Below are 114739 nucleotides of genomic sequence, written 5' to 3'. Positions count from 1 at the left end.
CGCGGCGGTGCACCGGCTTCAGGCCGTCCCGCACGTCGGGCAGGGCACGCGAGACGATGACGGACATCGCGTAGTCGAGATACGAGCGCTGCATCTCGGTCTCGAGCCCGACGGGCTCGACGCGCATGCCCACGCCTTCGATGGCGGCGGGCGCGCCCTCGGCGGTCACGCCGTCCGGGGTCACGGGGGGATTCTCGTCGGCCATTGCTGTTCAAAGTCCTTTCGAGCTGCGGCTGTTGATCGGGCCGACGGGCTCAGATGTCGAGGAAGCGGACGTCCTTGGCGTTGCGCTGGATGAACGAGCGACGTGCTTCGACGTCCTCACCCATGAGCACGGAGAACAGGTCGTCCGCGCGGGCCGCGTCGTCCAGCGACACCTGACCGAGCACCCGGTGGTCGATGTCCATCGTCGTCACGCGCAGCTCTTCGGCGTTCATCTCACCCAGACCCTTGAAGCGCTGGACCGAGTCGTCCTTGATGCGCTTGCCGGACCGCTTGCCCAGCTCGATCAGGGCGTCGCGCTCGCGGTCGGAGTAGGCGTACTCGAAGTCGTCCCGGCCCCACTTGATCTTGTACAGCGGCGGACGGGAGAGGTACACGTGCCCGGCCTCCACCAGCGGCCGCATGAAGCGGAACAGGAAGGTGAGCAGCAGGGTGTTGATGTGCTGGCCGTCGACGTCGGCGTCCGCCATCAGGATGATCTTGTGATAGCGGAGCTTCTCGATGTCGAAGTCCTCGTGGACCCCGGTGCCGAAGGCCGAGATCAGCGCCTGGACTTCCTGGTTCTGCAGGATCTTGTCGACCCTGGCCTTCTCGACGTTCAGGATCTTGCCGCGGATCGGGAGGATCGCCTGGTACTCCGGGTTACGGCCGGACTTGGCCGAGCCGCCGGCGGAGTCACCCTCGACGATGAAGATCTCGCACTTGGTCGGGTCGTTGGACTGGCAGTCGCTCAGCTTGCCCGGCAGCGACGCGGTCTCCAGCAGGCCCTTGCGGCGGGTCAGGTCGCGCGCCTTGCGGGCGGCGACGCGGGCCGTCGCGGCCTGGATGCCCTTGCGGATGATGTCCGCGGCCTCGTTGGGGTTCCGGTCCAGCCAGTCCGTGAGGTGCTCGTGCGCGACCTTCTGGACGAAGGTCTTCGCCTCGGTGTTGCCCAGCTTGGTCTTGGTCTGGCCCTCGAACTGGGGCTCGCCGAGCTTGACGGAGATGATCGCCGTCAGACCCTCGCGGATGTCCTCACCGGTGAGGTTGTCGTCCTTCTCGCGCAGCAGCTTGCGGTCGCGCGCGTACCGGTTGATCAGGCCCGTCAGCGCGGCGCGGAAGCCCTCTTCGTGCGTACCGCCCTCGTGGGTGTGGATGGTGTTCGCGAAGCTGTAGACACCCTCGGTGTACTGGGTGTTCCACTGCATCGCGATCTCCACCGAGAGCATCCGCTCCTTGTCCTCGGCCTCGATGTCGATGACCGTGGGGTGGACCGTCTCGCCCTTGCGGGAGTTCAGGTACTTCACGAAGTCGACGAGGCCGCCTTCGTAGTGGTACTTGACGGTGAGCGGCTTGCCCTCCTCGTCGACGTGCGCCTCGCGCTCGTCGGTGAGCTGGATCGTCAGCCCCTTGTTGAGGAAGGCCATCTCCTGGAAGCGCCGGGACAGCGTCTCGAAGCTGTACTCGGTCGTCTCGAAGATCTCGCCGTCGGCCCAGAACGTGACCGTCGTACCGGTCTCGTCCGTGGCCTCGTTGCGCGCCAGCGGGGCGGTCGGCACGCCCTGCTTGTAGTCCTGCGTCCAGCGGTAGCCGTCCCGCTTGACCTCGACGGAGACCCGCTGGGACAGGGCGTTCACGACGGAGACACCCACGCCGTGCAGACCACCGGAGACCGCGTAACCGCCGCCGCCGAACTTGCCGCCCGCGTGCAGCACCGTCAGCACGACCTCGACGGCCGGCTTCTTCTCGGAGGGCACGATGTCGACGGGGATACCGCGACCGTTGTCGATCACCCGGACGCCGCCGTCGGGCAGGATCGTGACGTCGATGGTGTCCGCGTGGCCGGCCATCGCCTCGTCGACGGAGTTGTCGACGACCTCCTGGACGAGGTGGTGCAGACCACGCTCGCCGGTGGAGCCGATGTACATACCCGGTCGCTTGCGAACCGCGTCCAAGCCCTCAAGGACAGTGATCGCACTGGCGTCGTACGACTTCTCTTCCGAGGAGCCGCCACTGGCGACGGCAGGAACCCCCTCTTCGGTAGAAGCCGTGATGTTCTCGTTGAGGTCGCCGGAGTCGGCCACGAAGCGCCCTTTCTGGCACAGGCACGAGCCTTCTCCTGCCGCCGGCGGGAAGACCCCGTGCCGGTCAGGAGCGGCTGCGTCGTTCGACATGTTCCGCGAGTGGGCGGGATTGCCACCAGTCTACCGGTAGCGCCGACACTCATGGGGGTTTGCGGGCGCCTGAGTCCTCACGTGCCGCCCTGAACTGGCGTCCGCCGACTCCCCATATCTGAGACGGGCCCCCAGGACGCTCACACCGGCACTCAGCGCTTCGGGCTGTCAACCTCCGACTACGGTGAGCGGAGTCTCTTGCGTCACACCAGAACATCCCAGGCATCTCGCCCGTATGGGCACCCGCCGCAGGGGCAGTTTCACGTGAAACCGGAGGCAGAGCCGGTTTCACGTGGAACGAACGACAGACGCGGTTTCACGTGAAACGGAAGGCTTCGGCCCCACGCGTACGGATCAGCCGTACGTGTCCCCGGGCCCCTTGCTCCCAGGAGCCCGCAGCGAGCCGTACCGGCGGGGCGGGCCCCCCGGCCCCAGCACCTTGATGATCTTTACCGAGCCATGGCCCAGGTCCTCGTTCAGCCGCGCCACCAGCGTCGGCGCCAGCAGCCGTAGCTGCGTCGCCCACGCCGTCGAGTCGCACTGCACCGTCAGCACCCGGGCGTCCTCGTCGTACTTCTGCGGCTCACAGTGCTGCGCCACCTCGGCGCCCACGAGCTGAGGCCAGCGCCCCATCACCCCGCCGACCGCGGCCGGCGTCTCCCAGCCGCGCTCGGTGATCAGCCGGTTGATCGCCGCACCCAGCGGCAGCGGGTCCCGACCGTCGGCCCGCGCGCCGGAACGGAGCCCGCCCCCGCGCCGGGCCTGCTTCTTCTGCTGCGCCGCCGCGCCCCGGGCTCTCGCCTGCTCCTTGGCGGCCACCAGCGCCTGCCGCGCCAGATCGACACCGGACAGCTCCGGCGGCTTCGGCTGCTCGGGTCCCGCAGGCTCCTGAGGACCGGACTGCTCACTCACTTACGACACCTTTTCCGCCGTGCCCTCGGAGACCGCGAACCGCGTCCCCGCCAGCACGCCCGGCACATCGTCGTCCACCGCCGCCGTCACCAGCACCTGCTCGCCCGGCGCCACCAGCTCGGCCAGCCGCTCCCGCCGGCGGGAGTCCAGCTCGGCGAAGACGTCGTCCAGTACGAGGACCGGCTCGTTGCCCTCGGCCCTCAGCAGGTCGTACGAGGCCAGCCGCAGCGCCAGCGCGTACGACCAGGACTCACCGTGGCTCGCGTACCCCTTCGCGGGCAGCCGCCCCAGCTTGAGGACCAGGTCGTCACGGTGCGGACCGACCAGCGTCACGCCCCGCTCGATCTCGTTCTTCCGCGCCTCACCCAGCGCCTCCATGAGCAGCCCGTACAACTCCTCACGGTTCGACGCCTCCGCCAGCCGCTCGCCCACCGAACCGCGGTACTCCAGCGCGACCGGACCGCCGCCCGGTGCGAGCTGCTCGTACGCCTTGTCCGCCAGCGGCTGCAGCGTCGCGATCAGGTCCAGCCGCTGCGCCAGGAGCTCGGCCCCCGCGCGGGCCAGATGCTGGTCCCACACGTCCAGCGTGGACAGGTCCATCTTCCGGCCACCGTGCCGGCGCGCCAGGGCCGCGCTCTTCAGCAGGGTGTTCCGCTGCTTCAGCACACGGTCGTAGTCCGAGCGCACACCCGCCATCCGCGGCGAGCGCGCAGTGATCAGCTCGTCCAGGAAGCGCCGCCGCTCGCCCGGATCGCCCTTGACCAGCGCCAGGTCCTCCGGCGCGAACAGGACCGTCCGCACGATGCCGAGCACGTCACGTGGTCTGACCTGCGAGGATCTATTGATCCGGGCCCGATTGGCCTTTCCGGGGTTCAGCTCCAGCTCGACCAGCTGCTGCCGCTCACCCTGCACCACCTGCGCCCGGACGATCGCCCGCTCCGCTCCCATACGGACCAGCGGCGCGTCGGAGGACACGCGGTGACTGCCGAGGGTGGCGAGATAGCCGACCGCCTCGACGAGATTGGTCTTCCCCTGGCCGTTGGGCCCGACGAAGGCCGTGACGCCCGGGTCGAGCGGGACCTCGACCCGGGCGTACGAGCGGAAGTCGGCGAGCGACAGATGCGCGACATGCATGGGCGGCGCCGACCTCCCCCGGCGTAACACTGCTGCGGTGCCGGGGAAAACGCCCCAGCACCTGGGATTACTTCTTGTTCTCGACCGCGTGGCCGCCGAACTGGTTCCGCAGCGCGGCGATCATCTTCATCTGCGGCGAGTCGTCCTGACGCGAGGCGAACCGCGCGAACAGCGAGGCGGTGATCGCCGGCAGCGGCACCGCGTTGTCGATCGCGGCCTCGACCGTCCAGCGGCCCTCACCGGAGTCGGCGGCGAAGCCCCGCAGCTTCTCCAGGTGCTCGTCGTCGTCCAGCGCGTTGACCGCCAGGTCCAGCAGCCAGGAGCGGATGACCGTGCCCTCCTGCCAGGAGCGGAAGACCTCGCGCACGTCCGTGACGGAGTCGACCTTCTCCAGCAGCTCCCAGCCCTCGGCGTACGCCTGCATCATCGCGTACTCGATGCCGTTGTGGACCATCTTCGCGAAGTGACCGGCGCCGACCTTGCCGGCGTGAACGGAGCCGAAGTCGCCCTCCGGCTTGAGCGCGTCGAAGATCGGCTGGACCTTCGCCACGTCCGCGGCGTCGCCGCCGTACATCAGCGCGTAGCCGTTCTCCAGGCCCCACACGCCACCGGAGACGCCGCAGTCGACGAAGCCGATGCCCTTGGCGCGCAGCTCCTCGGCGTGCTTCTCGTCATCGGTCCAGCGGCTGTTGCCGCCGTCCACGACGATGTCGCCCTCGGACAGCAGCTCGCCCAGCTCATCGATCGTCGCCTGGGTGGCGGCGCCGGCCGGCACCATGACCCACACGACCCGCGGACCCTGCAGCGAGTCCACGAGCTCCTTGAGGCTGCCAACGTCAGCGAGGTCCGGGTTGCGGTCGTAACCGATGACCGTGTGGCCTGCGCGGCGGATGCGCTCGCGCATGTTGCCGCCCATCTTGCCGAGACCGACGAGACCGAGCTCCATCAGAGACCCTCTTTGCACATAGTCGTTGCCCTTGTACCTGACCTACGACGAGCCTACGCCCGAAGGGCCGTGCACAGCTGTGGGCTCAGCCGCTCATAAGCCGCAGGTCAACCGCGTCATTCGGGCGGCCGTACGGAGCGAGTCCGTACGGCCTTCCGGGCGCGGCACAGGGCACCGGGCGCAGGCTCAGCCGGAGAGACGCACCGGCATACTGCGGCCCGGCGAGGGACGCCCCTCGCGCTCCCAGCCGACGCGACGTGTCAGGCTCAGCCGGACAGGCGGACCGGCATGATCAGGTACTTGTACGCGTCGTCCGCCTCGGCGTCGGCGGCCGGCTTGCCGCTCAGCAGCGCGGGCTTGGTCGACGTCGTGAACGAGAGCTGCGCCACCGGCGAGTCGATCGCGGACAGACCCTCCAGCAGGAAGCCGGGGTTGAAGGCGATCGAGATGTCGTCGCCCTCCAGAGCCGCGTCGACGCGCTCCACAGCCTGTGCATCGTCGCTGGAGCCGGCCTCCAGGATCAGCACGCCCTGCTCGAAGCTGAGCCGCACCGGGGTGTTCCGCTCGGCCACCAGCGCCACACGCTTGACGGCCTCGACGAAGGGGGCGGTCTCGATCACCGCGACGGAGTTGAACTCGGTCGGGAAGAGCGTGCGGTACTTCGGCAGGTCGCCCTCGAGGAGGCGGGTGGTCGTCCGCCGCCCGGCGCCCTCGAAACCGATCAGGCCCTCGCCGGCACCGGAGCCGGACAGCGCCAGCGTGACCGTGTCACCGCTGCTCAGCGACTTGGCGGTGTCCAGCAGCGTCTTGGCGGGCACCAGCGCGACCGCGGAGGCGTCCGGGCTCTCCGGCTTCCACAGGAACTCGCGGACCGCGAAGCGGTAGCGGTCGGTCGAGGCGAGCGTGACGGTGTCGCCCTCGATCTCGATGCGGACACCGGTGAGCACCGGGAGGGTGTCGTCGCGGCCGGCGGCGATGGCGACCTGGGCGGCCGCGGAGGCGAAGACCTCACCGGGGACGGTGCCGGTGGCGGTGGGCATCTGGGGCAGCGCCGGGTACTCCTCCACAGGAAGGGTGTGGAGGGTGAAGCGCGAGGAGCCGCAGACGACGGTCACTCGTACACCGTCTGTGGAGATCTCCACCGGGCGGTTCGGCAGCGCACGGCAGATGTCGGCGAGCAGCCGGCCGGAGACGAGGACCGTGCCCTCCTCCTCGGTCTCCGCCTCCACCGAGACGCGTGCCGAGACCTCGTAGTCGAAGCCGGAGAGGCTCAGGGAGCCGTCCTCCGCCTTCAGCAGCAGGCCCGCGAGGACGGGCACCGGCGGACGGGCCGGGAGGCTCTTGGCCGCCCAGGCCACTGCCTCCGCGAGTACATCGCGCTCCACCCGGATCTTCACCGGAAACCGCCTCCTGCTGTTGCTGGCTCTTCGCCCTGCTGGCCTTCGTCGTCGGCTGGGTTGCCGGAGACCAGTCTGACGCACACCACCGACAGTCGGTGCGGCTCGGGGTCAAGTCGGGACGGGAGCTCGGAGAGGCCCGGTCCCCAAGTTGTGCACAGCACCCGATTCGAAACGAGTTCCCCGCTACATATCCGTGGTCGTAGTAGTAGGGGCTGTGGAAACCGTGGACAACCGGCTTTTCCCAGGTCAGCGCCCGTTTTTTGTCCACCGGGGGCTGTGGGTGCAGCCGTGGATAAGCCGGCGGTTCTGTGGACCGCCCGACTTTGTGCACACCTGATGCACAGGGGAGGCCGGTTTCTCCCCAGCGCCGTCCCCAGTTTTACCCAGGTTCCCCACAGCCCAACCCGGCACTTTGGTGTGACGGCTTTCACTCGAGCCAGTGAGAGGGGGTGTTGCCTTGCCGAACAGTGGACAGCGGTGTGGACGAGGTGTGTACAACGCGGCTTTGCCTGTGGGCAGCCGGTGGACAGTCGCGTGCCCGCCCTGTGGACGGGATCTTTGTCCACACCCTGTGGATGGCGGTTGTCCGCAAATCCACACCCTGCTGACCTGGTGCGATGTCCTGGCCGCCGGCCTCCTTGTGGACGCTGTTGGGATAACTCTCCAGTCCCCAGGGTGTGGAAGGAAGATTCTCGCCCAATCTGTGGAGGGAGGCCGTGTCCTCGTCAGAAATCGAACAGGGCTGGGGAGTTCGGAGCCGGCCGGGGAGCGGGTTCCACAGCGTGGGGACGGCTCGGGACGCCCGGAGAGCCTGCCGCAGGGGTACTTGAGGGGCACTCAACGGCGAAGGGCGCTCCGGGAGTTGTCCCGGAGCGCCCTGTGCGCGTCCGCGGCCGGCGCCGCCCGCGTCAGCCGTTCTTGATGCGGTTCGTCAGCTCGGTCACCTGGTTGTAGATGGAGCGGCGCTCCGCCATCAGCGCGCGGATCTTCCGGTCCGCGTGCATGACGGTCGTGTGGTCGCGGCCGCCGAAGTGGCCGCCGATCTTCGGCAGCGACAGATCGGTCAGCTCACGGCACAGGTACATCGCGATCTGCCGCGCGGTCACCAGTACCCGGCTGCGTGAGGAGCCGCACAGGTCGTCGACCGTCAGCCCGAAGTAGTCGGCGGTGGCGGCCATGATCGCGGTGGCGGTGATCTCGGGGGCCGCGTCCTCGCCACCGGGGATCAGGTCCTTCAGGACGATCTCGGTGAGGCCGAGGTCCACCGGCTGCCGGTTGAGCGAGGCGAAGGCCGTGACCCGGATCAGCGCCCCCTCCAGCTCGCGGATGTTGCGCGAGATCCGGGAGGCGATGAACTCCAGTACCTCCGGCGGCGCGTTGAGCTGCTCCTGCACCGCCTTCTTGCGGAGGATCGCGATACGGGTCTCCAGCTCGGGCGGCTGGACGTCCGTGATCAGGCCCCACTCGAAGCGGTTGCGCAGCCGGTCCTCCAGGGTCACCAGCTGCTTGGGCGGCCGGTCACTGGAGAGCACGATCTGCTTGTTCGCGTTGTGCAGCGTGTTGAACGTGTGGAAGAACTCCTCCTGCGTCGACTCCTTGCTCGCCAGGAACTGGATGTCGTCGACCAGCAGGATGTCCATGTCGCGGTAGCGCTTGCGGAACGCGTCCGCCTTGCCGTCGCGGATGGAGTTGATGAACTCGTTGGTGAACTCCTCCGAGCTCACGTATCTGACCCTGGTACCGGGGTACAGGCTGCGGGCGTAATGGCCGATCGCGTGCAGCAGGTGGGTCTTGCCGAGCCCGGACTCGCCGTAGATGAAGAGCGGGTTGTACGCCTTGGCCGGGGCCTCGGCGACGGCGACCGCTGCGGCGTGCGCGAAGCGGTTGGAAGCGCCGATGACGAAGGTGTCGAAGAGGTACTTCGGGTTCAGTCGCGCGGTGGGCTCTCCGGGGCCCGTCGCCGGCGCGGGCTGGGCCGCGAGCGGGCCGGGGGCGCCGCTGGGCGCGGGCAGATTGCTGCCGGGGCCCGCGTGCCGTCCGGGGCCGCCCGGCTGGTGGCCGTCGGAGTCGCGGTGCTGCGGGGACTGCTCGTACGGAGAGCGTTGCGAGTCGGCGTGCTGCCCGGGGCCGGGGCGGTCGGCGCCCTGCCGGCGGTAGTCGTCGGTGTTCTGCGAGCGGTAGTCGTCCGCTTGTGACCGGTAGTCGTCGTTCTGCGACCGATAGTCGCCGGGTCCGGGCCGGCCGTGCTGCTGCAGGTGCGACGGCGTGGCATAGGGGTCGCGCTCGGGGAAGCCGCCGAGCCGCTGCTGCTGCCAGCCGTAGTCGTCGTGCCGGCCGGAGTCGTCGCCCATGCTGGAGCGGCGGTCCTCGGAGTGCTGCGGCCAGGCGCCGGGCGCGGGCCGCGGCTGCGGGTGCTGCTGCTGGTACTCGGGGTAGGCGGGGCGCACGGTGGGCAGCTCGTCGCTCTGGTGGCCGCCGTGCTGGCCGCCTCCATGTCCAGCCTGGTGTCCCCCCTGAGGGCCGTTTTCGTGGCCGCCCTGGTGGCCGTTCTGCCGACCGTAACCCTGGCGGCCGTCGTAGCTTTCGTACGCGTCGTGCGAGAGCTGGGGCTGCTGCGACGGGAGGTGCTGCTGGGGCGGCGCGGGGGGCTGCGGCGCCTCGGCGGTGTCGTCGACGGTGATCGCGATCCGGATCGGGCGGCCGCACTCGTGGCTCAGCGCCTCGCCGATCAGCGGGGCGAGCCGGCCTTCCAGTACACCCTTCGCGAATTCGTTGGGTACAGCGAGCAGCGCGGTGTCGGCGACCAGGGCGAGCGGCTGTGTCCGCTTGAGCCAGTCCTGGTCCTTGGGCTTGAGGCTGTCGCTCTCCGCCCGGAGCAGGTGGTCGAGGACCCGCGGCCACACTGCGGCAAGATCGGCAGGGACGTCAGCCACAGAGCACGCTCTCTCACAGTCCCACGAATGTGTGATTCTCAGGACGGGCGGGAAGGAATCGGAGTTCAGCCACGGTAGTCAGCAGACCCGCGCGTGTTCAAGTTGTTGTCCACAGCCTGTGCATAGCGTGTCCTGTCCTAGAGCCGGTTTGACCGGATGATGCAGCCGCGCGTACCGTGACCAGGTCGAGTTGTCGATGGCTGCTGCCGCCTGCCTCCGATGGGCAAAGATCGCGCCCAGCGATCGTGTAGCGGTGCACTCGGGCGTATGCGAGCTACTCGTGGGCGCACGGTGACAGCCAGTCGACGCCCCACACCTGTCTCGCAAGAGGCAACAATCTTTCCTGGAGCCCCCGAGTGAGCAAGCGCACCTTCCAGCCGAACAACCGTCGTCGCGCCAAGACCCACGGCTTCCGTCTGCGCATGCGTACGCGTGCCGGCCGCGCGATCCTCGCGTCCCGCCGTGGCAAGGGTCGCGCCCGCCTGTCGGCCTGACAGCCCGGCCTCTAGGTCCATGACGTGCTGCCTACCGAGAATCGGCTGAGGCGGCGCGAGGACTTCGCGACCGCGGTACGCCGAGGACGCAGGGCCGGGCGCCCGCTCCTTGTCGTCCATCTACGCAGCGGTGCAACGGACCCGCACGCAGCGGGGGAAATGGTTCCCCCGACGCGTGCGGGTTTCGTCGTGAGCAAGGCCATCGGCAACGCCGTGGTGCGGAACAAGGTCCAGCGCCGGCTCCGCCACCTCGTGCGCGACCGTCTGGACCGGCTGCCCGCCGGTAGCCTGGTGGTCGTACGTGCGCTGCCCGGCGCGGGCGATGCGGAGTACGACGCGCTCGCCCGCGATCTTGATGCCGCGCTGCAGCGCCTGCTGAGGACCCCCGGGCGGGACCCTGGAGGGGGCGCTCCGTGAAGTACCCGCTGCTGCTGTTGATCAAGTTGTACCAGTGGACCATCAGCCCTTTGCTGGGACCGGTCTGCAAGTACTACCCGTCGTGCTCCCACTATGGCTACACGGCCATCGACAGGCACGGCGCGGTAAAAGGGACAGCGCTGACCGCCTGGCGCATCCTGCGTTGCAATCCGTGGTCGCTCGGTGGTGTCGACCATGTACCGCCCCGGAAGCATCCGGTCTGGCACCAGCGGCTGAGGAGCCGCTTGGGCGGGCCCGCCGTCCATGAGCCTGCCGCAAAGCCCGAGACTCAGCCCAACGCCCAAGGAGCTTGATTCGTGGACACGATCCTGAATCCTCTCTATTACGCAGTTTCCTGGATCATCGTCCAGTTCCATTCGCTGTACAGCCTGGTCTTCGACAAGAACAGCGGCGCGGCGTGGGGCCTGTCCATCGTCTCGCTGGTGGTGCTGATCCGTATCTGCCTGATCCCGCTCTTCGTGAAGCAGATCAAGTCGACGCGGAACATGCAGGCGCTCCAGCCCAAGATGAAGGCGATCCAGGAGCGCTACAAGAGCGACAAGCAGCGCCAGTCCGAAGAGATGATGAAGCTCTACAAGGAGACGGGCACCAACCCGCTCTCGAGCTGTCTCCCGATCATCGCGCAGTCGCCGTTCTTCATCTCGCTGTACCAGGTCCTGAACCACATCGCGAACAACGAGGTTGTCGGCGTCATCGACAAGCCGTTGCTGGCGAGCGCGCAGCAGGCGCACATCTTCGGTGCCCCGCTGTCCGTGAAGTTCATGGACTCGGCGTCGAAGGTCGAGGCGCTCGGCGCCTCCCTGACCGACGTCCGGGTCGTCACGATCATCATGATCGTTCTGATGTCGGCGTCGCAGTTCTACACCCAGCGCCAGCTGATGACGAAGAACGTCGACCTCACGGTGAAGACGCCGTTCATGCAGCAGCAGAAGATGCTGATGTACGTCTTCCCGATCATGTTCGCCGTCTTCGGCATCAACTTCCCCGTCGGTGTCCTCGTGTACTGGCTGACCACCAACGTGTGGACCATGGGCCAGCAGATGTTCGTCATCCGCCGTAACCCCACTCCGGGCAGCCGGGCCTACACGGAGCGCCAGGAGCGGCTGCGTGCCAAGGGCAAGCTGAAGGAGGACCCGGCCGAGGTCGAGGCGAAGAAGGCCGTCGAGGAGGCGCGCCAGAACCGCCAGCAGCCCAAGCGCCAGAGCAAGTCCCAGCGGCAGACCGCGGCCCCGGCCGGCGGCGGTACGCAGACCCGCACCCGGGCCGGTGCGCAGGGCGGGCAGTCGGGCTCCACGGCCAAGGGCGAGACCAAGCAGTCGCTGCAGAAGGACTCGGGCCAGAAGGCGGACGCCGCGAAGAAGTCCTCCGAGGGCGGCAAGCCCAAGGGCAGCTCGGCCTCCGGTTCCTCCCGTAACGCCAAGTCCGGACAGCGCAAGGGCCAGCAGCGGCCCAAGCACCCGTCCAAGAAGTAGAAGGAGTCTTTCGTGACGGACACGACCCCTGCCGCCGAGGGCACCGACACCCTGTCCCGGCTGGAGCAGGAGGGCGAGATCGCGGCCGACTACCTCGAGGGCCTGCTGGACATCGCGGATCTCGACGGCGACATCGACATGGACGTCGAGGCCGACCGTGCCGCGGTGTCGATCATCAGCGACTCCACCAGCCGTGACCTGCAGAAGCTGGTGGGCCGGGACGGTGAGGTGCTGGAGGCGCTCCAGGAGCTGACCCGGCTGGCGGTGCACCGGGAGACGGGCGACCGCAGCCGTCTGATGCTGGACATCGCCGGCTACCGCGCACGCAAGCGCGAGGAGCTCGCGGAGCTGGGTGCCAAGGCGGCCCAGGAGGCGAAGACCTCGGGCGAGCCGGTGAAGCTGAAGCCGATGACGCCGTTCGAGCGCAAGGTGGTGCACGACGCCGTCGCGGCGGCCGGACTGCGCAGCGAGTCCGAGGGCGAGGAGCCCCAGCGCCGGGTCGTCGTGCTCCCGGCCTGATTCCCCGGCGCTCGCGCGTGTCTTTGGCCCCGTCTGTTCGCAGGCGGGGCCACGTCTTGTCAGCCTTCTGCCAGGACCGGGTCTCGATCCGGGTACCGGCAGGATCAGCAGTTCAGAGGAAGGGCGGTAACCGTGACGGAGTCAGCGGCGGAGCTTCCAGCGGCGCCGGAAGCGGCGCGGGAGATTTTCGGTGAGCGCTTCCCGGAGGCCGTGCGGTACGGCGAGCTGCTCGCCGACGCGGGTGTACGGCGCGGGCTGATCGGTCCGCGTGAGGTGCCGCGGCTGTGGGAGCGCCACCTGCTGAATTGCGCGGTGCTCTCCGAGGTGGTCCCCGAGGGTGTCTCGGTGTGCGATGTGGGCTCGGGGGCCGGGCTGCCGGGCATTCCGCTGGCGCTGGTGCGACCGGATCTGAAGATCACCCTGCTGGAGCCGCTGCTGCGGCGGACGAACTTCCTGCAGGAGGTCGTGGAGCTGCTGGGTCTTGATCACGTGACCGTGGTGCGGGGCCGGGCCGAAGAGGTGATGGGCAAGATCCCTCAGGTCCACGTGGTGACCGCGCGTGCCGTGGCACCGCTGGACCGGCTGGCCGGCTGGGGTGTCCCGCTGCTGCGGCCGTACGGCGAGATGCTGGCGCTCAAGGGCGACACCGCGGAGGAAGAGCTGAAGGGCGCCCGGGCGGCGCTCAGCAAGCTCGGCGTGGAGGCCACCTCGGTGGTGCACGTCGGTGAGGGCGTGGTCGATCCGCTGTCCACGGTCGTCCGCGTGGAGGTGGGCGAGAGCCCCGGCGGCGTCCGCTTCGCGGCCAAGCGTGCCAAGGCGAATCGCGCCAACCGGCCGGCCAGGAGCCGGCGGCGGTAGACCGGCACAGCACAACACCAGACGCAGACAGGAGCGCTTTCCGTCCGCCGACGGGAAGCGCTCCTGTCATGTCTGGCCAGGGGCGTCGCTCGAACCGCCGAGGGCCGTGCTCCATACAAACCACCAAAACGACATAAGCCGGAGTGTCGCGGGGGAATAGGACACGGCGCTGGCATCGTGTTTCACGTGAAACGTCGCTCCCTGCTGCATGGAATCATCAGTCGAGGTCGTGCGGCTGCCGCACCGCGTGGCCACCGACCCGGTCGGGTCACGGATGTATCCACAGAGGAGGATTCATCCACAGGAGACAGGGCCTCGCTGGTTCGCGACACCGAAACCATGGCAGGCTCTGAGCATTGCGAGCCTGAAGTCGAGGAGAGTGAATCCTTGCGGTCCGACGCCAACATCGCGGGACCGATGACCGATCCGGTCCCCGGTCCCCGTAGCGAGTCGTTCGGGGACGACGTTTCACGTGAAACGCCGCCCCCCATGGACGACACCCCGATCGGTCGTGCTGCTCAGCTGGCAGTCCAGGCGCTGGGCCGGGCGGGAGAGGCTCTGCCTCGCCCCGAGCAGACCCGGGTCATGGTGGTGGCCAACCAGAAGGGCGGGGTCGGCAAGACCACGACCACCGTGAACCTGGCTGCCTCACTCGCCCTGCACGGGGCACGAGTACTGGTGGTGGACCTGGACCCGCAGGGCAATGCCTCCACGGCCCTGGGGATCGACCACCACTCCGAAGTCCCCTCCATCTACGACGTGTTGGTGGAGAGCAAGCCACTTTCCGACGTGGTTCAGCCGGTACCGGACGTGGAGGGGCTGTTCTGCGCGCCCGCCACGATCGACCTGGCCGGCGCGGAGATCGAGCTGGTCTCGCTGGTGGCCCGGGAGAGCCGGCTGGACCGGGCCATCAAGGCATACGAGCAGCCGCTGGACTACATCCTCATCGACTGCCCGCCCTCGCTCGGCCTGCTGACGGTCAACGCGCTGGTGGCCGGGGCCGAAGTACTGATCCCGATCCAGTGCGAGTACTACGCGCTGGAGGGCCTGGGCCAGCTCCTGCGGAACGTCGATCTGGTCCGGGGCCACCTGAACCCCAAGCTTCATGTGTCGACGATCCTGCTGACCATGTACGACGGCCGGACCCGGCTCGCCTCCCAGGTCGCCGACGAGGTGCGCAGTCACTTCGGCAGCGAGGTACTGAGAACGAGCATCCCCCGCTCCGTGCGCATCTCTGAGGCGCCGAGCTACGGGCAGACGGTGCTCACTTATGATCCGGGCTCCAGCGGTTCGCTGTCCTATCTCGAAGCGGCGCGTGAGATCGCGCTGCGCGGGGTCTCCGGGGCGGCCGGTCAGGGGCTCAGCGTGACCTATGAATCACAGCACAGCATGTCGGAGGGGAATCAGTGAGCGAACGACGTAGAGGACTGGGCCGCGGGCTCGGTGCGCTGATCCCCGCGGCACCGCAGGGTTCGGACAACGCCGGCCCGGCGGTGGGACGGGGGACGACATCGCCATCGGCGGTGCCGGTCATGACATCGGAGCGAGGCGTTGCCGCAGCCAAGGTGGCGGCCATCCCGGACGCTGCCGTTTCACGTGAAACGGAGGCACCGGCCGAGCCGGTGGTGAACGACAAGGGGAGCGAGGTCGCCGGGGCGCACTTCGCCGAGCTGCCTATCGACTCGATCACTCCCAATCCACGGCAGCCGCGTGAGGTGTTCGACGAGGACGCCCTGGCGGAGCTGGTCACCTCCATCCAGGAGGTGGGCCTGCTCCAGCCGGTCGTCGTGCGGGGGATGGGGCCGGGGCGGTACGAGCTCATCATGGGCGAGCGCCGCTGGCGGGCGTGCCGTGAGGCCGGCCTGGAGAAGATCCCGGCGATCGTCCGGGCGACGGACGACGAGAAGCTCCTCCTGGACGCGCTGCTGGAGAACCTCCACCGGGCTCAGCTGAACCCGCTGGAGGAGGCGGCGGCCTACGACCAGTTGCTGAAGGACTTCAACTGCACACACGACGAGCTGGCGGACCGGATCGGGCGGTCGCGTCCGCAGGTCTCCAACACGCTGCGGCTGCTGAAGCTGTCGCCGTCGGTGCAGCGACGGGTCGCCGCGGGGGTGCTCTCGGCCGGCCATGCGCGGGCGCTGCTGTCCGTGGAGGACTCCGAGGAGCAGGACCGGCTGGCGCACCGCATCGTGGCCGAGGGCCTTTCGGTGCGGGCGGTCGAGGAGATCGTGACCCTGATGGGGTCCACACCCAAGAGCGCGTCGAAGACGAAGGGGCCGCGCGCCGGTACCCGCGTCTCGCCCGCCCTGACCGATCTGGCCTCACGGCTCTCGGACCGGTTCGAGACGCGGGTGAAGGTCGATCTCGGCCAGAAGAAGGGAAAGATCGTCGTGGAGTTCGCCTCGATAGACGATCTCGACCGCATCCTGGGCACGCTGGCTCCCGGAGAGGGACGGGTGCTGGACAAGCACCCGGAGGAGGACAGCGACGAGGCGTGAGCGGACGCCGCTGTCCGCCGGGAGGGCGGGCCGTGTGCCGGTGAGGTGACCGGAACACGGCCCGCCCTTTGCCTTTTCGCGGTACCCGGGTTCATGTTGTCCCGGTTACGATGCGTTCGGGTATGGCACGCATCCACTCGGAGTCACCTCACGTCGAGGAGAGGCCATGCGATCGGTGAGCCGCACCGGATTGATGGCAGCGGGGTTCGGTCTGGGCGCAGTCGGCGGATTCGTCGGTGGTCTGCTCAGTGAGCGCGTTCCGCTGACCGTGCCGGGAGGTGCGGTGGGCGAGGGAAGTGAGGACCTGGCTTCATGGGGCGTCGGCTCGTACCGCTCACGCTGGACAACCTTCCGGATGTCCCCAAGCGCTGCCGCTCGTGTGTCTTCTGGGAGCTCGACCCCGTCAGCGGTGAAGCCGCGGTAAAGAGCGGCCGGCCCGAGCTGGAGAAGGAAGCGTGGATCTCCGCCGTGCTGCTGGAGTGGGGCTCCTGTGGCCGGGTGGTCTATGTGGACGAGGTCCCGGTCGGCTTCGTGCTGTACGCGCCTCCGGCATACGTGCCACGCTCCACGGCCTTCCCGACGAGCCCGGTCTCCCCCGATGCCGTGCAGCTGATGACCGCCTGGCTCATCCCCGGCTACCAGGGTCAGGGGCTGGGCAGGGTCATGGTCCAGACGGTCGCGAAGGACCTGCTGCGGCGGGGCTTCAAAGCGATCGAGGCGTTCGGTGACGCGAAGTGGACGGAGCCGGCGTGCGTGCTGCCCGCCGATCACCTGCTCGCGGTGGGCTTCAAGACCGTGCGGCCGCACCCGCGCTACCCACGGCTGCGCCTGGAGCTGCGCACGACCCTGTCGTGGAAGGAAGACGTGGAACTGGCGCTGGACCGGCTGCTGGGTGCTGTTCAGAAAGAACCGGTACTCCGGCCCCTGTAGTGCGGACAGCGAAACGGGCCCGCCCCGGAGGGCAGGCCCGTTTCACGTGAAACATCGTGCGGAGATCAGGCGAGGTAGTCCGCCAGGTCCCGCTCGATCGCGGCCTTCGGCTTGGCGCCGACGATGGTCTTCACGACCTCGCCGTCCTTGTAGACGTTCATGGTCGGGATCGACATGACGCCGTACTTGGCGGTGGTCGCGGGGTTCTCGTCGGTGTTGAGCTTGGCGATGACGATCTCGTCGTGCTCCGCGGCGATGGCCTCCAGGGAGGGGGCAACCTGACGGCACGGGCCGCACCAGGTGGCCCAGAAGTCGACGAGTACGGGCTTGTCGCTCTTGAGGACGACCTCTTCGAAGTTGGCGTCCGTCACGGTCACCGTGGCACCGGCCATGGCGTTCTCCTTACTGGGTGGGTGTGAAAGCTGACGTTCGCGGTCAGGCGGTGGGGGTCTGCTCCGGCGTGGCAGGGGTCTGCTCGGGCTCGGCCGGCTCGCTGTCGGTGAGCGAGGCGAGGAAGCGCTCGGCGTCCAGGGCGGCGGAGCAGCCGGTGCCGGCGGCGGTGATCGCCTGACGGTAGGTGTGGTCCACGACGTCACCGGCGGCGAAGACGCCCTGGATGTTGGTGTGGGTGCTGGGCGCGTCCACCTTGAGGTAACCGTCGTCGTCCAGCTTCAGCTGGCCCTTGAACAGCTCGGTGCGCGGGTCGTGACCGATGGCGATGAACAGTCCGGTGACCGGCAGCTCGGAGGTGTCGCCGGTCTTGAGGTTGCGCAGGGTCAGGCCGGAGAGCTTGTTCTCGCCGTGGATCTCGGCGACCTCGCTGTCCCACACGAACTTGATCTTCGGATCGGCGAACGCGCGCTCCTGCATCGCCTTGCTGGCGCGCAGGGTGTCGCGGCGGTGGACGATGGTGACGGACTTGGCGAAGCGGGAGAGGAAGGTGGCTTCCTCCATCGCGGTGTCGCCGCCGCCGATGACGGCGATGTCCTGGTCCTTGAAGAAGAAGCCGTCGCAGGTGGCGCACCACGACACGCCGCGACCGGAGAGCTCGTCCTCACGCGGCAGGCCGAGCTTGCGGTGCTGGGAGCCGGTGGTGACGATGACGGCACGCGCGCGGTGCACAGTGCCGGCGGAGTCGGTGACCGTCTTGATGGGCTCGGAGAGGTCCACGGCGGTGACGTCATCGGGGATCAGCTCGGCGCCGAAGCGCTCGGCCTGGGCCCGCATGTTGTCCATGAGGTCCGGGCCCATGATGCCGTCCCGGAAGCCGGGGAAGTTCTCCACATCGGTGGTGTTCATCAGTGCGCCACCGGCGGTGACGGCGCCCTCGAAAACCAGCGGCTTCAGCGAGGCACGGGCGGTGTAGAGCGCGGCGGTATAGCCCGCAGGCCCGGAGCCGATGATGATCACGTTACGGACGTCGCTCACGGGTGTCTTCCTTGTCTCTGCCGACTGCGTTGGGTGGGCTGGAGGAACTCTCACCCCACCCAACGGATCCTACGGGGCGAGCATTCCCGCAGTGTCCCAGCGCACCTCCAGCGGCCCGCAGCCCGGGGCCGGGCTCGGCGACTCAGCCGCGGGTATAAGTCCCGCTGAGCAGAATCTTGCCAGGAACAGACGGTGAGGCGGAGACGCAGGACGCCGAGACGACGTAGGCAGAGACCCGGGCCGTGTCGGACGGATGGGGCAGCACGACGAGGTAGGCGTCCTTGCCCTGATAGGTGTCGCGGCTCGCGGCCAGCGGCTTCTCGGGACGTGCAAGGCCCTTGCGCACGCAGGAGGGGATCGTGTCGTCCGCGCCGCGCAGCGGCGACTGGGGCGAGCTCTGGGTGCCGACATCGGGGGTCTTGCTGCGGCCGGGCTCGGCGAGCAGATCGCGCACGTGGCTGCCCAGGGTCGCGGAGCTGAGCGACCCGTCCGCGGGGCTCTGCCCGGTGGCGGTCACGCCGGGGTCCTGGTCCTGCCCAGTGTTCGCGGAACCATTCTGCAGAAGGATGCCGCCGATACCGAGCACGGCCGTGGCGGCCGCTGTGCCGAGAAGTACCTTGGGCCAGCGGTGCCCCCTCGCCGTGCGGGCGCCGGGGGCCTTGCGACCAGGACCCGTGGCGGAGCGGGGGTAGCCGGCCGGGCGATCGGCGGAGCTGCCACCGGAGCGCACGGGCACTGTTTCACGTGAAACAGCGTCCCGCTTCTCCTCCACGGTTTCACGTGAAACCGAGCCATCATGCGTACCGGTCGACTGCCCCATGACGCGGGAGCTGTCGCCCAGGGAGCTCGATACGAGGGCGGCGTCACCGGTGGGCGCCGTGGCATCGAGCAGAGCCTCGGCCGCCAGAGCGGCGTCGATGCGACCGACGACGTCGTCGGGCATCCGCCCCGGTCCTGGCAGCGTGCCGAGCAGTGCGCGGATCTCCTCCAGCGAGCTGTGGACGTCCTCACACAGCGGGCATCCGTCGAGATGTGCACGGAGATCTGCCGCGCGGGCGGGCGAGAGCAACCCGTCCGCGAGCGCGGAGATATCCGCGACCTCCGGATGCCCGCCCGTGTCGGTCGTGGCTGTCACGCTCGCCCACCTCCGCCCTTCACGGCCCCTGAGTCATTCGGTCCTGCCGTCTGTGGGACGGATGTCCCCTGCGCCCGGTTCCTTCCCCCGCCTGAGGTGCCCTTATCCCCGTCTTCGGCGCGCAGATGGGTGAGCATCGGGAGGAGCCGGGCCCGGCCGCGCGCGCACCGGCTTTTTACTGTGCCGGTGGGGACGCCAAGTACCTCCGCGGCCTCGGCCACGGGGTAGCCCTGCATGTCGACGAGGACGATGGCCGCGCGTTGTTCGGCGGGGAGAGTACGGAGGGCGCTGAGCAGTTCGCGGTGCAGATCCTGGCGCTCGGCCGGTACGGCGGCGGATTCGTGCGGCTCAATGAGCTGTTCCAGCCGCTCGGTCTCCGCGATCGGCGAGGTGCGCCGGGAGGCTGCTTTGCGGGCGCGGTCCAGGCAGGCGTTGACCGTGATGCGGTGCAGCCAGGTGGTCACGGCCGACTGGCCGCGGAAGGTGTGGGCGGCGCGGTAGGCGGACACCAGGGCGTCCTGCACGGCGTCGGCCGCTTCCTCGCGGTCGCCGAGGGTACGCAGCGCGACCGCCCAGAGGCGGTCACGGTGGCGCCTGACGATCTCGCCGAAGGCGTCGGGGTCACCCTCGACATGACGGGCGAGGAGTGCCTGGTCGGAGGGGCGGACGTTATCTGCCATGGCCCGCCTCGCAGGAGCCGGCCCAGTGCGGGCCGGGGAGTGCCGGCCGCGTGGACGGCGCCGCTGTACATGTCCTGCCCGGGGCTGCCCGGGCACGGGCTTCGGGCGGGACGGCCAGGACACCGGCCGGACCGATCTTTCCTACGACGGCGGGCAACACTGCGCCATCACGCATAACCGAACCCCTGGCGTCAAGCTGTACACGGGAGCTTACATACGGGTGCTCGGCGGTACCAGGCTCCAGGACGACGGCCACAGCGGCCGGCCGCGGGGGCGGAAGGAGGCCCGGGGAGCACCGGCGCCTCCTGGCCGCTGTCCGCATCGACATCCTGGCGCCCCCCTGCTGCCCACCCCTAGCTGCGGACCTTGATCTCCTTGATCTGGCCCCGGTAGTTGCCATCGTCCTTCAACGGGAGGTCGGTGAGCCAGACCAATACGTACTGTGTCTTGATCGGCTCCTTTGCCTGCAGCGTGACCGTCTCCCCCGAGCCGCCGGCGACCTTCTTGAAGCCGTCGAGGGACGTGGGCGCACCGCTGCTGTCCTCGGGCGCGGCGCGGAAGTCGAGCGAGGTGTTCCCGACGAGGTCGACCTTGACGCTGCCGACCTGCTGGACCTTGCCGAGGTCGAGAATCAGCCCCACGCCGTCCTTGAGGCCGCCGAGGTCGGAGCGGCCGTAGTAATTGCGGGTCGGCCAGGACGTGGCGGGGTCCCCGTCGAGGGCCTTGGGGGCGTCCTGCGGGTTCTCCGTGCCGTCACCGCCCGGCGGCGGGTCGAAGTCCACGACCTTGTCGACGCGGACGGTCTTGCCCGACGCCGTGCCGGCGTGGCCCCCGGTCGTCTCCGAGCTCCCGGAGTCGTCCTGGTTCCGGTCCTTCAGGAGCGTGTCGGCCAGCTGCCAGCTGCCCAGCCCCAGCGCGGCGATCAGCAGCGCGGAGACGCACCACTTGGCCGCCCTTCCGGTACGGCTCTGCAGCGGAGGCGGCGGTGTGGGAACAGGACGGGTGGCCGATGCGCCGGGCCGTCCGGCGCCGGCCGACTGACCGTACGTGCCCTGCTGGTAGCCGGTGCGCTGGTACGGCGGCGGGGTGGTGAAGGAGGGCTCCGGCGGGCGGATGCGCGGCATCGCGCCGACGGCCTTGGCCAGCTCCTCCGGCGTGGTGCAGGGCTGCTCCTGGCGGGAGGCGGTGGCGCCGTCGTTGACGAGCGCGCGCATGGCCAGCTCCGACAGGCCGCGGTGCACTCCGGCCCGAACCTGGTCGGGGGCGATCAGACCGACACCCTTGGGCAGCCCGGACAGACCGTACGCGTCGTTCTCGTACGGCCAGCGCTGGGTGAGCCCGGCGTACAGCAGAGCGCCGATGGCCTCCGTGTCGGTGCGCTGCGGGTGATCGCTGGTGATCCCGCGCAGCGCGGCCATGATCGCCAGACCCCGGATGCGGTACTGGCCGGAGGAGGTGCGCAGAACGGACCCGGGGGTCAGCCGGAGGTGCGCCAGGCCCTCACGGTGGGCGGCGGCCATGGCCTGGGAGATCTGCGTCACGAGCTGGTAGGCGTCGTGCGGTTCGAGCGGTCCGGAGGCGAGGACGGCGGTCAGTTCGGTGGCGTCCGGGAGCCATTCGTGGACGACGTATACCAGGTCGTTCTCCTCGACGGCGTCGAGGACCTGGACGAAGCGCGGGTCGCCGAGCAGCGCGGCGGACCGCGCTGCGGAGAGCACGGGGCGGGCACGCGGGTGGTCGGCGGGCAGGATGTGGACCCCGACGGCGCGGCGCAGTTTCTCGTCCACGGCACGCCAGCTGCTGAAGCCGTCCAGTCGGGTGACGCACTCCTCCAGGCGGTACCGCCTGGCCAGCTTGTGCCCGCTGTGCAGTTCGGGCGGCTGTGCCTCGGATGCTGTGGCGTTCTTCGCGCCGTCGCCCGCGGTGTCCTGTGCCGCGTCGGTCACCTTCTCGGCCTTCGTGCCGTCGGTCGTGGCCTCGTCCGCCTTGGCGGCGAGCGGTTCTCCACCGCTCGTGTCGGCCACGTCGACGGCAGCCGTGCTCCGTTCCGCCACCGTCGTTCCTGCCTCCCCATCCGTTGCATGCTCAAAAGAGCCAAGTCAATTGTGCCCACAGTCCGCCACAGTGCACGACACACGGTGGCGGACGAAGGTTGTGCTCGCTCAGCGCCCCAGCTTGCCGCGCACCATGCCGACCAGGGCGTTGAGTTCTTCGATGCGCATCTTCTTGGCGGCCGCGTAGAAGACCACCAGCAGGACGGCACCGCCGCCGACCAGCGCGACGAGCGATCCCAGGACGCCGGTCCCCAGCCCCTGCATGATCCCGTACACGGCGGCGCCGGAGAACAGGGTGGCGGGGAGGCTCGCGCCGGCCAGCCGGGCGTACGTACGCACTACGTGCGCGCCGTCCAAGTCGCCGCCCATCCGCTTGCGCAGCCGCCGCCACGCCACGCCGACGCCGATGATGTACGCCAGGCCGTAGGAGGCCGCCATGCCGACCACGGCCCACCGGACGGGCAGGACGAGGTAGCACAGGGCCGAGGCGGCGGCGTTCACCGCGGCGACGATCAGTGTGTTGTAGAAGGGCGTGCGGGTGTCCTCGTACGCGTAGAAGGCGCGCAGCACGACGTACTGCACGGAGTAGGGGATCAGGCCGAGGCCGAAGGCCATGAGCATGTAGCCCGTGGAGACGCCGGCGGCGGATCCGGTACCGGCGAAGACCAGCGTGCACATCGGGATGCCGAGGGTCAGGAAGCCGAACGCGATCGGCACGACGGCCACGGCGGAGGTGCGCAGCCCCTGGGAGATGTCGTCGCGTACGGCTCCGATGTCGCCGTCGTGCGCGGAGCGCGACAGACGCGGCAGCAGGGCGGCCATCACGGAGACGGTGATGATCGCGTGCGGCATGGTCCAGATCAGCTGGGCGTTGGAGTACGCCATGTAGCCGGTGCCGGGGGCGCCCTGTCCGGCGGCCTTCTCACCGGCCAGGGTGGAGAGCTTCGAGACGACCAGGACGCCGGCCTGGTTGGCGAGCACGAAGAGCACGGTCCACTTGGCGAGCTTGGCGGCCTTGCCCAGACCGTGGCCCCGCCAGTCGAACCGCAGCCGGAGCTTGAAGCCGGCGTCGCGCAGGTACGGGATCATCGCCAGCGCCTGGACGACCAGGCCGAGCAGGGTGCCGATGCCCAGCAGCCGGATGCCGGCGTCGGGGATGGTCGTGACGCCGATGTGCGAGGAGCCGGCGCTGCCGTACACCCAGATGAACAGCCCGAACGTGCTGATCATGACGACGTTGTTGAGGACCGGGGTCCACATCATCGCGCCGAAGCGGCCGCGGGCGTTGAGCACCTGGCCCATGATCACGTGGATGCCCATGAAGAAGATCGTGGGCACGCAGTAGCGGGTGAAGGCGACGGCGACCTCGAAGCTGGCCGAGTCGGGCGCGAATCCCGACATCGCCCGCACCAGCCATGGCGCCGCGAACACGGCCCCGACGGTCAGGCCGCCGAGGATCACCATCACCAGGGTCAGCAGGCGGTTGGCGTATGCCTCGCCGCCGTCCTCGTCCTCCTTCATCGCGCGCACCAGCTGCGGCACGAACACCGAGTTCAGGCCGCCGCCGATGGTCAGGATGAAGATCATCGTGGGCAGGGTGTAGGCGACCTGCCAGGAGTCACCGAGGACGGCGGCGCCGAGCGCGGAGGCGATCAGCGCGGACCGTACGAAGCCGGTGAGCCGGGAGACCATGGTGCCGGCGGCCATCACGGCGCTGGACTTCAGCAGGCTGCCGGCCTTGCCGCCGGTGCGCCCGGCGGGCTCCGGCGGCTCCGGTGCGGAGGCCGGCTCGGGCTCGGTCGGGGGCACGGGCTGCGGTCCGCCCGCCGGCTCGTACTGCCCGCCGGCGGGTTCGTACTGTCCGCCCGGCGGTCCGTACTGTCCGTTCGACGGCTGGTACGGGCCCGGGCCGCTGTTCTGGGCCGGCGGCCGCTGCGGTTCCGGCGCCCGCTGGTCACGGTAGAGGTGGGCGAACGCGTCGGGCTCCGCCGGCCGGTCGGCGGCCTGGGTGATCAGGTCGTCCACCCCGACGAACTGGGTGGTCGCCGTGGCGTCGCCGTACAGCCGGTGCGCCGGGCCCTGCGGCTCGGGCGCCGGCGGTGCGGGCCACGCCTCCGGGCCCGGGGTGTGCCGGGGGGCCGGCGGCTGCTGGTAGAGCGGGTGGTCCGGCGCGGCCTGGTGCGGCGGGTGCGCCGCCCGGTCGTACAGCGCGTCGGCCACCGGGTCCTGGGCCGCGGGGTCCTGCGAGGGGAAGGGCGCCCGCGAGTAGGCATCCTGCACGTAAGGGTCCGGTGCCTGCGGCGGTTGTGGGGGCCGGCCTGCGGCGTCGCCGCTCGCAGCCTGGCCGCGGTCACCGTCGTACGGCGCATTCATAGCTGCCCCACCTCATCCGTCGCCGGCCATCCGGCCCCGCCATGTATCAACGGTCCACTTTCTCACCTGAGCCGGACGCGTCCGTGCTTTCCGAACCGGTGTCCGCAGCCGGGTCACCCGGCTGCTCGGATTCGCCGTCCGAGGGCCGGCCGTCCTGATCCGTGCCGTCGCTGTCCGGGGTGCCGTCCCCGTCGTCCGAGCCGGCGCCGCCGTCGGTGCCGCCGTCCGTACCGTCCCCGCCGTCGGTGCCGTCGTCGTCCTCGCGGGCCGCCGCGCGCTTGCGCTGCAGGTAGATCCGTACGCCGGCGAGGACGAGCAGCAGCACGCCGCCCGCGATGACGAGCATGACCGTAGCGGTGATCTCGGTGACGTTCACCTCGAAGGTCATCGCCCGCCCGTACCGCTTGCCGTCGGCGGTGTAGAGCTGCGCGGTGACCTGCACCGGGCCGTTCGCGTGCGCGGTGGTGTCGAACTTGAAGGACTGGCTGTGCCCGCCCTCGACGTCGATCGTCTGCGGTTCACCCACGTCCAGACGGTTGGGCTGGGAGGACGTGAGCCGCAGCGTCATGCCCTCGACGCCCCGGACGAGGTTGTTCTGCACCGTGACGGGAATTGTGGCGCTGCGCCCGGAGAGCGTGGCGTCCGACTTCTGGATCAGATGCACCTTGGTCGTCAGGCCGTCCAGGTAGCTGCGGACGGACTTGCGGAACGCCTTGGCGCCCGTGGCGTCGCCGCGCCACGACGTCGACATCATCCGCATGATCGCGTTGCCGAAGGGGGTCTCGACCCGCCACGGCTCGGCCAGGATGACCTCGAAGTCGTCCAGCGCGGTGCGCGTCTCCTGCGCTTGCCGGAAGGCGGCCGCCGGCAGCTCGTGCTTGCGCAGCGAGGACGGGTAGGAGGCGGGGCCGGGCACCTGGCGGGTGGCGCTCCGGTCGGGCTTGGCCTTGGCCGCGTCGCTGAGGTCCTGCGCCTCGGCCCAGCCGCTGTCGTCCAGCGCCCGCACGGCCTTCGCCATCGCCTGGGCCTGGCTCGCGGTGGGCATCCGCTGGGGGGCCACCACGACGCTGCGCTGCCGCGACGGGTCCTGAAGATTGATCATCAGGGTCTGGGAGAGGAAGTTCTGCACCGCCAGGGTTGCGGAGCCGGCCTTGGACAGGTCGCCGGTGAAGGCGGTGGACAGTCCGGCGTCCGCGACGACGGCGGTGTTGCCGCCGCCGATGGGCCGGGCGGCGGTGGGCGTGTAGGACAGGCCGTTCTCCCGCATGCTGTCGCTGCGGGCGATGACGTTGTGGGCCCCCGCCGAGGTCGCCACATCCACGACCGAGGAGTCCACGGCGCCGTCGACGGGCCAGGCGAAGTCGTTGCGCGCCTTCACGCCCGGGAGGACGGTGTCCACGGTCTTCGACGCGAGCTCGGTGGCCGGGCCGAGATGGCCCAGCGCGCTCGGTACGGCCTTGCCCTGGTGCGCCAGCGAGGCGATGTCGGGGTCGCCGAACGGCAGCGCGATCACCTCGTGGGCCTGGACCGCCTGCTCCAGATCGCTCAGCCACTGCTTGGCCACGTCCTGGTTCCGGCCCGGCCTGGTCGTGCCGTGCGGCCCCTCGACCTTGTACCGGCCGGTCATGGCGTCGACGGAGGCGAGCAGGTCGGGATCGACGACGAAAGTGACCGGGAGGTCCTTGCCGAGGGCGACGAGCTGCTGGAGCCGGCCGCCCGGGGCGATCTCGGCCGCCAGCTTGTCGTCGCGGAAGATCGGGGTCTGCTGTTCGTCGCCCTCGGTCTCCGCGGTGAGGTGGGTCTTGGAGATCAGCGGCCACAGGTACGTGAGGTCGGTCTTCTTCGACGCGTCGGCCTCCTGCCAGGGCAGGAAGGTGCGCTCGATGCCGAGCACCTGCTCGTACGGGGCGCTCCTGGACCGTCCGGAGAAGGAGACGCCGAGCTGGTAGACGCCGTCCTTGCTCAGGCGCAGCTTCTTGACCGGGACGCGCAGGGTGAAGGGCTGGGAGACGCCCGGCTTCAGCGCCTTGATCTTCTCGGCCTTGCCGCCGACCTCCTGGCCGTCCAGGCCGGCGGAGTAGCCGGTGCGCCGGGCCACGTCGTCGATGGAGCTGCGGTTGTTCAGTACGGGCCCGCGGCGCAGTCCGATGTGTCCGCCGGTGATCGTCGCGCGGCCCTCGTTGGTGATGCTGCCGGAGACGGTGACCGCGTCGTCGTCCTTGCCGGGCGCCGGCGGGGTGAGCGAGTCGATGTCCACATCGACCGTCCGGGAGCCGGACGGGGCGGCGTGCGCTTCCTGCGCCGCGGGGACCTGCAGCACACCGGCCAGCAGTGGCGCACCGGCGACCAGCGCAGCGGCCCGTCGCAGCCATCGACCACGCGGCCGTTCGGTCACCTGGAACCCTGCCGCCTCGGCCACGCGCTCGCCCGTCCCTCGTCGTCGTCAGTGGTCGTCGCAATATGCGTCCACGCATGGTAACGATGACTGCTGTGGCGAAGTGCTGCGGACTGCTCCACCTGCTCGGGCGGGTGGCCGGTCTCCGCGAACTCGTCCCCTTTATACGTGTCCGCCTCGCGCGGCGCGGCCACGTACCCTGTCCTGTTGTGCCGAACGCCAACAATGACACCCACGCCCCGCAGACCGAGCGCAGCGCACAGACGACGCAGGCGCTGAACCAGGTCCAGCGCCGCGCCGTCAGCGAACTGCTGCGCGTGTCGCCCGTCGCGGACGATCTGGCCCGCCGTTTCCAGGAGGCCGGGTTCACTCTTGCCCTGGTCGGCGGTTCAGTGCGGGATGCCCTGCTGGGCCGGCTCGGCAACGACCTGGACTTCACCACCGACGCCCGGCCCGAGGACGTTCTGAAGATCGTCCGGCCGTGGGCGGACGCGGTGTGGGAGGTCGGCATCGCCTTCGGCACCGTCGGCTGCAAGAAGGACTCCTTCGACATCGAGGTCACGACGTACCGCTCGGAGGCGTACGACCGGACCTCCCGCAAGCCCGAGGTGTCCTACGGCGACTCGATCGAGGACGATCTGGTGCGCCGGGACTTCACCGTGAACGCGATGGCCGTGGCGCTCCCGGAGAAGGAGTTCATCGACCCGCACAACGGCTTGGAGGACCTCGCGGCGCAGGTGCTGCGCACGCCGGGCACCCCGCAGGAGTCCTTCTCCGACGACCCGCTGCGGATGATGCGGGCGGCGCGCTTCGCCGCCCAGCTCGACTTCACGGTGGCGCCCGAGGTCGTGGCAGCGATGAAGGAGATGGCGGACCGGATCGACATCGTCTCCGCAGAGCGGGTGCGTGACGAGCTGAACAAGCTGATCCTGGGCGCACACCCCCGCAAGGGCCTCGCGCTCCTGGTCGAGAGCGGCATCGCCGACCGGGTCCTGCCGGAGCTGCCGGCGCTGCGGCTGGAGCGTGACGAGCATCACCGTCACAAGGACGTCTACGAGCACTCGCTGACCGTCCTGGACCAGGCCATCGACCTGGAGGAGGACGGCCCCGACCTGGTGCTGCGGCTGGCGGCGCTGCTGCACGACATCGGAAAGCCGAAGACCCGGCGATTCGAGAAGGACGGCCGGGTCTCCTTCCACCACCATGAGGTGGTCGGCGCGAAGATGACCAAGAAGCGGATGACCGCGCTGAAGTACTCCAACGAGATGGTCAAGGACGTCGCGCGGCTGGTGGAGCTGCACCTGCGGTTCCACGGCTACGGCACGGGCGAGTGGACCGACTCGGCGGTCCGCCGGTACGTACGGGACGCCGGCCCGCTGCTGACGCGGCTGCACAAGCTGACCCGTTCGGACTGCACCACGCGGAACAAGCGCAAGGCCAACGCCCTCTCGCGGGCGTACGACGGGCTCGAGGAGCGCATCGCGCGGCTGCAGGAACAGGAAGAACTGGACGCGATCCGGCCGGACCTGGACGGCAACGACATCATGCAGGTACTCGACATCGCGCCCGGGCCGGGGGTCGGCAAGGCGTACAAGTACCTGCTGGAGCTGCGGCTCGAGAACGGCCCGATGGGACGGGACGCGGCAGTCGCGGCGCTCAAGGAATGGTGGGCCGAGCAGCAGAGCTGATCCCGGCGGCCGACGTGCCCGGCCGCTCATGTTTCACGTGAAACACCACACGCATCGCCCCGGCCGTCCTTCGGCCGGGGCGATGTTTCACGTGAAACACGAGCCCGCGCCATGGCGAGCGCGACGGCCAGATGGACCACCGCCACCCCGATGATCAGCGCGGAGGAGCGGCCGTCGGGCGGCAGTATGAGGGCCGCCACCCCGGCTGCGCCGACGAAGGAGACGTGGAAGAGCACGTCGTAGAGGGAGAAGACCCGGCCACGGAACGCGTCGTCGACGGCGGACTGGACTTCCGTGTCCGTGGCGATCTTCGCGCTCTGGGTGGCGAGGCCGAGGACGAAGGCGGCGACGAGTACGGGCACCAGCGCGAAGGACAGGCTGAGCGCGGGGACCAGTACCGCGGCAGCGCCGGCACACACCGCGATCCAGCCGGTGGCGGTCAGCCGGATGATCGCCCACGCGGACAGCACCGCGGCGGTGAAGAATCCGGCGCCGGACGCGGCGACCGCGAGCCCCAGCGTGGTCATCCCGTCGGGCCCGTTCAGCGGCCAGTAGGCACGGCACAGCATCAGCACGGTGATCGTCAGCGCGCCGTAGCAGAAGCGCATCAGCGCCATCGCGGCCAGTGCCCGGGCCGCGGACCGCCGCCGGCCGAGGTGGTTCAGCCCCGCGGCGAGCCCGCGAGCGGTGCTCAGCAGGGCGGCGGAGACACGTGGTGCGACCCGGCCGGGGTCCGGCCCGAGGAGCGCCGCGGGGATGCGCAGCGCGACGAGCGCGGCGCAGAGGTAGAGGACGGCACCGAGCAGGACGGCGATCGCGTCGGTCTCCGCGCCGGCGAGCCGGATGGCGAAGGCGAGGCCGCCGCCCGCCGTGGCGGCGAGCGTGCCGGCCGTGGGGGACAGGGAGTTGGCCACCACCAGCGCCTCGGCGTTGTCGACGACCCGGGGCAGCGCGGCCGACAGACCGGCCAGGACGAAGCGGTTGACCGCGGTGACGCTGAGGGCGGAGGCGTAGAAGAGCCAGTCCGGCGCGCCCGTCAGGAGCAGCAGCGTGGTCGCGGCGGCCAGGACCGTACGCAGCAGGTTGCCGTGGAGCAGGACCTGGCGGCGGCGCCAGCGGTCCAGGAGTACTCCGGCGAACGGCCCGAGGACGGAGTACGGGAGCAGCAGCACCGCCATGGCGGAGGCGATGGCCGCGGGGGACGCCTGCTTCTCGGGGGAGAAGACGACGTAGGAGGCGAGGGCGACCTGGTACACGCCGTCGGCGGCCTGGGAGAGGAGCCGGACGGCCAGCAGCCGCCGGAAATCGCGGCGGCGGAGGAGTACGCGGAGGGCACGCACGGCGGACATGGGCCACAGCCTCACACAGGCCGCGGGCCCCTGGGGAGACTCCCGGGGGCCCGCGGTCAGGACGGTGCGGTCGCGGCGGCGTCCGCGGTCGCGCTAGCTCAGCGCTCGACCTCGCCCTTGATGAACTTCTCGACGTTGTCCCGGGCCTCGTTGTCGAAGTACTGGACCGGCGGGGACTTCATGAAGTACGAGGAGGCGGAGAGGATCGGGCCGCCGATGCCGCGGTCCTTGGCGATCTTCGCGGCGCGCAGCGCGTCGATGATGACGCCCGCGGAGTTCGGGGAGTCCCAGACCTCGAGCTTGTACTCCAGGTTCAGCGGGACGTCACCGAAGGCACGGCCCTCCAGGCGGACGTAGGCCCACTTGCGGTCGTCCAGCCAGGCGACGAAGTCCGAGGGACCGATGTGGACGTTGTCAGCGCCCATGTCGCGGTCGGTGATCTGGGAGGTGACGGCCTGCGTCTTGGAGATCTTCTTGGACTCCAGGCGCTCGCGCTCGAGCATGTTCTTGAAGTCCATGTTGCCGCCGACGTTCAGCTGCATCGTGCGGTCCAGGACGACGCCCCGGTCCTCGAAGAGCTTGGCCATCACGCGGTGCGTGATAGTGGCGCCCACCTGGGACTTGATGTCGTCACCGACGATCGGGACGCCCGCCTCGGTGAACTTGTCCGCCCACTCCTTGGTGCCGGCGATGAAGACCGGGAGGGCGTTGACGAAGGCGACCTTGGCGTCGATGGCGCACTGGGCGTAGTACTTCGCGGCGTCCTCGGAGCCGACGGGGAGATAGCACACCAGGACGTCGACCTGCTGGTCCTTGAGGACCTGGACGACGTCGACGGGGGCCTCGGCGGACTCCTCAATGGTCTGGCGGTAGTACTTGCCGAGACCGTCGAGGGTGTGGCCGCGCTGGACGGTCACGCCGGAGCGCGGCACGTCACAGATCTTGATGGTGTTGTTCTCGCTGGCGCCGATGGCGTCGGCGAGGTCGAGGCCGACCTTCTTGGCGTCGACGTCGAAGGCAGCCACGAACTCGATGTCCCGCACGTGGTAGTCACCGAACTGCACGTGCATCAGACCGGGCACGCGGCTGTCCGGGTCGGCGTCCTTGTAGTACTCGACGCCCTGTACCAACGATGCGGCGCAGTTGCCCACGCCGACGACGGCTACGCGAACCGAACCCATTCCGGTTGCTCCCTGTTTGTTCTCGACGCGGCTCCGCGGCTGCGGAGCCTCATGTTGCGGTGTCATCGGACGGATCCGGCCGGGATCCACCCCGGTGTCGGGGCAGGCCGCCCGTCTCTCCTGACTCGTTCCGGTCCGGGGCTGCGGCATCCGGGGCACGCTGGTCGCGCCCGGCCCGCTCGCTCTCGATCAGCTCGTTCAGCCAGCGCACTTCGCGTTCCACGGACTCCATGCCGTGCCGCTGCAGCTCGAGGGTGTAGTCGTCGAGCCGCTCGCGGCTGCGGGCCAGGGAGGCGCGCATCTTTTCGAGGCGCTCCTCCAAGCGGCTGCGCCGGCCCTCCAGTACACGCATGCGGACATCGCGCGAGGTCTGCCCGAAGAAGGCGAACCGGACGCCGAAGTGCTCGTCCTCCCAGGCGTCGGGCCCGGAGTGGGAGAGCAGCTCTTCGAAGTGCGCCTTCCCCTCCGCCGTCAACCGGTAGACGATCTTGGCCCGGCGCCCCGCGAGTGACGCAGCCGGGGCGGCGCCGTGGGCGGTGTCTCCCCCGGTCTCCTCGGTCAGCCAGCCGTGCGCGACCAAGGCCTTCAGGCAGGGATAGAGGGTGCCGTAGCTGAACGCTCGGAAAACACCCAGCGAAGTGTTGAGCCGCTTCCGCAGCTCGTACCCGTGCATGGGGGACTCGCGCAGCAGGCCGAGCACGGCGAATTCGAGGATGCCGGACCGTCTGCTCATCCTCCGCCTCCCCTGCTGTGTGCGCTCTTTATGCCGAGCTGATGTATCGACTCGATACATCCAGACGATAGAACGGGCCGCTGAGTGGGACAAGGGCGGGGACGGTGAACGGCATCACATCGCCGATTCGCTGTAGCCAACGTGACTGATTTGGAGTGAATTCCGAGCCTGGGCAGGTTTTGGCCGTGCGTAGTCTGTGCGGCATGCAGACTGCCGGGAACCAAGTGGCGAGAAGTGGCGTCTCCGTCCCCGGTGTAGTGCGGCCCGTGCGACCAATGCGGGCCGTGTTGTCGGGGGGACCTGAAGTGAACTGCCGCCTTCAGGCGATGAGATAGCGCGCCTGCCCGAGGAGTAACCGTTCCATGAGCGAGCACCGTCGCAAACCGCCGCAGCCGCAAGGTGGCGGACGTGCCGCGGCCCGACGCGCCGCACAGCAACAATCGAGTGGCCGCCGAGCCGCGCCGTCGCGCGGTTCCAGCATGGCCTCCGCTTCCGCTTCCCCGTCCGGGGTGCCTGAGCAGGAGCCTCCCTACCAGGGGCGGGCGGCGGCGCGCAGGGCTGCGCAACGCGGCGGGCGCCGGAGGGCGCCCGAGGCGGCAGCCGCAGGTGGCGGCCGCGGCGGCCGGCGCTCCGGCGGCGGTGCGGGCGGTGGTGGCTACCCGCCCAAGAAGCGGTTCATCGACTACCCGCGCGCGGGCAAGGACGGGGCCCGCCGCTGGGTGCCGTCCTGGCGCCTCGTGCTGGGCAGCTGCCTGGGCTTCATCGCGTTCGTGCTCGGCCTGTCCGGCATCGCGCTCGCCTACGTCGACGTACCGAACCCCCAGAAGCTCGCGGGGGTGCAGAAGAACGTCTACTACTGGTCCGACAACAAGCAGATGGTTGTCGCCGGTGGTGGTGAGCTCAACCGCCAGATCGTGCCGATCAGCCAGATCCCCAAGTCGATGCAGAACGCGGTGATCTCCGCGGAGAACGCCTCGTTCGAGACGGACTCGGGCGTCGACCCGATGGGTATCGCCCGCGCGGTGGTCAAGATGGCCATGGGCGGCGAGACCCAGAGTGGCTCGACGATCACCCAGCAGTACGTGAAGAACACGTACCTGAACCAGGAGCAGACGCTCAAGCGCAAGATCACCGAGCTGTTCATCTCGATAAAGGTGGGCGCCTCGGAGCCCAAGCCCAAGATCCTGGCCGGGTACCTCAACACGGCGTACTACGGGCGTGGCGCCTACGGCATCCAGGCCGCGTCGCGCGCCTTCTACAACAAGGACAGCGAAGACCTCACCACGAGCGAGGGAGCCTTCCTCTCCTCGCTGCTCAACGGTCCGAACCTCTACGACCCGTACGTCACGACGGAGAGTGAGGGCGCGAACCTCAAGCGGGCCAAGGCGCGCTGGGCGTGGACGCTGGACCGGGAGGTCGAGGTCGGGCGGCTGTCCAAGGCCAAGCGAGCACAGATCGCGAAGGAAGGCTTCCCGCGGCCGCGGCCGCCGAAGAAGGCGATGGACCTGCGAGGTCAGAAGGGCTACCTCGTCGACCTCGCCAACAACTACATCACCGCCAATACCGACATCTCGGAAGCCGAGCTGAAAAAGGGCGGCTATGCGATTCACACCACCTTCGACCGGAAGAAGATGGGTGAACTGACCAAGGCCGTCGAAAACGTCTCCAAGAAGGCGCTGAAGCCCAACCAGCGCGCGGTCGACAAGTACGTGCAGTTCGGCGGGGCCTCGGTCGAGCCGAAGACCGGAAAGATCGTCGCCATCTACGGCGGCAAGGACGCGACGGAGCACTACACCAACAACGCCGACTACACCGGTGTCCAGGTCGGCTCCACGTTCAAGCCGTTCGTCCTGGCCGCGGCGATGGACAAGGGCGTGCGGGACCCGAACAACCCGGCCGTCCGCACTCCCGTGTCGCCGAGCAGCATGTACAACGGCGACAACAAGGTACGGCTGCTCAACTACGACCGGACCGTCTGGCACGACCGGGACGGCAAGGAATGGCACCAAGCCAACGACGGCAATGAGGACAAGGGCCGCATCAGCCTGCGTACCGCCATGCAGTACTCGGTGAACACGCCCTACATCCAGCTGGGTATGGACGTCGGCACCGATGTGGTGAAGCAGGAGGCCATCGCCGCCGGTCTGCGGGACGACAACAGCATGGCGCGGACCACGCCGACCTTCTCCCTGGGCACCTCGGCGCCCAGTGCCATCCGGCTGGCCGGTGCGTATGCCACCTTCGCCGCCAGCGGCGAGCAGACCGACCCGTACTCCGTCGAGTCGGTGACCAAGGACGGCACCAACTACTACAAGCACCCGTCGAAGACCAAGACGGCCTTCGACCCGAACGTGGCCAACAACGTCACGGACGTGCTCAAGAACGTGGTCAAGAAGGGCACCGGTACGGCGGCGCAGCTGCCGGACGGCCGCGAGGCGGCCGGTAAGACCGGTACCACCGACGACAACAAGTCGGCGTGGTTCGCGGGCTACACCAAGCAGCTGGCCACCACGGTCGGCATGTGGCGCGTCAACGACCAGGCGAAGTCGCAGCGCTTCCTGAAGATGTACGGCGTCGGCGGCGAGGAGAAGATCCACGGAGCTTCGTTCCCCTCGCAGATCTGGCGCGACTACATGATGCAGGCCATGCAGGGCCAGCCGATGGAGGCGTTCCCGCAGCCGCAGCCGATCGGCAAGGTCGTCTACGGCGAGAGCGCCAGCCCGACGCCGACCCCGACGAAGACCGAGGACAAGCCGTCGGAGGAGCCGTCGGAGGAGCCGTCGGAGAGCCCGAGCGAGTCCACCCCCAGCCCGTCGGCGAGCGACACCTGCTCGCCCTGGGACCTGGGCTGCAAGGACAACGGAGGCCAGGACGGCGGCCCGACCGGTGGTCCGGGCGATCCCGGCGACGAAACCTCGCCACCGGAGACCGAGCCGCCCGGCGGCGATGACGGCGGTGGTGGTTTCTTCGGAGGCCCGGACGGCTTCGAGAACTGACCGCGCGCTGTTTCACGTGAAACGCTCGACCGGTTTCACGTGAAACAGCGGATGCGAAACGACGAGCCCCCGACCCGGCATGCCCGGGCGGGGGCTTCGCCGTCTCCGGCACAGGGACGTGCGGCAGGATGACCCCATGACGAGCGTGCGACAGGACGAGCCCGTACGGCCGACGCAACGGGACGAGGTGGCAGCGGCCGGCAGTGAGCTGATCGGCGGCCCGCTCGGCCGCCGCGTACTGCTCGGCGCGAGCTGGTGGACGCCGGCACGCGTCATCGCTCTGGTCGCCCTGGGGATGTTCGCGCTGGGGATGGTGCAGAAGCTGCCCTGCTACAACGGCGCCTGGTTCTTCGGCGCGACCAGCCAGTACACCCACGCCTGCTACTCGGACATCCCGCACCTCTACGTCGGACGCGGGTTCGCCGAGAACCTCGTCCCGTACTTCGACCGGTTGCCCGGTGACATGCAGTACCTCGAATATCCGGTGCTGACCGGTGTGTTCATGGAGGTCGCCTCGTGGCTGACCCCGCACGGCGGCACGATGCAGCACCGCGAGCAGATCTACTGGCTGGCCAACGCCGGGATGCTCATGGTCTGCGCAGCCGTCATCGCGGTCTGTGTGGCCCGGACACACCGCAAGCGGCCCTGGGACGCCCTGCTCGTCGCCCTGGCGCCCGCCTTCGCGCTGACGGCCACCATCAACTGGGACCTGCTCGCCGTCGCGCTGACCTCGGTGGCCATGCTGCTCTGGTCGCGCAGCCGCCCGCTCGCCGCCGGAGTGTTCATCGGGCTGGCGACCGCGGCCAAGCTCTACCCCGTCCTGCTGTTGGGGCCGCTGTTCGTCCTGTGCTGGCGGGCCGGGAAGTGGCGGTCCTTCGGGGCGGTGACGGGCGGCGCGGTCTTCTCCTGGCTGGCGGTGAACCTGCCCGTGATGCTGCCCGCCTGGGACGGCTGGCAGAAGTTCTACACCTTCAGCCAGGAGCGGCCGATCGACTTCGGCTCCGTCTGGCTGCTGATCTCCCAGCGCACCGGCAACCCGCTGGAGTACGCCAACACCTACGCGACGCTGCTGATGATCGTCGGGTGCGGGGGCATCGCGCTGCTCACGCTCTACGCGCCGCGCCGCCCGCGCCTGGCCCAGCTGGCGTTCCTGGTCGTCGCGCTCTTCATCCTGACCAACAAGGTCTACTCACCGCAGTACGTGCTCTGGCTGGTCCCGCTGGCCGCGCTGGCCCGGCCGCGCTGGCGCGACTTCCTGGTGTGGCAGGCGTGCGAGGTCATGTACTTCCTCGGCATCTGGCTGTACCTCGCGTACAGCGGCAGCGGGGACAAGCATCAGGGCCTGCCGCCCGAGGGCTACCAACTCGCCATCGTCCTGCACCTGTTGGGCACGCTGTACCTGTGTGCGCTGGTGGTCAGGGACATCCTGCTGCCGGACCGGGACACGGTGCGCCGGGAAGGGGCCGACGACCCCACGGGTGGTGTCCTGGACCAGGCGCCCGACGTGTTCGTCCTGGGGCGGCAGCACCACTCACCGCGGCACGCCGCCCCGTTCGAGGGTGCGGCACGGGTCGAGTGGGGGCCGGCCGGGGACTGACCGCCTCCGTCGGCGCGTGCCGGCAGGGCGGCCGGAGATAGCGGCGGGCCCGGACACCCGGCGGGGAGCCGGGCGTCCGGGCCCGTTGCTTTGGTCCGGAAGCCGCAGGTCAGCGGTCCACGAGACGGTCGAACTGCGTGGTGGTGTGCCGCAGGTGGGCCACCAGCTCCTCGCCGACCTTCGGTTCCGGCGCGTCGCTGGGCACGAACAGGATGGAGACCTGCATGTGCGGCGGCTCCGCGAACCAGCGCTGCTTGCCGGACCACACGTACGGCGAGAGGTTGCGGTTCACCGTCGCCAGGCCGGCCCGGGCAACGCCCTTGGCGCGGGGCATCATGCCGTGCAGCGCCTTGGGGGCCTCCAGGCCGACGCCGTGCGAGGTGCCGCCGGCCACCACGACGAGGTAACCGTCGGAGGCCGCCTTCTGCTGGCGGTAGCCGAAGCGGTCGCCCTTGGCGACTCGGGTGACGTCCAGGACCGCACCGCGGTACTCGGTGGCGTCGTGGTCGCCGAGCCACAGCCGCGTGCCGATCCGGGCGCGGAAGCGGGTCTGCGGGAACTGGGCCTGCAGCCGGTGCAGCTCGTCGGCCTTGAGGTGGCTGACGAACATGGTGTGCAGCGGCAGCCGGGCGTTGCGGAGCCGGTCCATCCAGCCGATGACCTCGTCCACCGCGTCGGTGCCGTCGGTGCGGTCCAGCGGGAGATGTATGGCGAAGCCCTCCAGCCGGACGTTCTCGATCGCGGAGGCCAGCATCGGCAGCTCCTCCGGCGTGACGCCATGCCGCTTCATGCTGCTCATGACCTCGACCACGACCCGTGCCCCGGCCAGTCCGCCGAGCCCCTGGACCGAGGAGACCGAGCGGATCGCCCGGTCCGGCAGCGGCACCGGCTCCTCACCGTGCCGGAACGGCGTCAGGACGAGCAGGTCACCGCTGAAGTAGTCCTTGATGCGGGCCGCTTCGTAGGTGGTGCCGACGGCCAGGAGGTCGGACCCCAGACGGGTCGCCTCATCGGCGAGACGCTCGTGGCCGAAGCCGTAGCCGTTGCCTTTGCAGACCGGGACCAGCCCCGGGAACTGCTGCAGCACCTGCTGCTGGTGCGCCCGCCAGCGCGCGGTGTCGACGTAGAGGGTGAGCGCCATGGCCGGCCCGTGAACCTTTCTCGTTGCGGTGATGCGTCGGATCTGTGGGGAATGCCGCGGGCGAGCGGTCAGCGCCGCGACATGTAGATGTCCAGCGCCTTGTGCAGGAGCTTGTTCAGCGGGAAGTCCCACTCGCCCAGGTACTCCGCCGCCTGCCCACCGGTACCGACCTTGAACTGGATCAGACCGAAGAGATGATCGGTCTCGTCCAGCGAGTCGCTGATGCCGCGCAGGTCGTAAACGGTCGCGCCGAGCGCGTAGGCGTCCCGCAGCATCCGCCACTGCATCGCGTTGGACGGGCGGACCTCGCGGCCGATGTTGTCGGACGCGCCATAGGAGTACCAGACGTGGCCGCCGACGACCAGCATCGTCGCCGCGGAGAGGTTCACGCCGTTGTGGCGGGCGAAGTACAGCCGCATGCGGTTCGGGTCCTCGCTGTTGAGGGCCTTCCACATGCGCTCGAAGTAACTCTGCGGCCGCGGGCGGAAGTGGTCTCGCACCGCGGTGATCTCGTACAGCCGCTGCCACTCGGCAAGGTCCTCGAAGCCGCCCTGGACGACCTCGACGCCGGCCTTCTCGGCCTTCTTGATGTTGCGGCGCCACAGCTGGTTGAAGCCCTTGTGGACGTCCTCCAGCGAGCGGTTCTCCAGCGGCACCTGGAAGACATAGCGGGGCTGCACGTCACCGAAGCCCGCACCGCCGTCCTCGCCCTGCTGCCAGCCCATGCGGCGCAGCCGGTCGGCGACCTCGAAGGCGCGCGGCTCGATGTGGGTGGCCTCCACGTCCCGCAGCCGCTTGACGTCGGGGCTCTGGATGCCGGACTTGATCGCCGCGGCGTCCCAGCGGCGGATGACGACCGGCGGGCCCATCTTCACGGAGAAGGCGCCCTGCTGCTTGAGATGCGCGAGCATCGGCTGCAGCCAGTCCTCCAGATTGGGGGCGTACCAGTTGATGACGGGGCCCTCGGGCAGGTACGCGAGGTACCGCTTGATCTTGGGCAGCTGGCGGTAGAGGACCAGGCCGGCGCCGACGAGCTGACCGGTGGAGTCGAACCAGCCCAGGTTCTCGGAGCGCCACTCGGACTTCACATCGGCCCAGGCCGGGACCTGCATGTGACTGGCCGCGGGCAGGCTCTGGATATATGCCAGATGCTGCTCTCGACTGATGGTCCTCAGGGTCAGGCTCATGCGGGGCGCTCCTCGGCAGGTTTGTCCCCGTGGTCGGGGCTCCGGCTCTCGCGCCGAAGCCTACTGCGCCAAGGGAGCGCCCCGTCTGGGCCTACGTACGCAGGGGGCCGTACGTCATCCGTGCGGCTAGCCCAGCACCCCTCCGAAAAGGCCGCCGTGCGCCATGCCGAGGAAGAACCCGAGTGCCGACGCGCCGAGACCGATGATCAGCACGAAGCGTTCCCCGGTCGTGACGGAGATGAATTGTCCCCAGGCGCCCGTGGCGATGCCGAACAGCCCGGCCCAGGAGCTGAGCAGGTGCAGGTGGGTGAAGGAGGCGGAGATGACGGCGATGAGGCCCAGCACCAGCGTCGCCGCGGCGAGGGTGTTTTCGAGGGGGTGCGCCTTGCCGTCGCTGTTCAGCAGGGAGAGCAGGCCGTGCTGCTGGGTCTTCTGGGGCTGTACTGCATGTGTCATGCGGCACCTCCGTAGACAGGGCGGCGCACTGTAACGCCGCTCACACCCGTTGTGTTCCAGATTGGGGGGATCGGTGGCGTGATTTCAACCGGAAGCCTTCAGGCAGGTACTCTGTACGGTCTGCGCCCATGTCTGTCTGCATTCGCTGTACGGACCGGGCGCGGAACGCATCACGACCCTCCTGCCACGGAACGACCGTGGCCGCTGAGTCCAAAGGAGGTGGGTTCCACATGCGTCACTACGAGGTGATGGTCATCCTCGACCCCGATCTGGAGGAGCGCGCTGTCTCCCCCCTGATCGAGAACTTCCTTTCCGTCGTCCGTGAGGGCAACGGCAAGGTCGAGAAGGTCGACACCTGGGGCCGTCGTCGTCTCTCGTACGAGATCAACAAGAAGCCCGAGGGCATCTACTCGGTCATCGACCTCCAGGCCGAGCCGGCCGTCGTCAAGGAGCTCGACCGTCAGATGAACCTGAACGAGTCGGTCCTCCGGACCAAGGTCCTCCGTCCCGAGACCCACTGACCGCGTAAGCGTTCAGCGGACATCGGGTTCGAGTAGCAACACAGCAGCCAGCAGCACACCCGCCGAGAGGTTCCCCTAATGGCAGGCGAGACCGTCATCACGGTCGTCGGCAATCTTGTCGACGACCCCGAGCTGCGCTTCACCCCGTCCGGTGCGGCGGTCGCGAAGTTCCGCGTCGCGTCCACTCCCCGCACCTTCGACCGTCAGACCAATGAGTGGAAGGACGGCGAGAGCCTGTTCCTGACCTGCTCGGTGTGGCGTCAGGCGGCGGAGAACGTCGCCGAGTCCCTCACGCGGGGCACCCGCGTGATCGTGCAGGGCCGCCTCAAGCAGCGGTCGTACGAGGACCGCGAGGGCGTGAAGCGCACGGTCTACGAGCTCGACGTCGACGAGGTCGGCGCGAGCCTGCGCAATGCCACGGCCAAGGTCACCAAGACCAGCGGCCGGGGCGCTCAGGGCGGCGGCTTCGGCGGCGGCCCGCAGGGCGGCGGCCAGGGCGGTGGCGGCGGCTGGGGCGGCGGCCCCGGCGGCGGCCAGCAGGGCGGCGGGGCTCCCGCCGACGACCCCTGGGCGACCGGTGCTCCTGCAGGCGGTGGCCAGCAGGGTGGCGGCGGTGGCGGCTGGGGCGGTGGCTCCGGCGGCGGCTACTCGGACGAGCCGCCCTTCTAGGCACGTACGTCTGGCACGTACACGCGGGGCTGTTTCACGTGAAACCACGCTTCACGTGAAACGTGGTCCGGCGGCCTGAGGGCGCCAGCACAAACTTCTTGAAACTCACTGGAGAGAGACAATGGCGAAGCCGCCTGCTCGCAAGCCGAAGAAGAAGGTTTGCGTGTTCTGCAAGGAGAAGATCTCCTACGTCGACTACAAGGACACGAACCTGCTGCGGAAGTTCATTTCCGACCGCGGCAAGATCCGTGCCCGCCGGGTCACCGGCAACTGCACCCAGCACCAGCGTGACGTCGCCACGGCCGTGAAGAACAGCCGTGAGATGGCACTGCTGCCCTACACCTCCACCGCGCGATAAGGGAAGGGTGACCGAAACATGAAGATCATCCTCACCCACGAGGTCTCTGGCCTCGGCACCGCCGGCGACGTCGTTGACGTCCGTGACGGTTACGCCCGTAACTACCTGGTCCCGCGCGGTTTCGCGATCCGCTGGACCAAGGGCGGCGAGAAGGACGTCGAGCAGATCCGCCGCGGTCGCAAGATCCGCGAGATCGCGTCGGTCGAGCAGGCCAACGAGGTCAAGGGTCAGCTCGAGGGCGTCAAGGTGCAGCTGGCCGTCCGCGCCGGCGACGCCGGCCGCCTGTTCGGCTCCGTCACCCAGGCCGACATCGCCTCGGCGATCAAGGCCGCTGGTGGCCCGGACGTGGACAAGCGCCGCGTGGAGGTCGGTTCGCCGATCAAGACCCTGGGCGCGCACCAGGTCTCCGTGCGTCTGCACGCCGAGGTTGTCGCCAACCTCGGTGTCGAGGTCGTCGCTGCCTGAGTGCAGCCCGATCGCACGGCCTGATCACCGGGTCGCGGGCAGCAGCCGCTGACCGTGGCCCAGTGACCGAGTCACGCTGAAGGGGCCGCATCCTTTCGAGGATGCGGCCCCTTCGGTCGTTCGGAGCCGGGGAGCCGGCCGCGCGGCCCGGCGGGCGCGGCGGCCGTCGGTGGGTACCGCCCGTGCTCCCCTCAGCGGGCCGCGCCGGTCACGATCCAGCGGCCGGAGCGGGTACGGACCCACAGGGTCACCATGCGTACGGCCATCATCAGCGCCATCGACCACCACAGCGCGGTCAGCCCGCCGCCCAGCGCCGGTACCGCCAACGCCACAGGTGCGAAGACCGCCAGCGTGACGAGCATCGCCCCGGCCAGGTACGGCCCGTCCCCCGCGCCCATCAGTACGCCGTCGAGGACGAAGACGATGCCGGAGACGGGCTGGCTCACCGCGACCACCAGCAGAGCCGGCAGCAGGACGTCCTTCACGGCCGGGTCGGCGGTGAACAGTGGGATGAACAGCGGCCGGGCCAGTGCGACCAGGATGCCGAGCACCACTCCGGAGGCGATCCCCCACTCGACCATCCGACGGCAGGCGGCCTTCGCCCCGTCCACATCCGCCGCGCCCAGATAGCGCCCGATGATGGCCTGGCCGGCGATGGCGATCGCGTCCAGCGCGAAGGCCAGCAGCGACCACAGGGTCAGGATGATCTGGTGGGCGGCCACATCCGCGTCACCGAGCCGCGCGGCCACCGCCGTCGCGATCATCAGGACGGCACGCAGCGAGAGGGTACGCACCAGCAGCGGCACGCCGGCCTGTGCGGAGGCGCGGATACCGGCGGCGTCGGGGCGCAGCGAGGCGCCGTGCCGCTTGGCGCCGCGTACGACGACGGTGAGGTAGACGGCCGCCATGCCGCACTGGGCGATGACGGTGCCCCAGGCGGAGCCGGCGATGCCCAGGCCGGCGCCGTAGACCAGGCCGGCGTTCAGGGCGGCGTTGAGAGTAAAGCCGCCGATCGCGACGTACAGCGGGGTTCTGGTGTCCTGCAGGCCGCGGAGCACGCCGGTGGCGGCGAGCACGACGAGCATCGCGGGGATGCCGAGCGAGCTGATGCGCAGGTAGGTGGTGGCGTACGGAGCGGCGGTGGAAGACGCTCCGAAGACGTCGACCAGCCAGGGAGCGGTGGGCAGTACGACGGCGATCACGGCGGCGCCCAGGAGGAGGGCGAGCCAGATGCCGTCCATGCCCTGGCGGATGGCGGCGGAGAGATCGCCCGCGCCGACCCGGCGGGCGACGGCCGCTGTGGTGGCGTAGGCGAGGAAGACGAAGACCGAGACGGCGGTCGTGAGGAGGGCGGCGGCGACGCCCAGCCCGGCCAGCTGCGGGGTGCCGAGGTGGCCGATGACGGCGCTGTCGACCATGACGAAGAGGGGTTCCGCGACGAGCGCGCCGAACGCGGGGAGAGCGAGTGCGATGATCTCGCGGTCGTGCCTGCGGCCGGTGCGCCGGGGCTTCGCGGGAGCCTGTGTCATGCACTCAATCTAATCTTCCACAGGTAAGAGACACAACTAGGTTGTGGCCCTTACGTCCCGGGGTCTGAGGCACTCTTTTCCGTGGGGAATGGCGCGATCTTGAACAGGTTGCCGAAGTTTTTCTCCCCCACAGGCTATGGACGAAGGAGCCGCAGGTCAGAGGTGTCGGGCAGGGGTGATTGTGTGTTTGTCCACACCGATTTCCCCCGCGCCGTGCACAGGAACCGGGGAGTTCTCCACAGGTTGGGGGCGATCATCCACACGGCCTGTGGATAACCAGATTGGCGGACGGTGCCCGGCGGCCTACCGTTGTGCGGCGCCCCCTCCCCGTGTCGGTCCCTGGATTCATCCGAACTCGTCGCGCCGTAAGCGGAGTCGGGTGTCTCGATTGTCAGAGCCGTGCCGTAAGAAAGAAGGGCACAGCAAGGTCCGCGTCGCGGACGGGAGGAGGTGGCCTGGTGAGCGTGCCTGAGCCCATGCAGCCCATGGAGGACCCCTGGGCCGACTCCGGCCCCGGCGACCGGCTGCCCGCCCGCTCTCGCCGGAACGACGGCAAGGGACGCGGCCGCGAGGACCGGTTCGACCGCGAGGACGGCGACGGTGCGTGGTCCGGCGGCTTCGAGCGGGTCCCGCCGCAGGACCTGGACGCCGAGCAGTCCGTGCTCGGCGGCATGCTGCTCTCCAAGGACGCCATCGCCGATGTGGTGGAGGTCCTCAAGGGCCACGACTTCTACCGCCCGGCGCACGAGCTGGTCTATCAGGCCATCCTGGACCTGTATGCCAAGGGCGAGCCGGCCGACCCGATCACTGTCGCCGCCGAGCTGACCAAGCGCGGCGAGATCGGCCGGGTGGGCGGCGCGTCGTATCTGCACACCCTCGTGCAGTCCGTGCCGACGGCCGCGAATGCCGAGTACTACGCGGAGATCGTCCACGAGCGGGCGGTGCTGAGACGCCTCGTCGAGGCCGGCACCAAGATCACGCAGATGGGATACGCCGCCGACGGCGACGTCGACGAGATCGTCAACAGCGCGCAGGCGGAGATCTACGCCGTCACCGAGCAGCGCACCAGCGAGGACTATCTCCCGCTCGGCGACATCATGGAGGGCGCGCTCGACGAGATCGAGGCGATCGGCTCCCGCCAGGGCCAGATGACCGGTGTCCCCACGGGCTTCTCCGACCTCGACTCGCTGACGAACGGCCTGCACCCCGGCCAGATGATCGTCGTCGCGGCCCGTCCGGCGATGGGTAAGTCCACGCTCGCGCTGGACTTCGCCCGGGCATGTTCGATCAAACACAACATGCCGAGCGTCATCTTCTCGCTCGAAATGGGCCGCAACGAGATCGCGATGCGTCTGCTGTCCGCCGAGGCGCGGGTGGCGCTGCATCACATGCGCTCCGGCGCGATGACGGACGAGGACTGGACCCGGCTGGCCCGCCGGATGCCCGACGTCTCGGCCGCCCCCCTCTACATCGACGACTCGCCGAACCTCTCGATGATGGAGATCCGGGCCAAGTGCCGCCGCCTCAAGCAGCGGCAGGACCTGAAGCTGGTGGTCATCGACTATCTGCAGCTCATGCAGTCCGGCGGTTCCAAGCGCGTCGAGAGCCGACAGCAGGAGGTCTCGGACATGTCCCGTAACCTCAAGCTGCTGGCCAAGGAGCTGGAGCTCCCGGTCATCGCGCTCTCTCAGTTGAACCGTGGCCCTGAGCAGCGTACGGACAAGAAGCCGCAGGTCTCCGACCTCCGAGAGTCGGGATCGATCGAGCAGGACGCCGACATGGTCATCCTCTTGCACCGCGAGGATGCCTACGAGAAGGAGTCCCCGCGAGCGGGTGAGGCGGACATCATCGTCGGCAAGCACCGTAACGGCCCCACCGCCACCATCACCGTCGCCTTCCAGGGCCACTACTCCCGCTTCGTGGACATGGCCCAGACCTGACGGGGCGTGTGTCAGGGACCCACAGTCCTTGGCGCAGCAGTGCCGGCGCCCTCGTGGTCAGGAGCGGAAGAGCCGCCAGAACGCCAGTGCCCTATCGCCGGCCGGAGCAGGCGCGTCGTCCGTGATCCACGTGGCGATCACACCGATCAACGCGCCCGCCAGGTACGCGGCATGTACCTCGGGCGGTACGTCGTCGAATCCGCTGGGCCGCCGCCCGTCCCGGAAAGCCCCGGCGAGCTCGGCGGTCAGCCGTTCCCGCATCCGCGTGGCGAACAGCGCGCTGCCGTGGGTGCCGAGCATGCGGCGGTACAGCGCCGCGTTGGCGGTGATGTGCTGGAACAACTCGTGCAGTGGCTCGGGAACCTCGTCCCTGGGGGCGTCCTGAGGGCACAGCGCCGCCGCTCGTGCCACCTGCGCCACGGCGTCTTCCATGGCGTCGGTGACCAGCGCGTTCACGTCGGGGAAGTGCTGGTACACGGTGGCCCGGTTCAGCCCGGCCTGCTTGGCGACCTCCGACATGGAGATCGCGGCGGGGTCCTTGTCTGCGACCAGTTCCAGGATCGCCGTCCGCAGCCGGGCCCGACTGCGCTGGGCGCGAGGGTCATCCAGGTTCATACCACTCACACTAATCGACAGTTGTCGCTTTTCTAAACGACAACTGTTGGTTAGTGTCCCGGTCATGCGAATCGAGATCTGGGCAGACGTGGTCTGCGCGTGGGCGTACATCGGTAAGCGGCGCCTGGAGAAGGCACTCGCGGGGCGAGAGCCGGACGGAGCCGAAGTCGAGGTGGTGTGGCGCCCGTTCAGGATCGACCCGACCACGCCGGACCGGGCCGTACCCATCGAGGAGGCATGGCGTGACCCGATGGTGGATGCCGCTCTGCGGCAGTGCGCGCCGGGCCTGTCCCCGGCCGAGAACCGGGTGCGCATCTCGGAAATCGCGGCGGCGGATGGTCTGGGCCCGCGCTGGGGAGCGGCATGGCGGGCCGCCAGCCACGACGCGCACCGCCTTATGCACCTGGCTCTCGGGCACGGTGGTGCCGGACTGCAGAACGAGGTGGCCGAGCAGGTCATGAAGGCTCACTTCATCGACGGCGCCGACATCAGCGACCGGAGCAGTCTCCAGGACATCGCCGTGCGGTCCGGATTCGCGGCGGGAGCAGCGCTGCTGGACACCGATGCGGGTGACCAGGACGTGCGGGAGCTGCTGCTGATCGGCAAGGCACGCGCCATCGCGACCTCGCCGACGATCGTGGTCGGCGACCGGGCGCTCGCCGGCGCCCAGCCGCCGGAGGTGATCGCGGACTTCCTCGCCCAAGGTGACCGCAGCCGTGAACTGCCCGCGGAGGTACGGCGTCTGCGCTGGGCGGAGTCCCTGCTCGACCAGCACGATCCGCTGGGTGCCCTCACCATGCTGAAACCGCTGCTCGACGAGCACGCCGACGACCCGAACGTCCGTCGGCTCGCGGCCCGTGGCTACTTCCACTCGGCACAGCTCTCGCGCGCCCGAGAGGTACTGGAGGCGTTGGTCGAGGACGCGCTCGACGACTCGTACGCCCGGCTGATGCTCGGACGGACCCTGCAGCGGATGGGGAAGGAGGACGAGGCCGTTGTGCATTTGAAGATGGCCGGTGCGATGACGCCGGAGTACGCCTGACCGGAGTTCGCCCGGACGGGCAACGTCCACCTGGCCCGGTCCCGAGCTCCGGTCCGGAAAACCCTCGACTGCCTCGAAGGCGAGCTGTCCGCCGGCCGCACGGTCGATGAGACTGAGCCTGTCGGATTCGCCGATGCGGTACGGGAGTTCGTCGGCAGCCGGCATGTCGGAGCGTGAGGGATGGAGTGGAGCGTGAGCGGTGTGAGGAGCTGGGACGGCGTGGTGGTGTCCTCTGATGAGGATCGTCAGGGTGCGGAGCTGTTGCCGGGTACCCGGCGAGCGCTGTGGTGGCGGCTGGCCGTAGGGCAGACGGAGGGGCGGGCGCCGTCCATGGTGGGGGCGGTCGTACGGGACGGGCAGCCGGTGTGGCTGGGGCTGCGCGGGGCGGTGGACGGCGCGGTGCCGCACGCCGACATGCAGTACCGCATCGGTTCGCTCACCAAGACGTTCGTGGCGGTGCTCGTCCTGCGACTGCGGGACGAGGGGCTGCTCGGGCTGGCCGATCCGCTGGGCAAGCACCTCGACGGTACGCCGGTACCCGACGCGACGATCGCGCAGCTGCTCTCGCACAGTGCCGGGCTGGCGGCCGAGGCGCGCGGGCCGTGGTGGGAGCGGACGCCGGGCCTGCTGCGTCCGGGACCGGCCGACCTCTTCGGTGAGCGGCCGCGCCGCCACCCGGCGGGTCGTCGGCACCACTACTCCAACCCCGGGTACGCGCTGCTGGGCGCGCTCGTCGAGCGGCTGCGCGATGGCGAGCACTGGGGCGCGGTGCTGCGCCGTGAGGTGCTGGAGCCGCTGGGGATGACGCGTACGACCTTGGACCCGGTGGCGCCGCACGCGGCCGGCTGGGCCGTGCACCCCTGGGCGGACGTGCTGCTGCCCGAACCGGCCGAGGACACCGGGCGGATGGCGCCGGCCGGTCAGCTGTGGTCGACGGTGTCGGACGTGTGCCGCTGGGCGGCGTTCCTGGCGCGAGGCGACGAACGGGTACTCGGCGCGGCGAGCGTGGCCGAGATGCGGACGCCCGCCGTACCGGCCGAGGGCGACTGGAGCACGGGGTACGGCCTGGGAGTGCAGTTGCTGCGGACGGACGACGGCCGGGTGCTGGCCGGACACACCGGCTCCATGCCGGGCTTCCTGGCCTCCCTGTGGGTCGGCACGGACGCCGGCACGGACGAGGGCGTCGCGGGTGTCACGCTGGCCAACTGCACGTCGGGCCCTGCGATCAGTGGGATCGCCGCTGACTTCGTACGGATCGTGGCCGAGCAGGAGCCGCGGATTGCCGACCCGTGGAGGCCACTGACCGGACCGCTGGACGAGGAGCTGCTGGCGCTGACCGGCCCTTGGTTCTGGGGCTCTGCACCGTACCTCCTGCGGCTGCGGGCGGGCCGGGAGCTGGAGCTGAGCCCCATGTCCGGCGGGGGCCGCAGCTCGCGGTTCCGGCCTGGGGAGGACGGGAGCTGGACGGGTCTGGACGGTTACTACGCGGGGGAGACGCTGCGCGCGGTGCGGGCCGGGGACGGTTCGGTGAGCCATCTGGACCTGGGCACGTTCGTGTTCACCCGCGCGCCGTACGAGCCGTCGGTGCCGGTACCGGGCGGCGTCGACGCGGGCGGCTGGCGTACGGAGGGGTGAGTTCGGAGGGGAGAGGGCGGAGCGAGTCAGGTGAGGGGTGGCGAGGGCCGCGGGCGCCGGAGTCGGGGTGACGGGGCGGACGTACAGTCGAGCGAGATATCAGGAGTGCCCGGGAGCCGCCGTCGTGCGGGACCCGCTACCGCTGGAAGGCCACTGTGACTGCCGTGAACGATGCGACCGCGACCGCGAACTCCGACGCCCCGGTGCTGCTCGACCTGCCGCCGCTCACCGCGGCGCACTTCGCACGGATCGAGGACAAGGTCGCCGCGCTGATGGGTACCGAAGCGGACGTCGTGGCGATGCAGGGCGAGGCGCTGCTGCCGCTCGAGGCGTGCATCCGCTCGGCCGTACGGCCCGGAAGCACCGCCCTGAACATCATCACCGGGCCGTACGGCGAGACCTTCGGCGGCTGGCTGCGGTCGTGCGGCGCCGAGGTGGTCACGATCACCGCCCCGTTCACCGGTGCGGTCTCGCCGCAGCAGGTCGCGGACGCGCTGCGGGAGAACCCCGCCATCGACTTCGTGAGCCTGGTGCACGCCGAGGCCGCGACCGGTAACACCAACCCCGTCGCCGAGATCGGCGCGGTGGTGCGGGAGCACGGTGCGCTGCTGATGCTGGACGCGGTGGCGTCGGTGGGCGCGGAGCCGCTGCGTACCGACGAGTGGGGCGTGGACCTCTGCGTCATCGGCGGGCAGAAGGCGCTGGCGGGACCGGCCGGTGTCTCGGCTGCTTCCGTCAGCGCCCGCGCCTGGGAGCGGATCGCCGCCAATGAGCAGGCGCCGCGCCGGTCCTACCTCTCGCTGCTGGACTGGAAGGAGCGCTGGATCGACGGCGGCCGTACGGCGCTGCCGCACGCCCCGGCGCAGCTGGAGATGCTGGCGCTGGAGCAGGCCGCGGACCGGGTGAACGACGAGAGGCTGGACGCCGTCATCGCCCGCCATCGCGCGGCCGCGGCGGCGACGCGTGCGGGCGTACGGGCCCTGGGCGGCCTGACGCCGTACGTGCTCCGCGACGAGGACGCCGCACCGGCCGCCACGACGCTCCGGGCGCCGGAGGACGTGGACGCCCGCGAGGTCGTGGCAGCGGCGCTGGCTGCGAACGGTGGGGTGCCGCTGCAGGCCGCGGCCGGGGCGCTGGCCAAGGAGATGATCCGGCTGAACCACTACGGCCGGGCAGCTGACCGTGGAGTGGTCCTGGCCGCGCTGTCCGCGCTGGGCGAGGGGCTGCGGACGCTGGGTGCGGAGACGGACGGCGAGGCCGCCCTTGAGGCAGCGGGGGCTGCTTGGGATGCGGTGATCGGGGGCTGAGCGAGCCGCAGAGGGAGGCATCGGAGGTCGATGTAGGCCATTCGAGTGCCTGAAGGGGTGTAGGCCGGGAGATGGCCTGAGTGGGGCCGTGTTTCACGTGAAACACGGCCCCACAGTCATGTGCGCCAGGGGGGCGAAGCGGAGCCGGGCGCGTAAGCGGAATGGGCGTTCTCCGAGGGGCGGCGAGCATTCGTCGGCAATTCACCTGAAAACGGAGCGTCTAGCCCTCTAACTGCCCTAGTTTATGGGCGAGTTGAGTGCCGTGCGGGCGGGGTGAGGGCGAGTCCCCGCGGAGGGTGGCGAGTCTCGCAGGGGGGAGTTCGCGGCCGATTCGCGGTCGGCCGCCCCGGGGGTGGTTCAACCACGCCTCAGTAAACGGAGGGGTCGGCCCGTTTCTGTTGCAGTTTTTCGTCGGCTCTTTTCGTCGGCGCGCCGGATGCGCGGTTGTCGATCATGCTTTTAGCGGCCCTTAGAATCGGAATGCCCGGCCCGTTTATCTGTGCGGTTTCCGGGGTGGAGGTGCAGCCGTTTTCGAGGAGGCCGGGAGAATGCCGGAGACTGTGTCCGCTGCATTGCGTGCCGACGCGCGACGCAATCGGGCGCTCGTGCTACAGGCGGCCCGATCCGCCTTTGAGGAACGCGGGTTGACCGTTCCGCTTGGAGAGATCGCTCGGCGCGCGGGGGTGGGAGCGGGCACCGTTTATCGCCATTTCCCGTCCAAGGACGCCTTGTTCAGGGCGACGGTCGCGGACAGGCTGCGGCTATTCACCGATACGGCGCGGGACTTGGCCGATGTGCCGGACCCGGGGGAGGTCTTTTTCCGGTTCATTTCCTCGGTGGTCAGGCTGGTCGCTCAGAACAAGGCGATGTGTGCCGCGCTGGAAGGGGCGGCAGTGACCGATGCGCGTCCCGTACTGCCGGGACTGGAAGAGGAATTCTGGTCGGCGTTGGAAGTGCTGCTGATCAGGGCCCAGCGGGCCGGCACGGTGCGTAAGGACGTGTCCCTCGCCGATGTGCGCGTGCTGTTGACCGGGTGCATGACCATGGAAGTCCGCCGGGCGGCGGCTTCCGGCGGTCCGGAAGGGGCGCCGGGGGAGGGGGTGACGGGCCGTATGACGGCCCTGATGTGTGACGGACTGCGGGCCGGGCGGGACGTAACGAAACTCCCGTTCGAAGCCGCAGAAAATAACGAAACTGTGTGCGAAGAATGCGGCGGACCAGTGCGTATGGCGCATACCGGCCGGCCCGCCCGCTACTGCGGCGGGGCCTGCCGGCAGAAGGCGCACCGGACCCGGGCCAGGACGCGTACGGGAGGCACCGCAGCCCCTGAGGCGCAGCCCGCCGACGGGATCACCGCCGAGTCCGCTGATGGGTCCGCCAATGGGGCCACGACGGGGGCCGCCGACGGTCCCGCCGAGGTCACAGCTGGCGCTTGAAGCCCAGGTGGGAGGCGTCGAAGCCGATCCGCTCGTAGAACCGGTGGGCGTCGACGCGGGTGGCGTCGGAGGTCAGCTGTACCAACTCGACGCCGAGCGCCCGGGATTCCTCCACCGCCCAGTCCATGAGCCGGGTGCCCAGGCCGCTCCCCCGCTCCTCGGAGTGGATGCGCACGCCCTCGATGATCGACCGGGTGGCGCCGCGCCGCGAGAGCCCCGGAATGACGGTGAGCTGGAGCGTGCCCACGACGCGGTCGGCGCGTTCGGCGACGATCAGGTGCTGGTTCGGGTCCTCGGCCAGCCGCTTGTACGCCGTACGGTACGGAGTCAGGTCGTCCGGGGACTCGCGGGTGGCGCCCAGTGCGTCGTCGGCCAGCAGTGCCACGATGGCGGGGAGGTCCGCTTCGGCCGCCCGACGGATCTTGAAATCGCTCATGGCCGCGACCATATGCCGTGCGAGGGCCGCATCCCAGGGGTAGTGCGCGTCGCGCACACCACGTCGCTCCGGAGCGCGCGGCGCGCCCACAGCATGCGCCCGTAGGCAAGCACCCGCAGACGCCCCCTAAGCCCCAGCCGCCACAGCAGCCCCGCCCGGTACAGCAGCCTCGGCCGACACGGTGGCCTCCGCCGGTACCGCCCCCGTGGCCATCCCCTCCACCGCGGCCACCAGGGGTGCCAGCTCCGGGCGCCGGGCCGCCTCGCGCAGGGCCTCGCACAGTGCCGCGTCGTGCGTGGGGCGCGCCTCCTCCAGCAGCTGGTGGCCCTGCTCGGTGACGTTCGTGTAGATGCCGCGGCGGTCGTCGGGGCACAGGTAACGCGACAGCAGCCCGCGCTCCTCGAGCCGGGTGACCAGGCGCGTCGTCGCGCTCTGGCTGAGGACGACCGCATCGGCGACCTGGTGCATGCGCAGGTGGCCGCCCACGCCGTCGTGCTGCTCGCTGAGCACGTTGAGGACGGAGTACTCGCGCACGCTCAGCTCGTGCCCGTCCTGCAGGGCGCGCTCGATGTGCGTCTCGATCCGGCCGTGCAGGACGGAGAGCGCGCACCACCCCTGGGCGAGGCCGGGTGCGCGGACCGTCTGCTGGCACTGCGTCATGAGAACCCTCCTTTGGGTCGTACCCCTCAGGGTAGGTCACGCATGAAATAGCCCGCGCTTGCAAGTAACCCGCGTCTGCAATTAATGTGAACGCATCCAACCTCCCTCTGCAACGTTTTGAAGGGCCCAGTCATGCCTCTCGCACTCCTGGCGCTGGCCATCGGCGCCTTCGGAATCGGGACCACCGAGTTCGTGATCATGGGGTTGCTGCCGGAGGTCGCCGCCGATTTCGGCGTCTCCATCCCCACCGCCGGCTTCCTGACCACCGGCTACGCGCTCGGTGTCGTGGTCGGCGCCCCGCTGCTGGCCGTCCTCGGCGCCCGGGTCTCGCGCAAGCGGATGCTGATGCTGCTGATGGGCCTGTTCATCGCGGGCAATCTCGTCTCGGCCGTCGCCCCCGTCTTCGGCGTCATGCTGGCCGGCCGGGTGATCGCCTCACTCGCGCACGGCGCGTTCTTCGGCATCGGCTCGATCGTGGCCGCGGGCCTGGTCGCGCCGCACAAGAAGGCCGGCGCGATCGCGATGATGTTCACCGGCCTCACCGTCGCCAACGTCGTCGGCGTCCCGGCCGGCACGTTCATCGGGCAGAGCGTCGGCTGGCGCGCGACCTTCTTCATCGTCGCCGCGCTCGGCGTACTGGGTCTGCTCGGCATCGCGGCCCTCGTACCGGCCGACCGCCGCGAAGCGGGCACCGCACAGCAGCGCACGCACCTCCGCAGCGAGCTCGCCGCCTTCCGCAACCCACAGGTCCTCCTGGCCATGGCCATGACCGTGCTCGGCTTCGGCGGCGTCTTCGCCGCGATCACCTACATCGCGCCGATGATGACCGAGGCCGCCGGGTACGCCGACGGGTCCGTCACCTGGCTGCTCGTCCTCTTCGGCATCGGCATGGTGATCGGCAACCTGATCGGCGGCAAGTTCGCCGACCGGGCGCTGATGCCGATGCTGTACGTGGCGCTCACGGCACTGGCCGTCGTACTGGGGACCTTCACGTTCACCGCGTACGACAAGGTCGCCGCCGCCGTCGCCATCCCGCTGATCGGCGCCTTCGGGTTCGCGACCGTACCGCCGCTGCAGAAGCGGGTGCTCGACCAGACCGCGGACGCGCCCACGCTCGCCTCCGCCGTCAACATCGGCGCCTTCAACCTCGGCAACGCGATCGCCGCCTGGCTCGGTGGCCTGGTCATCTCGGCCGACCTCGGCGTCACGGCCCCCAACTGGGTCGGCGCGCTGCTCGCGGCCTCCGCGCTGGTACTGGCCTTCTGGTCGGCCGCGCTGGAACGCCGGGACCGGGCGGCCACCGGCGGCACCGGCCGGGTCGTCGCGGGCGCGACGGCGGAGGAGAGCGCGGCGGAGCCCGCACGGGCGTGACGCCTTGAGCGGCGACTTCGCCCCCCCGGAAGCGGCTCGGCCCCCCGGAAGCCGCTCGGCCCCGTCCCTCCCCACGCACTACCCCTCGTACCAATCACCACCACACCCCCCCAAGGAGCACCACCCCATGAGCACCCCCGACACCATCGCCGCCGTCCGTCCGCTCACCACCGGGGACGTCGACGCCCTCGTCGAGGCCGCGCGGCGGGCCGCCGACGGTGAAGGCGTACGCGGCAGCGTCACCGTGCTGGACGCCGGCGGCCACCTGCTCGGCTTCCGGCGGGACGACGACGCCGTGCTGATCTCGGGCGAGACCAGCACCCGCAAGGCGTACACCGCGCTGCAGCTCGACGCGCCCACCGCCGACCTGGTCGACCTGGTCCGTCCGGACGGCCTCTTCCACACGCTGCCGACCGCCCTCGACCGGCCGCTGCTGTTCATCGCGGGTGGCGTACCGCTGCACCGCGACGGCCGGCTGATCGGCGCCATCGGCTTCGGCGGCGGTGCGCCGGAGCAGGACCACCGGATCGCCGTCGCCGCCGGGCAGGCCGCCGGCCTGGAGTGATCACCGCACGGCCGCCCGGCCGGCCTTCTCCGGCCGCCGCCCGCGCTCCTCGCGCAGGCGGCGGCCGCGGGCTGTCGGACCCCAGGGCTTCAGTACGGAGATCGCGGTCAGGAAGACGTACAGCGTGAGCGCGACGGCCGGTGCCACCACGAGATCGGTCTCGGGAGGTACCGGCCGGCCGGCCACCACCGCGCCGGCGGCCGCGTCGATCTGCGTACGCAGCGCGAGGACGGTGGCGAGGGCCGCGCCCAGCGTGAGCCAGAACTTGGTGACCACCCACCGGTACCGGGCCAGCCCCCACGGCGTGCCGAGCGAGAGGACGAGGCCGGAGACCAGGGTGAGCAGCGCGAGCGGGATGATCAGCCAGTCGATGAAGATCTTCATCGAGCGGTAGGCGGCCGCGGCGAGTTCCGAGGCGGCGTCGGCCCCGTCGGCACCGCCCGCGCCCGGGTCCGCACCGGCACCCGCGGTCGATGCCGCGATGCCGAGCGCCAAGAGGCCGAGCGTGAGCCCGAGCCAGCCGACGGAGACGACGACGTGGACGACGAGGGTGGCCCGGCGTGCGGAACGGCTGAGCTGCTGCATGCCACCACCGTCGCGCCCGGTGGCCCGCCGCGCGTCTGACGGCGGGAGTATCCGCCCGTACGCGCGGACGAGTACGAGTACCTCTACTGGTCGGAGCCGACCAGCGGTACCGGCCGGAGGCGGCCGACGCGCCCCGGCCCGCCCGTCCCGCGGTACGACCGCCTACCCTCGCCCCCATGGCCAAGCTGCACCTCTTCGACCTGGACGGAACGCTGCTCTACGGGTCTGCCGCCGCCGTGGAGATCGCGCGGCAGCTCGGGCTGGAACGGGAGACCGGCGAGCTGGAGCGCGCCTTCGCGGCCGGCGAGCTGACCCCGCCGCGCTTCGCGCAGTTGGCCTGCGACCTGTGGACCGAGCTGACCCACGCCGATGTCGCGGCAGCTTTCGAGGCGGCGCCCTGGCTGGCCGGCATCCGGGACGTGTGGGCCGACATCCGCGAGCGCGGGGAGCACTGCGCGGTGATCTCCCTGTCGCCGTCGTTCTTCGTGGACCGGCTGCTGGGCTGGGGCGCCGACGCGGCGTACGGCTCGCGTTGGCCGGACGTGCCGTTCCGGGAGCGGGTGGACCCGGCCGGCATCCTGTCCGCCGGGGCCAAGGTGCGGATCGCCGACGAGCTCTGCGCGTCGTTCGGGCTGAGCCGGGCCGACTGCGTGGCGTACGGGGACTCCCGCTCCGACACGGATCTGTTCGCGGCCGTCCCGGCGTCCGTGGCGGTGAACGCTGACCATCACGTCAGCGAGCTCGCGACCTTCGCGTACGCGGGCCGGGACTTGCGGGAGGCGTACGCGCTGACGCTCGGCGGGAAGGCCGGCGGATGAGTCCACCGGCTTGCGCCGCCGGTCACGCCACCGGCCGATTCACCCGGAACTCACCAGGACTTCACCGGGACGTCGGTGAGCTGCTGCGGAACGGGACTTGTGAATTCGACCGCTGCCGGTATGGTCGAATCCGATTCATCGGACGGGCGCGCCGTGGGATATCCCGGCGCACGTCCGGAGTCCGCCAGCCTACCGGCAACGCATCGGCTGTTACCGGGACTTCAGGCTGTCCGCCCGTACGTACGGGAGCGGGCTGACATGCTGCGAAGGCGTGCGGAGACGGGAACTGCGGTGGGTGTGACACCAGTCGGAGCTGCGCCGCTTTCGCGGGTATTGCCCGGCTAGCGGTTGCCGATCAAGAATGCGAAGACGCTCCACGACCGTTCGAGGCGAGGCAGACCATGGACGCTCCGACCACTGAGTCGGCCGGTAACGGCGCCGACGGTGACAGTGGCGCATGGGGTTGGTTCACTCCCTCTCCCGCCAAGTCACCGGAAAAGCCCACCGATTCGACCGAACCAGTCGAATCGTCCGGAACAGCCGAATCCGCGGCCGAGCAGGCCGTTCCGCCGACCGCTCCCCGCACGACTCCTCAAGCCGCTCCCCGGGCCGCCGGCCGGACGGCCACGCTCCCGCCCCGCCGTGAGGTCCCGGCTGCGGCCGGGCCCGTGCCCGAGTCCGCGCTGGAGGCGTCGGTCCGTACGCAGCGGCCCGCCGCGGCCGAGGCGTCCGCCGACGCACTGCTCATCCGGCGCACGATGGCGGAGATCGAGCCGGTGGCGGAGCAGGTCACCTCGTACTTCTACGCGCTGCTCTTCGTCCGCTACCCCGACCTGCGCCAGCTCTTCCCGGTCTCGATGGACGAGCAGCGCGACCGGCTGTTCAAGGCGCTGCTCACCGCCGCCCAGCGGGTCGACGACGACGCGTCGCTCACCGAGTTCCTGGCGCACCTCGGCCGCGGTCACCGCAAGTACGGCACGCTGCCCGAGCACTACCCGGCCGTCGGCGAGTGCCTGCTCGGCGCGCTCGCCCGGTACGCCACGCTGAGCTGGGACGGCGAGGCCGAGGCCGCCTGGATCCGCGCGTACACCAAGATCTCGCAGATCATGATCGATGCCGCCGCCGAGGACGAGGCCACCGCGCCCGCCTGGTGGGACGCCGAGGTGGTCGCGCACGAGCTGCGCACGTCCGACATCGCGATCGTCACCGTGCGGCCGGACCAGCCGTACCCGTTCCTCGCCGGCCAGTACACCAGCGTGGAGACGCCGTGGTGGCCGCGGGTGTGGCGGCACTACTCCTTCGCCTGCGCGCCGCGCTCGGACGGCCTGCTCTCCTTCCACGTCAAAGCGGTACCGGCGGGCTGGGTCTCGGGTGCGCTGGTGCACCGGGCGCGGCCGGGCGACGTCATCCGGCTCGGCCCTCCGGGCGGCTCGATGACCGTCGACCACACCACCGACAACGGCCTGCTGTGCCTGGGCGGCGGTACGGGCATCGCGCCCATCAAGGCACTGGTCGAGGATGTCGCCGAGCACGGCCGCCGGCGCCCGGTGGAAGTGTTCTACGGTGCTCGCAGTGATCATGACCTCTACGACATCGACACCATGCTGCGGCTGGAGCACGCCCATCCCTGGCTGTCCGTGCGCCCGGTGATCTCCAGCGGGCCGACGGGCGGTGTGTACAGGAGCATCAGCGGGCGGCTGCCGGACGCGGTGCGGGAGTACGGTCCGTGGGGCGAGTACGACGCGTACGTGTCGGGGCCGCCGGGCATGATCCGCAGCGGTGTGGACGCGCTGGTCGGCGTCGGCGTCCCGTCGGACCGCATCCGGCATGACGCCGTTGAAGAGCTTGTCGCGGCGGGAGAGTAGTACTTGAGCACCGAAGACAGCAGCCGCTGGGGTTACTCGGGTGAGCCTGCGAGCCCGTATCCGGACGAGTACGCGGTCCAGTACCCCGGCCGGTACGCGAGCGAGTACCCGGATGTGTACACCTACGAGCGCCCCAGCCCGGCTGCGCCCACGCACGAGAGACCCGGCTCGACTGCGGAGAAGCACGAGCGGTCCGGTCCTTCGCAGGCGTACGAGCGGTCGGCCGTGCGGCCGGTCCCGAGCTGGGCCGTCGACGAGCGGGCCGAGCGGCCCGGCAGCGACGGTGAGCACCTCGTGCAGGAGCGGATGGGGACGACCGACCGCGCCGACCGCTTCTACCGCGACCAGGTCCTGGACCATCTCAATGCGCGCATGCGGGAGTTCGTCGGCCGCCAGGAGATGTTCTTCCTGGCGACCGCGGACGGGAACGGCGAGTGCGACTCGACCTTCCGGGCCGGGCCGCCCGGCTTCGTCCGCGTGCTGGACGAGCGCACCCTGATCTACCCCGAGTACCGCGGCAACGGCGTGCTGGCCTCGCTCGGCAACCTCTCCGAGAACCCGCGGCTGGGCATCCTCTTCGTGGACTTCCTGCGCGACCGGATCGGCCTGCATGTGAACGGGCGGGCCTGGGTCGTCCCGGACGAGGAGATGCGGGTACGCCACCCCGAGCTGCCGGTCGACCCGATTCCAGGGCGGCGCGCACAGCTATGGGTGGCTGTCGAGGTGGAGGAGGCGTACATCCACTGCGCCAAGCACATACCCCACCTGCAGAAGGTCCCCCGGCAGGAGCGCGGCGACCGCGCCTGGGGCACGGACGATGTGAAGCGCAAGGGCGGCGATTTCTTCGGCGCAGCGGCCGAGGCGGCCGATCGGGCCCCCTACCGGCGTCGGGAAGAGACGCCGGCCCACTCCCGGCGTCGGGAGGAGACACCGGAAGAACCGGCGGAAGCGGCGCCGGCCCGGCCCCGCACCCCCAACCCCTCTTCTTTCCAGGAAGAGGCGGAGCGAGTACTGGCGCTCGTGCAGCAGCGGGCACCGGCGGACTCCGGCGACTTCCGCGGCTGGTTCGGCTAGACCAGGGCGACGTCTGTTTCACGTGAAACATGTCGTGTTTCACGTGAAACAGTCGGAAGTGAACCGACGTGGACGTGGATGTTTCACGTGAAACGGACGGTTCGTACGAGGTGGGCCCTTAGCCCAGATCGGGTGCGTGCAGCGCCCGGACGCCTTCGATGTTGGCGTCGAGATAGTGCCGCAGGGAGAGCGGTACGACCTCGACGGAGGCGATCCCGACGCGCGTGAACGGCACCCGCACGATCTCGTACTCCCCGCACGGCTCCTCCATCTCGGGGCCGTGCCGCCTGGTCAGGTCCATGGAGTCGAGCCGGCAGACGAAGAAGTGCTGGACCTTCACGCCGTCCACGCCGCCGTCCGTGACGTGCTCGACCGTGTCGACGAAGACCGGGACCACATCCTTGACCTTGGCGCCCAGCTCCTCGTCCACCTCCCGGTGGAGGGCGTCGATCACGGTGGCGTCCTCGGGCTCCACGCCGCCGCCCGGCGTGATCCAGTACGGGTTCCGTCCCGGCTTGGTGCGCTTGATCAGGATGAGGTCGTCACCGTCGAGCAGGATCGCGCGGGCGGTGCGTTTGACGACTGGCCGTACGGTCATAGGGGACAGATGCCGCTTTCGACGGCTGGTGAAACCCGCGTCTTGCGGGGTGCGTGACATCCGGCCGCAGGCGCGCCGGATACGCCCCGGTCAGCGCCGGAACGAACCCCTCCACGCCGCTCACCAGTGCGGTAGCTCTACCCGCCGGTCACCAGGCCGCAGCGGCCCGCAGCAGCCACTCGTGCGCGCGGGCGATGTGCGGCAGGGCGAGCGTCCCGGTGCGGACGACGAGGAAGTATGTGCGCAGCGGCGGCACCGGCGGGTCCAGCAGCGAGACCACCTCGCCGCGGTCGAGCGCCGGCGCGGCGAGGTAGCGCGGTACGACGGCGATCCCGGCGCCGGCCGCCGCGCAGGCCAGTACCGCGCGCAGGTCGGCGGCTATCACGGCGGCGGGGGCCGTGGGCCGGGCGTCGAAGACGGCGGACCAGTACCGGGTGATCAGCGGCAGGCTCTCGTGGACCTCGACCACCGGTACCGGGTCGAGGGCCTTCGGGCCGCGGTCCTGGAGGCCGGCCGGGCCGCCGATCCGTGCTGCCCAGCGGGGCGCGGCGACCAGGACGTGTTCCTCGTCGCACAGCGGGGTCGCGGTGAGCAGGCCGCCGCGCGGCCGGGCGGTGGTGACGGCGAGATCGTGGTGGCCGGCGGCAAGCCCGCTGAGCAGCTCTTCGGCGGAACCGAAGGAGGTGCGGACGGCGAGACCCCGGTCGATGAGCGGGGCGAGGGCCGGGAGGGCGCGTTCGGCGGCGAACTCCGGGGGCCCGGCGAGATGGAGAGTGCGGGTGACGGATTCCTCGTCGAGCCCGGCTTCGGTGATCTCGGTGAGCGCGTCGAGATGCGGGGCGATCTTGTGGGCGAGTTCGTCGCCGACGGTGGTGGCGATGACCCCGCGTGGCCTCCGCAGAAACAGCGGACGGCCTAGCTGGCGTTCCAGCGACCGTATCTGACTGGTCACCGCGGGCTGGGAGAGTCCGAGGAGGGCGGCGGCACGGGTGAAGGAGCCGGCCCGGTGCACAGTGACGAAGGTGCGCAACAGCGCCAGATCCATCCATACCCCCTTCTTCTGGAATGCCTGCTCGCGGGGCCACTATAAATTTGTCGATAGGGCTGTGTCGCTAGCGTGATTGGACACTGACGCTGAGTCAACTAGCCTTGATTATGCGGTTCGTTGCGCATTGAACCGAGGGCGGTCCGAGCCAAGAGGGGGGAGGCTCGGACCGTCTGCTGTGCGTACGGCCGATGTCGGCCGACGGGCCCACCGGCGGAGCGGTGCCGGACGGAACTACTCCCGCGCGGCCCCGTCCAAGGCCCGGAGTACGTCCGCGACCAAGTCGTCCGGGTCCTCGGCGCCGACGGAGAAGCGGATGAACCCGTCCGGTACGGCGTCACCGCCCCAGCGTCCACGCCGCTCGGCCGTCGACCGTACTCCCCCAAAACTCGTCGCGTCGTCCACCAGCGTCAGTTCGGCCAGAAAACGTTCCGCGTGCGCCTTGTCCGGCAGGACGAAGGAGACGACGCAGCCGAAGCGTCCGGGGCGCATCTGGGCCACCGCGCCCGCGTGCGCGGGATCGGTCGGCAGCCCCGGGTGGCGCAGCCCGGTGACCTCCGGGCGGTCGCGCAGCGCCTCGGCGACCGCCAGCGCGCCCACCGCCTGCCGCTCGACGCGCAACGCCAGCGTGGCCAGCGACCGGTGCGCGAGCCACGCCTCCATCGGGCCGGGGATCGCGCCGACGGTCTTGCGCCACTGCCGTACGGAGTCCGTGAGTGCCTGGTCGCGGGTGGTGACATAGCCCAGCAGGATGTCACCGTGGCCGGTCAGCGCCTTCGTACCGCTGGCCACGGAGAAATCGGCGCCGAGGTCGAGCGGGCGCTGGCCGAGCGGCGTGGCGAGGGTGTTGTCGACGGCGACCAGCGTGCCCTGGGCGTGCGCGGCCTCGGCGAGCCGGCGGATGTCGCAGACGTCCAGGCCCGGGTTGGAGGGTGTCTCGATCCACAGCAGCCGGGCGCCGTCCAGTACGTCGAGCTGGGCGTCCCCGGCGGTCGGGGCGGTGCGGACCTCGACGCCGTAGCTCTCCAGGCGCTCCCGTACGGCGGGCATGAGCTGGTAGCAGTCGTTCGGCAGGACGACCACGTCACCGGTGCGGACCTGGGAGAAGAGGACCGCGGAGATCGCGGCCATCCCGGAGGCGAAGACCGACGTGCGGGCCGGCGCGCCGGGCGACTCCAGTTCCGAGATCGCCTCTTCGAGGAGGGTCCAGGTCGGGTTGGACTCGCGGCCGTAGGTGTACGGCCCGGAGGCGTCGCCCGGCAGGTGGTAGTGGGCCGCGAAGACCGGCCCGGGGAGGGTCGGGTGGTACGCCTCGGCCTCGGGGAGGCCGGCCCGTACGGCCCGGGTGCTGTCGCCGGTGATGCGCGCGTCGTCGCCTGTCATGGGCTCGTCCCTGCCTTCTCGTCGAGCATCTTCCGCCCGGCCGGCTCGTCCCGGACGACCGTCAGCAGGTCCTCGCAGACGGCCTCGACCGTGCCGGGCAGTCCTCGAAGCCTGTCACGCCGCCGTAGTTCGGGTCGGGAAAGTCGGGATCGAGGACGGCCGTGGCGTGCGTGCCGGGCGCCGTGCTCCGGGCCGTGTGGCTCAGTCCTCGTCCGGCAGGATCACGTGCAGCGCCCAGGAGACGATCGAGACGATCAGGCCGCCCAGTACCGCGGTCCAGAAGCCGTCGACGTGGAAGGCGAGGTCGAGCTTGCCCGCCAGCCAGGATGTCAGCATCAGCATCAGGGCGTTGATCACGAGCGTGATCAGGCCCAGGGTGAGGATGAAGAGCGGGAACGACAGCAGCTTCACCACGGGCTTCACGATGACGTTGACGACGCCGAAGATCAGCGCGACGAGGATCAGCGTCCAGACCTTGTTGCCGGTGCTGGTGCCGGTCAGCGTGATGTCGCTGAGCAGCCAGGTGGCCACGGCGAGGGCCGCGGCGTTGGCGATCGTCTTGACCAGAAAATTCTTCATGGTGGGATCGTCGCAGACACGACGGCAGCAGTGAGGGGTGCGCGGGTGATGAAGGCGTTCAGGCTGGAGGAGCTGGAGGCGGAACGGGCCGCCAACGACGGCGCGTACTTGCAGTTCCTGCGGGAGCGGAACATGTCGGCCGGGCTGTACGCGCTGGACGCCGGCAGCAGCGATCCGCAGGCGCCGCACCAGCAGGACGAGGTGTACCTGGTGGTGAGCGGGCGCGCGTCGATCACGGTGGGGATGGAGACGACGCAGGTCGCACGGGGCAGCGTGGTGTATGTACCGGCCGGGGTGCCGCACAAGTTCCACCACATCACCGAGGACCTGCGGGTCATGGTGATCTTCTCGCCGCCGGAGAGCTGAGCCGGAGAGCCCGGCCGGCTCCTCCGGGCAGCCGAGGCGGGCCTTCCGTACCCGTAGGGGAAGGCTCAGGGGACAGCCGGGGCCGCGGGCCCCCAATGTGGCCGGGCGGCGTCCTAGCATCGATGGTGCAGGGCGGGATCGGACAGGAGCCGGGCGGGCCGGGCGAGTACCGGGCGACGACCAGAAAGCAGGGCAGAGCAATGGCCGTGAAGGAGATATTCGCGGGACTTCCGTGGTGGGTGAAGTGGGTCGCGGTACCCGTCATCCTGCTGGTCGTCTTCGGCGGGCTGATCGGCAGCGTCGTGGGCTTTCTCATCGGGCTGCTCTTCAAGATCCTGCTGGCGGTGGCGCTGATCGCGGGTGTCGTCTACCTCGTCCGCAGGTTCAGCGGATCGTCGTCGTAGCCCTCATTCGGTGAGCTGCGCGTTCACCGCACAGCGAGTGGTGATACCGCGCGAGTGGTGACACCGCGGCGAATCGTCGGGCGTCCCGTTCCCCCTCAGGGGGATCGGGACGCCTTTTGTTCGTTTCTGCCGTTCGTCCCGTTGTTCGTTCTTGTATCCGTACCGCGGTTCCTCCGCACGGGTTTGTCTTTGCGAACTGATGTCCGGGGCGCTCGCGACAGGTGGGCTTCCGGCCAAGTCAAGAAATGCGCCGCCCGAGGTAATTCGCAAGCTAATCGACCTGCCCTCCGCAGCGCTCACGTTAGAGTGCCGACGCGGGGCGCCTTCCGGATGCCGACGCTCCGGAATGTCCGGCCGGTCCGGCCGGTCTGGACGGCGCGGACGGTGACCGGAAAGCGCACGCGGCGCGGGCGCGGGGCCCGAGCCCGGGGTCGGCACCCCGGCGACCTGTCCTGGGGGTTGGTCTTGGCCACGGCGAACGACGCATCCACGACTTCCCCGACACTGATCGGCTCCGTCCAGCGGGCGCTGCGCCTCCTCGAAGCGGTGGCCGCCCACCCGCGCGGCGCGCCCGCCAAACAACTGGCCAGGGAGACCGGTTATCCCCTCCCGACCACGTACCACCTGCTGCGCACTCTGACCCACGAGGGATATCTCCAGCGTGAGAACGGCGTGTTCCTCCTCGGCGAGGCCGCCGAGCTCATCGGCCGGTCAGGGGCCCGCCGCCGGCGTTACTCCCGGATCGCGCAGGCGCTCTCGGCCATCGGTCAAGAGGTGGGCGCCGCGCTGTATTTCGCCGTGTACCACGCGGGCGAGGTGGAGGTGGTCGCGGTGAGCGACGATCCGGAGCGGCCGCCGGTCGAGGAATGGGCGGACTTCCGTACGACCGCTCACGCGCACGCGATAGGCCAGTGCCTGCTGGCCCAACTCGACGAAGAGGGGCGGAAAGATCATCTTTCCCGGTACCAAGTGCAGTCGCTCACGCCCCATTCCGTACGGACGGAGGGCGATCTGCTGCACCGGTTGAACACGGTGCGTAAGGCCCAACTCGCCGTCGAACGCGAGGAATATGCCATCGGTACGGTGTGTTCGGCAATTCCCATTCAGGTCGGTTCGGCGGCGGCGACCGTGGCGATTTCTCTCCCCGCAGGTGAGGCGGAGAGACTGCTGGCTGTAACCGAAAAGGTACAGAGGATGGCAGAGTCGACCCTTATGACGCTGGCCTTCTCTATCAGTATCTGAAAAATTACTCCTTGTGATCTGTCGGCAACTGGTCGACGATGGCGTCAATAGCGGTCGGCGGATCATTACCGGCCACTTCGATCAAGTAGTGCGGGGCAGTGGTTGATGAGCCAAACAGTGCAGGCAGAAGTGATGATGAGCTTCATCGTCTCCGAGGAACTCGCCTTCCGGATTCCGGTGGAGCTCGATTTCGACAGCGCCGATCCCTATGCCGTGCGCTTCACGTTCGATCTCCCGGGTGACGCCCCGGTGACCTGGGCGTTCAGCCGGGAACTCCTCCTGGACGGTCTGAGCCGGCCGGCCGGTGAAGGGGACATCCACGTGGAGCCGGCCTCGGGCGCGCACCTCAGTGACGTCTTCGTCAGTCTGCAGGTGGGCTCCGAGCAGGCTCTTTTCCGCGTCGGTGCGGCTCCGCTGGTCGCCTTCCTGGACCGTACGGACCGGCTGGTGCCGCTCGGCCAGGAGGAGATCTGCGGCACGCTCGACGCGGAGCTGGACCGGATCTTCGCGAACGCGCAACGAGCGGGCTGACCGCCGGTCCGGCCCGGTCAGCGCTTGCGGCGGCGGCCCCGTCCACCGCGTCTGCTGCCCGGCTGCCCGGGCCCCGGACCGGCCTCCCGGCCGTGCTCCGTGCGCGGCCCGCTCCGGCTGCCCCGGTCCGCGGAGACCACCAGTACCGCCAGCAGCGTGGTCAGCGGTACGGAAGCGACGAGCCCGATGCTGCCCACGAGCGTCCGGATGATCTCCTCGGCCACCACCTCGCTGGTGGCGACCGTACCGACACTGCTGCGTGCGATGGAGAACAGCAGGAGCAACGGGAGCGCGGCGCCCGCGTACGCCAGTACCAGCGTGTTCACCACCGACGCGATGTGGTCCCGCCCGATCCGCATCGCCGCCCCGTAGATCTTCCGCCGGCTCGCCGTCGGGTCGGCGTCCCGCAGCTCCCACACGGCCGCCGTCTGGGTCACGGTCACGTCGTCCAGCACGCCCAGCGACCCGATGATGATCCCCGCCAGCAGCAGACCGCGGATCTCGATGCCCGGGTAGAGGCTGTGCACCAGCCCCGTCTGGTCGTCCGTGTTGCCCGTCAGCTGCGCCCAGCCGATGAACACCGATCCCAGCAGCCCGATCAGCAGCAGTGACGCCAGCGTGCCGAGCACCGCGACCGATGTACGGGCCGTCAGGCCGTGACACATGTAGAGCGCGATGAGCATGATCGCGCTGCCCCCGACCACCGCCACCAGCAGCGGATTCGAGCCCTGCAGGATGGCCGGCAGGATGAACAGCGTGAGGACGGCGAAGCTCGCCGCCAGCGCGACCAGTGCCAGTACCCCGCGCAGCCGCCCGACGACCACCACCGCCAGTGCGAACACCGCGGCCAGCACCCACATCGGGAAGGTGCGGTCCACGTCGGTGACCGAGTACTGCAGGTCCCGGGGCGCCTTGGGCGCGTACGCCACCACGACGCCCTGGCCCTCGGTGTAACGGCGCGAGGCGTCCGGCGTCACCACGGTCTTGAAGCGGTGGCCCGTGTCCTTGCCGGTGGTGACCTCGATGGTGGCCTGCTCGCAGCTCTGCGCGTTCTGCTGCGCGCCGCTGCCGGGTCCCGTCGGCGGCTGTTGCTGCTGCATCTGCTGCTGTTGCTGCGCGTTGACGTCCGCGCAGTCCACCTTCGTCAGCCGGACGACCCGCGCGGACTGGGTCTCCTGGTCGAAGCCGACCCCCGACGGCTTGTGCGCGGGCGCGCCGCCGGGCCAGAGGGCGATCAGTCCGACGCCCACCGCCAGGGCGAACGGGATCAGTACCGCGGCGATGACCTTGCGCAGGTGGTGGGAGACGGGCGCGGCGGGTCCGTGGCCATGGCTGTGGCCGTGCGCATGCGGATGAGTGTGCGGCTGGGTCTCGGGCTCGTTGCGGGTCACCGCCCGATCATCCAACAACTCACCGGGCCCCCTGTTCACCACGCGGCTCCGGCCGCTACCGTGGTGGCACCTTTGCAATCGCGGGAGCTCGGAGCACCGGGCTGAGAGGGCGCTGATTCCGTACCAGCGGTGTTTCACGTGAAACACCGACACGGAAAGAGCTGCGTCGACCGCCGAACCTGTTACCGGGTAATGCCGGCGTAGGGAGTGGGTCTCAATGACTCTGCAGGATGCACGCACGCCCGAAAACGGTGCGACCGAGGCTGCCGGCGAGCAGCAGATCGGCTGGCACAAGGGCTATGTCTCCGGATCGCGCCCGGACCTCCGGGTTCCCGTCCGGCGAGTGCACCTCACCAACGGCGAGCACGTGACGCTTTACGACACGTCAGGGCCGTACACCGACCCCAACATCGAAACCGACGTCCGCCGCGGCCTCGCGCCGCTGCGGGAGAACTGGATCATCGCTCGCGGCGACACCGAGGAGTACGCGGGCCGGCCGATGCGTCCGGAGGACGACGGCCTCAAGCACACCTCGCCGCGTGGCGGCCTGAAGAACCTCGACGCGGTGTTTCCGGGCCGCCCGCGGCAGCCCCGCCGCGGCCGGGACGGCGCCGTCACGCAGCTCGCGTACGCGCAGCGCGGCGAGATCACCGCGGAGATGGAGTACGTCGCGGTCCGCGAGAACTGCTCGCCGGAGTTCGTACGCGACGAGATCGCCGCGGGCCGCGCGGTACTGCCGGCCAACGTCAACCACCCGGAGATCGAGCCGATGATCATCGGCAAGAACTTCCTGGTGAAGGTCAACGCCAACATCGGCAACTCCGCGGTGACCTCCTCCATCGAGGAGGAGGTGGAGAAGATGACCTGGGCGACCCGCTGGGGCGCCGACACGGTCATGGACCTCTCCACCGGCCGCAACATCCACACCACCCGCGAGTGGGTACTGCGGAACTCCCCCGTCCCGATCGGCACCGTCCCCCTCTACCAGGCCCTGGAGAAGGTCGACGGCAAGGCCGAGGAGCTCACCTGGGAGATCTACAAGGACACCGTCATCGAGCAGGCCGAGCAGGGCGTCGACTACATGACGGTCCACGCCGGCGTGCTCCTCCGGTACGTCCCGCTCACCGCCCGCCGCAAGACCGGCATCGTCTCCCGTGGCGGCTCGATCATGGCGGCGTGGTGTCTGGCGCACCACAAGGAGTCCTTCCTCTACGAGAACTTCGAAGAGCTCTGCGACATCCTCGCGTCGTACGACGTGACGTTCTCGCTCGGTGACGGGCTGCGCCCGGGCTCCATCGCCGACGCCAACGACGAGGCGCAGTTCGCGGAGCTGAAGACCCTCGGCGAGCTGAACACGATCGCCAAGGCACACGGCGTACAGACCATGATCGAGGGCCCGGGCCACGTCCCGATGCATAAGATCAAGGAGAACATCGACCTCCAGCAGGAGATCTGCGAGGAGGCGCCGTTCTACACGCTCGGCCCGCTGACCACCGACATCGCCCCCGCCTACGACCACATCACCTCGGGCATCGGCGCCGCGATGATCGCCTGGTGGGGCACGGCGATGCTCTGCTACGTCACGCCCAAGGAGCACCTGGGCCTGCCGGACCGCGACGACGTGAAGACCGGCGTCATCACGTACAAGATCGCGGCCCACGCGGCCGACCTGGCCAAGGGGCACCCGGGCGCCCAGGAGTGGGACGACGCCCTCTCCGACGCCCGTTTCGAGTTCCGCTGGGAGGACCAGTTCAACCTGGCCCTCGACCCCGACACGGCCCGCGCCTTCCACGACGAGACGCTCCCGGCCGAACCGGCCAAGACGGCGCACTTCTGCTCCATGTGCGGCCCGAAGTTCTGCTCCATGAAGATCTCCCAGGACATCCGCCGCGAGCACGGCGGCGACCTGTCCGTGGACCCCGAGGCCGGCATGGCCGAGAAGTCCAAGGAATTCGCGGCAGCGGGCAACCGGGTGTACCTGCCGATCGCGGACTGACCGCAGGCACGACCTGAACGCACGACGAGGAGGCCCCGGGGATACCGGGGCCTCCTCGTCGTGCGGGAATCACTCCGGCTGGTGGTCCGGGCCGCCGTAGTCCGGGCTGGTGAAGTCCGGGCTCGTGAAGCGCGGGCGGGTGGTGGTGCGGTGGTCGTCCTCGGGACCCGAGAAGCGCGGGTGGGTGTAGCCGAGTGTGGGCATCCGGCCGCTGTCCGGGGAGCGGTGTGCCACGAACCTTCCGGCGGCCTCGGGGGCCGGCGGCGACTGTCCGTCTGCGGACGCGGGCCCGGTCGCCTCGCCCGCGCCGGCCGTGTCCGGTGCGTGTTCCTGGACGGCGGTAGAGCTGTCCGCGGCCGTCGGTTCCGCGGGCACCACCGTGCTCGCGGGGACCGCCGGGCCCTTCTCCCGCTTCCGGATGTCCGGCTCCGGAGGCGGCTCCGGAGCCGTCAGGGCTTCCAGAAGGAAGGGATTCAGGCCGCGTTCCCGGAGGGCCTGGAGCCAGCGCTCTTTCGCCCGTTCGACCTCCTGGGCCAGTTCCGTGGGGCGGGAGGCGCGCAGGGACGTGGCGCCGTTGCGGAGCGCGGTGACCACCAGGCCGCCCATCGCGATGAGGATCGTCGCCGCGGTCAGGGCCGCGAAGACCCAGCCGACGCTGATCAGCGGCTGGGCCAGGGACGCGTCGGGGTCGACGGTGTGCAGGACGTAACCGATGAGGAGGAAGAGGACCGCGGCGATACCGGCCAGGACGGGCGCGAGGACCGTGACCATGGCGGCCAGTCCGGCGCCGGTGGCCTCGGCGACCTCGCCCACCGTGGCGAAGCCGACGCCGGCACCACCCGCGCCGTCAACGCCGCCCTCGCCCGCTTCGGTACCGGCCGTGGCCGGGCGCGCGGAGGCGGGCGCGCGCAACTCCGCCCGGAGCGCGACGTAATGCTGGTACTCGGCCGTCGCGCATGCGGCGATGGCGGTCGTGGCGCTGAGCGCCATGGTGCGCAGCTGCTCGGTGTTGAGGCGCATGCCCGTCGCGGCGAGATCCGGGCGGTCGGCCGCGGTGCGCAGTGCCTCGTCGAGGGCCCGCCGGAATTCCTCGCGGTCCTCGTTCAGCAGGTGCGGAGCGCTGTTCATGTGCATCCCCCGATGCTCCGTAGGGCCGTACGGGCCGGCGTGGGCCGGGCAGTTGGCGGGAAACGGAGGAGAGCCTGCTACGGATAGACCGATGGTAGAGCGCCTCCAGCATGGCGTGACAGAGGATTTCGGAAATTCGCTCCGCCCGTGACAAGCCCTCCCCGGCCGCCCGGCAGGTCCCACCGCCGGCCTGCGGTACCCCTGCCCCGATACGGGTCAGACAGTCAGGGGAAGTTGGACGACGAGCAGCTTTCCGGCCATCGTGACGCCGCCGTCCATGGCGACCGCGAGCCCGTCGGCGTACACGTGCGGCTCCTCGACGATGGTGTCCTCGCCCTCGCCGTCCTCGGTGCCGACCTCGCCGAGGAGGTACGGGATGGGGCTGTGACCGTGGACGATGCGCTCGCCGCCGTACGTGGCGAGCAGGTCGCGCACGGCCTGCGGCCCGGACTCGTCGCGGAAGGCGAAGCGCTTGGTGAGCTTGCGGAAGAGGTCCCAGACCTCGTTGGCGTCACTGCGGGTGAGGACTTCGTGGACGGCGTCGTTGACGGCCTCGATGGAGTCGCCGTAGTCGAGGTACGCCGTGGTGTCGGAGTGCACGAGGAGGTGACCGTCCTCCTCCGTGACGGCGTCCAGCCGGGCCATCCACTGCAGGTGGTGGTCCTGGAGGCGGTCCATGTCGGTCTTCTGGCCGCCGTTGAGCAGCCAGGCGGCCTGGAAGGAGGCGGTGCCGGCGCCGGACTGCACGGGGGTGTCGCCGAACCGCTTGGCGCCGAGGAGGAGCAGCTCGTGGTTGCCCATGAGGGCCTTGCAGTAGCCGCCGGCCGCGGCGGCCTCGGCGGAGAGCTGCATGACCAGGTCGATGACGCCGATGCCGTCGGGGCCGCGGTCGGTGAAGTCGCCGAGGAACCACAGCCGGGTGTTGCCCGCCGCCCAGTGGCCCTCGGCGTCGATCAGCCCCTCGGCGAACAGCGCGGCACGCAGCTCGTCGTAGTAACCGTGCACGTCGCCGACGACGTACAGCGGGCCGCCGGCCTCGCCCTCGCCGACCTGCTGGAGGTCGACGGCGGGGTGGTCGACGAGCGTGTCCGTGTACGCGGTCGGGGTGCCGTCCGGGCCGACGACGGGGATGTCGCGCTCCGTGGGGGTGTAGTCGGCGGGCAGTTCGTCCTGCGGCAACGTGGCCTGCGGGCCGGTGCCGTAGGTGAGGCGCGCGTACGGCCGGGCCCTGGTCCGCACGCGGACCTCCGGGTTGAGGCGCGCCTGGGGAGCGGGTACGTCCTGGAGGACCTGGCCGGCCTGCGGGCCGTATCCGTCCTGACGGACCTGAGGGACGTATCCCTCCTGCGGCGCGTACGCGTCATCGGCGGCGTATGCGTCCTGCGGACGACCGTCCAGTGCGGCCCCGGGAGTTCCAGGAGGAACGGGCGCAGGAGGTTGTGCTGCCATGGTCCGCACCATGGGTCCCAGACCGGCCCCCTGAGTCATCGACCCCTCCACCGTCGCGCCGCCGTGCACCTCGCGGACCTTGCCTGGTCGACGGCGGTCCGTGGTGTCGTGCGCCCATCATAGGAACGCCGCTCGCAGGTTGTGACGCACCCGGGGGTGGTCAATCGTTCGGAGCCCGGCATTCCCTGCTGTTTTCTCCCGGCTTCGCCCTCTATTTCCCTGCGCGGCCGTGGCCGTCCGGCGGAACGCTCAGTCGCCGGACGGTCCGCGTGGTGGGCTGACCGTCGTACGTGGGGACCTCCGTTGAGAGGAGGTGCGCACGATCAGGTCGGTCGGTATTACCTGCTCGACCGGGCGTCCGCTGTCGAGCCCCTCGATGGCGTCGATGAGGAGTTGGACGACGGCGGTGCCGATGCGGCGGGGCTTGAGCGAGAGGGTCGTGATGGGGGGCTCGGTCGTGGCGTAGACCGTGGACTCGCTGCAACACACCAGCAAGAGGTCGTCGGGGACCCGGAGGCCGTACCGGCGGGCGGCGGCGAGCAGATCGGTGCCGTTCGGGTCGAAGAGGCCGTAGACGGCGTCCGGGCGGTCCGGGCGGGCGAGCAGCCGGTCGGCGGCGACGGCGCCCGCGCACGGGTCGTGCGCCGGATAGGACTCGTACACCGGGTCCTGGCCGACCCGCTCGCACCAGCGGAGGTACGCGGTGGTGGACAGGCGGGTGTAGGTGTCGGTGGTGGTGCCCGTGAGGAGGCCGATGCGGCGGGCACCGGCGTCGGCGAGATGCTCCAGAAGCCCCATGACGGCTGCCTCGTGGTCGTTGTCGACCCAGCCGGTGACGGGGAGGGTGCCGCCGGGGCGGCCGTCGGAGACGACGGGGATGCCGTGCCGGACGAGCTCGGTGACGACGGGATCGCCGTCGGCCGGGTCGATGACGACCGTGCCGTCCAGCGCGACGTTGGACCAGACGTCGTGGCGGGAGGTCGCGGGGAGGATGACCAGGGCGTACCCCCTGGCCAGCGCGGCGGAGGTGGCGGCGCGCGCCATCTCCGCGAAGTACGCGAACTCGGTGAAGGTGAAAGGTTCATCCCCGTACGTGGTGACGGTCAGCCCGATCAGGCCGGACTTGCCGGTACGGAGCGTGCGGGCGGCGGCGGAGGGGCGGTAGCCCAACCGGTCGGCGACCTCGCGGACGTGGCGACGGGTGGCGTCCGGAAGCCGGCCCTTGCCGTTGAGCGCGTCGGAGACAGTCGTGATGGAGACACCGGCTGCGGCGGCCACGTCCCGGATGCCTGCCCGCCCCAACCGGCGTCCGGTCGACCGGCTCACCTGGTGCTTCCCTGCTGCTGTCATGGCGAGCCGATAGTAGGGCTCGGAGGGGGCCATCGCGGGGCTCCCTTGTGCGCAGGCGAAAGGCACGTTTCTGCATGCCGAAAGGCCGTCAAACCCCTTGGAAAGCAAGGGCGTTGGTGGTCAGGACGTGATTCTGCCCGGTGATCGTCGGGCTTGACCTGCAGATTGCGTCAGGTATCGAAGAGGTCTCAAGTCACCTTCACGGGTGATGCGCGCCACGGCGCGAGCCACCGGCGCGTGACACAGGGGGAGGCGCTCCGCAAAGCCCCTGCGCCCTGAGCTGGGGCATGGCGCCGGTATATGACATGCGCATGCCCGTACCGGTTCCGAGGGGGTCCGGGGGACGGAGGACCCTACGCCGCACGGCTCAATCCTCATAAGGTGTGCAGTATTGGTGACGAGCGGGACGGTCGAGGAGGACCTGCGGTGAGCGAGAAGACCCCGAAGCTGCGTGCGGCGCTGGACGGCGTCCCCACCTACAAGCCCGGGAAGCCGGCCGCCGCGGGCGGCCCGGTGGCGTACAAGCTGTCCTCCAACGAGAACCCCTACCCGCCGCTGCCCGGCGTGCTGGAGACCGCGGTGGCCGCCGCCGGCGCCTTCAACCGGTACCCGGACATGGCCTGCACCGGGCTGATGGCGGAGCTGTCGGAGCGGTTCGGCGTGCCGGCGGAGCACCTGGCGACCGGCACCGGCTCGGTGGGCGTGGCCCAGCAGCTCATCCAGGCGACGGCCGGGCCGGGCGACGAGGTGATCTACGCCTGGCGCTCCTTCGAGGCGTACCCGATCATCACCCAGGTCTCCGGCGCCACGTCCGTGCAGGTCCCGCTGGACGACAACGAGGTGCACGACCTGGACGCGATGCTCGCGGCCGTCACCGAGCGGACCCGGCTGATCTTCGTGTGCAACCCGAACAACCCCACCGGAACCGTGGTGCGCCGCGCCGAGCTGGAGCGTTTCCTGGACGCGGTGCCCTCGGACGTACTGATCGTGCTGGACGAGGCGTACCGCGAGTTCATCCGCGACGCCGACGTACCGGACGGCATCGAGCTCTACCGCGACCGCCCGAACGTCTGCGTGCTGCGCACCTTCTCCAAGGCGTACGGCCTCGCCGGGCTGCGGGTGGGCTTCGCGGTGGCGCACGAGCCGGTCGCGGCGGCGCTGCGCAAGACGGCGGTGCCCTTCGGCGTGAGCCAGCTCGCGCAGGACGCGGCGGTCGCGTCGCTGCGCAGCGAGGACGCGCTGCTGGAGCGGGTGGACGCGCTGGTGGCCGAGCGGACCCGGGTGGCCAAGACGCTGACCGATCAGGGCTGGACCGTGCCGGAGTCGCAGGCCAACTTCGTGTGGCTGCGGCTGGGGGAGCGCACCGTGGACTTCGCGCGGGCGTGCGAACAGGCGGGCGCCGTGGTGCGGCCGTTCCCCGGCGAGGGCGTGCGGGTCTCGATCGGCGAGACCGCGGGCAACGACATCTTCCTGCAGACGGCGGAGGCGTTCCGCAAGGAGCTGTGACCGGCAGGCGTAGTGCGGCGGGGGGGCCGCGGTCCTTGTGGGCCGCGGCCACCCCCTTTTCCTGCGCGGATCTCCGGAGGCGTCAGGCGCGTTCCACCCGGATGGGATCGCCGTCGTGGACGGTGGCGAGGCGGCGCGGGTCGCCGTCGACGCGGCCGAGGATGTTGCAGGGAGAGGCGAGCCGGGACTCGTCCCCGCGGGAGATGGGCGTCGGGCCGTACGGCAGAGCCAGCGCGTCGCCGTCGGTCCAGAAGGCGACCGTGCCCGGCTCGACGACCTGCTGGGCGCCGGCCTCCAGCGCGGGGGAGACCGGGGTGGCGAAGTAGACCTCCTCGCCCCAGGTGCGGGCGGTGGAGGCGAGCGGGAGCGCGGCTTCCAGGGCGGTGGTGGTCGCCGTGTCCTCCAGGGTGGCGGTCAGGTGACCTGCGGGCCATGAGATGCGTATCTGCATGACGCCAAATTCAACAATATGTTGAAGGTCGGGGGAAGGGGAGCCGACGGAAAACGGCGTGTACACGTTCACTAACGGCCTGGTCGGCGGCCGTTTCGTAGGCCCTGTCGGGGTTTTCCGCGCCACGGAATACCGCGTGACCACGGTCACGTACCCCCCGATCCGCTGGGCTGAACGCCATGGGAGATAATTGCTTGTGAATGTGAACGCGTTCACAAGCACCTCCGCTTTTGTCCTCATTTATGTAGGACAAAAGGTGCGGGAGGTGTGGCGAGAACGGCGACCGTAAGGAGACATCGACGTGGAACTGGCGTTGGCGCCAGAGACCCTGGCGCGATGGCAATTCGGCATCACGACCGTCTATCACTTCCTCTTCGTGCCCCTGACGATCTCTCTCGCCGCCCTGGTGGCCGGACTGGAGACGGCGTGGGTCCGCACGGGCAAGGAGCGGTACCTCAAGGCGACGAAGTTCTGGGGCAAGCTCTTTCTGATCAACATCGCGATGGGTGTCGTCACCGGCATCGTCCAGGAGTTCCAGTTCGGCATGAACTGGTCCGACTACTCGCGGTTCGTCGGTGACGTCTTCGGCGCCCCGCTCGCGTTCGAAGCCCTCATCGCGTTCTTCTTCGAGTCCACCTTCATCGGGCTGTGGATCTTCGGCTGGGACAAGCTGCCCAAGAAGATCCACTGCTTCTGCCTGTGGATGGTCTCGATCGGCACGATCCTGTCGGCGTACTTCATCCTCGCGGCCAACTCCTGGATGCAGCACCCCACCGGCTACAAGCTCAACAAGGCCACCGGGCGCGCGGAGCTGACCGACTTCTGGAAGGTGCTGACGCAGGACACCACCCTGGTCGTCGTCTTCCACACCCTCACGGCGGCCTTCCTCGCGGGCGGCGCCTTCATGGTCGGCATCGCCGCGTACCACCTGCTGCGCAAGAAGCACGTCAAGGTCATGCGGACCTCGCTCCGTCTCGGCCTGGTGACGCTGGTCGTGGCCGGTCTGATGACCGCCGTCAGCGGCGACCTGCTGGGCAAGGTCATGTTCAAGCAGCAGCCGATGAAGATGGCCTCGGCCGAGGCGCTGTGGGACGGGCAGGCACCCGCGCCCTTCTCGGTCTTCGCCTACGGGGACGTGTCCAAGGGCCACAACACCGTCGAGGTGGAGATACCCGGCCTGCTCTCGTTCCTCTCCCACGACGACTTCTCCTCGTACGTGCCCGGCATCAACGACGTGAACAAGGCCGAGCAGCAGAAGTTCGGGCCCGGTGACTACCGGCCCAACATCCCGGTCGCCTACTGGGGCTTCCGCTGGATGATCGGCTTCGGCATGGCCTCCTTCGCCCTCGGCGTGGCCGGTCTCTGGCTCACCCGCAAGAAGTTCTGGCTCTCGCAACGGTTGCGGACGGGGGACGACGAGATACCGCATCTCGCGCTCACCAAGGACAAGGCGCTCGGCGACGGGCTCTCCAAGTGGGCCTGGCGGCTCGCCGTGATCACCCTCGGCTTTCCGCTGATCGCGAGCTCCTGGGGCTGGATCTTCACCGAGATGGGCCGCCAGCCCTGGGTCGTCTACGGCGTGCTGCGCACCTCCGACGCGGTCTCCCCCGGCGTCTCGCAGGGCGAGGTGATCACCTCGATGGCCGTCTTCACCGCGCTGTACGCGATCCTCGCCGTGGTCGAGGTCAAGCTGCTCGTCAAGTACGTCAAGGCCGGACCGCAGGAGCTGTCGGAGTCCGACCTCAACCCGCCCACCAGGATCGGCGGCGACGACAACGACGCCGACCGGCCGATGGCCTTCTCGTACTAGGGGGCAGCTGTGCACCTTCACGACGTCTGGTTCGTCCTCATCGCCTTCCTGTGGGTCGGGTACTTCTTCCTCGAAGGATTCGACTTCGGGATCGGCGTCCTCACCAAGCTGCTCGCCCGTGACCGGAGCGAGCGGCGGGTCCTCATCAACACCATCGGCCCGGTCTGGGACGGCAACGAGGTCTGGCTGATCTCCGCGGCCGGCGCGACCTTCGCGGCCTTCCCCGAGTGGTACGCCACGCTCTTCTCGGGCTTCTACCTGCCGATGCTGCTGATCCTGCTCTGCCTCATCGTGCGCGGCGTGGCCTTCGAGTACCGCCACAAGCGGGACGAGGAGCGCTGGCAGCAGAACTGGGAGAACGCGATCTTCTGGACCTCGCTGCTCCCCCCGGTGCTGTGGGGCGTGGTCTTCGGCAACATCGTGGGGGGCGTGAAGATCGATGCCGACAAGAACTACGCCGGGTCCCTGCTCGACCTGCTGAACCCGTACGCGATCCTCGGCGGTCTGGCCATGCTGGCGCTGTTCACCTTCCACGGCGCGGTCTTCGCCTCGCTGAAGACGGTGGGCTCCATTCGGGAGCGGGCGCGCGTGACGGCCTCGTTCCTCGGCATGATCACCATGGGGCTGGGGCTCGTCTTCATGGTCTGGACGCAGATCGACAACGGTGACGGCAAGAGCCTGGTCGCGCTGGTCGTGGCGGCGGTCGCGCTGCTCGCCGCGCTGGTGGCGAACATGTTCGGACGGGAGGGCTGGTCCTTCGCCTTCTCCGGCGTCGCCATCGCGGCCCTGGTCGCGATGCTGTTCCTGACGCTCTTCCCGAACGTCATGCCGTCCTCGCTGAACGAGAGCTGGAACCTCACGGTCAGCAACTCCTCGTCCACCCCGTACACCCTGAAGATCATGACCTGGTGCGCAGCCATCGCGGCCCCGCTCGTGATGCTCTACCAGGGCTGGACGTACTGGGTGTTCCGCAAGCGCATCGGCACGCAGCACATCGCCGACGCGCACTGATCCCCTTCCGTTACGCACGCCAGGACGGATGTTTCACGTGAAACCGATCGACCCGCGCCTGCTTCGGTATGCCCGTGCCACCCGCTTCTTCCTCGTCGCGGTGGTGATGCTCGGCCTTGCCGGAGCGGGCCTGGTCATCGGCCAGGCGATGCTCATCGCCGAGGTCGTCGTCGGTGCGTTCCAACGCGACCTCGACCTCGGCGGCCTGAGCACGCCGCTCCTGCTGCTCGCGCTGGTCTCGGTCGGCCGGGGGCTCGTCTCCTGGCTGACCGAACTGGCCGCGCACCGGGCGAGCGCGGCGGTGAAGTCCGAGCTGCGGACGCGGCTGCTGGAGAAGGCGACCGGACTCGGCCCGTCCTGGCTCGGCACTCAGCGGACCGGCGAGCTCACCACGCTCGCCACCCGCGGCATCGACGCGCTCGACGACTACTTCGCGCGCTACCTGCCGCAGCTCGGTCTCGCGGTCGTTGTGCCCGTCGCCGTGCTCGTACGGATCGTGACCGGCGACTGGATCTCCGCGGCGACCATCGTCGTCACGCTGCCGCTCATCCCGCTGTTCATGATCCTCATCGGCTGGGCGACCCAGTCGCGGATGGACCGGCAGTGGAAGCTGCTGAGCCGGCTGTCCGGCCACTTCCTCGACGTCGTCGCGGGACTGCCCACGCTGAAGGTCTTCGGCCGGGCCAAGGCCCAGGCGGACGCGATCCGCACCATAACCGGCGAATACCGCCAGGCCACGCTCCGCACGCTGCGCATCGCCTTCCTGTCCTCCTTCGCCCTGGAACTGCTCTCGACGATCTCGGTCGCGCTGGTCGCGGTCGGCGTCGGCATGCGGCTCGTGAAGGGCGACCTCGACCTGTCCACCGGGCTGATGGTGCTGATCCTGGCGCCCGAGGCGTATCTGCCGCTGCGGCAGGTGGGCGCGCAGTACCACGCGGCGGCCGAGGGGCTGGCGGCCGCCGAGGAGATCTTCGCGGTACTGGAGGCCGAGGCGGGGGCCGGGCACGGCGGCACGCGCGAGGCCCCGGCGGGCACTGGGATCGTCGTGGACGGCCTGGTCGTACGCCACCCCGGGCGCCCCGAACCCTCGCTCCCGCAGACCTCGTTCGAGGTCGCGGCCGGGGAGACCGTCGCGCTGACGGGGCCGTCCGGCGCGGGCAAGACCACGCTGCTGAACGTCCTGCTCGGCTTTGCGAAGCCGGCCGCCGGCCGGGTGCTGATCGACGGCGTGGACCTCGCCACGCTCTCTCCCGACGACTGGCGCGGCCGTATCGCCTGGGTGCCCCAGCACCCGTACCTGTTCGCCGGCACCGTCGCCGAGAACGTGCGGCTGGCCCGGCCGGACGCCGACGACGCGGCGGTGCGGGCCGCGCTGCGCGACGCCGGCGCGCTCGGTTTCGTCGACGCGCTCCCCGACGGCCCCGACACCCGGCTGGGCGAGTCCGGCGCCGGCCTCTCCGCCGGACAGCGCCAACGGCTCGCGCTCGCCCGCGCGTTCCTCGCCGACCGCCCGGTACTGCTGCTCGACGAGCCCACCGCGAACCTCGACGGCGCGACGGAGGAGTCCGTCGTGGAGGCCGTACGCCGACTGTCCGAGGGCCGCACGGTCCTACTGGTGGCCCACCGACCGGCGCTGTTGCAGGCGGCGGACCGAGTGGTTCACCTCTCCGGACCCCACAACGCACCTGCACCCGCCGTGACATCGGGAGGGGCCGGGGGCGAGAGGGCGGTCGTCGGGCGTAAAGCGCAGCAGTCCGACGATCACCCCCGGAGCCCCGATACCGACACCGACCACGACGCTTCGGTACGGACGCCCGCCCGTCCCCTGGCCCGCCTGCGGGGCCTGGCCGGCCCCCACCGCTCCCGCTTCGCCCTGGCGCTGCTGCTGGGCAGCCTCGCGCTGGGCAGCGCCGTAGGGCTGATGGCCACCTCCGGCTGGCTGATCTCGCGCGCCTCGCAGCAGCCGCCCGTGCTGTACCTGATGGTCGCGGTCACCGCGACCCGCGCGTTCGGCATCGGCCGGGCCGTCTTCCGGTACGCCGAGCGGCTGGTCGCGCACGACGCGGTGTTCCGGATGCTGGCGGACGTCCGTGTGGCGGTCTACCGGCGACTGGAGCAGCTCGCGCCCGCCGGGCTGCGCGACCGCAGCCGCGGCGACCTGCTGTCCCGGCTGGTCGCGGACGTCGACGCCGGACAGGACTACTTCCTGCGCTGGCTGCTGCCCGCGGGCGCGGCCGTCGTGGTCGGCGCGGGCTCGGCCGGGTTCACCGCCTGGCTGCTGCCGGAGGCCGGCGCGGTGCTCGCCGCCGGGCTGCTGCTGGCGGGCGTCGTCGTACCGCTGGTGTCCGGCGCGCTGGCGCGGCGGGCCGAGCGGCGGCTGGCCCCGGCCCGCGGCGTGCTCTCCGCGCGCGTCGTCGACCTCCTGACCGGTACGGCCGAACTCACGGTCGCGGGCGCGCTGCGGGAGCGGCTGGCCGGCACCCGGCGCGCGGACCGCGAGCTGACGGCCGTGGCATCCCGGTCCGCCGCGGCGGCCGGTGCCGGCGCCGGACTGATCGGGCTGCTGACCGGGCTGACCGTCGCGGCCGCCGCGGTCGTCGGCGTACAGGCCGTGCACGACGGGCGGTTGAGCGGGGTGAGCCTGGCGGTGGTCGTGCTGACGCCGCTGGCCGCGTTCGAGGCGGTCGCCGGGCTGCCGCTGGCCGTGCAGTACCGGCAGCGCACCCGCCGCGCCGCCGAGCGGGTCTTCGAGGTACTGGACGCTCCGTCGCCGGTCAGGGAGCCGGCCGAGCCGGTGGCGGTACCGGAGTCGCCGTTCCCGGTGGTGGTGAGCGGGCTGACGGCCCGGCACCCCGGGCAGTCGCGGTCGGCGCTCGACGGGGTGGGCTTCACGCTCGCGCCCGGCCGCCGGATCGCGGTCGTCGGCCCGTCGGGCTCGGGCAAGACCACGCTCGCGCAGGTGCTGCTGCGCTTCCTGGACCGCGAAGCCGGTTCGTACATCCTGGGTGGGGTGGACGCGCAGCAGGCGGACGGCGACGCGGTACGGCGGCTGGTCGGCCTGTGCGCGCAGGACGCCCACCTCTTCGACAGCTCGGTGCGGGAGAACCTCCGGCTGGCCCGTCCTTCCGCCGAGGAGAACGAGCTGTGGCAGGCGCTGGAGCGGGCCCGGCTCGCGGACTGGGTGCGCGGGCTGCCGGACGGGCTGGACACGCTGGTCGGCGAGCACGGCGCGCGGCTGTCCGGCGGGCAGCGGCAGCGGCTCGCGCTGGCCCGCGCGCTGCTCGCGGACTTCCCCGTGCTGGTGCTGGACGAGCCGGCCGAGCACCTGGACCTGGCCACCGCCGACGCGCTGACCGCCGACCTGCTGGAGGCGACCAGCGGCCGGACGACGGTCCTGATCACGCACCGGCTGGCCGGTCTGGAGGCGGTCGACGAGATCCTCGTACTGGATCGCGGGCGTGTGGTGCAGCGCGGCCCGTACGAGGAGCTGGCCGCGGCCGACGGCCCGTTCCGCCGGATGCGGGACCGCGAGCGGGCGACGGACGCGCGGTACGTCGCGGCGGCCCGCCCGTAGCGGCGCGCCCCTGGCGCCACGCGGGCGCACGCGAGTCTCGCAACGACCACGACTTTCCTCGACAAAAGGGACTTACTAGGCTCGTGGCATGGCAGCCACGGCAGGACCAGCGAGCGGGCCCGGACCGGCAGAGGACCCGGCGCAGGAATCCGATGCCGGCACCATGGACGCCGCCACGGAGGCGACGCGAAGCCTCCAGGGGCTGGCCCCGCAGATCACCGCCCGGCTGCCGCGCCTCCTCGAGGCGATGCGGACCGTCGGCGCCGGCCTGGACCTGCACATCACGCTGGACCGCATCGTGGAGACCGCGGCCGAGCTGGCCGGCGCCCGGTACGCGGCCATCGGCATCGTCGACGAGGCGCGCGAGGGCCTGTCGGACTTCGTGACGTACGGCGTGGCGGGGGAGGACCACCGGCGCATCGGCGCGCTGCCCGACGGCCACAAGGGCCTGCTCGGCGCGCTCATCCACGACCCCCGGCCGGTGCGCCTGACCGACCTCACGCAGGACCCGCGCGCGGCCGGTTTCCCGCCCGGGCACCCGCCGATGCGCACGTTCCTCGGGGTGCCGATCCGCGTGCAGGGCGAGATCTTCGGCAACCTCTATCTGACGGAAAAGCGCGGCGGCGGCGAGTTCAGCGAGGGCGACCTGCAGATGGTGCGGGTGCTCGCGACCGAGGCGGGCCTGGCGATCGGCAACGCCCGGATGTACGCGGCGACCCGGCAGCGCGAGCGCTGGATCGACGGCGCGGCCGCCGTCACCACCGCGCTCCTCGCGGGCAGCGACGTGGACGAGTCGCTGGCCGTCGTCGCCGAACAGGCCCGGCGGCTGGCGGACTCGGCGGCCGGGATCGTGCTGCTGCCCGTGGCGGACGGCGGGCTGGAGATCGTGGCCGCGGCGGCGGACGACCCGGTGCGGCTCACGGGGACGCACATCCCGCCCGACAGTCCCGTGACCGCCACCCTCCTCGCCGGCGAACCGGTGTTCGTCGAGGACTCGGCGGCCGATCCGCGCATGGTCACCGAGGTCGCGCCGTACTTCGGGCCCAGCATGCTGCTGCCCCTGAAGAGCGGCGGCCGTGTGCTGGGCACCCTCGCCACGCCGCGGGCCCGTGGCGCGCGGCAGTTCACCGCCGCGGAGCGCACGCTGGCCACCCAGTTCGCCCAGCAGGCCGCGCTGGCGCTGGTCCTGGCGGACGCGCGGCGCGACCGCGAGCGGCTGGCCGTCTACGAGGACCGCGACCGGATCGCCCGGGACCTGCACGACCTGGTCATCCAGCGGCTGTTCGCGACCGGGATGATGCTGGAGGGCGCCGCGCGCAAGGCCGTGGTGCCCGAGGTGCGGGACGGCGTCGGCAAGGCCGTCGACGAACTGGACGTGACGATCCAGGAGATCCGTACGGCGATCTTCGCCCTGCAGCAGGGACCCGCCGAGGCGCCCGCGGGACTGCGCACACGGGTGCTGCGCGAGATCGGCACGGCGGCGGTGCCGCTGGGCTTCCAGCCGTCGGTGAACTTCGCCGGCCCGGTGGACGCCAGGGTCGGCGAGTCGGCCGGCAAGAACCTGATCGCCGCGCTCCGTGAGGCGCTGTCCAACGCCTTCCGGCACGCCCATGCCTCCCGCATCGAGATCGTCGTGGACGCCACGGCCACGCTGCCGGACGGGCGGGACGCGGTACGGCTGACGGTCGCCGACGACGGCGTGGGCATCCCCGAGGGCGGCCGGCGCAGCGGCCTGAAGAACCTCGCCCGCAGGGCGGAGGCGCTGGGCGGATGCAGTACGTACGGGCCGGGGCTCGGCGAGGAGGGCGCGGGCACGACGGTCACGTGGGAGGCGCCGCTGTAACGGGCGGCGGCGCCGCCCCAGGTGGTGCGTACGGCAGGCTCCCCCAGGTGGCCGGACGTCTGTGCTCCGTTCGGTGGCTTACGCGCGGGAGCGGGAACCACGCTCCCGCGCCCCGCGTCCTGATCGCGCCACTATCTGCCCATGCATCCAGGTCTGTCGTGCCGTCCGGAGGCACGCGCGCCGCACCGGGGCCGCGCCGGCCGGCCGCGCGCCCGCCGACGCGGTGCCGTCGTAAGCGCGTTCACGATCGTGCTGGGCGGGCTGCTGCCCGGCGGACTGCTCACGGACGGCGCGCCCGTGGGCCCGGCCGTGGCGGCCACCGCGTACGAGAGCGCGGCGCTGCCGGCACACGTGGTGCGCCACGAGGACGCGGCACGACGCGGTACCGAGGTACGGCGCGCGGGCGGCGCGCGGTACGAGAGCGGCGGGTCCGGCCGTACCGCGGCGCGCGACCGTATCGCCGCGCGCGGACGGGCCGGCCGGCTGGTCCGGGCGCGCCTGGAGGTGCAGCGGCTCGACGCGGCCGCGAGCCGGGCCGGCCGGTCGTACAAGGAAGGCATGCGTGCCGCCAGGGCGGAGCGGGCCCGCGCCGGGCGGCTGACCGAGCGGCTGCGCCGGGAACGCCGTACCGCGGCGGCGCTGCGCCGCACCGCCGGGCGGATCGCGGCCGAGCAGTACCGCACCGGCAGCGGGCTGTCCTATGCCGTGCGCGTGCTGGCCGCGGCGTCCCCGGCGGACCTGCTGCGCGGCCACCGGCTGGCCGAGCGGCGGGAGCGCGCCGTGGCGGCCAGGGCGCGCACGGCGCTGCGCGCGAGCCGGGAGCTGGCGGCGGGGAGCGCGGCGGCGGCCGGCCGTACGCAGGCCCTCGAGGCCCGGCAGCAGCGGCTGGCCGGCGAGCGGGCGCGCATCGGGCGCAGCCTGGACCGGGCGCGCGGGCGGCTGTGGCGGTTGGTGACCGGCGCTGCCGGGTCCGGCGGCTGCGCCGGACCGCCGGACCGGGTGGCCTCGGCCGCCGGGTTCCTCGCGCCCGCTGCCGTGCCCGCGCGGGGGTGGACCCGGCCGGTGACGGGATACACGCTGTCGGCCTCGTACGGCGGCGCCGGTGCGCACTGGGCGAACCGCCACACGGGGCAGGACTTCGCGGTGCCGGTCGGCACGCCCGTGCGGTCGGTGGGCCGCGGCCGGGTGTCGGCGGTGGAGTGCGGGGGTCCCTTCGGGATCAGCGTGGTGGTGCGGCACGGCAGGCGCACGTACACGCAGTACGCGCACCTCTCGGCGGTACTGGTGCGCCCGGGGCAGCGGGTGCGCGCCGGGCAGCCGATCGCGCTGTCCGGGAACACCGGGAACTCCACCGGGCCGCATCTGCACTTCGAGGTGCGGCGCGGCCCCGGTGCCGACACGGCGGTCGAGCCGCTCCACTGGCTGCGGGGTCGCGGCGTACGAGTGTGACGCGCCGACCGGTCGGCGGTACGGGTGTGAGGCGCTGCAGGGTCGGCAGTACGGCTGTGCGACCGTGCAGCGCCGCCGGGTCAGCCGCTGGATCGTTCCTTCAGCAACTTGTCGATCAAACGTTCGATGACGAGAGCGACGCCGTCCTCGTTGTTGCCCGCCGTGCGGTGGGTGGTCGCGGCCAGTACGTCCGGGTGCGCGTTGGCCATGGCGTAGGACGTACCGGCCCAGGTCAGCATCTCGAGGTCGTTCGGCATGTCGCCGAACGCGACCACTTCGTGCGGGGCGATGCCGCGTTCGGCGCAGCAGCGGGCGAGCGTGCCGGCCTTGCTGACGCCCGCGCTGCTGATCTCCAGCAGCGCTGTGGGACTGGACCGGGTGAACGACGCGAGGTGTCCGGCGGCCTCGCGGGCCAGCGTGAGGAACGCGTCCGGGTGCAGCTCGGAGTGGTGGGCGAGAAGCTTCAGCACGGGTTCGTCGGCCTTCTCGGACTCCTCGCCGAGCAGCTTCTCGACGGGCGCGATCAGCGCGGCCGGATCGAGGTGGAACGGCGGGTACTGCGGCTCGTAGTGGATGCCGCCGGTGCGCTCGACGGCGAACGACGTACCCGGCGCCGCGGCGCGCAGCGCCTCCACGACGCCGAGCGCCGCGCTCCGCTCCAGCGCGCGGACCTCGACGATGCGGCGACCTCGGTGCAGATCGACGACGGCGGCGCCGTTGGCGCAGATCGCCAGGCCGTGTCCGTGCACATGGTCGCTGACGACGTCCATCCAGCGGGCCGGCCGGCCGGTGACGAAGAAGACCTCGATGCCGGCCTCCTCGGCGGCGGCGAGCGCGGCGATCGTACGGTCCGAGACGGTCTTGTCGTCGTGCAGCAGGGTGCCGTCGAGGTCCGTGGCGATCAGCCGGGTGCGGCGGCCGGGCAGCGGTGGCTCGGCGGCGGGATCGTCTGTCACAGGGCCATCAGTCACCAGGCCATCTTCCCGCATATGCGCGCACAGACGTGCGTTGGGTTGCGCGCATGAGCTTTACGCGCTTCCGGTCCATGTCCACCGTAGGCTCGGTGACATGCGACTGAGCACCGTGATTCTGCCCGTCCGCCGCTGGTCCGAAGGCGGGCGGGAGGTGTGGCAGCGCGCCGAGGAGCTGGGCTTCCACGCCGCGTACACCTACGACCACCTCTCCTGGCGGGTGCCCTTCCGGGACGGGCCGTGGTTCGGTGCGGTGCCCACCCTGACCGCGGCCGCCGCCGCGACCTCCCGCATGCGGCTGGGCACCCTCGTGACCTCCCCCAACTTCCGGCACCCGGTCACCCTTGCCAAGGAGCTGATCTCGCTGGACGACATCAGCGACGGCCGGATCACGCTCGGCATCGGCGCGGGCGGCAACGGCTTCGACGCGTACGCCCTGCTCGGCGAGGGCGAGGAGCCCTGGACGCCGCGTGAACGCGCCGATCACTTCGCCGAGTTCGTCGCCCTGCTGGACCGCCTGCTCACCGAGGACGCGGTCACGTACGAGGGCGAGCACTACAAGGCGCACGAGGTACGCAACGTCCCCGGGTGCGTGCAGCGGCCGCGGCTGCCGTTCGCGGTGGCGGCCACCGGTCCGCGTGGGCTGCGGCTGGCGGCGCGGTACGGGCAGGCGTGGGTCACCACGGGCGACCCGAAGGTGTCCGCGGCCGGGACGCCCGAGCAGTCGCACGCCGCGATCGCCGGGCAGATCGAGAAGCTGGGCACGGCGTGCGAGGCCGTCGGCCGGGACGCCGGGAAGCTGCCGAAGACCCTGCTGACCGGCTTCACGCCGGACCGGCCGCTGGACTCCGTCGACGCGTTCGTGGACTTCGCCGGGCGCCATGGCGAGCTGGGCATCGACGAGATCGTCCTGCACTGGCCGATCGACGACACGATCTTCGCGGCGGACCTGTCGGTGTTCGAGCGGATCGCGGCGGAGGCCCCGGCACAGCTCGCGACGTAGGGGCACCGGCGGGCGAAAGCCCGCTGAGGGCGGCGAAAGGGCCGCTGGTGGCGGTGCAGGGGCCGGGAAGCGCCCGGTGCCAGGGAAATGATCACGGCCCTTTGCCCCGCCAAGAGGAACCAAAGCGGAATCAAGAGGGAGAATCGGGGCAGAGGCGTCGTCATAGCGGGTGGACGGCTGGACCGTCCGGCTGGAGGACCTCATGGCAGAGACCCGATTCGCCCCGGACCGCGGACTGACCTCGCGCATGGTCATGACGATGTTCTTCATCGGCCTGCTGTACGTCGTGGTCGTCGGCGTGCTGGTGGTGCTGCTCAAGGGCGCATGGGTGTTCGTGCTGGTGATCTCGGGCGCGCTGTTCATCGGGCAGTTCTGGTTCAGCGACCGGATCGCTGCGTTCGCCATGGGCGCGCGCGAGGTCACCCCCGAGCAGGCACCCGAGCTGCACGGTGCCGTGGACCGGCTGTGCGCGCTCGCGGACATGCCCAAGCCGAAGGTCTGCATCGCCGACAGCGATGTACCGAACGCCTTCGCCACCGGGCGCAACCAGAAGAACTCCCTGGTCTGTGCCACCACCGGGCTGCTGCGGCGGCTGGAGCCCGAGGAGCTGGAGGGGGTCCTCGCGCACGAGCTGTCGCACGTCGCCCACCGCGACGTGGCGGTGATGACCATCGCCTCGTTCCTGGGCGTACTGGCCGGGATCATCACCCGGGCGGCGCTCTGGAGCGGCGTGGGGCGCAGCAACCGGGACAACAACGCCGCCCTCGCCATCCTGATCGTCACAGCCGTCAGTGCGGTGGTCTATGTCATCAGCTTCCTGCTCACCCGGCTGCTGTCCCGCTACCGCGAGCTGTCGGCCGACCGGGCCGCCGCCCTGCTCACCGGGCGGCCGTCCGCGCTGGCCGCCGCGCTCACCAAGGTCACCGGCCAGATGGCGCGGATTCCGACCCGCGACCTGCGCAAGGCCGAGCCGTTCAACGCGTTCTACTTCGCCCCGGCGTTCTCCAAGGCGAACGCCGTCCAGTTGCTGTCCTCCCACCCGACGCTGGAACAGCGCCTGGACCAGCTCGGCCGCATCTCCGCCCAGCTCGGCCGCCCGTGAACGCCGTGAGCAGTCCCTGGCGCGCTTCCTCTCCCCTTCCCGCCCCTCTGCCCCTGGGAGCCATTCGATGGGTTTTCTGGACGTGATCCTCGGCCGCAGCAAGGCGGTGCGCCCCGACCTGGACCAGCTCTTCGCGCTGCCGTCCGCCGCGATCACCCTGCAGGCCGCGACCGGATTCACGCCGACCGGCCGGGGGTCGGTCTGCTTCGCCAGCGTCGAGGGCGGGGCGTTCGCCCGCATCCGGGCCGATGTACGGGAGCTGCTCGGCCCGCCGGTGGAATTCAGCCAGGACCAGTACGGCTACACCTGGATGCTCGCCCGGCACGCCGCGGACGACACCGCGGGCCTGGTCAACGACCTGCACGCGGTCAACACCTCGCTCCAGGACGCCGGCTTCGGACCGCAGCTGCTCTGCTCGCTGATCGGCTTCCGCGACGAGCGGGACCGCTCGCTGGCCCTGGTATACCTCTACAAGCGCGGCACGTTCTATCCCTTCGCCCCGCTCTCCGGCTCCGGCGAGAAGCGCGACAACCCGCTCGAACTCCAAGTACGGTCCCTGCTCGGAGAGGACCTGACCGTGGAGAAGGACCTGAGCCGCTGGTTCCCGGTGTGGGGAGCACCGGGGCTGTAGCGGAGATCTACGAGATCTACGGAGGTACCTCCGAACGCGGGTGTTTCACGTGAAACGGACGGGCCCTCCCATGCGGAGCGCCCTCACCGCACGCGGGAGCTGAGCCACGGCGTCAGGCCGGGCCCGATGACCAGTTCCTTGTACGTCTCGTCGCCGGGCAGCGGTACCACCAGCCACCAACCGGGCGGAAGAAAACGGCCCTTGACGTGGGCGAGGTCGCCCAACACGGCGCGCAGAAAGGCCGGGACGGCGTCGCGGGGCAGGTCCTGGAAGGGGATGTCCTCCACGGTCACGGTGGCGTCGCCCTCCGAGAACACCTCGACCGCGATGCGCGGTGCCCCGCCGGACAGTTCGACATACGCCTCGTGCGGCAGCGAGCCGTCCGGGTCGGCGACGGCGAACGCTCCGGCGGACAGCCGGCGGCCCGAGCGGTCCGCACCGATGTCGTGGGTCACCTCGATGTCGCGGCCGTACGCGCGGGCGGCCTCGCGAATGGCGCCGACAACGGCTTCGGTACTGGGCAGACGAGGGTGGTCCATGGCGCCGATGATCTCACCGGGCGGGTTCTGCCGGGTGGTTGTCATCGGGGACGGGCCCCGGGCCGACGGGTCCCGTGTGGTCGGCGTGCGTGACCAGGGAGTCCATGCGGCGGGCGCTCACCTCGCGGTCGGTGGCCGCGGCGATGAAGGCCGCGACGCCTGCCGGGCCGACGAGGTCGCGGACGGACTGCACCGTGGCGGCCGGCAGCGGCACCTGCTCGGTGGTGGCAGCCTGCCGCTCCGGTGTCTCGCTGTGCAGCTGATGACGCAGATAGCGGCCCGCCAACGACCGCATGGCGCGCGCGAGTTCGGCGTCCACGGTCTGCTGGGCCAGCGGCCGCAGCCGGCGGACCAGGCCCGCCGCCTCCTCCGCCTCGGCGTCGCTCGGCGGGTGGTCGAAGTACTGCTGGAAGACATGCTCGGTGGTGAAGTCCAGGAAGCGCGAGGCTATGTGCTCCACCTGCACCCGCAGCTCCCGCAGATGACCTGAGATGGCGGGCAGTGGCACGCCCGCGGAGTGCAGCTCGGCAGCGACCGCGAGCTCCTGCGGGCTGGGCACGAGGAACTCCTCCGGGCTGCCCGGCACCGGCTCCAGCACCCCCAGCTCCACCGCGTCGGCCACCGCCGCCTCGTCGGGGCTGCCGCCGAAGGCCTCGTCCAGCTCCTCGCGGGAGATTCGGCCGCTCTCCTCGTCCGTCCATGGCCCGTCGATCTCGGCGACCAGGCCCAGCACCCCGCTCAGCCCCCGCCCCGCGTCCCACGCCTCCAGCAGGTCCTTGATGCTGGCCAGGGTGTACCCGCGGTCCAGCAGGTCCGAGATCTGCCGCAGCCGGGCGAGGTGCGCGTCGGAGTAGACGTTCGCCCGGCCCCGGCGCTCCGGCTTGGGCAGCAGCCCACGGTCCTGGTACGCGCGGATCGTACGGACCGTGGTGCCGCTCCGGTGCGCCAGCTCCTCGATGCGGTACTCGGACGCGGGGCTGTGCTGCTCGGTCAATGCGGTGCTCCTCACGAGATGGCCGCGCGCCCGCCGTGCCCGCGCCGCCCGGACGGCCGGGGAGTACGCGAGGTACCGGGCGGCCCTGCGCAGCGACCCTTTCTGCGAGGGATGGTACGACCGCGTGCAGCGGCGCGGTAACGCCCCGGCCGACTCTCGCCACCCCGGCACCAGCCCCTCCGGACCCGCCACGGCAACGGGCACCAGTCACTCCGGACCCGCCGCGAGACGTCTACAGCGGCTCGATCCGGGCTATGGCGCGCAGGGCGCGTGGGGCGAAGCGGGACAGGGCGCGGGAGCCGCGCGCCTCCGGAGTGACCGGCACGACCGCCTGGTTGCGGACCACCGCGCGCAGGATGGCGTCGGCGACCTTCTCCGGGGGGTAGTTGCGCAGACCGTAGAGGCGCGCGGCCTTGGACTGGCGGCGCTTCTCCTCCTCGGCCGAGACCCCGGCGACGTGCGAGGTGGCGGTGATGCTGGTGTTCACCAGGCCGGGGCAGATGGCGCTGACCCCGATGCCCTGCCCGGCCAGCTCGGCGCGCAGGCACTCGCTGAGCATCAGCACCGCCGCCTTGGACGCGCTGTACGCGGACAGCGTCCTGGAGGGCTGGAACGCGGCGGCCGAGGCGGTGTTGACGATATGGCCGCCCTGGCCGCGCTCGGCCATCTGCCTGCCGAATATCCGGCAGCCGTGGATGACGCCCCAGAGATTCACGTCCAGGACCTTCTTCCAGTCCTCGGAGGTGGTCTCCAGGAACGAGCCGGACAGGCCGATGCCGGCGTTGTTCACCAGGACGTCGACCGTGCCGTACTCGGCGGCGACCTTCTCGGCGAGCTTCTCCATGGCCGCCTCGTCGCTGACGTCCACCGCCTCCGACCAGGCGGCCCCGGCCCCGATCAGCCGCGCCAGATCTGCCGTACGCGCCGCCCCCTCGGCATCGCGGTCCACCGCGACCACCCGCGCACCGGCCTCGGCGAACGCGAACGCCGTGGCCCGCCCGATGCCGCTCGCCGCACCGGTCACCAGCACCAGGCTGCCGCCGAACCGGTCCGCGTACCGCCCGCGCGGGGCGGCCTCCCTGGCCGGATCGCCCTCCTCCTTGGCGGTGACGAACTCCTCGATCCAGGCGGCCAGTTGGTCCGGGCGGGTCCGCGGCACCCAGTGCTTGGCGGGCAGCGTGCGGCGGGTGAGCTGCGGGACCCACTGCTCCAGCTCGTCGTACAGCCGCTCCGACAGGAAGGCATCGCCGGTCGGGGTGATGAGCTGGACCGGGCAGTGCGCGAACGCGTCCGCGCGCGGACGGCGCAGCCGGGACCGGACGTTGTCCCGGTACAGCCAGGCGCCGTGCGCGGCGTCAGTGGGCAGGGACGCGGTCGGGTACTCCCCGGCCGGGACCTTCTCGACGCGCTCCAGGATCTTCGGCCAGCGCTTGCCCAGCGGGCCCTTCCAGGCCAGCTCGGGCAGCACCGGGGTGTGCAGCATGTAGACGTACCAGGACTTGGCGCCCTGGTTCAGCAGCTGGGCCGCGCGGCGCGGGGTGGGCCGGGCCATGCGCTTCTTGATCCAGTGGCCGAAGTGGTCCAGGGACGGGCCGGACATCGAGGTGAAGGACGCGATCCGGCCCTGCGTGCGCTCGACCGTCGCGAACTCCCAGGACTGCACCGAGCCCCAGTCGTGCCCCACCAGATGGACGGGCCGGTCCGGGCTGACGGCGTCGGCCACCGCCAGGAAGTCGTCGGTCAGCTTCTCCAGGGTGTACCCGCCGCGCAGCGGCTGCGGCGCCGTGGACCGGCCGCAGCCCCGGACGTCGTAGAGCACTACATGGAAGCGCTCGGCCAGCAGCGGAGCGACCCGCGACCAGACCTCCTTGCTGTCCGGATAGCCGTGCACCAGCAGCACCGTGGGCCGGGACGGATCGCCCAGCTCCGCCACGCACAGCTCCACGCCGCCCGTGCGCACCCAGCGCTCCCGCGCGCCCTCGAGTCCCGTGCTCACGATTGCCTCCCCGCTCTCACCACGTGTCCTGCTCACGCCGCCTTCTCCTCCTGCCAGCGCCGCACATGCGGCAGATCGTCGTCCAGCCAGAAGGCGCTCTCCTCGGGGTCCCGGGAGTCGGTGACGACCAGGATCTCCTCGAACTTCGCGCCGGTGCCCCGGAATCCGAGGTGCGGTTCGACCGCCCACAGCCCGGGCTGCGGCGGATGGTCGGAGAAGCGGTACGGGCTCCACAGCGGGGACCAGCCGTCCCGGTGACCGTGCAGCGCGTCGGACGCCAGGCCCTTGAGCGACTGGGTGCCGAAGCCGAACAGCGTGGGCGACCAGCGGCGTTCACGCACGCGGTCGACCTTGTGGGCGATCACGCCGAAGGGGTAGGCGCGGTGCCTGTTCGCATACCCCTGGCGGACCATGAGGCGCTCGACGTCCTCGTATATCTCGCGCAGCGGCCGGCGCTCGCGTACCTCGCGCAGGATCAGCTCGCGGTGCGCCTCCAGGTCGGCCAGCAGCCGGTCGTGCAGCGGGCTGAGGCCGAGGCAGCCGGAGTACCCGATGTCCGCGGTAAAGCCCTTGTACACCGGGGCCATGTCGAGGATGAAGGGCATCCCCGGCTCCAGCGCCCGGTTCGTCGGGAAGAACTGCAGCGGGACGCGGAAGTTCGCGAAGGCCGTGCGGTCGCCGAACCAGGCGAAGGGCAGGTGGAACCAGTCGGTGACGCCCCGCTCGCGCAGCCAGTGGCGCTGCATGCGGGCCGCCTCGCGCTCGGTCACCCCGGGCTTGAGCTGCGCGGCCACCGCCTCGGCGCAGGCGTACGCCAGCCGCTGGACCTCCCTGAATCCCTGGAGATCCGCGCCCGGTCCCGGGGCCGCGGCTCTGGTCCTGGTCGCTGCTGTGCTCGCGGTCGCTGCTGTGGTCATCGCCAACCGTTCCGTCGCGGTACGTGCGCGTAACTTGACACTGATGAATGTGACAATGGTCGGCGGCTGCGTCAAGGGTCCGTCCCCGGCCTGTGGAAAACTCCGCGGCCGGCCGCGAGTGATCCCCACGGCCCCCACCACCGGCCCGGCTCCCCTCAGCCCCTCGCAGGACCCCCTACGGGGCGCTACGCCTGGAGTCGGACGGACATCCAGCCGTCTGGGGTGACGCCAGGTGTGGCGGGCGCCACTAGCGTCGGTCGCGTGACTGTGATCGCGACCGAAAGCCTCAGCAAGCGGTTCCCGCGGGTGACCGCCCTGGACCGGCTCTCCGTTGACATCGCCCCCGGCGTGACCGGCCTGGTGGGTGCCAACGGCGCCGGAAAGTCCACCCTGATCAAGATCCTGCTGGGCCTGTCGCCCGCCAGCGAAGGCACCGCCGCGGTCCTCGGCCTGGACGTGGCCACCGAAGGCGGCGCCATCCGCGAGCGGGTCGGCTACATGCCCGAGCACGACTGTCTGCCGCCGGACGTCTCGGCGACCGAGTTCGTCGTCCACATGGCGCGGATGTCCGGGCTGCCGCCGACCGCCGCCCGGGAGCGGACCGCCGACACCCTGCGCCACGTCGGCCTCTACGAAGAGCGCTACCGCCCCATCGGGGGCTACTCCACGGGCATGAAGCAGCGCGTCAAGCTGGCCCAGGCGCTCGTCCACGACCCCCAGCTGGTCTTCCTGGACGAGCCCACCAACGGCCTGGACCCGGCGGGGCGCGACGAGATGCTCGGCCTGATCCGCCGCGTCCACCGCGACTTCGGCATCTCCGTACTGGTCACCTCGCACCTCCTCGGTGAGCTGGAGCGCACCTGCGACCACGTCGTCGTCATCGACGGCGGAAAGCTGCTGCGCTCCTCGGCCACGGACGAGTTCACCCAGGCCACCACCTCGCTCGCCATCGAGGTCACCGACTCCGACGCGCACCCGGACGGGCTGAGCGCGCTGCGCGAGGCCCTGACGGCTGCCGGCGCGGTGACCGGCCCCGCGGCCGGCCCCGGCGAAGGGCACCCGGCCGCGACCGGCCGTCTGCTGTACGTCGAGGCCGCCGGCGAGGAGACGTACGACCTGGTCCGGGACACGGTCGCGGAGCTCGGTCTCGGCCTGGTCCGGATGGAACAGCGCCGGCACCGCATCGCCGAGGTCTTCCGCGACGCCGACCATGAGAGCGGTCACGGAAGCGGCCACGAGGGCGACCGCGCCGCCGCCCCGGCCCGTACGGACGCCACCGCGCGCACCGCAGCCCCCGAAGCAGCCCCCGCAGGAGCCCCCGATGCCTGAGTCCACCACCGCCCCCACGGGCGGCCCGGGCCCCGCCGCCTCGATCCACAACATCGGCTACCGCCACTACGACGGCGCCCGGCTGGGACGCGCGTACGCCCGCCGTTCGCTCTTCTCCCAGAGCCTGCGCGGCGCCTACGGGCTGGGCCGCTCGGCGCGCACGAAGGTGCTGCCGATGATCCTGCTGGGGGTGATGTGCGTACCGGCCGCGATCCTCGTGGCGGTCACGGTCTTCACCAAGGCGCACGCCCTGCCCCTGGACTACACCCGTTACGCGGTCTACCTGCAGGCGGTCATCGGTCTCTTCCTCGCCGCACAGGCACCCCAGTCCGTCTCCCGCGACCTGCGCTTCAAGACCGTGCCGCTGTACTTCTCGCGGCCGATCGAACGCGTCGACTACGTGGCGGCCAAGTGCGCCGCGATGAGCGGCGCGCTGTTCCTCCTCACCGCCCTGCCACTGCTGATCCTGTATGTCGGCGCGCTGCTGGCGAAACTCGACTTCGCCGAGCAGACGAAGGGCTTCGGTCAGGGTCTGGTGTCGGTGGCCCTGCTCTCGCTGCTCTTCGCCGCGATCGGGCTGGTCATCGCCGCGCTCACGCCGCGCCGCGGCTTCGGTGTCGCCGCCGTCATCGCCGTACTGACGATCCCCTACGCCGCTGTCAGCGCCATTCAGGGCATCGCCTTCGCCCAGGGCAACATTGATGTCATCGGCTGGCTGGGGCTGTTCTCCCCGATCACCCTTATCGACGGCGTGCAGAGCGCCTTCCTGGGCGCGACCTCGGCGGCCCCCAACGCGATCGGCCCGTCCACGGGCGCCGGATTCGTGTACCTCCTCGTCGTGCTGGGACTCATCGCCGGCTCGCTCGCCCTGCTGATGCGCCGCTACCGAAAGGCCGGACTGTGACCGCCCACCCGTCGCCCGCCACCACCCTTCGAAGGGATGGGCTGCGCCCATGAGCACTCTGACCTTGGAAAATGTCTCCCGCTGGTTCGGAAATGTCGTTGCCGTGAACGACATCACGATGACCATCGGGCCCGGAGTGACCGGTCTGCTGGGCCCCAACGGTGCGGGTAAGTCCACGCTGCTCAACATGATGGGCGGCTTCCTGGCGCCTTCGAACGGCACCGTCACCCTCGATGACCGCACCGTCTGGCGCAACGAGTCGATCTACCGCGACATCGGCATCGTGCCCGAGCGCGAGGCGATGTACGACTTCCTCACCGGGCGCGACTTCGTGCTGGCCAACGCCGAACTGCACGGCCTGGGCCGCAAGGAGGCGGCCCGCGCGCTGGCCACCGTCGACATGGAGCACGCGCAGGACCGCCGCATCTCGACGTACAGCAAGGGCATGCGGCAGCGCGTGAAGATGGCGTCCGCGCTGGTGCACGAGCCGTCCGTGCTGCTGCTCGACGAGCCGTTCAACGGCATGGACCCGCGCCAGCGCATGCAGCTCATGGAGCTGCTGCGGCACATGGGCGACGAGGGCCGTACGGTCCTGTTCTCCTCGCACATCCTCGAAGAGGTCGAGCAACTCGCGTCCCACATCGAGGTCATCGTGGCCGGCCGGCACGCCGCCTCCGGTGACTTCCGGCGGATCCGCCGGCTGATGACGGACCGGCCGCACCGTTACCTCGTACGGTCCGACGACGACCGGGCGCTGGCCGCCGCGCTGATCGCCGACCCCTCGACATCCGGCATCGAGGTCGACCTCGAAGAGGGCGCGCTGCGCATCCAGGCCGTCGACTTCGGCCGCTTCACCACCCTGTTGCCGCGCGTCGCGCGCGACCACGGCATCCGGCTCCTCGCCGTCTCGCCTTCGGACGAGTCGCTGGAATCGGTCTTCTCCTATCTCGTAGCGGCCTGAAGCCGTACCGAAGCGGTCGCATACGACCTGAAAGGAGCCCTGACGCGATGTCATCGCTCGTCCACCCCACCGCCGCCCGGCTGACCTACCGGGCGCTGCTCGGCCGCCGCCGCGCCGCCATCCTCTTCGCGCTGCCCGTCCTGCTGCTGGTCATCGCCATTGCCGTACGGGCGCTGACCGGCGCCGACGACACCACGGCCAACACCGTCCTGGGCAGCTTCGCGCTGGCCACGATGGTGCCGCTGATCGGCGTGATCGCCGGTACGGGCGCCATCGGCCCGGAGATCGACGACGGCTCGGTGGTGTACCTCCTGGCCAAGCCCGTACGGCGGTCGACGGTCATCGTCACCAAGCTGCTCGTCGCGATCGGCGTGAGCGTCGTCTTCTCCGCCGTGCCCGTACTGATCGCGGGCTTCGTGCTGAACGGCAACAGCCAGCAGCTCGCGGTCGCCTACGCGCTCGCCGCGGCGGTGGCCTCCGTCGCCTACAGCGCCCTCTTCCTGTTCCTCGGCACGGTCACGAGGCACGCCGTCGTCATCGGGCTGGTCTACGCGCTGGTCTGGGAGGCGGTCTTCGGCAGCCTCGTCCCCGGGGCGCGCACCCTCAGCGTCCAGCAGTGGGCACTCGCGCTGGCCCAGAAGGCGGGCGCCGAGGGCGCGGTCACCTCGGACGTGGGCCTCGCGCCCGCCGTCGTGCTGCTCGTCGTGGTCACCGGCGCGGCGACCTGGTACGCGGCCCGCCGGCTCAAGTCGCTGACGCTGGCGGGGGAGGAGTAAGCACCAGTAGGGCCAGCGGAGCAGCCACCAGTAGGGCCAGCGGAGCGGGCACCAGCAGGAGCGGCGGAGTGCGCGCCCGTAGGTACCGGCTAACCGCTCTCCTCCTGGCGCTTGTTGAACTCCCGGACGTTCCTGCGGTGTTCCTCGTAGTCGGCGGTGAAGCGGGTGTCGCCGGGCCGGACCGTGACGAAGTACAGCCAGTCACCCTTCGGGGGCGAGACGGCGGCCCGCGTCGCGTCCTGGCCCGGATTGCCGATCGGCGTCGGCGGCAGCCCCTTGTGCCGGTAGGTGTTGTACGGGCTCTCCGTACGGGTGTCCGCATGGCTGGTGCGCAGAGTGGACCGGCCCAGCCCGTAGTTGAGGGTCGAGTCCATCTGGAGCGGCATTCCCTTGGCGAGCCGGTTGCGGATGACCCGGGCGACCTTGCCCATGTCCTGCGGGGTGTCCGCCTCGGCCTGTACGACGGAGGCCACCACGACCGTCTCGTACGCGCTCAGGGCCCCGGGGCGTGCCGACGGCGGCAGGCCGTCCGCCGCGTACCTCTGGCGCGCGGTGTTCACCATGAAGGACAGCAGGCCCGCCGGAGTGGTGTCCTCGTCGACCGGATACGTCGCCGGGTAGAGATACCCCTCGGGGTTGCCCTTCGCCTCCGCCGGCAGGCGCAGCCGCTTCGCCGGGTTCCGGGCCGTGGCGGCCTTCCTGGCGGCCTTCTTGGTGGTCCCGGCGGCGACGTCGAGCGCCTTGTCGACGGCCGCGTACGCCTGGGATGCCCGCCGGCCCTCCGGGAGGGTGAGCTTCTCGGCCCGCGCCGGCCGCTCGTCCCCGGGGAGGAGCACCAGGAGGAGGACGAGGCCGACGACGAGGACGGCGCCGCCTGTCAGGAGAAGCCGCGCCCTCCGAGTGAGGCGTGCGCGGCGCCGGCCACCGGAGAGCTGCGTATCGTGCACATCGCTCATGAGGGCACGGTAGGCCAGACCGTAGGGTGCGTGGGGTGACCACGCTCATCCCGCCGCTTCCGGTGCGCACCGTGCGGCACCGCGACACCACGGACGGCCAGAGCCTCCCCGCCTTCTTGTGGCGACCGGGCCCGGGCCACCGGATGATCTCCAGCGCGGTGCTCGGCGGCGGCATCGGCACCCGCTCCTGGGTGCTCAACGCCCAGGTCACGCACGGCTATACGCGCCGCGACCCGCAGGCACACCTCGCGGAGATCGCCGCCGCTGCCGGGGCGACGGGGCCGGGCGTCGGCATGATGACGGCAGCGGACATCCTGCGCACCCGCTCGTCGGCCTACGACGAGGGCGCACAGGCGCTCGTCACGGCGGGAACAGGCGTGCACGGCTGGGCCGCGGACGTGTCATCGGGCGCAGCGGACGCGGTACCGGGTGCAGCGCAAAGCGCCTACCGCCCCGGCACGATCAACGTCCTCGTCACGCTGCCTGTGGCGCTCTCCGACGCCGCGTTGGTCAACTCCGTGATGACCGCGACCGAGGCGAAGGTCCAGGCCCTCCTCGACCACGGCCTGGACGCGTCGGGCACCCCTACGGACGCGGTGTGCGTCGCCGCGCGCCTACCGCAACCGGGGGAGCTCGCCGAGGACTTCGCGGGACCGCGCTCCCTCTGGGGCGCCCGGCTGGCGCGCGCGGTGTACGGGGCGACGCTGCGCGCCGTGCAACGAGAAGGCGGGAGCGCGCGCCAGGAGGGACGTAGCGGGGTTCAGGCGCCGATGCGGCGGTCCCGCCCGGCACCCAGCCCCAGCAGTACCAGCGCCGCGCAGACCACGAGCAGCAGTGCGATCGGCAGCGTCCAGCCGCCCGTCGCCTGGTGCACCGCGCCCAGCGCCAACGGGCCGACGGCGGCGAGCAGATAGCCCCACGTCTGTGCCATGCCGGACAGCCGTGCGGCGGTCTGCGGATCACCGGCCCGCAGCACCATCATCGTCAGCGCCAGTCCCAGCGCCCCGCCCTGCCCGACGCCGAGCAGCGCGGCCCACACCCAGGCCCCGGCCACCGGGGCGATGAGCAGGCCCGTGCAGGCGAGCGCCATCAGCAGCGCCACGCACGCCGCCAGCAGCCGCTGCCGCCGCATCCGCCCGGCCAGTACCGGCACCACGAACGAACCGGCCATCTGCACCAGCGTGCTGAACGCGAAGACCAGTCCGGCCTGCGCCTTGTCCATCCCGTGGTCGGTGAAGACCGTGGGCAGCCAGGCGATGGCCACGTACGCGATCAGCGACTGCGAGCCCATGAAGAGAGTGACCTGCCAGGCCAGCGGCGAGCGGCCGAGCTTCGGGCCGGTCTCGACGCTGTGCTTCGGGGCCGCGGCGGCCTGCCCGTGCCGCGCGCCGCGCCGCGCGAGGACCACCTGCGGAATCCACACGAGCGCGGCCACCGCGGCGAGCAGCCCCCAGGAGAGCAGCGAACCCTGCCAGCTCCCGAGCGCGTTCTCCAGGGGCACGGAGGTGGCCGCCGAAACGGTTGCGCCGAGGATCATCGCCGTCGAGTACAACGCGGTCATGGGCGCGGCCCGATCGGGGAAGTCCCGCTTGATCAGGCCGGGCATCAGCACGTTGAGCAGGGCTATGGACCCACCGACCAGCGCACAGCCCGCGAACAGCGCCACGAGGGGCGGCGCGACGCGTACGACGATGCCGGCACAGAGCAGTACCAGCGCGCTGAACAGGACGGTCTCGGTACCCCAGCGCCCGGCCAGCTTCGGCGCCACGTAGGAGCCGAGTCCCATAAAGACCAGCGGGATCACGGTCACCAGGCTGCCGGCGGTCGGGTTCAGCCCGAAGTGCTCGCCGATCTCGCCGAGCAGCGGCGAGACGCCCGCGAGCGCGGCCCGCATGTTGAGGGACGCGAGGACGATGCCGAGGAGGAGCAGCGCGGGATGCGTACGCAGCCGACGGCGGGCGGCGGCGAGCGGGGGCGCGGGGGCGAGGTCCTCTTCGGCGTCGCTCAGCGGATCGATGGTGATCGACGGGGCTTCGGGTCTGGAGTCGGGCATGGGGCGGGAGGTCTCCTGTCGGTGGGGTGGGGGAGGTTGGCGGCCCGGGGCTGTCGCACGGCTCTGACCTGCGAGGCTTTGAAAGAGACAACGTGTCTCTTTCAAAAGTGAGTTATCCACAGCCCCCGCGCACTGTCCTCAGCCGTCGGCGAGCAGAGCCTCCACCGCACGTTTCGGCCGGTCCAGCAGCGTGCGGGCGGCCGCCTCCGCGGCGTCCGGGTCGCCCGAGGCGATCGCCTCCAGGACGGCGCGGTGATCGCCGTGCAGGATCTGCGGCATGTCCCGGTCGCCGAGCCCCGATACGAGCGCCTCGCGCACGGAACTGCTGAACCATTCGTACGTGGCGCTCAGCGCGGCGTTGTGCGCGGCGGTGACGACGGCCCGGTGGAAGGCGACGTCGTGGTCGGCGTACCGCTCCAGGCTGTCGGCCAGGGGCCGGCCCTCGGCGTCCTCCAGCGCGCGCTGTGCGTCCAGCGCGGCCCGCATCCGGTCCAGGTCCGCCGGCTCGTGCCGCAGGGCCGCGAGACGGGCGGCCTCGGCCTCCAGCGCGATACGTACTTCGAGGACGTCCCGTACGCCCGAGCGCCGCACCCCACGCATGACGGCGGCCGGGTCGGCGGCCGAGACGACGAAGGTGCCCTCGCCCTGCCGCGACCGCAGCATTCCGGCGTGCACGAGCACGCGCACGGCCTCCCGCACGGTGTTCCGCCCCACCTGCAACTGCTCGGCGAGCGCATGCTCCGTGGGAATCCGGTCACCGACCTTCCACTCCCCGGCGCTGAGCTGCGCCCGGAGCGCATCGACGACGGTATCCACGAGCGACTGCCGCCCGGCGGCCTGCAGGGTCATGGCTTGCCTCTCGTGTCCTGGCACCTCTAGGGACGCTTGCCCGGTCATCCTACAAATGGCCACCGCGAACGGTGCACGAGATGTCCGGGGACACCCCGTGCACCGGCGCAGCTACCCTGTGGATAACTGCTCCGTCTGTAAGCTTCAACTTGAAGCTTTCAGAACTTCCCAGGTCAGCGGCGTCGCCGCCGCAGCTCCGACTTCACGTCCCGCATGTCGTCGCGCAGATCGTGCACCTCTTCGCCGAGGTTGTGCACACGCACGCTGAGTGCCGCGACGATGTGGTTCGTCGCGTCGAGACGCCGGTCCATGTGATCCAGGCGATGATCAACGCGGTCCAGCCGGGTCGAGATCCTGCCGATCACGGGACCGAGTTCCTGCAGCGCCCGCCCGAGATCGACGAGGCCGGGCGAGCCGGTGGTGGCTGCCACCGGCCGGGGCGCTCGGGATGCCGCCTCGATGTCCAGCAGGTACGTACGGACCCTGCGCGCGACGTCGCTGTCCCGCAGCAGCATCGCGATGTTCAGGACCGTGCGGCGGCCGTAGACGGTGAGGTGTGCACGGCCCTGTGGATAACTCTTCTTTGAAAGAGACAAGCTGTCTCTTTCAAAGACTTGCAGGTCAGAGCCGTGCAGCACGCGCAGCCCGCTCTCCACCAGCTCCTCACGATGGCGCTGCGCGAGGCGGTTGATGACGCGCTCCCCCACCTCGAAGTACTCCGCCACCATCCGCGTAGTGACATGCAGCCCATCGGGCAGCATCACCAACGCCTTGACCTTGTCCAGGACTTCTATTCGTCCGACGACGCTGTCGCGCATCGTGCGCGACTCCAGCAGGACTGTTTCCGACGGCATGACAATGCCTTCTCTCGAACCGGAACGGTTGGGGTGTGCCCGTGTCCAGGGCTCAGGAGCGAAGGCTGCTCATGGATGCCACGTACTCATCAGCCGGTTCTCGACCGGCCGGCCTCAATTTCACGCACTCTCGTCGCCGCGTACTCACTGTGCCTTCGCGCAATGTGTACAACGACCGGACAAGCGTACGGTAACGCCACGTAATCACAGGTAGCCGCTGCGTTATCGCGGCTGCCACGCTCACGCCGCCAGAAAACGCTCCAGTACCGCCGCGATCCCATCGTCCTCGTTGGACGTGGTGATCTCATCGGCGACGGCCTTCAGCTCGTCGTGCGCGTTGGCCATGGCTACGCCGTGGGCGGCCCAGGCGAACATCGGGATGTCGTTCGGCATGTCGCCGAAGGCGATGGTGTCGGCGGCCTTGGCGCCCAGCCTGCGGGCCGCGAGGGAGAGGCCGGTGGCCTTGCTCAGGCCGAGCGGGAGCAGCTCGACAATCCCGGGGCCTGCCATGGTCACGCCGACCAGGTCGCCGGCCACCTCGCGGGCGGCCGCGGCGAGTGCGTCGTCCGAGAGCTCGCGGTGCTGGATGTAGACCTTGTTGATCGGGTCCGCCCACAGGTCGGCCGGGTTGTCGACCATGACGTTCGGCAGCGGGCCCTCGTGGACCCGGTAGCCGGGCGCGACCACGACGGAGCCATTCAGACCGTCCCGGCTCGCCGCCAGGTACAGCGGGCCGACCTCCGCCTCGATCTTGGCGATCGCCAGCCCGGCCAGTTGGCGGTCCAGCGTCACGGAGGTCAGCAGCCGGTTCTCGCCCGCGTGGTAGACCTGCGACCCCTGCCCGCACACCGCGAGGCCCTGGTAGTCCAGGTCGGCCAGGATGTGCCGGGTCCAGGGCACCGCACGGCCGGTGACGACGATGTGCGCCGCGCCCGCCGCGGTGACCGCGGCGAGCGCCTCACGGGTGCGCGCCGAGACGGTGTCGTCGGGACGCAGCAGCGTGCCGTCGAGGTCCGTCGCGACGAGCTTGTACGGGAAGGAGGAGGCCGGGGCGGGGGAGAGGGTCACTTGGAGACGGGCTCCAGAACCTCGCGGCCGCCCAGGTACGGGCGCAGCATCTCGGGGACGCGCACCGAGCCGTCCGCGAGCTGGTGGTTCTCGAAGATCGCCACGATCGTGCGCGGTACGGCGCAGAGCGTGCCGTTCAGCGTGGCCAGCGGCTGCACCTTCTTGCCGTCGCGCATCCGGACGGACAGGCGGCGGGCCTGGAACTCGTCGCAGTTCGAGGCGGAGGTCAGCTCGCGGTACTTGCCCTGGGTCGGGATCCACGCCTCGCAGTCGAACTTGCGGGAGGCGGAGGAGCCCAGGTCACCCGTGGCGACGTCGATCACCTGGAACGGCAGCTCCAGGCCGGTCAGCCACTGCTTCTCCCAGTCCAGGAGGCGCTTGTGCTCGTTCTCTGCGTCGTCGGGCGCGACGTACGAGAACATCTCGACCTTGTCGAACTGGTGCACGCGGAAGATGCCGCGGGTGTCCTTGCCGTACGTACCGGCCTCGCGGCGGAAGCACGGCGAGAAGCCGGCGTACCGCAGCGGCAGCTTGGCCGCGTCGACGATCTCGTCCATGTGGTACGCGGCGAGCGGGACCTCGGAGGTGCCGACCAGGTAGTAGTCGTCCTTCTCCAGGTGGTAGACGTTCTCCGCGGCCTGACCGAGGAAGCCGGTTCCCTCCATGGCGCGCGGGCGGACCAGCGCGGGGGTCAGCATCGGCGTGAAGCCGGCCTCGGTGGCCTGCGCGATCGCGGCGTTGACCAGCGCGAGCTCCAGGAGCGCGCCGATGCCCGTCAGGTAGTAGAAGCGCGAGCCGGACACCTTGGCGCCGCGCTCGACGTCGATCGCGCCGAGCAGTTCGCCGATCTCCAGGTGGTCCTTGGGCTCGAAGCCCTCGGCGCCGAAGTCGCGGATCGTGCCGTGCGTCTCCAGGACCGTGAAGTCCTCCTCGCCGCCGACGGGGACGTCGGGGTGGACGAGATTGCCCAGCTTCAGGAGCAGCGCCTGGGTCTCTTCCTTGGCCTCGTCCTGGGCGGCGTCGGCGGCCTTGACGGCGGCGGAGAGCTCGCCGGCCTTCTTCAGCAGCTCGGCCTTCTCGTCGCCGGTGGCCTTGGGGATGAGCTTGCCGAGCGACTTCTGCTCGGCACGCAGCTCGTCGAAGCGGACGCTGGAGGTCCTGCGCCGCTCGTCGGCGGAGAGGAGCGCGTCGACGAGCGCGACGTCCTCTCCACGGGCGCGCTGGGACGCGCGCACACGGTCGGGGTCCTCACGGAGCAGGCGAAGGTCAATCACCCCACCAGGCTACCGGGGCCGGACCGGGGCGCTCGACGCGATATTCCGCTGCGGGGCAATTTGTCCGGTTTAGAGTTGTTTATGTGGTGTTCTGGGAAGGCGGGGAATTGCGGGAAAGAATTCCCGCTGAGTGCCGGTCGTGAGTGCCGTTCGTTGTTGTCGGGGGAGTGGCGCAGTGGTGTTCCCGGGGCGTTCCGAGGGTGTCCGCAACGCTTCCGGAAGGCGGTGCGGAGTACCGACCGGGCCTGCCCGAGCGGGGAGTTGGCGGGCTGTGCACAGCTACTTGTCCACAGCTCCGGCTCGCTTCCAAAAGTTATCCACAGGCTGTGCGTTGTCTCTGTGGAAGTCGGAAAGCGCAGGTCCGTTTCGTGAATCCCGGGCGAAGAAATCCTTGCTGAAACCCCGTTCGGGTACTCTTTCGTGTGGGATTTCCTCGCCCTAAAGGATTGTTCCTGGGAATTATGCTGACGGGCCCCGTGGTGGGCGGCTGTGAGCGCCTGTGGACGGGTGTGGGGTCGGTAGGGCGATTTGTCGACTGTGCGACACCCCGGAATCGACTTGTCCCCAGGTCGAGAACCGTGCCTGTGGATAACTCTGTGGACAGGGTTGCGGGAAACCTGTGGGCAACTCCGACGGGCCGGTGGCGGGCCGGTGGTCAGGCCCGCCCGGCCGGCCGGACGAGCCGGGTCAGGCCCGCCCGTCCAGGCACCGGTTCAGCCAGTCCGCCGACTCCATGAAGGCGTCGTCGGCGGTCTCCGGCCGGACCTCGGCGGTGACCTCGTCCGCACGCGGGTACGAGCCGAGGAAGCGCACGTCCTGGCAGATCCGCTTCAGCCCCATCAGCACCTCGCCCACCCGCCGGTCGGTGATGTGCCCCTCGCAGTCCACGGAGAAGCAGTACTGGCCGATGCCCTCGCCGGTCGGCCGGGACTCGATGCGCATCATGCTGACCCCGCGGCTGGCGAACTCCTGCAGCAGCTCCAGCAGCGCACCGGGGTGGTTCTCGCGCAGCCACAGCACGACCGAGGTCTTGTCGGCGCCCGTCCGGGCCGCCGGCCGCGCGGGCTTGCCCACCAGGACGAACCGGGTCGCCGCGTTCTGCGCGTCGTGGATGTCCGTGACCAGCGGCTCGAGGCCGTACGTGGCGGCCGCGAACTCGCCGGCGAACGCCGCGTCGTACCGGCCCTCCTGCACCAGCCGCGCGCCGTCCGCGTTGGACGCCGCCGACTCCCACACCGACTCCGGCAGGTGCGCGCCGAGCCACTTGCGCACCTGGGCCTGGGCCGCGGGGTGCCCGGTCACGGTCTTCACGTCCGAGAGCGTCGTACCGGGCCGGGCCAGCAGCGCGAAGGCGATCGGCAGCAGCACCTCGCGGTAGATCATCAGGTGCCCGCCGGCGGCCAGTTCGTCGAGGGTGGTGGTGATGCCGCCCTCGACGGAGTTCTCGATCGGCACCAGCGCGCCGGCCGCCTCGCCCGCGCGGACGGCGTCCAGCGCGGCGGGCACGGACACCATCGGCACCAGCTCGCGGGTCGCCGCCTCGGGCAGTGTGCGCAGGGCGGCCTCGGTGAAGGTGCCCGCGGGTCCGAGGTACGTATAGCGGCTGGCCGACATCCGGTCACTCCTTCTCCGGGCTTCGCTGCTGTCCCGGGCGCTGGGGAACCTTTACCGTACTCGCCCGCCGAGGGGCCGCCCGCCGCCACCGACGATCATCCGCCGACCGCCGGTCACCCGCCGTCGACCGTCGACCGCCGCCGGTCACCCGCGGTCATCAGTCGACCGCCGCCCGCCGACCGCCGCCGGTGGTCGGCTACCGCGCCCTGCCCCCGCTCACCCCTCCAGCAGTGCCTGTCCCGCGTACCCCGACGGCTCCAGCGCCGGTACCGCGTACAGCCCGCTCGCCTCGTGGCGGAGGAATGGCGAGAGCGCGTCCCCCCTGTCCAGCTTGCGCTGGATCTGGGTGAAGGCGCGCAGCGGGTCGGCCTGCCAGCAGATGAAGAGCAGCCCGGCGTCCGGGGCGCCGTCGTCGCGGAAGCCGTCGTGGTACGAGAACGGGCGGCGCAGCAGCGCGGCACCCTGATTGGACTCGGGCGCGGCGATACGGGCGTGCGCGTCGGCCGGGATGACGGGGAAGCCGTCGGGCCCGTTCTTGGTGAGATCCATCGGGGTGTGCTCGTCGCCGCCGGTCAGCGGCGCGCCGTCGGACTTGCGGCGGCCGATGACCTTCTCCTGCTCGGCCCGGGACTTCTTCTCCCAGTCGTCCAGCAGCATCCGGATGCGGCGCACGACCACGTACGAGCCGCCGCGCATCCACTGCTGGTCCGTGTCGCGCCCGACGAAGATCCGCTCCTCGAAGTCCTTGTCCGAGGGCTTGGGGTTGTTCGTGCCGTCGACCTGGCCCATGAGGTTGCGCGTGGTCATCTGATGCGCCGTGGCGCCGGGGCTGCGGTTGAACCCGTTCATCTGCCAGCGCAGCCGCGCGGTGTCGCCGGCCTCCTTCTGGAGCGCACGCAGCGCGTGGAAGGCGACCAGCGCGTCATTGGCGCCGATCTGGACCCACAGGTCACCGTTGCTGCGCTTGGGGTCGATCGCGTCGGCCGAGAAGTGCGGCAGCGGGTCGAGCTGCAGCGGGCGGCGTGCGGTCAGCCCGGTACGGCCGAAGAAGCTGTGACCGAAGCCGAAGGTGACGCTGAGGGAGGCGGGACCCGCGTCCAGCGCCACGCCGGTGTCGTCGGCGGGCACCTCCCCGGCCATCAGCTTCTCGGCCAGCGCCGACCAGCGGCGCATCAGGGCGGCCGCCGTCTTGCGCCCGGCGCCGGGCGCAAGGTCGAAGGCGACGAGGTGGCCGTGGGCCTGCATCGGGGTGGTGATGCCGGCCTGCGGCGTACGGCGGTCGGCGCGGAAGGCGACCTCGGTGGTGCCGAGCGTACTGAGCGCGGGCGCGTCGTCCTGCGCCGCGGAGACGCCGAACGCGCCGCCCGCGCCGCCGACGACGAGCCCGGCCGCACCGGCCGCCCCGACGGTGCCGAGGAGCCGACGGCGCGAGAGCGTGACGCCCGTCCCGGCCTCGGCGCCCTCCCCGGCCCCGACGTCGCTGGCTTCCTTCGTGCTGTTCTCGGTCATGAGCTGATCTTCACGTTCCTGGTCTCGGTCACCTGATCGATGTCGGAGGTGCGGACTACAAGGGAGAGCTGCCAGGTGCCCGCCGCCGGAAGCTGGACGCCCTCCGCCGTCCAGTGTCCGGTACCGGTGCGCTTCAGTGCGGCGGGGAGCGGGCCGAGGTGCTCGGCCTTGGAGGTGAACGACACCCTTACCTCGGGGACGTCCCGCGCGGCGCCGTCCGGGCCGGAGATCCGCAGGTGCAGATCGCTGGGCCGGCCGCTGCGTGCCGGGTCGAGGTCGAGCCGCGCGGTGCCCTTGCCCTTCGGGCCCAGCGTGTCGAACGGGATGGTCACGGACACCGGCCGGGCGGCCGCGGCGAACTGGCCCGAGTCCTTCACCGCCTGCTCCGTCCGGGCCGGTTCCGTGGTGGTCAGGACGGTGGTCACGGCGAGCAGGACGATGGCGACGCAGCTCTCGGCGAGGACGGAGCGGCGCAGCCCGTACCGCACCGGATCGGCGTCCCGGACGCGCTTGCGCCGCGCGTCGGCGACGGCGGCCCGCTGCCGGGCGAGCTGCGCGGCACGCTCGGGGGAGTGCGCCGCGTCGGCCGTCTCCTCGGAGGCCGCGGAGGACACCGGTACCGGTTCGGGCGCGTCCTCCTGGGAGCCGTCCTGGGCAGGCACGGCGGCAGTGGCCGGAACGCCGGCAGCGGCCGGAACAGCGCCCGCAACCGATCCGCCCAGCCGCCCCGTCCACCGCCGCGACGCCCCCGCGATCCCGACGAGCACGACGACCAGGCCGACCTTGAGCAGCAGCAACTGCCCGTACGAGGTGTCGGTGAGGGCACGCCAGGTGCCGACCTGGCGCCAGGACTGGTAGACGCCGGTGGCGACCAGCACGAGTACGGCCCCGAAGGCGAGGCGGGAGAAGCGGCGGACGGCCGTCCCGTCGACGGCGGCCGGGTCGCGGTAGAGGGAGACCAGCAGGGCGGTCAGGCCGCCCAGCCAGCCGGCCACGGCCAGCAGGTGCACGACGTCGACGGGCATCGCGACGGCGGTCTGCAGGCCGGTGGAGGCGTGTTCGGCCATCGCCCAGGTCGCGGCGAGGCCCGCCGCGACGACCGTCCCGCCGACGCCCAGCCCGAAGGCCAGGTCCTTGCGGCGCTTGTCGTCGCTCTCCTCTTCGGCCCGGGCGTACGCGCCGAAGAGGACGGCCATGAAGAGGGCGGCCGCGGCGAGCAGCAGCAGCCGCGAGACCAACGCCGCGCCGGGCTTGGTCCCCAGTACCGCCTTGAGGCCGCCGAGGTCGAACGCATCGGCGAGATCGCCGGACCCGGTGTACGGGGCGCGCAGCAGGAGCAGCACGATCGTGGCGGCGGTGAGCGTCGCCCAGCTCAGGACGACGAGCCGCTGCACCGGACGGCTGCGCGCCGCCGAAGGCCGGCAGGCCAGTACGAAGCACGCACCGCCCACGAGCAGCGCGAACGCCGCGTAGGCGAGGTACCGCACGATGCCGTACAGCGCGCCGACCAGCCCGCCGCCGGCTTCCTGCTGGGGCACCACGGCGGCGGACTTCGAGGGTGCGCCGACGGAGAAGGTGAACGCTCCGGAGACCGGGTGGCTGTCGGCGGAGACGGCCTGCCAGGCGACGGTGTAGGTGCCGTCGGGGAGGCCGGGCGGCAGCCCCGTGCCGTACTTGACGGTGCTGCCGCTGCACAGGTCGAGCAGCTTGCCGCGGTCGACGCGCTTGCCCTTGGGGTCCAGTACGCGGATGGAGTCGTCGCCCATCGCGACGCCTTCGGAGAAGGAGAGCGTGACCTGCGCGGGTGCCTTCTGCACCACCGCTCCCTGCGCCGGTGAGCTGCCCGTCAGCGCGGCGTGCGCGGACGCCGGCGCGGCGCCGCCCAGCAGGACGCCGAGCAGCGCGGCGGCGAGGACCAGCAGGCGCAGCGCTGCGGTCCGGGCCGGGGGCGCGGCGCGGCGGCCCCGGTACGGCACGGCGCGGGGAACGGTGAGCGGCATGGCGGTGATCCCCCTACTGGTGCCCGGCGTGCTGCGGGTCGTAGTTGGTGGCCTTGACGGGCAGTACGGCCTTGATCGGCTTCGCCTTGCCGAAGTGCAGCTCGACGGAGACCTTGTCGCCGTTCTCGGGCTTCTTCTTCAGTGCCATGAACATCAGGTGGTTGCCGCCGCGGGAGAGCTTCAGCTCGCCGTGCGCGGGGATGGCCAGCGAGTCGACCTGCTCCATCTTGGCGCCGGAGGTCCGGTGCATGGTGACGTCGTCGGAGAGGTCGCTGGTGACCGAGGTCAGCTTGTCGGCGGTGTCACCGTTGTTCTTGATGACGAGGAAGCCGCCGGCCATGTCCTTCATGACGGGCTGCGGCATGTACGCGCCGGAGACCTTCAGCTCGGGCGCGCTGTCCCCGCCGCATCCGGCGAGGGCGAGTCCGGCGGTGGCGGCGAGCGCGGCGGCGAATGCGGTACGGCGGTTCACGGGTTCTGCCCCTTGATGATCTTGGGAAGTGCGCGGGCGTAGTCCTCGGGCCCCGCGTCCTTCATGCCGAGCCAGTGGATCCTGTCGTCCTTCGGGGAGGCCATCAGCACCTGCAGCCCGTGGTCGACGAGGATGTCGCCGTTCTTCTTCTTGACCGGCTTGGAGACGCCGACGTTCACGGCCGAGGCGGCGCCCTGGATGGTGGCGAAGTCGCCGGTCAGGCCGACGATGTCGGCGCCGAAACCGTTCAGCCAGGACTTCAGCCGCTCCGGGGTGTCCCGCTTCGGGTCGGTCGTGACGAAGACGATCCGCAGCTTCTTCTGCTCCGCCTTGGGGAGCTGCTTGCGCGCCACGTCGATGTTGCCCATGACGGCCGGGCAGGCGTCGGGGCAGTGGGTGTAGCCGAAGTAGATCAGCGTCGGCCGCCCCTTGGTCTCCTTGATCAGGTCGTACTTCTTGCCGTCGCTGTCCGTGAGGACGAGGTCCGGCTTCTCCATCGCGTCGTCGAGCGTGACGACCGGCTTCGACTGGGCGCCGGAGACGCTGGCGGCGGGGCCGCCGCCGTCACCGCCGCTGTCGCTGCCGCAGGCCGAGAGGGTGAGGGCCGCGGCCGCCACGAGGGCGGCGGCGGCGAGCTTGGGTGTTCTGCGCATTGCTCAGTGGTATCCCGTAGATCCGTTGTGGAGGCCGATATCCGTTGTGGGTGCCGGCCGGGCGCACCGCCCCGGCGTCCCGGGGCCCGCTGGGGGCCGCGGGGTGGCCGGGGCGGGCGCGCCGTGCAGGCAGGAAGGAACCGGCCGGCTGGTCCGAGTACGACCGGTTCAGGTGGTGCGGCGCCGCCCCGCGAAGAGGCCGAAGCCGACACCGATGACGCCGACCACGATGCCGACCACGCCCAGTACGCGGGCGGTGTTGTCGGTGCCGTCGGCGGCGGTGGTCGTGCTGCTCTTCCCGGCGTCCGCGCCGCCCTTGGCGTCCTCGGCACTTGCCGGGTCCGTACCGCCGCCCTGCTCAGCGGCGCCCGCGTCGACGAGCTTCAGTACCGGCGCGGGGTTGTCGGGCTCCGGCGCGCCCTCCTTCGCGGGCTCGATCCAGCGCACGACCTCCTTGTTGTCGTACGTCTGCAGCGCCTTGAAGACGAGCTGGTCGGCGTCCTCGGGGAGGGCGCCGAGGGAGACCGGGAACTGCTGGAACTGGCCGGGCTCGATCTTGCCGCCGGTCCAGGTGATCTTGGTGACGGCTTCCGTGAGCTTCTCGCCGTGCGCTTCGACCGGCTTGTCGAGCTTGGTCTTGGTGACCTTCACGTCCCAGCCGGGCACCGGCTGCGGCATCGCGGACGCCAGCGGGTGGTCGGCGGGCAGGTCGACCTCCAGCTTCACGGTCGAGGCGTTGTCCTGCTCGTTGGGGACCTTGAAGTTCACGGTCGCGTAGTCGCCCTTGGCGGCCTGGCCCGGCTGGATGGTGACGTGCGCGAACGCGGGGCCCGCGAGCAGCAGGACGGTGCCCGCGGCGGCGCCGCCGACGACGGGAAGGCGGCGCAGGACGGTACGGCGCCGCGAGGGGCCGCTGACGGCGGTGTTGTGGGACATGGTGAGGACACTCCTCAGACAGGAGGGACAAGGGCTGTGGCTGAATGCGCGCATGCGGCGACGGCACGCCGACGGCAGCCCGCCCGGAACGCGTCCGGGCCCCGGTCCTGCGGGTGTACTGGTGCTGCGCGTGACGTCAGGCCGCGAGGGCGAAGCGGGGCGGCCCCCGCCTGACGACACTGTGCTGGAGCACGAGCTCTTCGGGCCGGGCTTTGTCATGCCCGTACGAAACGGAGGCGCGCGGAGTAGTGTCCGCGGCGCCCAGGAGCCCGGCGCACAGCGCGCACACGAGGCGCAGCGCGGTACGCAGTGCGCCGAGCAACGCGGCCGTTACGGCCGTCGCGGCCTCCCGCGCGGCAGGCGCGGACAGCCGTACGAGCCGCCACAGCGCGGCCTCGCCGCGGCGCAGCAGCCAGCCGGCGGCCAGCGCCGCGAGCAGGTGCCCGAGCAGCATGGGCAGCGAGGGCAGCAGCCCGACGAGGGAACCGAAGTCGAAGTGGTGCACGACGGCGGAGAGTCCGGAGCCGGTACTCGTCGTACCGTGCACCGCCATGTCATGCCCGGCCGTGCCATGCCCGGCCGTGCCATGCCCGGCCATGTCATGCCCGGCCGTGCCATGCCCGGCCATGTCATGCCCGGCCGTGCCATGCCCGGCCATCTCATGCATGGCCATGCCGTTCCCGGCCGCGTCGTGCGCCGCGTGGGTGGCCGCCCCGGGGCCGATCCCGGCCCCGGCGAGGATCTCCCGTGCCTCTGCGGCGTCCAGCCGCCCGGTGCCGAACCCGCAGGTCATCTGGCGGGCGAGCCCGATCGCGGCGCGGTCGCTCAGGCCCTGCGCCCCATCGGCAGGAAGCTGTACCGCCATGCCGCGCTGCCCGACCATGAAGAGCGCGTGCAGCGCGAGCTGCCCGAAGGCGAGGGCGACGGCGATGCCCGGCAGCGTGCGTTCGCGGCCGGCGAGGGGGACGGCGACGGCCAGTACGCCGACGCAGCCCGCGCCCAGCGTCCACAGCGGGACGGTGGCGCAGGAACCGATCATGTGTCCCGCGGCGGCCAGCGCAACGCAGGCCGCGGTGAACACCGCGGCCCTGAGCAACCGCAGATCGGCCGCGGCGCGCCCCTCGGGAGAATGCATGGCGGGCGCCATCATCCCACTGCGCGTACCGGACGCATACGGCAGGGCGGGCGCTCCCGGACACCGGCCGGGGTAGGGCGTTGAGTACCCGCCCGGGTATCCGGTACCCGGCGGGGTATAGGGAGAAGAAGAGCGAACGCGCGCGGCCGTCCAGAGGCCGTAGCCGCTTCCGGACATTCCGGCGCCCGCCGAACGGACGGACCGGCGCCGGCTACGGGCATCCAGACGGCCGTGCCGCGCACGCTTTCGCGCGGGTGTTCCCGACCGCCCGAACGTCGACAATCAGTAGAAAGATGCAAACGGTCTTAGACGGACAGTAAGCGGTTTCAAACGGTCATCCGATGCGGGGCGCACATGCCCCGTGACCAGGGCGGTCGGCACGGCAGCGCTCCGTGTGCCCGGCGAACCCGCCGGAGATCGGCCGGAGTCCGGCTACCGCAATTGCAGGGGCGCGCGCAGGGGCGCGCCCACGGGCCTTTTACACCGGTACGCTCAATGGCCGCGTCCGCCGAATGGGCGGAGTCACGTCAAACCCACGCTTACCGACCATGGTGTGCGGCAATACGTATCGATATGTCGAGCCGCGGCCAGGAGGCTGGAGCGATGAGCATCTGGTGGTCCCTCCATCTTCGGCGGGAGGCAGCGAGCGTGCCGCTCGCGCGCCGGCTGCTGCTGGGGACGATGGAGACCGCGGGCGTCGACCCGGACGTCTGTTACGACCTCTCGCTCGCCCTCTCCGAAGCCTGCGCGAACGCCGTCGAGCACGGTGACGGCGCCGCCGAGGAGTACCGCGTCACGGCCTTCATCGACGGCGACACGTGCCGCATCGAGGTCACGGACTCCGGTCCGGGATTCCAGGACCGGGCCTCGGGCCCCGGGCCCCACGACCGTTCGCCGCGGACGGAACCCACGGTGCACCGCCGACACGCCCCCGCCCCCGCCCAGGCCGAGCACGGACGGGGGCTCTTCTTGATCGAGGCCCTCACCGACCAGGTCCGCTACCGCAACCGGACCGGCCGCCGGGGCGCGGTGGTCAGCTTCGACAAGATCCTCAAGTGGCGCGAGGGCGCCCTGCTGAACATGTCCTGACGGCCCCGCCCGCCGTGATCTAGTCTGATCCGAACTCCCTTGCCACAGCGGGCGGGAGAGCCGGAGGGGGAGCAGTGAACGGCGGCGCAGGACCAGCGAACGGCGGCAACGACGCGCGGGCCGAGGGCCACAGCCGCATCTACCAGGCATCCGGAGATCAGCACATCATCGAGAACCACTACTACGGCGGTGGTGGCGGTGGTGGCGGCCAGGACAGCGCCGGAGGCGCATGGTCCGGCCTGGACTCCGTCCGCTGGCCCTCCGTGGGCCGCGCACCATCCGTCCTGCGCGACCGCACCGAACTGATGGAGCGCCTGCGGGCCTCGGTCGGTCCCGACGCCCCGGGCAGCCAGGTGTACGTACTCCACGGCCTCGGCGGCTGCGGCAAGACGGCCGTCGCGTACACCCTCTTCCAGTACGCGACGGGCCCAGCGGGCCGCATCGGCCTGTGGGTCAACGCCTCGGACACCGCCTCCCTCCGTACAGGCATGCTCGCGGTCGCCGCCGACCGAGGCGCGAACGAAGGCGAACTGACCGCCGCCCGCAGTGGCCTGCGCGCCGCAGCCGACCTGGTCTGGGACCACCTGGACCGCTCCGACCGTCCCTGGCTCCTCGTCCTGGACAACGCGGACGACCCGGCGGTGTTGAGGGACGGCGGCTGGCTGCGGACGAGTCCGCGGGGCACGGTCCTGGTCACCACCCGCCAGGCGGCCCGCCACTGGTGGCCCGGCGCGGAGCTGTTGCAGTTGGGCGTACTCCCCCGCGAGGACGCCGCCCGCGTCCTCTGCGACCTGGCCCCCGAGGCCGGTACGGAGGAGGAGGCCGCCGAGGTGGCCGACCGCCTCGGCCGACTGCCCCTGGCCCTGACCCTGGCGGGCGGCTTCCTCGCCCACCAGGTCATCGATCCCTGGACGATGGCGCAGTACGGCGCCAACCTCGACGGTGACGAAGGCACCGACCCGATCGACCTCCTGGACCAGGGAGCTCTGGCCACCGGCGACAGTGACTCCCGCCATCTGATCAGCAGCACCTGGCAGTTCTCCCTCACGGCCCTCGAACGCCAGGGCCTGCCGGAGGCCGTCACCCTGCTCCGCCTGCTCTCCTGCTGGTCGAACGACCCGCTCCCCCTCTCCCTCCTCTCCGGCGTCGGCATATCCGCCGACCTCCCGCCCCACCGCGTCGAGGTGTCCCTCCGCGGCCTCCTGGACCAGTCCCTGACCGAACTGGTCGGGGGCGGGGTGCGCTGCGTCCGCACCCACGGCGTGCTCCTGGACAGCGTCGCCCGCACCATCCCGCCCGAACAGCGCGAGGCCCTCGCCGCCACGGCCGCCGGTCAGCTTCTGAAGGCCCTGCCGGAAGTACCCCAGCGCGGCGCGCCGGACCCCCGCACCACTCTCCTCGTACCGCACGCGGTCGCGCTCCTGCGCCGGATCGCGGCAGGGCCGGAGGTGAGCGGGCCGACCGTCGAGGCGGTCGCCGAATCGCTGCTGCGGCTGGTGACGGCGCTGCACCGGGCGGGTGACTACGCGCCCGCACTGACGGTGGTTCAGGAGGCGGTGGAGCGGGCGAGCCGCCGGCTCGGTGCGGACGATCCCACCGTCCTGCGGCTCCGGGAGCGCATGGGCCGGGCACTCTTCCGCCTCGGCCGCTACGCGGAGTCGGAGGCGCTGCACCAAGAGGTGCTCGCCGACCGTGAGCGCGTCCTCGGCCCGGCCGCGCCGGACACCCTCACCAGTTGCATGGCACTGGCTTACCCACTCCAGCCCCTCGACCGGGTTCCCGAGGCCATGACGTTCGTCCGCCGCGCGGTGGCCGGCCGGACCGCTGTACTGGGCCCCGACCACCCCCTGACCTTCCTGGCCCGGGCATTCCTCCTGGACGTACCGAACGGCCCGGAGCTCGAAGCGGAGGCAGACAACGCCGCGTCCCTCGTCGCGGACTGCCACCGGGCCCTCGGCCCCGACCACGCCATCACCGCGACCTGCGAGGCGTCCTGCGCGCGCGGCCTCTTCTACGCCGGCCGCCCTGATCAGGCCCTCCCCGCCGCCCGCAGCGCCGTCGCTCTCGCCGAACGCCTCTACGGCTCGGACTACTGGCTCACCCTCAACACCCGCTCCCTCCTGAGCTCCGTCCTCGACGCACTCGGCGAATCGGCCGAGGCGATCGCACACGGCGAGGCCGTCGTCGAAGGCCGCGCCCGGACACTCGGCCCGACCCACCCTTGGACCCGCGAGGCCGAAGATTTCCTGGCCGACTTCCGCGAGAGGCGGGAAGCCGAGTAAATCCCCGCTGTACGTGGCGGGTTCACCGACTTAGGCTGAACCCCCGTGTCGTACGGGGGCATTGGGGCCGGAGGGGGAACGGTGAACGGCGGCAACGACGCACGGGCCGACGGCCGCGGCCGGGTCTATCAGGCGTCCGGTGACCAGCACATCATCGAACACCATCACCATGGCTCCGAGGGCGGTGCCGGCGGCCCGGGCGGTGGCGGTGTGTGGTCCGGCCTGGACTCCGTCCGCTGGCCTTCGGTGGGCCGAGCCCCGGCGGTGCTGCGCGACCGCACGACCCTGATGGCCCGCCTCCGGGCATCCGTCGCCCCCGATGCCGGCGGCCAGGTGTACGTACTCCACGGCCTCGGCGGCTGCGGCAAAACGGCGGTCGCCTACGCCCTCTTCCAGTACGCCACCTCCGAGGCGGGCCGCATCGGCCTGTGGGTCAACGCCTCGGACACGGCGTCCCTCCGTACGGGCATGCTCGCGGTCGCCGCCGACCGAGGCGCGGGCGACGGCGAACTGACCGCCGCCCGCAGCGGCCTGCGCGCCGCCGCCGACCTGGTCTGGGACCACCTGGAC

Annotated in this window: 99 protein-coding genes and 1 pseudogene (2 of these 100 only partly in view); 48 read left to right on the top strand and 52 right to left on the bottom strand. The window is 70.7% G+C overall.

The genetic code is table 11. The annotated features are described in order from the left end of the window. From gyrA to dnaA, 7 genes are all read right to left on the bottom strand, one after another. Nucleotides 1–205: the 5' end (the start) of a DNA gyrase subunit A gene (gyrA, locus tag IG84_RS0101025; protein ID WP_031050015.1), read on the bottom strand. It extends 2420 nt beyond the left edge of the window; 205 of the gene's 2625 nt are visible here — the first part of the coding sequence; it begins with the start codon at nt 203–205; its stop codon lies beyond the left edge, outside the window. 49 nt (nt 206–254) lie between these two features. Continuing rightward, a complete protein-coding gene (gyrB, locus tag IG84_RS0101020; protein ID WP_031050011.1) occupies nt 255–2285 on the bottom strand; it encodes a DNA topoisomerase (ATP-hydrolyzing) subunit B in 2031 nt (676 codons plus the stop codon). 444 nt (nt 2286–2729) lie between these two features. Further along, entirely contained in the window at nt 2730–3287 is a 558-nt protein-coding gene (locus IG84_RS0101015; RefSeq protein WP_030259421.1) for a DciA family protein, read from the bottom strand. Then, nucleotides 3288–4421 carry a DNA replication/repair protein RecF gene (recF, locus tag IG84_RS0101010; protein WP_031050008.1) on the bottom strand — a complete coding sequence of 378 codons (1134 nt, stop codon included), beginning with the start codon at nt 4419–4421 and terminating at the stop codon, nt 3288–3290. 67 nt (nt 4422–4488) lie between these two features. Then, on the bottom strand, nt 4489–5367 hold the full coding sequence (gnd, locus tag IG84_RS0101005; RefSeq protein WP_031050005.1) for a phosphogluconate dehydrogenase (NAD(+)-dependent, decarboxylating): 879 nt from the start codon (nt 5365–5367) through the stop codon (nt 4489–4491). Between the two features lie 266 nt (nt 5368–5633). After that, nucleotides 5634–6764: a DNA polymerase III subunit beta gene (dnaN, locus tag IG84_RS0101000; protein WP_031050003.1), complete on the bottom strand. Its 1131-nt coding sequence runs from the start codon at nt 6762–6764 to the stop codon at nt 5634–5636. A gap of 911 nt (nt 6765–7675) precedes the next feature. Further along, the gene (gene dnaA / locus IG84_RS0100995; RefSeq protein WP_078648527.1) at nt 7676–9700 is read right to left on the bottom strand and encodes a chromosomal replication initiator protein DnaA; all 2025 of its coding nucleotides are present in this window, start codon (nt 9698–9700) and stop codon (nt 7676–7678) included. 356 nt (nt 9701–10056) lie between these two features. On the opposite strand from dnaA, the gene rpmH reads away from it, so the two are divergent. The 9 genes from rpmH to IG84_RS0100950 all read left to right on the top strand — a co-directional run bounded on the left by rpmH (nt 10057) and on the right by IG84_RS0100950 (nt 16912). Continuing rightward, complete coding sequence (gene rpmH, locus IG84_RS0100990) at nt 10057–10194, top strand: 50S ribosomal protein L34 (protein ID WP_003949374.1); 138 nt, start codon at nt 10057–10059, stop codon at nt 10192–10194. A gap of 24 nt (nt 10195–10218) precedes the next feature. Next, nucleotides 10219–10611 (top strand): ribonuclease P protein component, encoded by a 393-nt coding sequence (gene rnpA / locus IG84_RS0100985; protein ID WP_031049999.1) that lies wholly within the window; start codon nt 10219–10221, stop codon nt 10609–10611. Continuing rightward, complete coding sequence (yidD, locus tag IG84_RS39435; protein WP_078648526.1) at nt 10608–10925, top strand: membrane protein insertion efficiency factor YidD; 318 nt, start codon at nt 10608–10610, stop codon at nt 10923–10925. Before rnpA ends, yidD begins: the two co-directional genes overlap by 4 nt. A 3-nt stretch (nt 10926–10928) precedes the next feature. Then, nucleotides 10929–12104, top strand: a complete 1176-nt coding sequence (gene yidC / locus IG84_RS0100980; protein ID WP_031049995.1) for a membrane protein insertase YidC — start codon at nt 10929–10931, stop codon at nt 12102–12104. Nucleotides 12105–12116: 12 nt separating this feature from the next. Then, nucleotides 12117–12623, top strand: a complete 507-nt coding sequence (locus IG84_RS0100975; RefSeq protein ID WP_031049992.1) for a Jag family protein — start codon at nt 12117–12119, stop codon at nt 12621–12623. 132 nt (nt 12624–12755) lie between these two features. Beyond that, complete coding sequence (gene rsmG, locus IG84_RS0100970) at nt 12756–13481, top strand: 16S rRNA (guanine(527)-N(7))-methyltransferase RsmG (RefSeq protein WP_031049989.1); 726 nt, start codon at nt 12756–12758, stop codon at nt 13479–13481. Between the two features lie 339 nt (nt 13482–13820). Then, nucleotides 13821–14891 carry a ParA family protein gene (locus tag IG84_RS0100965; protein ID WP_078648525.1) on the top strand — a complete coding sequence of 357 codons (1071 nt, stop codon included), beginning with the start codon at nt 13821–13823 and terminating at the stop codon, nt 14889–14891. After that, entirely contained in the window at nt 14888–15982 is a 1095-nt protein-coding gene (locus tag IG84_RS0100960; protein ID WP_078648524.1) for a ParB/RepB/Spo0J family partition protein, read from the top strand. Before IG84_RS0100965 ends, IG84_RS0100960 begins: the two co-directional genes overlap by 4 nt. Nucleotides 15983–16294: 312 nt before the next feature. Next, nucleotides 16295–16912, top strand: coding sequence for a GNAT family N-acetyltransferase (locus IG84_RS0100950; protein WP_030259447.1), 618 nt, complete (start codon nt 16295–16297; stop codon nt 16910–16912). 65 nt (nt 16913–16977) lie between these two features. Here the strand turns inward: IG84_RS0100950 and trxA are convergent, their stop codons facing one another. The 7 genes from trxA to IG84_RS0100915 all read right to left on the bottom strand — a co-directional run bounded on the left by trxA (nt 16978) and on the right by IG84_RS0100915 (nt 27001). After that, nucleotides 16978–17304, bottom strand: coding sequence for a thioredoxin (gene trxA / locus IG84_RS0100945; RefSeq protein ID WP_030412271.1), 327 nt, complete (start codon nt 17302–17304; stop codon nt 16978–16980). A gap of 43 nt (nt 17305–17347) precedes the next feature. After that, complete coding sequence (gene trxB / locus IG84_RS0100940) at nt 17348–18340, bottom strand: thioredoxin-disulfide reductase (RefSeq protein WP_031049978.1); 993 nt, start codon at nt 18338–18340, stop codon at nt 17348–17350. A gap of 142 nt (nt 18341–18482) precedes the next feature. Further along, nucleotides 18483–19475, bottom strand: coding sequence for an anti-sigma factor family protein (locus IG84_RS0100935; RefSeq protein WP_031049975.1), 993 nt, complete (start codon nt 19473–19475; stop codon nt 18483–18485). Next, nucleotides 19472–20155 (bottom strand): RNA polymerase sigma factor SigM, encoded by a 684-nt coding sequence (gene sigM / locus IG84_RS0100930; protein WP_031049973.1) that lies wholly within the window; start codon nt 20153–20155, stop codon nt 19472–19474. Before sigM ends, IG84_RS0100935 begins: the two co-directional genes overlap by 4 nt. A 353-nt stretch (nt 20156–20508) precedes the next feature. Next, nucleotides 20509–22209, bottom strand: coding sequence for a protein kinase family protein (locus tag IG84_RS0100925; protein ID WP_031049972.1), 1701 nt, complete (start codon nt 22207–22209; stop codon nt 20509–20511). 108 nt (nt 22210–22317) lie between these two features. Further along, a complete protein-coding gene (gene murJ, locus IG84_RS0100920; RefSeq protein ID WP_031049971.1) occupies nt 22318–24582 on the bottom strand; it encodes a murein biosynthesis integral membrane protein MurJ in 2265 nt (754 codons plus the stop codon). Between the two features lie 46 nt (nt 24583–24628). Next, nucleotides 24629–27001 carry a DUF6049 family protein gene (locus IG84_RS0100915; RefSeq protein ID WP_031049970.1) on the bottom strand — a complete coding sequence of 791 codons (2373 nt, stop codon included), beginning with the start codon at nt 26999–27001 and terminating at the stop codon, nt 24629–24631. A 185-nt stretch (nt 27002–27186) separates the two neighbouring features. Between IG84_RS0100915 and IG84_RS0100910 the strand changes: the two genes are divergently transcribed. Then, nucleotides 27187–28665: a CCA tRNA nucleotidyltransferase gene (locus tag IG84_RS0100910; RefSeq protein ID WP_031049969.1), complete on the top strand. Its 1479-nt coding sequence runs from the start codon at nt 27187–27189 to the stop codon at nt 28663–28665. Between the two features lie 26 nt (nt 28666–28691). Here the strand turns inward: IG84_RS0100910 and IG84_RS0100905 are convergent, their stop codons facing one another. The 3 genes from IG84_RS0100905 to IG84_RS0100895 form a co-directional block, all read right to left on the bottom strand. After that, nucleotides 28692–30014, bottom strand: a complete 1323-nt coding sequence (locus IG84_RS0100905; protein WP_051861215.1) for an MFS transporter — start codon at nt 30012–30014, stop codon at nt 28692–28694. A gap of 98 nt (nt 30015–30112) precedes the next feature. Next, the gene (locus IG84_RS0100900) at nt 30113–31195 is read right to left on the bottom strand and encodes an inositol-3-phosphate synthase (RefSeq protein WP_031049965.1); all 1083 of its coding nucleotides are present in this window, start codon (nt 31193–31195) and stop codon (nt 30113–30115) included. A 49-nt stretch (nt 31196–31244) separates the two neighbouring features. Further along, nucleotides 31245–31928: a PadR family transcriptional regulator gene (locus tag IG84_RS0100895; RefSeq protein WP_031049962.1), complete on the bottom strand. Its 684-nt coding sequence runs from the start codon at nt 31926–31928 to the stop codon at nt 31245–31247. A 362-nt stretch (nt 31929–32290) separates the two neighbouring features. Here IG84_RS0100895 and IG84_RS0100890 point away from each other — a divergent pair, with 362 nt between their 5' ends. After that, nucleotides 32291–34924, top strand: coding sequence for a transglycosylase domain-containing protein (locus IG84_RS0100890; RefSeq protein WP_031049961.1), 2634 nt, complete (start codon nt 32291–32293; stop codon nt 34922–34924). A 136-nt stretch (nt 34925–35060) separates the two neighbouring features. Beyond that, entirely contained in the window at nt 35061–36521 is a 1461-nt protein-coding gene (locus IG84_RS0100885) for a glycosyltransferase family 87 protein (RefSeq protein ID WP_031049959.1), read from the top strand. 109 nt (nt 36522–36630) lie between these two features. Here IG84_RS0100885 and IG84_RS0100880 read toward each other — a convergent pair whose 3' ends face one another. The 3 genes from IG84_RS0100880 to IG84_RS0100870 form a co-directional block, all read right to left on the bottom strand. Next, nucleotides 36631–37662 carry an alanine racemase gene (locus IG84_RS0100880; RefSeq protein ID WP_031049956.1) on the bottom strand — a complete coding sequence of 344 codons (1032 nt, stop codon included), beginning with the start codon at nt 37660–37662 and terminating at the stop codon, nt 36631–36633. Between the two features lie 68 nt (nt 37663–37730). Next, entirely contained in the window at nt 37731–38849 is a 1119-nt protein-coding gene (locus IG84_RS0100875; RefSeq protein WP_031049954.1) for a lipid II:glycine glycyltransferase FemX, read from the bottom strand. 126 nt (nt 38850–38975) lie between these two features. After that, nucleotides 38976–39305, bottom strand: coding sequence for a hypothetical protein (locus tag IG84_RS0100870; protein ID WP_031049939.1), 330 nt, complete (start codon nt 39303–39305; stop codon nt 38976–38978). Nucleotides 39306–39535: 230 nt separating this feature from the next. Here IG84_RS0100870 and rpsF point away from each other — a divergent pair, with 230 nt between their 5' ends. The 4 genes from rpsF (at nt 39536) to rplI (ending at nt 41318) form a co-directional block, all read left to right on the top strand. Continuing rightward, the gene (gene rpsF / locus IG84_RS0100865; protein ID WP_003978891.1) at nt 39536–39826 is read left to right on the top strand and encodes a 30S ribosomal protein S6; all 291 of its coding nucleotides are present in this window, start codon (nt 39536–39538) and stop codon (nt 39824–39826) included. 78 nt (nt 39827–39904) lie between these two features. Beyond that, nucleotides 39905–40495, top strand: a complete 591-nt coding sequence (locus IG84_RS0100860; RefSeq protein WP_030615309.1) for a single-stranded DNA-binding protein — start codon at nt 39905–39907, stop codon at nt 40493–40495. Between the two features lie 121 nt (nt 40496–40616). Continuing rightward, on the top strand, nt 40617–40853 hold the full coding sequence (gene rpsR, locus IG84_RS0100855) for a 30S ribosomal protein S18 (protein WP_003978893.1): 237 nt from the start codon (nt 40617–40619) through the stop codon (nt 40851–40853). An 18-nt stretch (nt 40854–40871) separates the two neighbouring features. Then, nucleotides 40872–41318, top strand: a complete 447-nt coding sequence (rplI, locus tag IG84_RS0100850) for a 50S ribosomal protein L9 (RefSeq protein ID WP_031049936.1) — start codon at nt 40872–40874, stop codon at nt 41316–41318. Between the two features lie 191 nt (nt 41319–41509). On the opposite strand, the gene IG84_RS0100845 is transcribed toward rplI, so the two are convergent. Then, a complete protein-coding gene (locus IG84_RS0100845) occupies nt 41510–42847 on the bottom strand; it encodes an MATE family efflux transporter (RefSeq protein ID WP_031049934.1) in 1338 nt (445 codons plus the stop codon). 485 nt (nt 42848–43332) lie between these two features. Here IG84_RS0100845 and dnaB point away from each other — a divergent pair, with 485 nt between their 5' ends. Next, nucleotides 43333–44787, top strand: a complete 1455-nt coding sequence (dnaB, locus tag IG84_RS0100840) for a replicative DNA helicase (RefSeq protein WP_031049931.1) — start codon at nt 43333–43335, stop codon at nt 44785–44787. A 57-nt stretch (nt 44788–44844) separates the two neighbouring features. Here the strand turns inward: dnaB and IG84_RS0100835 are convergent, their stop codons facing one another. Then, nucleotides 44845–45402, bottom strand: coding sequence for a TetR/AcrR family transcriptional regulator (locus IG84_RS0100835; protein ID WP_031049929.1), 558 nt, complete (start codon nt 45400–45402; stop codon nt 44845–44847). Nucleotides 45403–45466: 64 nt separating this feature from the next. Between IG84_RS0100835 and IG84_RS0100830 the strand changes: the two genes are divergently transcribed. From IG84_RS0100830 to IG84_RS0100815, 4 genes are all read left to right on the top strand, one after another. Then, complete coding sequence (locus tag IG84_RS0100830) at nt 45467–46444, top strand: DsbA family oxidoreductase (RefSeq protein ID WP_031049926.1); 978 nt, start codon at nt 45467–45469, stop codon at nt 46442–46444. A 201-nt stretch (nt 46445–46645) separates the two neighbouring features. Then, a complete protein-coding gene (locus tag IG84_RS0100825) occupies nt 46646–48079 on the top strand; it encodes a serine hydrolase domain-containing protein (RefSeq protein ID WP_245659194.1) in 1434 nt (477 codons plus the stop codon). Nucleotides 48080–48234: 155 nt separating this feature from the next. Further along, entirely contained in the window at nt 48235–49386 is a 1152-nt protein-coding gene (locus IG84_RS0100820; protein WP_031049920.1) for a pyridoxal-phosphate-dependent aminotransferase family protein, read from the top strand. A gap of 548 nt (nt 49387–49934) precedes the next feature. Continuing rightward, nucleotides 49935–50822, top strand: a complete 888-nt coding sequence (locus IG84_RS0100815) for a TetR/AcrR family transcriptional regulator (protein WP_063761726.1) — start codon at nt 49935–49937, stop codon at nt 50820–50822. Here IG84_RS0100815 and IG84_RS0100810 read toward each other — a convergent pair. Beyond that, nucleotides 50806–51258: a GNAT family N-acetyltransferase gene (locus IG84_RS0100810; protein WP_031049916.1), complete on the bottom strand. Its 453-nt coding sequence runs from the start codon at nt 51256–51258 to the stop codon at nt 50806–50808. The genes IG84_RS0100815 and IG84_RS0100810 overlap by 17 nt on opposite strands. A gap of 126 nt (nt 51259–51384) precedes the next feature. Next, complete coding sequence (locus IG84_RS0100805) at nt 51385–51918, bottom strand: MarR family winged helix-turn-helix transcriptional regulator (RefSeq protein ID WP_051861213.1); 534 nt, start codon at nt 51916–51918, stop codon at nt 51385–51387. A 132-nt stretch (nt 51919–52050) separates the two neighbouring features. Between IG84_RS0100805 and IG84_RS0100800 the strand changes: the two genes are divergently transcribed. Together IG84_RS0100800 and IG84_RS0100795 are read left to right on the top strand one after the other, a co-directional pair. Next, complete coding sequence (locus tag IG84_RS0100800) at nt 52051–53289, top strand: MFS transporter (RefSeq protein WP_031049908.1); 1239 nt, start codon at nt 52051–52053, stop codon at nt 53287–53289. Nucleotides 53290–53416: 127 nt separating this feature from the next. Beyond that, the gene (locus tag IG84_RS0100795; RefSeq protein WP_031049904.1) at nt 53417–53854 is read left to right on the top strand and encodes a GlcG/HbpS family heme-binding protein; all 438 of its coding nucleotides are present in this window, start codon (nt 53417–53419) and stop codon (nt 53852–53854) included. On the opposite strand, the gene IG84_RS0100790 is transcribed toward IG84_RS0100795, so the two are convergent. Next, nucleotides 53855–54439 (bottom strand): hypothetical protein, encoded by a 585-nt coding sequence (locus tag IG84_RS0100790; protein ID WP_031049901.1) that lies wholly within the window; start codon nt 54437–54439, stop codon nt 53855–53857. A 176-nt stretch (nt 54440–54615) separates the two neighbouring features. Between IG84_RS0100790 and IG84_RS0100785 the strand changes: the two genes are divergently transcribed. From IG84_RS0100785 to IG84_RS0100775, 3 genes are all read left to right on the top strand, one after another. Continuing rightward, nucleotides 54616–55257 (top strand): HAD family hydrolase, encoded by a 642-nt coding sequence (locus IG84_RS0100785; RefSeq protein ID WP_031049898.1) that lies wholly within the window; start codon nt 54616–54618, stop codon nt 55255–55257. A gap of 401 nt (nt 55258–55658) precedes the next feature. Next, complete coding sequence (locus tag IG84_RS37595; protein WP_031049896.1) at nt 55659–57122, top strand: globin domain-containing protein; 1464 nt, start codon at nt 55659–55661, stop codon at nt 57120–57122. Between the two features lie 306 nt (nt 57123–57428). Further along, complete coding sequence (locus tag IG84_RS0100775; protein ID WP_051861272.1) at nt 57429–58196, top strand: pyridoxamine 5'-phosphate oxidase family protein; 768 nt, start codon at nt 57429–57431, stop codon at nt 58194–58196. A 118-nt stretch (nt 58197–58314) separates the two neighbouring features. Here the strand turns inward: IG84_RS0100775 and IG84_RS0100770 are convergent, their stop codons facing one another. From IG84_RS0100770 to IG84_RS0100755, 4 genes are all read right to left on the bottom strand, one after another. Next, on the bottom strand, nt 58315–58794 hold the full coding sequence (locus IG84_RS0100770; RefSeq protein WP_031049890.1) for an NUDIX domain-containing protein: 480 nt from the start codon (nt 58792–58794) through the stop codon (nt 58315–58317). 148 nt (nt 58795–58942) lie between these two features. Continuing rightward, the gene (locus IG84_RS0100765) at nt 58943–59839 is read right to left on the bottom strand and encodes a LysR family transcriptional regulator (RefSeq protein ID WP_031049888.1); all 897 of its coding nucleotides are present in this window, start codon (nt 59837–59839) and stop codon (nt 58943–58945) included. 234 nt (nt 59840–60073) lie between these two features. Next, on the bottom strand, nt 60074–61201 hold the full coding sequence (locus IG84_RS0100760; RefSeq protein WP_037799015.1) for a cystathionine gamma-lyase: 1128 nt from the start codon (nt 61199–61201) through the stop codon (nt 60074–60076). A gap of 222 nt (nt 61202–61423) precedes the next feature. After that, complete coding sequence (locus IG84_RS0100755) at nt 61424–61801, bottom strand: phage holin family protein (protein ID WP_031049883.1); 378 nt, start codon at nt 61799–61801, stop codon at nt 61424–61426. 48 nt (nt 61802–61849) lie between these two features. On the opposite strand from IG84_RS0100755, the gene IG84_RS0100750 reads away from it, so the two are divergent. The 4 genes from IG84_RS0100750 to IG84_RS0100735 all read left to right on the top strand — a co-directional run bounded on the left by IG84_RS0100750 (nt 61850) and on the right by IG84_RS0100735 (nt 64344). Further along, nucleotides 61850–62167 carry a cupin domain-containing protein gene (locus tag IG84_RS0100750; RefSeq protein ID WP_031049880.1) on the top strand — a complete coding sequence of 106 codons (318 nt, stop codon included), beginning with the start codon at nt 61850–61852 and terminating at the stop codon, nt 62165–62167. Between the two features lie 200 nt (nt 62168–62367). Further along, entirely contained in the window at nt 62368–62571 is a 204-nt protein-coding gene (locus IG84_RS0100745) for a DUF5326 family protein (protein WP_031049877.1), read from the top strand. Between the two features lie 465 nt (nt 62572–63036). Further along, on the top strand, nt 63037–63813 hold the full coding sequence (locus tag IG84_RS0100740; protein WP_031049873.1) for an IclR family transcriptional regulator: 777 nt from the start codon (nt 63037–63039) through the stop codon (nt 63811–63813). Between the two features lie 105 nt (nt 63814–63918). Continuing rightward, entirely contained in the window at nt 63919–64344 is a 426-nt protein-coding gene (locus IG84_RS0100735) for an SsgA family sporulation/cell division regulator (RefSeq protein ID WP_031049871.1), read from the top strand. Nucleotides 64345–64361: 17 nt separating this feature from the next. Here the strand turns inward: IG84_RS0100735 and IG84_RS0100730 are convergent, their stop codons facing one another. Beyond that, nucleotides 64362–65735: a YibE/F family protein gene (locus tag IG84_RS0100730; RefSeq protein ID WP_031049868.1), complete on the bottom strand. Its 1374-nt coding sequence runs from the start codon at nt 65733–65735 to the stop codon at nt 64362–64364. Between the two features lie 217 nt (nt 65736–65952). Here IG84_RS0100730 and thiC point away from each other — a divergent pair, with 217 nt between their 5' ends. Beyond that, nucleotides 65953–67731, top strand: a complete 1779-nt coding sequence (thiC, locus tag IG84_RS0100725; RefSeq protein ID WP_031049866.1) for a phosphomethylpyrimidine synthase ThiC — start codon at nt 65953–65955, stop codon at nt 67729–67731. Between the two features lie 69 nt (nt 67732–67800). Here the strand turns inward: thiC and IG84_RS0100720 are convergent, their stop codons facing one another. The 3 genes from IG84_RS0100720 to IG84_RS0100710 all read right to left on the bottom strand — a co-directional run bounded on the left by IG84_RS0100720 (nt 67801) and on the right by IG84_RS0100710 (nt 71658). After that, nucleotides 67801–68865 (bottom strand): hypothetical protein, encoded by a 1065-nt coding sequence (locus IG84_RS0100720; RefSeq protein WP_031049864.1) that lies wholly within the window; start codon nt 68863–68865, stop codon nt 67801–67803. A 210-nt stretch (nt 68866–69075) separates the two neighbouring features. Continuing rightward, nucleotides 69076–70308: a metallophosphoesterase gene (locus IG84_RS0100715; protein ID WP_245659182.1), complete on the bottom strand. Its 1233-nt coding sequence runs from the start codon at nt 70306–70308 to the stop codon at nt 69076–69078. A 249-nt stretch (nt 70309–70557) separates the two neighbouring features. Beyond that, entirely contained in the window at nt 70558–71658 is a 1101-nt protein-coding gene (locus IG84_RS0100710) for a LacI family DNA-binding transcriptional regulator (protein ID WP_031049857.1), read from the bottom strand. A gap of 426 nt (nt 71659–72084) precedes the next feature. Here IG84_RS0100710 and hisC point away from each other — a divergent pair, with 426 nt between their 5' ends. Further along, entirely contained in the window at nt 72085–73164 is a 1080-nt protein-coding gene (hisC, locus tag IG84_RS0100705; RefSeq protein ID WP_031049855.1) for a histidinol-phosphate transaminase, read from the top strand. An 82-nt stretch (nt 73165–73246) separates the two neighbouring features. Here the strand turns inward: hisC and IG84_RS0100700 are convergent, their stop codons facing one another. Next, nucleotides 73247–73615, bottom strand: a complete 369-nt coding sequence (locus tag IG84_RS0100700) for a cyclophilin-like fold protein (protein WP_031049853.1) — start codon at nt 73613–73615, stop codon at nt 73247–73249. A gap of 301 nt (nt 73616–73916) precedes the next feature. On the opposite strand from IG84_RS0100700, the gene IG84_RS0100695 reads away from it, so the two are divergent. The 5 genes from IG84_RS0100695 (at nt 73917) to IG84_RS0100675 (ending at nt 83302) form a co-directional block, all read left to right on the top strand. Continuing rightward, nucleotides 73917–75425, top strand: coding sequence for a cytochrome ubiquinol oxidase subunit I (locus IG84_RS0100695; protein WP_031049850.1), 1509 nt, complete (start codon nt 73917–73919; stop codon nt 75423–75425). 9 nt (nt 75426–75434) lie between these two features. Next, complete coding sequence (gene cydB / locus IG84_RS0100690) at nt 75435–76436, top strand: cytochrome d ubiquinol oxidase subunit II (RefSeq protein WP_031049848.1); 1002 nt, start codon at nt 75435–75437, stop codon at nt 76434–76436. Between the two features lie 28 nt (nt 76437–76464). Continuing rightward, entirely contained in the window at nt 76465–80010 is a 3546-nt protein-coding gene (cydD, locus tag IG84_RS0100685) for a thiol reductant ABC exporter subunit CydD (RefSeq protein ID WP_031049846.1), read from the top strand. A gap of 163 nt (nt 80011–80173) precedes the next feature. Beyond that, nucleotides 80174–81853, top strand: coding sequence for a GAF domain-containing sensor histidine kinase (locus IG84_RS0100680; RefSeq protein ID WP_031049843.1), 1680 nt, complete (start codon nt 80174–80176; stop codon nt 81851–81853). A 141-nt stretch (nt 81854–81994) separates the two neighbouring features. Next, nucleotides 81995–83302, top strand: coding sequence for a M23 family metallopeptidase (locus tag IG84_RS0100675; protein WP_245659181.1), 1308 nt, complete (start codon nt 81995–81997; stop codon nt 83300–83302). Nucleotides 83303–83382: 80 nt separating this feature from the next. Here the strand turns inward: IG84_RS0100675 and IG84_RS0100670 are convergent, their stop codons facing one another. Beyond that, entirely contained in the window at nt 83383–84291 is a 909-nt protein-coding gene (locus IG84_RS0100670; protein ID WP_051861209.1) for a Cof-type HAD-IIB family hydrolase, read from the bottom strand. A 79-nt stretch (nt 84292–84370) separates the two neighbouring features. Between IG84_RS0100670 and IG84_RS0100665 the strand changes: the two genes are divergently transcribed. The 3 genes from IG84_RS0100665 to pspAB all read left to right on the top strand — a co-directional run bounded on the left by IG84_RS0100665 (nt 84371) and on the right by pspAB (nt 87009). After that, nucleotides 84371–85276, top strand: coding sequence for an LLM class flavin-dependent oxidoreductase (locus IG84_RS0100665; RefSeq protein WP_031049834.1), 906 nt, complete (start codon nt 84371–84373; stop codon nt 85274–85276). 202 nt (nt 85277–85478) lie between these two features. Beyond that, entirely contained in the window at nt 85479–86378 is a 900-nt protein-coding gene (htpX, locus tag IG84_RS0100660) for a zinc metalloprotease HtpX (protein ID WP_031049830.1), read from the top strand. Nucleotides 86379–86445: 67 nt separating this feature from the next. After that, nucleotides 86446–87009, top strand: a complete 564-nt coding sequence (pspAB, locus tag IG84_RS0100655) for a PspA-associated protein PspAB (RefSeq protein ID WP_031049824.1) — start codon at nt 86446–86448, stop codon at nt 87007–87009. 83 nt (nt 87010–87092) lie between these two features. Here the strand turns inward: pspAB and IG84_RS0100650 are convergent, their stop codons facing one another. From IG84_RS0100650 to IG84_RS0100635, 4 genes are all read right to left on the bottom strand, one after another. Continuing rightward, a complete protein-coding gene (locus IG84_RS0100650; protein WP_031049821.1) occupies nt 87093–87548 on the bottom strand; it encodes a hypothetical protein in 456 nt (151 codons plus the stop codon). A 13-nt stretch (nt 87549–87561) separates the two neighbouring features. Next, on the bottom strand, nt 87562–88542 hold the full coding sequence (locus IG84_RS0100645; RefSeq protein WP_063761725.1) for a MerR family transcriptional regulator: 981 nt from the start codon (nt 88540–88542) through the stop codon (nt 87562–87564). 232 nt (nt 88543–88774) lie between these two features. Further along, complete coding sequence (locus IG84_RS0100640) at nt 88775–90538, bottom strand: SDR family oxidoreductase (RefSeq protein WP_382467454.1); 1764 nt, start codon at nt 90536–90538, stop codon at nt 88775–88777. Nucleotides 90539–90570: 32 nt separating this feature from the next. After that, complete coding sequence (locus IG84_RS0100635; RefSeq protein ID WP_078648522.1) at nt 90571–91455, bottom strand: M24 family metallopeptidase; 885 nt, start codon at nt 91453–91455, stop codon at nt 90571–90573. Between the two features lie 261 nt (nt 91456–91716). Between IG84_RS0100635 and IG84_RS0100630 the strand changes: the two genes are divergently transcribed. Genes IG84_RS0100630 through IG84_RS0100615 form a run of 4 tightly spaced genes read left to right on the top strand, consistent with a single transcriptional unit; the run spans nt 91717 to nt 95425 of the window. Beyond that, on the top strand, nt 91717–92784 hold the full coding sequence (locus IG84_RS0100630; RefSeq protein WP_078648521.1) for an ABC transporter ATP-binding protein: 1068 nt from the start codon (nt 91717–91719) through the stop codon (nt 92782–92784). Beyond that, nucleotides 92777–93688, top strand: coding sequence for an ABC transporter permease subunit (locus IG84_RS0100625; protein WP_031049808.1), 912 nt, complete (start codon nt 92777–92779; stop codon nt 93686–93688). The genes IG84_RS0100630 and IG84_RS0100625 overlap by 8 nt, the downstream gene beginning before the upstream one ends. 49 nt (nt 93689–93737) lie before the next feature. Then, nucleotides 93738–94649 (top strand): ABC transporter ATP-binding protein, encoded by a 912-nt coding sequence (locus IG84_RS0100620; protein WP_031049805.1) that lies wholly within the window; start codon nt 93738–93740, stop codon nt 94647–94649. Between the two features lie 47 nt (nt 94650–94696). Then, a complete protein-coding gene (locus IG84_RS0100615; RefSeq protein ID WP_031049802.1) occupies nt 94697–95425 on the top strand; it encodes an ABC transporter permease in 729 nt (242 codons plus the stop codon). 89 nt (nt 95426–95514) lie between these two features. Here the strand turns inward: IG84_RS0100615 and mltG are convergent, their stop codons facing one another. Further along, complete coding sequence (mltG, locus tag IG84_RS0100610; RefSeq protein WP_051861205.1) at nt 95515–96381, bottom strand: endolytic transglycosylase MltG; 867 nt, start codon at nt 96379–96381, stop codon at nt 95515–95517. Nucleotides 96382–96416: 35 nt separating this feature from the next. On the opposite strand from mltG, the pseudogene IG84_RS42750 reads away from it, so the two are divergent. Further along, a pseudogene (locus IG84_RS42750) lies at nt 96417–97097 on the top strand (adenosylcobinamide amidohydrolase); the annotation flags it as partial. Between the two features lie 44 nt (nt 97098–97141). On the opposite strand, the gene IG84_RS0100600 reads toward IG84_RS42750, so the two are convergent. The 12 genes from IG84_RS0100600 to IG84_RS0100545 all read right to left on the bottom strand — a co-directional run bounded on the left by IG84_RS0100600 (nt 97142) and on the right by IG84_RS0100545 (nt 110798). Then, a complete protein-coding gene (locus IG84_RS0100600) occupies nt 97142–98434 on the bottom strand; it encodes an MFS transporter (RefSeq protein ID WP_031049795.1) in 1293 nt (430 codons plus the stop codon). Between the two features lie 138 nt (nt 98435–98572). Further along, a complete protein-coding gene (locus IG84_RS0100595; RefSeq protein WP_031049792.1) occupies nt 98573–99283 on the bottom strand; it encodes a FadR/GntR family transcriptional regulator in 711 nt (236 codons plus the stop codon). Between the two features lie 173 nt (nt 99284–99456). Further along, nucleotides 99457–100101 (bottom strand): hypothetical protein, encoded by a 645-nt coding sequence (locus IG84_RS0100590; protein ID WP_107053788.1) that lies wholly within the window; start codon nt 100099–100101, stop codon nt 99457–99459. A gap of 276 nt (nt 100102–100377) precedes the next feature. Beyond that, complete coding sequence (locus tag IG84_RS0100585) at nt 100378–101205, bottom strand: HAD family hydrolase (protein WP_031049787.1); 828 nt, start codon at nt 101203–101205, stop codon at nt 100378–100380. After that, nucleotides 101202–102479, bottom strand: a complete 1278-nt coding sequence (gene serS / locus IG84_RS0100580) for a serine--tRNA ligase (RefSeq protein WP_030259677.1) — start codon at nt 102477–102479, stop codon at nt 101202–101204. Before serS ends, IG84_RS0100585 begins: the two co-directional genes overlap by 4 nt. A 687-nt stretch (nt 102480–103166) precedes the next feature. After that, the gene (pheA, locus tag IG84_RS0100575) at nt 103167–104093 is read right to left on the bottom strand and encodes a prephenate dehydratase (protein WP_031049785.1); all 927 of its coding nucleotides are present in this window, start codon (nt 104091–104093) and stop codon (nt 103167–103169) included. Between the two features lie 216 nt (nt 104094–104309). After that, nucleotides 104310–105602 carry an iron uptake transporter deferrochelatase/peroxidase subunit gene (efeB, locus tag IG84_RS0100570; RefSeq protein WP_031049783.1) on the bottom strand — a complete coding sequence of 431 codons (1293 nt, stop codon included), beginning with the start codon at nt 105600–105602 and terminating at the stop codon, nt 104310–104312. Beyond that, on the bottom strand, nt 105599–107602 hold the full coding sequence (locus IG84_RS0100565) for a copper resistance CopC/CopD family protein (protein WP_031049781.1): 2004 nt from the start codon (nt 107600–107602) through the stop codon (nt 105599–105601). The genes efeB and IG84_RS0100565 overlap by 4 nt, the downstream gene beginning before the upstream one ends. A gap of 13 nt (nt 107603–107615) precedes the next feature. Next, nucleotides 107616–108074 (bottom strand): copper chaperone PCu(A)C, encoded by a 459-nt coding sequence (locus IG84_RS0100560; RefSeq protein ID WP_031049777.1) that lies wholly within the window; start codon nt 108072–108074, stop codon nt 107616–107618. Beyond that, the gene (locus tag IG84_RS0100555) at nt 108071–108727 is read right to left on the bottom strand and encodes an SCO family protein (protein ID WP_031049774.1); all 657 of its coding nucleotides are present in this window, start codon (nt 108725–108727) and stop codon (nt 108071–108073) included. The genes IG84_RS0100560 and IG84_RS0100555 overlap by 4 nt, the downstream gene beginning before the upstream one ends. A 168-nt stretch (nt 108728–108895) precedes the next feature. After that, nucleotides 108896–109663 (bottom strand): YcnI family copper-binding membrane protein, encoded by a 768-nt coding sequence (locus tag IG84_RS0100550; RefSeq protein WP_051861203.1) that lies wholly within the window; start codon nt 109661–109663, stop codon nt 108896–108898. 136 nt (nt 109664–109799) lie between these two features. Next, the gene (locus IG84_RS0100545; protein WP_245659180.1) at nt 109800–110798 is read right to left on the bottom strand and encodes a hypothetical protein; all 999 of its coding nucleotides are present in this window, start codon (nt 110796–110798) and stop codon (nt 109800–109802) included. Nucleotides 110799–111401: 603 nt separating this feature from the next. Between IG84_RS0100545 and IG84_RS0100540 the strand changes: the two genes are divergently transcribed. The 3 genes from IG84_RS0100540 to IG84_RS0100530 form a co-directional block, all read left to right on the top strand. After that, nucleotides 111402–111887 (top strand): ATP-binding protein, encoded by a 486-nt coding sequence (locus tag IG84_RS0100540; protein ID WP_031049765.1) that lies wholly within the window; start codon nt 111402–111404, stop codon nt 111885–111887. 305 nt (nt 111888–112192) lie between these two features. Continuing rightward, nucleotides 112193–114169 (top strand): tetratricopeptide repeat protein, encoded by a 1977-nt coding sequence (locus tag IG84_RS0100535; RefSeq protein WP_245659192.1) that lies wholly within the window; start codon nt 112193–112195, stop codon nt 114167–114169. Between the two features lie 81 nt (nt 114170–114250). Then, nucleotides 114251–114739: the start of a tetratricopeptide repeat protein gene (locus IG84_RS0100530; RefSeq protein ID WP_031049760.1), read on the top strand. The gene runs 1659 nt beyond the window's last position; only the first 489 of its 2148 coding nucleotides appear in the window; it begins with the start codon at nt 114251–114253; its stop codon lies off the right edge, out of view.

The sequence above is a fragment of the Streptomyces ochraceiscleroticus genome (assembly GCF_000720485.1).
Lineage (GTDB): Bacteria > Actinomycetota > Actinomycetes > Streptomycetales > Streptomycetaceae > Streptomyces > Streptomyces ochraceiscleroticus.
This window is presented reverse-complemented; position numbering and strand designations above follow the sequence as displayed.

Bases quoted from the DNA above. Each gene is read 5' to 3' on its own strand.
- pspAB (WP_031049824.1), top strand. From the start codon at position 86,446: ATGGGTTTTCTGGACGTGATCCTCGGCCGCAGCAAGGCGGTGCGCCCC.
- IG84_RS0100890 (WP_031049961.1), top strand. From the start codon at position 32,291: ATGAGCGAGCACCGTCGCAAACCGCCGCAGCCGCAAGGTGGCGGACGT.
- IG84_RS0100795 (WP_031049904.1), top strand. From the start codon at position 53,417: ATGAGCACCCCCGACACCATCGCCGCCGTCCGTCCGCTCACCACCGGG.
- IG84_RS0100800 (WP_031049908.1), top strand. From the start codon at position 52,051: ATGCCTCTCGCACTCCTGGCGCTGGCCATCGGCGCCTTCGGAATCGGG.
- IG84_RS0100545 (WP_245659180.1), bottom strand. From the start codon at position 110,798: ATGCATTCTCCCGAGGGGCGCGCCGCGGCCGATCTGCGGTTGCTCAGG.
- IG84_RS0100635 (WP_078648522.1), bottom strand. From the start codon at position 91,455: ATGACCACAGCAGCGACCGCGAGCACAGCAGCGACCAGGACCAGAGCC.
- IG84_RS0100615 (WP_031049802.1), top strand. From the start codon at position 94,697: ATGTCATCGCTCGTCCACCCCACCGCCGCCCGGCTGACCTACCGGGCG.
- IG84_RS0100835 (WP_031049929.1), bottom strand. From the start codon at position 45,402: ATGAACCTGGATGACCCTCGCGCCCAGCGCAGTCGGGCCCGGCTGCGG.
- IG84_RS0100875 (WP_031049954.1), bottom strand. From the start codon at position 38,849: ATGAGCCTGACCCTGAGGACCATCAGTCGAGAGCAGCATCTGGCATAT.
- htpX (WP_031049830.1), top strand. From the start codon at position 85,479: ATGGCAGAGACCCGATTCGCCCCGGACCGCGGACTGACCTCGCGCATG.
- IG84_RS0100600 (WP_031049795.1), bottom strand. From the start codon at position 98,434: ATGCCCGACTCCAGACCCGAAGCCCCGTCGATCACCATCGATCCGCTG.
- IG84_RS0100790 (WP_031049901.1), bottom strand. From the start codon at position 54,439: ATGCAGCAGCTCAGCCGTTCCGCACGCCGGGCCACCCTCGTCGTCCAC.
- IG84_RS0100950 (WP_030259447.1), top strand. From the start codon at position 16,295: ATGGGGCGTCGGCTCGTACCGCTCACGCTGGACAACCTTCCGGATGTC.
- IG84_RS0100710 (WP_031049857.1), bottom strand. From the start codon at position 71,658: ATGACAGCAGCAGGGAAGCACCAGGTGAGCCGGTCGACCGGACGCCGG.
- IG84_RS0100670 (WP_051861209.1), bottom strand. From the start codon at position 84,291: ATGCGGGAAGATGGCCTGGTGACTGATGGCCCTGTGACAGACGATCCC.
- IG84_RS0100750 (WP_031049880.1), top strand. From the start codon at position 61,850: ATGAAGGCGTTCAGGCTGGAGGAGCTGGAGGCGGAACGGGCCGCCAAC.
- IG84_RS0100755 (WP_031049883.1), bottom strand. From the start codon at position 61,801: ATGAAGAATTTTCTGGTCAAGACGATCGCCAACGCCGCGGCCCTCGCC.
- IG84_RS0100805 (WP_051861213.1), bottom strand. From the start codon at position 51,918: ATGACGCAGTGCCAGCAGACGGTCCGCGCACCCGGCCTCGCCCAGGGG.
- IG84_RS0100720 (WP_031049864.1), bottom strand. From the start codon at position 68,865: ATGCACATGAACAGCGCTCCGCACCTGCTGAACGAGGACCGCGAGGAA.
- IG84_RS0100765 (WP_031049888.1), bottom strand. From the start codon at position 59,839: ATGGATCTGGCGCTGTTGCGCACCTTCGTCACTGTGCACCGGGCCGGC.
- IG84_RS0100900 (WP_031049965.1), bottom strand. From the start codon at position 31,195: ATGGGTTCGGTTCGCGTAGCCGTCGTCGGCGTGGGCAACTGCGCCGCA.
- IG84_RS0100830 (WP_031049926.1), top strand. From the start codon at position 45,467: ATGCGAATCGAGATCTGGGCAGACGTGGTCTGCGCGTGGGCGTACATC.
- IG84_RS0100680 (WP_031049843.1), top strand. From the start codon at position 80,174: ATGGACGCCGCCACGGAGGCGACGCGAAGCCTCCAGGGGCTGGCCCCG.
- IG84_RS0100550 (WP_051861203.1), bottom strand. From the start codon at position 109,663: ATGTCCCACAACACCGCCGTCAGCGGCCCCTCGCGGCGCCGTACCGTC.
- IG84_RS0100905 (WP_051861215.1), bottom strand. From the start codon at position 30,014: ATGTCCGCCGTGCGTGCCCTCCGCGTACTCCTCCGCCGCCGCGATTTC.
- IG84_RS0100535 (WP_245659192.1), top strand. From the start codon at position 112,193: ATGGAGCGCCTGCGGGCCTCGGTCGGTCCCGACGCCCCGGGCAGCCAG.
- rplI (WP_031049936.1), top strand. From the start codon at position 40,872: ATGAAGATCATCCTCACCCACGAGGTCTCTGGCCTCGGCACCGCCGGC.
- efeB (WP_031049783.1), bottom strand. From the start codon at position 105,602: ATGACCGAGAACAGCACGAAGGAAGCCAGCGACGTCGGGGCCGGGGAG.
- IG84_RS0100785 (WP_031049898.1), top strand. From the start codon at position 54,616: ATGGCCAAGCTGCACCTCTTCGACCTGGACGGAACGCTGCTCTACGGG.
- rpsF (WP_003978891.1), top strand. From the start codon at position 39,536: ATGCGTCACTACGAGGTGATGGTCATCCTCGACCCCGATCTGGAGGAG.
- IG84_RS0100735 (WP_031049871.1), top strand. From the start codon at position 63,919: ATGAGCCAAACAGTGCAGGCAGAAGTGATGATGAGCTTCATCGTCTCC.
- IG84_RS0100845 (WP_031049934.1), bottom strand. From the start codon at position 42,847: ATGACACAGGCTCCCGCGAAGCCCCGGCGCACCGGCCGCAGGCACGAC.
- IG84_RS37595 (WP_031049896.1), top strand. From the start codon at position 55,659: ATGGACGCTCCGACCACTGAGTCGGCCGGTAACGGCGCCGACGGTGAC.
- IG84_RS0100595 (WP_031049792.1), bottom strand. From the start codon at position 99,283: ATGACCCTGCAGGCCGCCGGGCGGCAGTCGCTCGTGGATACCGTCGTC.
- IG84_RS0100540 (WP_031049765.1), top strand. From the start codon at position 111,402: ATGAGCATCTGGTGGTCCCTCCATCTTCGGCGGGAGGCAGCGAGCGTG.
- IG84_RS0100555 (WP_031049774.1), bottom strand. From the start codon at position 108,727: ATGCGCAGAACACCCAAGCTCGCCGCCGCCGCCCTCGTGGCGGCCGCG.
- IG84_RS0100620 (WP_031049805.1), top strand. From the start codon at position 93,738: ATGAGCACTCTGACCTTGGAAAATGTCTCCCGCTGGTTCGGAAATGTC.
- murJ (WP_031049971.1), bottom strand. From the start codon at position 24,582: ATGAATGCGCCGTACGACGGTGACCGCGGCCAGGCTGCGAGCGGCGAC.
- sigM (WP_031049973.1), bottom strand. From the start codon at position 20,155: ATGGCAGATAACGTCCGCCCCTCCGACCAGGCACTCCTCGCCCGTCAT.
- IG84_RS0100810 (WP_031049916.1), bottom strand. From the start codon at position 51,258: ATGAGCGATTTCAAGATCCGTCGGGCGGCCGAAGCGGACCTCCCCGCC.
- recF (WP_031050008.1), bottom strand. From the start codon at position 4,421: ATGCATGTCGCGCATCTGTCGCTCGCCGACTTCCGCTCGTACGCCCGG.
- IG84_RS0100775 (WP_051861272.1), top strand. From the start codon at position 57,429: ATGGGGACGACCGACCGCGCCGACCGCTTCTACCGCGACCAGGTCCTG.
- IG84_RS0100565 (WP_031049781.1), bottom strand. From the start codon at position 107,602: ATGCCGCTCACCGTTCCCCGCGCCGTGCCGTACCGGGGCCGCCGCGCC.
- IG84_RS0100770 (WP_031049890.1), bottom strand. From the start codon at position 58,794: ATGACCGTACGGCCAGTCGTCAAACGCACCGCCCGCGCGATCCTGCTC.
- mltG (WP_051861205.1), bottom strand. From the start codon at position 96,381: ATGAGCGATGTGCACGATACGCAGCTCTCCGGTGGCCGGCGCCGCGCA.
- thiC (WP_031049866.1), top strand. From the start codon at position 65,953: ATGACTCTGCAGGATGCACGCACGCCCGAAAACGGTGCGACCGAGGCT.
- gnd (WP_031050005.1), bottom strand. From the start codon at position 5,367: ATGGAGCTCGGTCTCGTCGGTCTCGGCAAGATGGGCGGCAACATGCGC.
- trxA (WP_030412271.1), bottom strand. From the start codon at position 17,304: ATGGCCGGTGCCACGGTGACCGTGACGGACGCCAACTTCGAAGAGGTC.
- IG84_RS0100625 (WP_031049808.1), top strand. From the start codon at position 92,777: ATGCCTGAGTCCACCACCGCCCCCACGGGCGGCCCGGGCCCCGCCGCC.
- cydD (WP_031049846.1), top strand. From the start codon at position 76,465: ATGTTTCACGTGAAACCGATCGACCCGCGCCTGCTTCGGTATGCCCGT.
- rpsR (WP_003978893.1), top strand. From the start codon at position 40,617: ATGGCGAAGCCGCCTGCTCGCAAGCCGAAGAAGAAGGTTTGCGTGTTC.
- IG84_RS0100870 (WP_031049939.1), bottom strand. From the start codon at position 39,305: ATGACACATGCAGTACAGCCCCAGAAGACCCAGCAGCACGGCCTGCTC.
- IG84_RS0100745 (WP_031049877.1), top strand. From the start codon at position 62,368: ATGGCCGTGAAGGAGATATTCGCGGGACTTCCGTGGTGGGTGAAGTGG.
- IG84_RS0100715 (WP_245659182.1), bottom strand. From the start codon at position 70,308: ATGGCAGCACAACCTCCTGCGCCCGTTCCTCCTGGAACTCCCGGGGCC.
- IG84_RS0100895 (WP_031049962.1), bottom strand. From the start codon at position 31,928: ATGAGCAGACGGTCCGGCATCCTCGAATTCGCCGTGCTCGGCCTGCTG.
- IG84_RS0100650 (WP_031049821.1), bottom strand. From the start codon at position 87,548: ATGGACCACCCTCGTCTGCCCAGTACCGAAGCCGTTGTCGGCGCCATT.
- IG84_RS0100965 (WP_078648525.1), top strand. From the start codon at position 13,821: ATGGCAGGCTCTGAGCATTGCGAGCCTGAAGTCGAGGAGAGTGAATCC.
- pheA (WP_031049785.1), bottom strand. From the start codon at position 104,093: ATGTCGGCCAGCCGCTATACGTACCTCGGACCCGCGGGCACCTTCACC.
- IG84_RS0100665 (WP_031049834.1), top strand. From the start codon at position 84,371: ATGCGACTGAGCACCGTGATTCTGCCCGTCCGCCGCTGGTCCGAAGGC.
- IG84_RS0100700 (WP_031049853.1), bottom strand. From the start codon at position 73,615: ATGCAGATACGCATCTCATGGCCCGCAGGTCACCTGACCGCCACCCTG.
- IG84_RS0100675 (WP_245659181.1), top strand. From the start codon at position 81,995: ATGCATCCAGGTCTGTCGTGCCGTCCGGAGGCACGCGCGCCGCACCGG.
- IG84_RS0100880 (WP_031049956.1), bottom strand. From the start codon at position 37,662: ATGGCGCTCACCCTCTACGTCGACACCGCGCGCTGGCGGGCGCACCAG.
- IG84_RS0100885 (WP_031049959.1), top strand. From the start codon at position 35,061: ATGACGAGCGTGCGACAGGACGAGCCCGTACGGCCGACGCAACGGGAC.
- IG84_RS0100815 (WP_063761726.1), top strand. From the start codon at position 49,935: ATGCCGGAGACTGTGTCCGCTGCATTGCGTGCCGACGCGCGACGCAAT.
- IG84_RS0100590 (WP_107053788.1), bottom strand. From the start codon at position 100,101: ATGCGCGACAGCGTCGTCGGACGAATAGAAGTCCTGGACAAGGTCAAG.
- IG84_RS0100860 (WP_030615309.1), top strand. From the start codon at position 39,905: ATGGCAGGCGAGACCGTCATCACGGTCGTCGGCAATCTTGTCGACGAC.
- dnaB (WP_031049931.1), top strand. From the start codon at position 43,333: ATGGAGGACCCCTGGGCCGACTCCGGCCCCGGCGACCGGCTGCCCGCC.